This window comes from Arthrobacter alpinus, assembly GCF_001294625.1.
GTDB lineage: Bacteria > Actinomycetota > Actinomycetes > Actinomycetales > Micrococcaceae > Specibacter > Specibacter alpinus_A.
In genome coordinates, this window is record NZ_CP012677.1 from 576716 (window position 1) to 692058 (window position 115343).

A 115343-nucleotide genomic window follows, 5' to 3' on the forward strand; every position below is an offset into this window, starting at 1 on the left:
CCGGACCAGATCAGCCACAACAGCAAGGTGGCGGTGGGAGGCGGCAGCATCAGTGCCGAAAGCGGCGTGTAGGAGCCGGCGATGACCAGCATGATGTTGCTGTGGTCCACGCGCTTGAGCAGCCGCTTGGTCCGAGGCTGCCAGTTCCCGAGGTGATATAGCGCGCTCGTACCAAATAAAAGTACGCCCGTCACGGTGTAAATAAAGGTCGTCACCTTGGCGGTGGTCCCCGGTGCCAGCAGCACCAGAAGCGCCCCGCCGATCAAGACCAAAGGTGCTGTGACTGCGTGCAACCACCCGCGCCAGCTGGGCTTGACGTCGGGGGTGAGGGGGCGTGTCATGGTCAAAATCATAGCGCCGAACCCACCATGTTACTGGACAGTAGTATTTGTTGTTTTAGTTCTTGGCGGAAATGCGCGGCACTGCCGGGTAATCTAGGTCTAGTACGTTTCCCCGGCTGGCAGGCCACAATTGGTAAAGGCATGGTGCACACTCGTGAGGTTGATGCCCGGCCCGCTGCAGATGCCCAAATTCCTGTACAACTACTATGAAAGAAGTCTCGGCAAATCCCTCGACGCCAGCAGCGTGCCCGGGCACATCGGCGTCATGGTGGACGGCAACCGCCGCTGGGCCAAGCAGTTCAACGCGCCCACCAGTCAGGGCCATCAGGCCGGTGCGGATAAGATCCTGGAATTTTTGGGATGGTGCCAGGACCTGGGCATCAAGGTGGTCACCTTGTACATGCTCTCCACCGACAACATGAGCCGCTCCCCGGAGGAGCTGGACGAGCTCATGGGGATCATCGCCAACACCCTTGACCTGCTCGACGCCGATGCCCACATCAGCGTCCACGCCATGGGCGCCCCCGAACTGCTCCCGGACTACCTGGCCGAGCGCCTCTCCACCCTGACCACCAGGGTCCCCGCCACCGAGCGTATCCATGTGAACATGGCCATCGGCTATGGTGGGCGCCGGGAAATCGTCGACGCCGTCCGTGAACTGTTGCGCGACGCGGACAGCGCCGGGCGCACCATGGAAGAAGTGGCCGACACCTTGAGCGTGGATGACATCTCCAAGTTCCTGTACACCCGCGGCCAGCCCGATCCCGACCTTGTCATCCGCACTTCCGGCGAACAGCGACTTTCGGGCTTTTTGATGTGGCAAAGCGCCTACAGCGAGTTTTACTTTTGTGAGGCGCTCTGGCCGGCGTTTAGAAAAATCGATTTCCTCCGGGCCCTGCGCGACTACGCCGGCCGCAGCCGCCGTTTCGGCAGCTAAGGCAGAGCCGGCCACCAGGTAACCAAATGTTCACCGGAAAGACACCCGACACGAGCCTGGGGTGCGAGCCGCAGCCGCCCTCTCCGGAGTAGTTTGGCAGTAGTGGCCACGGCATCCCCGCCCGCCACACCTATTGATCTTCGGGTCGAGCACTGGCCCGGAAGGCTGGAGTCGGCATGGTTGAGACAATGAAACTCGAACAGCATTCACAGCACACCCGCCTGGGGCAGGAACTGCGCAGCTACGTGATTGACACCTCCGTGCTCCTCTCGGATCCGCGGGCCATCCTGCGTTTCGCCGAACACGAGGTCATTGTCCCGATAGTTGTCATCTCCGAGCTGGAAGCCAAGCGGCACGACCCCGAACTGGGCTATTTTGCCCGCACCGCCTTGCGCCTGCTCGATGACCTCCGTGCACGGCACGGCGGCTTGAGCGTACCCATCCCCTTGGGCGACGACGGCGGATCCTTCCGTGTGGAGCTCAACCACGTCTCCTCGGAGGTGCTTCCCGCGGGGATCCGGGGAACGGACAACGACTCCCGCATCCTCGCCGTCGCCAAGAACCTGGCGAACGAGGGCCGCAACGTGGTGGTGGTCTCCAAGGACGTCCCCATGCGGGTGAAGGCCTCCGCCATGGGCCTGGCCGCCGACGAATACCGCAACGAGCTGGTCCACGACTCCGGCTGGACGGGTGTGGCGGAACTGGAGCTTGGTGAGGAGGACATGACCGCCCTGTACAATCACGAGCCCGTGCTGATCCCCGAAGCCGCCGCCCTGCCCACCAACACGGGACTGGTGCTGACAAGCAACCGCAGTTCGGCACTGGGCCGGGTGGGGGCCGACCAGCAGGTGCGGCTCGTCAAAGGGGACAGGGACGTGTTTGGGCTGCACGGGCGTTCGGCCGAACAGCGCCTGGCCCTGGACCTGCTCATGGACCCCGAGGTCGGCATCGTCTCCCTCGGCGGGCGCGCCGGCACGGGCAAGAGCGCCCTGGCCCTGTGCGCCGGGCTGGAAGCGGTACTCGAACGCAACGAACACCGCAAGGTGGTGGTGTTCCGGCCGCTATACGCGGTGGGAGGCCAGGAGCTGGGCTACCTGCCGGGCTCGGAGAGCGAGAAGATGAACCCGTGGGCGCAGGCGGTTTTCGACACGCTCGGCTCGGTGGTAACCGAGCGCGTCATGGCGGAGATCATGGAGCGCGGCCTGCTGGAGGTGCTGCCGCTGACCCACATCCGCGGCCGCTCCCTGCACGATTCCTTCGTGATCGTCGACGAGGCGCAGTCATTGGAAAAGAACGTGCTGCTGACGGTCATGAGCCGGATCGGGCAAAACTCCAAGATTGTGCTCACCCACGACATCGCACAGCGCGACAACCTCCGGGTGGGCCGCCATGACGGGATCGCCGCCGTCGTTGAAACCCTCAAGGGGCATCCGCTCTTTGGCCATGTCACTCTCACCCGCTCTGAGCGTTCGCCCATCGCGGCGCTAGTGACGGAGATGTTGGAACGGGCGGAAATCTAGCGCGCGGGCCATCCCGGCCAGGGCCCTTTGCGGCCCGGGTGCTTAGCGGTTATGCGCCCGGGCCAAGATCCCACGGGATATGGTTCCTGACGTCGGTCAGGCCCATGCTGACCTCCTCGAAAAGGTCATCGAGCATGTACTCGTCAATGCCCAGCAGGATCATCGAGTGCCCGGCACCGGCGGTGTCACCATCCAGGGACTGGCTGGCCACGCACACGGCCGTCTCCAGGTCGATCCGCACCACCGTCCGCCCGGGGTAAAGCAGGGGAGCGGCAGGGAAGAGCGGGGCGTAGCTGTTGTTGGCTGTCAACACGGCCTGGATGGCAGCTCGCCCGTGATGCTCCACGCGGGTGATGTTCTCAATCTCGGCGACATTGGCAAACGGCTTCTCCAGCGGGACGGGGCGCTCGCCTGCCAGTTCCACCGGGTCAAGGGCTGAGGCGAAACGCCCGGACCCATAGGCGGGCTCACCGTACAGGGCTTCGGGGCGGCGCACCACATACCCTTGGCTGTCCTTGACCGGGTTGGCCATGGAGGGCGGCAGCAGCCAAGGCTTGCGGTTACCGCTGATGAACAGGCTGTCCTTGGAGTCGTTGATCTTGGTGGTGGAAGCCAAAAGCCTGCGGTCCAGCGTCTCCACCCGCAGCGCCCCGGGCCGGCGCACCCAACATTTCATGGCCTTGAGTTCCATATCCGACGACGGGTCCCCCTCCCGGGCGCCAGCCTCCTGTGCCGCCGTGGCAACACCCATGTGCAGCTCAAAACGCAGGCTTTGCCAACGCCAAGGCGAAGACCGGCAGAGGTGGCGAAATGTGTCGTCAGTGAGCGCTTGGCCATTCATATCCACAGCTTACGCCGGAGCCGGAGAATAGCGTCCCGAAACGGTGCCCGGTGGCGTAGCATCACGCTATGGTGACACAATTGGCGGATTTGTGGGAACAGAGCCCCTTGGCATTCTTCTGTGCCTTGCTGGCCTGCCTGTACTTTCTGTATCTGGCGGTGATGCTGAGCCTGATCGACATTCGTACGCACACCCTGCCGAACCGCTATGTGTTGCCCGCCTACGGCTTTGCCGGGACCTTGTTGGTGGCCAGTGTCCTGCTGGCAGGGAATCCAGGGCACCTAGTGCCCGTGGTGGGCGGGGCGCTGGCGCTGGGCGCCCTGTACTGGGTCCTGTGGGCGGTGTATCCGGCAGGCATGGGTTTTGGAGACGTCAAACTGGCCGGTGTGCTGGGCCTTTACCTGGGGTTTCTGGGTTGGCAGCACGTGCTGATCGGAGCCGCTGCGGGTTTCGTGGCGGGAGGGCTGTGGGGCCTGACCCTCATTCTCAGCCGCCGCGGCACCGTCAAGTCACGCATCCCGTTTGGCCCGTCCATGATCGGAGGGGCCATGGCGACCATGGTGTTCTTCCCGGTGTAGGACGGTGCAGCGGCTACGCTGATGGTATGGGATCACCTGACTTCATTCTCAAGCTGCGAGAAAAAATTGGCCACGATCCGCTCTGGCTTCCGGGCGTGCGCGCGGTGGTGTTCGACGACGCCGGCCGGGTGCTGCTAGGTGAACGCTCCGACACCGGCGGCTGGGCCCTGATCACAGGCATCCTGGAGCCGGGGGAGGAGCCGGGCCCCGGCATGCTGCGGGAAATCTTCGAGGAAACGGCTGTGGAGGCACGGATCGAGCACCTGCTGGGGGTGGCCGCCGTCGGGCCGGTGACGTTCCCCAACGGGGACGTGTGCGACTTCTTGAACATCGAGTTCATCGCCCGCCACGAAAGCGGGACGGCGCGGGTGAACGACGATGAATCCGTAGCCGTGGGCTGGTTCGCCATCGACGAGCTGCCGCCGCTGCGCCCCGGCCACTTGTCCTGTATCCAGCGCGCCGTGGCGTTCGACGGGCAGCCGCACTTCGAGCGTTAGCGGCCCTCGGGAACCGTCGTGGCAACCGTCCCGCGGGTGACCCTTGGCCGTTGGAGGAACTGCCGCACCAGGTTCGCCCCGCAAAGGACCATCGATGTGAGCACGCCGGCAGCACCGCCGAGCATTGCGCCGCCGATGATGATCATGCCGCGCAGGTCCAGGCCGTTTCCGCCCGCGAAGTACTCATCGTAGGGAGGCCGAAACACCGCAAAGGCAAGCTGCCCGGCAAACCAGCCATAAGCCAGCGAGCCCAACAGCCCGACAAAGAAGAACCAGGCCATGCGCTTCTGCGGCTTCTTCAGGCACCATGTGCCGTAGAAAACCAGAGCAACAATCGGGATCAGCGCCAGCGCACCGCCCACCAGCAATTCAACGGTGTCGTAATCCATTCGCACTCCAATCCTGGCCAGTTGCCGAGTCTACGCCAACGCAAAAGGTGCGTGCCGTGCGTCGTACTTTCCCAAGCACGACGCACGGCACTCACCTTTTCAGCGCAACCTTAGGGTTTATCTGGGGTTTCCTTTGGCGCATCCTCGGTGAGCAGGAGCGTGTCCGTGCCCTCGGCCGCGGACTCCGCGGCGGGTGGCTCCGAAACTGCCATCTTGCCTGCGGCCCGCTCGGCCTCCAGACGCAGTGCCTCTTCCCCGCCGATGGCCTCGCCACGGGCCACCATGCCGGAGGTGCCAGAGAGCGGGATGACCTTCATGGTCAGGGCCAGGATCAGCGCGATCACCATGAACGGGATCAAGTACCAGAACACCGGCGCCAGTGAGTCGGCGTAGGCGTTGATGATGCCGTCCTGAACGGCCTGCGGCAGCTTGTGCAGCTCCTGTGGGTCCAGGGTGGACATGGCGCTGCCCGCCTGCTCGGCAGATGCGCCGTCGGCGGTGAACACAACCTTGAGGGACGTGGCTAGGCGAGTGGTGAACATGGCGCCAAAGACTGCCACACCCAGCGCCGAGCCTACTTCGCGGAAATAGTTGTTGGTGCTGGTCGCGGTGCCCAGCTGGGCGGCCGGGACCGAGTTCTGCACCACGATGACCACAATCTGCATGATCAGACCCAGGCCGGCGCCAAAGACAAACAGCTGGGCGCAGATGACCCAGATGGGGGTTTCGGCAGAGAGAGTGGTCATCCACAACATGGCGATGATAGTCAGGATGGAGCCGACGATCGGGAATGCCTTGTACTTGCCGGTCTTGGTCATGCGAAGACCGGACCAGATGGAGGTACCCATCAGGCCCACCATCATGGGCAGCATCAGCAGGCCGGACTCGGCTGCCGAGGTGCCCGAGGACATCTGCAAGAAGGTTGGCACGAAGGCCAAGGCGGCGAACATGCCCATGCCCAGCACAAAACCGATGGCTGTCGAGTTCAGGAAAATTCGGTTCTTGAAAAGCGACAGCGGGATGATCGGATCCTGCGCTCGGGCCTCGGTGAAGATGAACAGAGCCAGTGAGGCAATCAAACCGGCGCCCCACGTCCAGGTGGTCAGTGACGTCCAGCCGTCGCTCTTGCCGCCAAAGTCGGTGAAGAAGATCAGGCAGGTGGTGGCGATGGAGAGAAACGCCACCCCCATGAAGTCCATCTTCTTATCCGCCTTCTTCGAGGGCAGGGTCAGCGTGAAGAAGGCCACGATGAACGCGATGATACCGATCGGGATGTTAATGTAGAAGGCCCATTCCCAGGTCAGGTGGTCCACGAAGTAGCCACCGAGCAGGGGGCCGGCAACGGCGGAGAGGCCGAAGATGGCGCCCAGCGGGCCCATATACTTGCCTCGCTCGTTGGCCGGGACAATATCGGCGATGATGGCCTGCGAGAGGATCATCAGCCCGCCGCCGCCCAGGCCCTGGATGGCCCGGAAGATCACAAAGCCCCAGAAGTCCGTGGCCAAGGCGCAGCCCACAGAGGCGAGGGTGAAGATGGCAATGGCGGCCAGGAACAAGTTGCGCCGGCCCAGGATGTCACCGAACTTGCCGTAGATGGGCATCACGATGGTGGTGGCCAGCAAATAGGCGGTGGTGATCCAGGTCTGGTGTTCCACACCGCCCAGCTTGCCCACGATGGTGGGCATGGCGGTTGACACAATGGTCTGGTCGAGGCTGGAGAGCATCATGCCTGCGATGAGGGCGGAGAAAATGATCCAGATTCTTTTCTGGGTCAACAGGAGCGGTTCCCCTGCTTTTACTGCGGTACTCATGGGGTCCCTTCAAGGGGTAACAGGGAGGATTGGAAAATTTGTTGAGCCATGTGCAGGTTGTTGAGCAACAGTTCCGAGAAGGTCGTGGTGTTTTCCTCGGAGAAGACGGCATAGCTGGCCCGCTGCGAACAGGTGCCGAACACGGCCGCCGCCATAGCGACCATGGGGTCGTTGGCCGGGCGGGACTCCCGCTCGGCAATGAAAGCGGCAAAGTCCTGCTCCCGGCCTTGGGCACTGCCCATGACCTTCAGCATGAGGTGGGGCTCCTTCTTCATGACGCTGACCAGTTCCAGGACGTGGTCCCCGGTGAGGTTCATTTCCGTCGCCATGGCCGAGGTCAGAGTCAACAAGTCACGCAGCAGTGTTGTGGTCAGCCCCTGGGGTCCGCGTTCGGCCCCGGAATCCGGGCCTGCGGCCAGGAAGGCGGCCACGGCTTCTGCAGGGAAATCGTCCAACAGGTGGCCGATGATGGCGTCTTCCTTGGACGGGAAGTAGTTGAAAAATGTCCTTCGGGACACACCCACGTCCTCGCACAACTGCTCAATCGTGAAGCCGTTGAGCCCCTTTTGGGCGGTGGCCAGCCGGGCAGCCTTGGTGATGGCGGAACGGGTTGCCTCACGCTTGCGGGCACGCAGGCCGTGGCCCTGACAATTATTTGCACTCTCAGTCACAAAGTAAAATTTTGCACTATTAATACAAAGGTGCAAAATCGCGCGAATGTGGCGTTCGTCATATTCTCACTGCCGGGGCGAGGTGCTGTGAAAACGGAGTGTCCGGGCCCGGTTCCACCCACGCGTAATCCCAGTGTCATCCACGTTTCACCCAAACCGGGGGCAACCCGCGAAACAGGTGGGAAGATGCACCGTTCTCGCGGGTAGGCACCGTTCTCGCGGCGGCGGCAGGTGTAAGCGCGACGGGGCCATGGTGTGGCGGCGCTCATATACGACGGCGGGAGGCCACCTTGAAAAGGTGACCTCCCGCCGTCGTGCTTGAGAACAGCGCCGCCCCAGTGTTGCAATCACCCCAAGAATTCAAGATCCGATGCAACTACTGCGTCATGGTTGGGATGGTTGGGAGGGGGGCTACTTCGGGGCGACCGTCATGGCCAGGACGTCCAGACCCTTGTCCAGCTGCTCAAGGGTGATCTCGCCGCGGTCAACAAACCCCAGAGCCAGGACTGCTTCACGGATGGTCAGACCCTCTGCGATGGCGTGCTTGGCGATCTTGGAACCGTTCTCGTAGCCGATGTACTTGTTCAGCGGGGTCACGATGGACGGTGAAGCCTCGGCCAGGAAGCGGGCGCGCTCAACGTTGGCGGTGAGGCCGTCGATCATCTTGTCGGCCATGATCCGCGAGGTGTTGGTCAGCAGGCGGATGGACTGCAACAGGTTCGCGGCCATGACCGGGATGCCCACGTTCAGCTCAAACGCGCCGTTCGTGGAGGACAGTGCGATCGTGGTGTCATTGCCGATGACTTGGGCTGCGACCATGATGGCGGCCTCGGAGATGACCGGGTTGACCTTGCCGGGCATGATCGAGGAGCCGGGCTGCAGGTCGGGGATGTTGATTTCGCCCAGGCCCGTGTTGGGGCCGGAGCCCAGCCAGCGCAGGTCGTTGTTGATCTTCATGATCGAGTAGGCGATGGTGCGCAGCTGGCCGGAGGCTTCGATGAGGCCGTCGCGGTTCGCCTGGGCCTCGAAGTGGTTGCGGGCCTCGGTCAGCGGCAGGCCGGTGTCCTGCGCCAGCAAGGCGATCACGCGCTGGGGGAATCCGGCAGGGGTATTGATGCCGGTGCCCACGGCGGTACCGCCCAGGGGGACCTCGGCAACGCGGGGCAGTGCCGACTCGACGCGCTCGATGCCGTAGCGGATCTGCGCTGCGTAGCCGCCAAATTCCTGGCCGAGCGTGACGGGAGTGGCATCCATCAGGTGGGTTCGCCCGGACTTCACGACAGTGGCGAACTCGGCTTCCTTGCGCTCCAGCGACTCGGCCAGGTAGGCCAGAGCCGGGATCAGGTTGTTGATCAGCGCGGAGGTGGCGGCCACGTGGACGGAGGTCGGGAAGACGTCGTTGGAGGACTGCGAGGCGTTGACGTGGTCGTTGGGGTGGACCACCTTTTCGGAGCCGGCAGCCACGAGGGCGCGGTTGGCCAAGGACGCCAGGACCTCGTTCATGTTCATGTTCGAGGACGTCCCAGAGCCCGTCTGGAACACGTCGATGGGGAAGTCGCCGTCAAAGTTGCCAGCAGCCACCTGGTCGGCCGCGGCCTCAATGGCCCGGGCCAGCTCGGCATCCAGGACGCCGAGCTCGGCGTTGGTGGTGGCGGCGGCCTTCTTGATGCGGGCCAGGGCCGCAATGTGGGCCGGCTCCAGCGTCATGCCCGAGATTGGGAAGTTCTCCACCGCGCGCTGGGTCTGTGCGCTGTACAGGGCGTTGGCCGGAACCCGGACCTCGCCCATCGTGTCGTGTTCAATCCGGAATTCTTGTGCGTTAGCCGCGGCTGTATCAGTCATGCTTCCAACCATATCGCCGGTGTGGGCGCAGCCAAAAACTTTTGCCCTTTATCAGGGGATGGGCAACGCCGGAAGCTTTAGTTCCGCCGCCGCCCATCCCCGCGCGGGGAGTGCTTAGAAGCCGATCGAACCGTTGCTGTAGACGAGGTCGGCGCGGCCGTCGTTGAGTCGGTAGGTCAGGCCCACGACGGCGGCGCGCCCGCGGGTGACGGCGCCGGCGATGATGGGGGAGTTCTCCACCAGGCGGGCGGCCGTCTGCTTGACGTGTTCTTCCACCATGGCGTTGACGTCGCTGTCCTTGTCCTTGCGCAGGGAGGTCAGAACGGACGGTGTGATGCGTTCGACCAGGTCGCGGATGAAGCCGGCGGGCATCTTGCCGGTAGCGACGGCGTTCTTCGTGGCCGTCACGGCCCCGCAGCTGTCGTGGCCCAAGACCACAATGAGGGGCACATCCAGGTACTCCACGCCGTACTCGAGCGAGCCAAGGGCGGTGTTGTCAATGACGTGGCCGGCGGTACGGACCACGAAGGCGTCGCCCAACCCCAGGTCGAAAATGATCTCAGCGGCCAGGCGGGAGTCCGCGCAACCAAAGATCATCACGAAGGGGTGCTGGGTGGACATCAGGGAGGCGCGGCGTGCGGCGTCCTGGTTGGGGTGGTTGGAATTTCCCTCCACAAACCGGGCGTTGCCGGCCATCAGTGTTGACCAAGCCGCCGAGGGGGTGTGGGGGTGGGTTGCAATTGCGTTGATGTTGCCGTCTTCGCCGCCAGTCATTTTGCGTCCTTCGTTACGTGGTCAGAGGAGGTGGTTGGGGACTGCACAGTCTTGGTCGTGGCGGCCGCAAGAACATCAAATTCCTTGAAGTCAGCAGTTCCGGTCAAGACGGTGGTGACCCCGCCGCTTGTCAGCACCAGGCTGCGGTCCCCTTTAGGTTTATCACGCAGTTCCCACGTATGTCCGGCAATGTTGCGTGTCCCTGTCACAGGGGCGTTCTGCGCTTGCGTGGACGTCCAGGTGGGATTGGCCGAGGATGACTGCTTCAGGGCAATGAAAGTGTTGGCGCCCGTCACGAATCCCACGTCCCAGAATGCCACGCCGTCGGTGCCGGCCCCGTTCCACCGCGCATAGTTGGCGTACCAGCCCTCAGGTAGGACCGGGGCCGACGGCGTGAACCCGGCAGTGTCGGCTGCGTGGGCTGAAATGGCGGCCACATCAACGGTCTGCCGGTAGGTCTCGGCCTTTTGCTGCGGATTTAGCCACACTATGACCAGGACGATGGCCACTGTGGACAGCATGGCCAGCAACATGCCGATGATGGACGCATTGGCGCGTTTTGCCGCAGCAGCTGCGATCACGGGCTTGACGGGGATGTTTTGCGGGGATTCACTCACGGCTTCATTGTCCCAGAAATGTTGTCCCGCTGCGCCGTGTCACAGCTCACCATGTTTAAGTCAGCTTTAGGACGGTGCACGGAGGCGTTCCTCTATGATGAATGAAGTAGGTGACCATATGGGAGGGGCGTGCACCGTCGCACGCGATGACCCGATGCCTACTTTGAAAATGAGGTTTTCACGTGGTTGATAAAGCAACACAGGCAGACTATTCACAGTTGTCCCCCAACCTTGCCGTGGGTGACGACGAACCAGATCGCAACCTGGCCCTGGAACTGGTGCGTGTCACCGAGGCCGCGGCCATCGCCGGAGGCCACTGGGTTGGGTTCGGCGAAAAAAACTTGGCCGACGGCGCAGCAGTTGACGCCATGCGTTCATTGCTCTCAACAGTCCACTTCAACGGCGTGGTGGTCATTGGTGAGGGCGAAAAAGATGAAGCCCCCATGCTCTTCAACGGCGAAGTGGTTGGTGACGGCTCAGGACCGGAGTGCGACGTTGCGGTGGACCCGATCGACGGCACCCGCCTGACCGCCATGGGCATCAACAACGCCCTTGCCGTGCTGGCAGTGGCCGAACGCGGCACTATGTTTGACCCCTCAGCCGTGTTCTACATGGAGAAGCTCGTTACGGGCCCGGAAGCCGCCGACATGGTGGATCTGCGTCTGCCAGTCAAACAAAACCTGCACCTGATAGCCAAGGCTAAGGGTGTCAAAATCAACCAGCTCACCGTCATGGTCCTTGATCGCGACCGCCACCAGCCGCTGATCCAGGAGATCCGTGATGCTGGCGCCCGCACCAAGATCATCCTGGACGGCGACGTTGCCGGGGCCATTGCAGCAGCCCGCGAAGGTACCGGCGTTGACGCGCTCATGGGTATCGGCGGCACGCCCGAAGGCATTGTTGCAGCATGCGCCATCAAGACCTTGGGCGGAGTCATCCAGGGCCGCCTGTGGCCCACGAGCGATGAGGAAAAGCAGAAGGCAATCGACGCCGGACACGACCTGGACCGTGTGCTCTCCACCAACGACCTCGTCACCAGTGACAACTGCTACTTTGCCGCGACAGGCATCACCGACGGCGACCTCCTCAGGGGTGTGCGCTACGACAAGGGCCGCGTCCTGACCCAGTCAATCGTGATGCGCTCCAAGTCAGGGACCATCCGTTTCGTCGACGGCGAGCACCAGGGCGCCAAGTGGGAGACGTACGCCCGCCGATCCTAACCGGTGATCGATCCGGCCCGGTTTCGCCGAGGGCGGGGCCAACCCGCGTGGACGGTGTATCTTGTCGGTGCGTTCGCGGGTTGGCCCCGTTCTGGCGAAATGGCCGGAAAACGTCGGGCCGCCGCCGGAGGTGGGGCACACCGGGCCGGTGCCGGCAGCCGGTAGGGTTGAAGCATGACCTTGAACGTTGTGCCTTGCCATGTCCGCGAACAGTGGGATTCCGCCGTCAACACTCACCAGGGGCACCCCATGCAGCTTTGGGGTTGGGGCGAAACGAAGGCGGCACACAATTGGAGTGTCGACCGTGTTCTGGTCAACGACGACGCAGGGAAGCTGGTGGGGTCCGCCCAGATCCTGGTGCGTAAGCTGCCCTTCCCGTTCCGCTCGCTCGCGTACCTGGCGAGGGGACCACAGGCAGCGCCGGGCCAGGAGATTCAGGTGTTGACCGCCGTCGCACAGTATGTCCAGAACGTGCACAAGTCCGTTGCGTTGAGCATTGAACCGGACTGGGCCGAGGGTACGGTCGCCGTGGCGGCGCTTCCGGCCACCGGGTGGCAGCGCAGCCAGAGCACGATCTTGATTCCGCGCACACTGATTTTGGACCTGAACCGCAGCGAGGACGAGTTGCTGGGCGCCATGTCGAAGAAGACGCGCCAGTACATTCGCAAGTCGGGCCGGGAGGCACTGGACTACCGTGCCGTGAGCGCCGCGGAGCTCCCGCAGTGCCTGGCCGTGTACAAGGAAACCGCTGCACGTGCCGATTTTGGTATCCATGCCGACGACTACTACCTGGACATCTTCAACAACCTGGGCGCCGGGTCGCCCGTATATGCCGCCTTTGATGGCGAAACCGTGGTGGCGTTTCTGTGGCTGGCCGCCAGCGGGGCGACGGCGTTCGAGCTGTACGGCGGCATGAACGAGACCGGCGGCAACCTGAAAGCCAACTTCTCGCTCAAATGGCTGGCCATCCAGGAGATGAAGGCCCGCGGGGTTGCCCGCTACGACTTCAACGGGCTGCTCAATGACGGGGTGTCGAAGTTCAAGTTTGGCTTTGCCGACCATGAGGACCTGTTGGCGGGGACTTGGGATAAGGGGCTCTCACCGTGGTACCCGGTTTTCGCCAAGGCGTTGCCCACAGCCCGCAAGGCTATGCGAAAGGCTCGCGGCCTGATCAAGCGGTAGCTGCCGCGTCCACTTCGCAGCGCACGCCCCAAGAGACGCTATTGGGGCGTGTGCTGGCGCGTCTTGGCCGGTGGGAACGCGCTAGCCGGCAACGGTGACGGCGAAGACCACGGAAGTCTCCCCGGCGGCATTCGCGTGGGGGTGGACCATGACGGGGTTCTCCGCGGCCGGTACGAAAACGCTCCCGCCACGGGGCAGCACCATGTCGCCGCGCGGGGAGTCCAACAGAACCGAACCCGATATGGCTAGCACCAACAGCGGCCCGTTTTGTACCAGTGGGACAGGCTCGGAACCGGCAGAAATTTCCAGCCGCTGCAACGCAAACTCGGCGAAGGGCGGCTCCCACACGTGTTGACCCAAGGACGTGGTGCGGGTGGGGACAAACGGAACAGCCGTGGACGCGAATTCCACGGTCTCCAACAGTTCCGGCGTATCCACATGCTTGCCCGTCAGGCCACCGCGCAGCACGTTATCGGAGGAGGCCATGACCTCCAGGCCCAGCCCGGAGAGGTAAGCGTGGATGTTTCCGGCCGGCAGGAACACCGCCTGCCCGGGCGCCAGGGAGATGCGGTTCAACAGCAAGGAGATCAGCACACCGGGATCGCCGGGGTATTGGTTGGAAAGCTCGACGACGGTGCGCAGCGACGCGTCCAGCCCGCCTTCCGGGGCACGGGCCAGGGCTGCGGCTGCGACGGTCACGAGCTCGCTGGCGTGGGCACCACCGTCGATCAAGGCCTCAAAGGCGCGGCGGATCACCAGGGGCTCGGCAATGCGCGAGTTCAAGGTCATGGTCAGTTCCGACAGGAGCGCCGGCACTAGGACTCCTGCCGCGGTGATGGCGTCGGCCACCGAGCGGAAGAGGTCAGCGGACTCTGCGCAGGGCCGGAACCCGCACAAGGCCTCAAAGTTGCTCAGGGCAAAGAGCATTTCCGGTTTGTGGTTCTCGTCCTTGTAATTGCGGTGCTCGGCGTCCCTGGCCACGCCGGCGGACTCCTCATCCGCGAATCGTGTCCGGGCCCTCTCCAGCGTCGGGTGCACCTGCAACGACAGTGCCTTGTCTGCGGCAAGGAGCTTGGCCAGGAACGGCAGCCTGGCCCCAAAAGCTGCCAGGGCGTCCTCTCCCAGCATGCTGTGAGGGTGCGCGGAAATGAGCTCATCCAAGGCGACCGGGCCATCCGGTGTCAACGCGACGGATGGGGAATCCGGGTGCGCACCCATCCACAACTCGGCCTCGGGCCCACCGCTGGGGGTGGTGCCCAACAGTTCTGCGATCGCTGTGGCGGAACCCCAGGGGTAGTCACGCATGACATTGGTCAGTGCAAACATTTTCTCTCCTCGTGGTTGGAAGACCGAACCGCACACCTGCAGTTTTTGGTGCCTGAAAGCTGTTGAACCCGCCGGGGACTACCCCGCCGAGCAGGTGCCGTTGTTGTCCAGGAGTGCGCTCAACATGACGGCGTCGCCGTTGATGGCCAGCTGCTGAAGGTACTTCTCTGTGATGACAGGTGCGTCAGTGGTCGGGGCCGGTGCCTGCCCGGCCGGGGGCGCAGCGTCACCGGGTGTCCCGGCGTCGCCCGGCGCAGGTGCCGGCGCAGGTGCCGCGGGGTCCGGTGCCGCCGGAGTGGCAGCAACAGGGTTCAGCAGCCCCTTCACTCGCTGGTGAATGACATCAAAGTCTGGGTAGGTGGAAAACTCGATGGGGAAGTCCGGCGGGCCGATGGTCAGGCGGGCCAACGGGTGGCCCTTGGCTTTGAGCGCCAGGGAGACGAAGCTGCCCAGCTGCCCGGCGGGGATGTCGGATTCGATGACCTTGGAGCCGGCATCGGCAATGCTGTTGAACTTGGTTAGCACGGTGGCCGGATCCATCTGCTTGAGCATGGCGGCCTGGATGCATTGCTGGCGTTGGCTACGGGCGTACTCCAGCACCCACTCGCGCGAACGGGCATACCAGAGTGCGTGATATCCGTCGAGCTTTTGCACACCCGGGGCGATCCAGCCTGTGGGCGGCAGGTGGTTGCCGGTCCCGTTGGGGTCATCGCCGCTGATGGGAACCCAGCCGCCAGCATTGATGGTGACCCCGCCCAGGGCATCGATCAGCGAGGAAAACCCTGCCATGTCAACGAGCACATAGCCTTGGACGGTCAAGCCAAGAATGCCGCCGGCCGCATCCATCATGGCTGCGGCGCCCGGATCCGCGGCGTTGGGGTAAAGGTCCTTGTGGTTGTTGGTGACATCGGTGTACAGGAAGTTGATGATGCACTCGTCACCGCAGTTGTAACCGTCCGGGTACACGCCCCACAGCGGTGATTTGGGGGAGAACTGCGCATTTTGCAGGTTGCGCGGAATGCTGATGGTGGCGGACGTGCCGGTCTTGGCATCCACGCTGACCACCATGATGGAGTCGGGGCGCCGTCCGGAGCGGTCCGCGCCGGCGTCACCGCCCATCACCAGGAAGTTGTAGCGGCCATCCACCGGCGCCATGTCCGGGCCGCTGGCAAAGATGTCGGTGATCGCGTTGCGCCCCGAGTTGATCAGGAACGCCCCGTATCCCAGGGAACCGCTGGTGAGTACCATGAGCACCACCAGCGCCCCGCCCACCAGCCCGCGCATACCCGGGGCCAGCAACGCGGGCCGAATGATCTTGAGCGTGTTCAAGAACATGAACGCCCACCCCACTGCCACGGCGGCCAGCACCACGATGATCAGCAAGGAGGTGACGGGGTTGGTGAACAGGTTCAGCAGTGTTTCACGTTGCACCACGGCCAGCACGACGGCGGCGATCACCAAAGCCCACACGGTCAGTGTGCAGCGCAGGGCCAGGCGACCCAGACGCTTGTTACCGGCAACTATCTGGGCGGCACCGGGCAGCACCAGGGTCAGCAGCAGCAGCAAAAAGGCTCGTTTGGAACGCACGGGGGCGGGGGCTGACTCCGGGTAGCGGACAGGGTTCGTCAACACGGGCGGCCGGTTGGAGGCACGCGTTACCTTGGGGCTGCTGAAGCTCATATGGGTGCCCTACCGCGGCCCGGCCGGGACTGACAGCGGATAATTTACCGTGGCCTTCTCACGCAGGGCGGCGCCCTTGGCGCAGGCCTGGTCGTTGAGGCTTTGGGCGAAGTTCGCCAGTTTGCCGGCAAGGGTCGCCGCCAGCTCATCGGTGCCCGACGCGAGGATGCGCACGGCCAGTAGTCCGGCGTTGCGGGCACCGCCAATGGAGACGGTGGCCACGGGAACGCCGGCGGGCATCTGCACAATGGAGAGCAGTGAATCCATGCCGTCCAAGGTCTTCAACGGGACCGGGACCCCCACCACGGGCAGTGTGGTGACCGAGGCGAGCATGCCAGGCAGGTGTGCGGCGCCCCCGGCCCCGGCAATGATGACGCGGATGCCGCGGGCGGCGGAGTTGCTGCCGTACGCGATCATTTCGGTGGGCATGCGGTGCGCGGAGACCACGTCGGTCTCAAAGGGGATGCCGAATTCGGACAGGGCGGCGGCGGCGGCCTCCATCACCGGCCAGTCCGAATCTGAGCCCATCACAAGGCCAACCAGCGGTTTCTGGGGGGAGGAAATTTCGTTCATGGTGGTTCCTTTACTGGCCGTCAAGTTGGTGGCCGTCACGGATGATGTTTGCCACAGTGGTGGCACGGGCGCGGACCCGGGCGACGTCGTCGTTCTTGGAACCAATCACGTTGACATGGCCGATCTTTCGGCCCGGGCGCACCGATTTACCATAGTTGTGCACCTTGACCGTTGGCTCGGAGGCCAGAGCGGCGGTGTAGGCGCTAAACAAGTCCTGGTTGGCCCCGCCCAGGAAGTTTTTCATGACCACAATGGCGCCGAGGGCGTCGGTGGCGCCCAGGGGCAGGTCCAGGACGGCGCGCAAATGCTGCTCGAACTGGCTTGTTACGGCACCGTCCATGGTCCAGTGGCCGGTGTTGTGCGGGCGCATGGCCAGCTCGTTAATAAGGTAGCCGGGGGCACGTCCGGGGGTCTGGAACAACTCGGCAGCCATGACCCCGGTGACGCCGAGTTCGCTGGCGATCCTCAGCGCGGCAGCCTGGGCCTGTTCTGCCACCTCCGCAGGGATGCCGGGGGCCGGGGCAATGACCTCGTCACACACCCCGTCCACCTGGATGGACTCCGCCACCGGCCAGGCGCGTGCCTCACCGCCGGGTGTTCTGGCCACCAGCGCGGAGAGTTCACGCGAAAATGTCACCATCTCCTCCACCAGCAAGGGGCTCATGGCTTCAAACCAGTCGGCTGCCGCCACGGCGTCGGCCTCGGAGGCGAGGATCTTCACGCCCTTGCCGTCATAGCCTCCGCGCGGCATTTTCAGCACCACCGGCCAGCCGTGAACGTCACCAAAGGCGGTGATCTCCGCCACGCTGGCAACAGCCGCCCACGCAGGATTGGGCAGGCCCAGGCGCTCGATGGCGGCACGCATGACCAGCTTGTCCTGGGCGTTGATGAGTGCGGCGGGGCGCGGCTGGACGTTGACACCCTCGGCGATGAGTGTGAGCAAATGCTCATTGGGAACGTGCTCGTGGTCAAAGGTCAGCACGTCCACACCGCGGGCAAAGGCCCGCAAGGTGTCCAGATCGCGGTAGTCACCCACCGGGGCCTGGGCCACGGCAGCCACCGCCGACACGTCAGGGGCTTCCGCCAAAACACGCAGTTCAAAACCAAGGGCCACGGCTGCGGGGGCCATCATGCGGGCTAGCTGCCCACCACCTACTACGCCGATTACAGGAAAAGTCACAGTCCCCAGAGTACCGAAAGAGTATGCTGAAACCTGCTTTTAGGCATTCTTGGAGCAATAATCGACAATTGCCGTCAGGTGGACACGCCGTCACGGCCTAGAATTTAGCGTAGGACGAACTGCCGGAAGCTATTTTGGCGGTGATCGCTACACGGAGGAACATGTACCAGAAACTTACAGCGCGCTTCAGGGGCCTCGTTGGCCTTTTCTGGCGTGAAGTGGCCAAGTTCGGCGTTGTAGGCGGCATTGCCTTTGTCATCGACTCCGGCATTTACCTCTGGCTCCTCAATGGTTCCATGGGCGGTCACCCCACCAAGGCAAAGATCATCTCCGCCCTTGTGGCCACCGTGTTTTCCTGGCTGGCCAACAGGTACTGGACCTTCCGTCACCGCCGCCAAGCCAACATGGTCCGCGAAGTGACCATGTTCATCCTCATGAACGCCATCGGCATCGGCATCGCCAGTGCCTGTGTTTACATCTCGCACTGGGTGCTGGGCTTTGAGAGCACCCAGGCCGACTTTATTGCCGGATCCGTGGTGGGCCTGGTCCTGGGCACCATCTTCCGGTTCTTCGCCTACCGCTTCTGGGTGTTCACGGCAGAGTTGGATGAGGACCCGGCCTTCGCCGACGACCGTAAACTGATCGAGCCGGACCTCGCCCCCTGATTCCGCCCCTAACCAGCGCTCACCCTCTCCATGGAGCGCAGGTGGTCCGTGGCCTCCACCGACGCATCCAGCAACACCACTGATCCTCCTGCCGCCCACGTGGAAAGTGCCGCCGGTACGACGGCGTCCCAACCGTCACCTGCCTGGAGCAAGATCCGTTCTGGGGTGGCTGCGGGTGTGAGCAGTTCGGCGAAGGAAACGGTGGTGGACCCCGATTCCCAGGCGATGTCATCACCGGCGGGTGCGTCCCCGGCAAAGAAGACGTCGGAGTGGGCGCGGACACCACCGGAATAGTCCAGAGCGTCGCCCGGTAGCTCGCCCACCCAGCGCATCGCCAAGGCAGGCAGGGCCACTGCCACAATAAAGGGAAGCCTACCGCCGGCGTTGCTGGCGGCAAGTCCAGCCACAGGGTCGGTGGTGACCACCACGTCGGCTAGTCGTGTGTGATTCCCGGACTCAGCGCCCAGCGAATGACCGCGGGGGGACTGGGGGAGCGCCGTCGCACCCACCGCCCACGTTGCCAGCAGCCAAACCAGGGAGCGCCAGTGCACGGGCAGGTCCACGGCCACAACATTGCCAGGCTCGGCGTCCAGCTCGTCAACGAGGTAGTTGGCTGTCTTGGCCACCCAATTTTCCAGGACACGCCCGGAGAGTTCGACGCGCTCGGAATCCGGACCGTACCAAGTCAGCCGCGGTGAGGTGGCGTTGTGGGTGCGGAAGGCGAGCAGCAGGTCTTCTGGGGTGTGTGGGAGTTCAGCCATGGAACCGATCTTTGCATGTCGACGAACAAAAGTTTTTCTTTCGAATTTACAAATTGCAAACGCGTTCATGACGTGTGTCACATCAAAGTCATGTTCGAATCGCTAAAAGCGCGGAATCACGTGAATATTCTCAGGTAATCCACTGCTCGGAGGGTAGAATCGCCAATCCCCGCTGTGTAACGGTATGAAATTGCCGGGCGTGGCGTGCGGCTTTATTGGTCCTGAGCACGGATATGATCGCCTGCCCGCTTGACGAACATGACTTACACCGATGTAATTAGACCCACGACCCGCCGCAAAAGGCATAAGAACCGCAGATCGCGGCCAAAATTTGTTAGTGCAACAACATTCAGGAGGACGATCATGGGGCAAGCGCAGCTGAGCGTGAGGGACGATCATCCCGAGTCCGTCGAAAGTCAGGCCTCCGCCGCTCGTCGTGGGCGCGGCGTGCCGTCGGACTGGTTTGTCGATCCAGCAGATCCGTCGGCGGCACAATCGTATGAGGAGGCCAGCAAGGAGGCGCTGGGAGCCCGTTCCACGGCATTCCTCCAAGATCACCACGACGACGGCGAACTGCGCGTCTGCGACGGTGCACCCAAGGCGGAGCCGGCCGTTGCCACCCCTGTCTGGATTGGTTTCCGGCCCGGCCTTGACGACTTCAGTGACGAAGGTGAACTAGGCTGGCAGACGGACGCTTTGTGTGCCCAGACTGATCCGGAGGCTTTTTTTCCGGAAAAGGGCGGGTCCACCCGTGACGCCAAAAAGGTGTGCGGTGCCTGCAATGTCAAGGGGCAGTGTTTGGAATACGCTCTGGCAAATGATGAGCGGTTTGGAATCTGGGGCGGCCTGTCCGAGCGTGAACGCCGGCGGCTGCGGAAGCGAGCGGTCTAATTCTTGAAGCAGTAAAAGTCACCGCCGTTCTGGTCGCCCACAATGGCGGTGCCTACCTACCCACAGTCCTCACAGCCTTAGCGCATCAAACACGGGCCGCCGCGGTGGTCCTTGCAGCGGATGTCGATTCCTCCGACAACTCCGGGGAATTGTTGCGCAAGGAACTGGGCGAACGCAATGTCATTTCCTTCGACGGGCGCAAGGGCGGCTATGGTGCCGCCGTCAATGCCGTGCTGGAGCACCAATCACGCACCAAGACAGGCCAGCTGGTTGGCGCCCTGACCGGCAGTTCGGCCAGCAACGACGCCGGCCCCTCCGCCACACCCCCCTCCGCAACAGCCTCCTCCGCTACGGCGACGTCCGGGCCTGCGGTGTCCCCGGACTCGGCCGCCCAGGAATGGATCTGGCTGTTGCAGGACGACGCTGCCCCGGCCCCCGATGCCCTAGAAAAACTATTGGAGTCGGTGGAACGCTCCACCACCGCCACCGTGGTCGGTTGCAAGCAGCTCGCCTGGGATGCGCCCCGGCGGCTGGTGGATGTGGGCCTGAAGGCCAACAAGTGGTTTGACCGCTTCACCATGGTCAACCTTGACGAACTGGACCAAGGGCAGTACGACCACCGCTCAGATTTCTTTGCTGTGAATGCGGCCGGCATGCTGGTGCGGCGCGACGTCTGGGAGAAGCTGGGCGGCTTTGACCCGGCACTGCCTGGCCCCGGCGACGACATTGACTTTTGTGCCCGGGTCCGGCTGGCCGGGCACCGCGTCCTGGTGGTTCCCGGGGCACGGATGTTCCATGTTGTGAACCGTGCCAACGCCTTGGGTTCACCGTCGGCCGCCCGCAAGGCCGCCATTTTCATCCGGCTCAAGCACGCCCCGCTGTGGCAGGTGCCACTGCTGATCGTAGGCGCCGTGCTCTCGGCCGTCTACTGGCTGTTTGCCGGTTTCTTGCTGAAAGCTCCCGGCCATGCCGTTGCCATGTTTGCGGCAACCTTCGCCGGGGTGATGCGGCCCGTTGCGTTGGCGAACAGCCGCGCTTCCCTGGCGAAAACCAGGGTCCAGCCACGCTCAGCCCACAAGGGCCTGATGGCGGGCCGGGAGGAATCCCTGAACCAGCTCAAGTCACTGCGCGAGGCTGTGGGCCCGGACGATGACTCCGGTGATCTTGACGCGGCCATGCCGTCCATTCTGGAGCCCACAGGCGATGCTCACAATGAGGCAGTGACGCCCCTGGTCACGGGCAAGACGGCACCCATCGTCAGCGGGCTGGCATTGGCGCTGGTTTTGGCGCTCCTGGCCGTTGTGACGCTTTCACGCTTCCTCGGTGCCCCCGCACTAACGGGCGGGGCACTGCTGCCGCTGTCCGAACACATCGGCTCGCTCTGGCGGCACGCCACCGACTGGTGGATCTCCCTGGGATCCGGGCTGCCGGGGCGTGGCGAACCGTTCAACTATATCTTGTTCCTCCTTGCTGCCCTGGGGTTCGGCGACGGCTCCACCGCTGTCCTGTGGCTGGTGGTGCTGGCCGTGCCACTGTCCGGGCTGACCGCCTGGCTGGCTGCGGGGGCCTTTACGGCAAAGAGGTGGCCGAGAGTCATCGCCGGCCTGATCTGGGCCGGTGCGCCGGTGTTGCAAACTGCGCTGGGCCAGGGCCGTTTGGGTGCCTTGCTAGCTCATGTGCTGATTCCGCTGGTCATCTTGGGGCTTGTCCGCGCAGTTGGCGGGGCCGTCGGCGCTAAGGGCGGGGCAGCGCCCAAGAAGGGCCCGCAGGCATCCCCCACCGTCAAACTTGGCCGGCCGGGGGTTGACGGCAATCCGTCCTGGACGGCGGCTGCCGGTGCGGGACTGGCGCTGGCGGCCCTAACGGTTGCTGCACCAAGCTTGCTCCCCTTGGCCTTCATTGCCATCTTGGCGGCAACCGTGGCCCTGCGCCGCCGGGGCAAGACCCTGTGGTGGGCGCTGGTGCCGTCGGCCGCTTTGTACTTGCCGTTTGTTTACTCGGCCCTTTCGAACCCGCGGGCCCTGCTCGGGGATCCCGGCGTGCCCCTCGCCGGTGCCGCGGGCCCGCTGTGGCAGCAGCTTCTGGGCTTCCCTGAGCTGATTGCGCCTGCCAGCAACTTGCTTGGCACGTACGCCATTGCCACCGATCCGCTCTGGACCTGGGTGGCTGTCCTGGTCATCGGTGTCCCCGTGGTGCTGGTGGCGTTCCTGGCTTTACTGGCACCCCTGCGACGTGCCGGAACCGTGCGGACACTCTGGCTGGTGGCCGTCCTGGCCCTGGCGGTGGCCTACGGCAGCAAGCTGCTCGCCGTGGCCCTGCAGGGCGAGACCCTGGTCACCGCATTCAACGGACCCGCGGTTTCGGTTGCCTTGTTTGCTCTTCTGGGGGCAGCACTTTTGGGGTTCGACGCCGTTTATCGCACCGCGTACGACGCCCGCGACCTTCCGCGGACGGGATCGGGCAACAGCGAGGTGTCCGGTGTTTCCCGAGGTCATCGCGGCGCCCGGCTCTCCGCCGTCGTCCTGAGCGTGGTGTTGGTGGCGGGCCCGGTAGCCAGCCTGGGTTTGTGGAGCGCCAACAGCCTGTCCGGCAACAGTGCCGGGCTGACGGGATCCGTGCTGGTGAACCCGTTGACGGCCGGAAGCATACCGGCCACGGCCGCTGACAGGGGAACCGGTCCTGAGGCAAGCCGCACTATTGTGCTGCGCGTACTTCCCGACGCTGGTGTCCAGGCCACGTTGATGCAGGGTTCGGGTACGGTGCTGGACACCCTCTCCAGCCTTGCCTCGGCCGAGCGCATCACAGGCGCGCCGGGTGCACAAACCCTTAAGGACACTGACCCGGCCACCTCGATGCTGCGCGAGAGCGTGGCAGCGATGATGGCCAAAACGGGCATCGATCCGCGCCCGGAACTCACGCAACTCGGTGTGGGCTTTGTAGTGTTGGAAAACGGTGACACAGCAGCGGAACTGGTAGCTGGTGAGCTCGAAGCCGTGCCAGGACTGGACACTGTTGGCCCTACCAGCTCCGGCTGGTTGTGGCGGGTCAAACCGAGCTACCAAGACGCCGGAACCACTGATGTGGTGACCAGGGTCAGGGTGGTTGACGCCCAGGGTGCGCCGCTGCTGCCGCTTCCGTCCAACGGACAAGACGTCAACACCGTAGTGCCGGCGGGCCAACAGGGCCGCCGCGTGGTCTTAGCCGAGCGCTTTGATCCAGGCTGGAGTGCCTGGCTCAACGGCGAAGAGTTGCAGGGCAGCAAAGATGGTTGGGCGCAGTCCTTTGAGCTTCCGGCAACGGCTGGAACCCTCGACATTCGATATGTACAGCCCTGGAACACGGTGATGAGCCTGGTGCAGATGGTCCTGCTTGGACTGACGGTACTGCTGGCCATTCCGCTGCGGGCACGGCGTGGACGGACCGGCTCATACCGGGACGAGGCGTCATTGCAAAAGGTAGGTAGAGGTGTCTGAACACCAGGATTCCAAGGACCAGCGTCAACGCCCAGTGCCTTCCACGGCTGTGCCTGCCACGGCTGTGTCTGGAAAGGGCTTGACACGCAAGGACAGCAAGAAGGGCCGGAAGCGGTGGCCGCTGGTGCTGGCCGGATCCGCCACGGCCGTGCTCGCTGTTGCCGTGGTGGCCGCCGGTTCTATAGTGCCGGGCGCGGACGCGAGCGCCCGCATCACGGCCGACACTCAAGTGCTGCCGGTGGGAGTGTCTTTGGCAAACTGCTCCGGCCCCACCCAATTGCTAAGTGGGGCGGCCGCAGGTGCCGACCCGGAATTTTCGCCAAGTTCCTCCTCAACCAAGTCGTTGTTGAGCGCGGTGGCACTGAGTAATGCTGACGGGGTGCTCCCCGGTGCCGTTGTCAACCGCCTGGATGCGACGGCTGCGCCACTGTTCACCCTCTCCACAGCACCGCAGGAGTCCCCGGACGCGGGCGGCGACAGCACAGCCTCGGCGTCTGCCTCGGCGCCGGCCAGCCTAGCGCCGGTGACGGGCGTGGCGAAGGAGAAGGCCGCCGTCGTGGCCAACAAGGACGTCGACGGTGTGTCCGTGTTGCGTGCGCTGCCGTTGGGCGGGCTGAATTCCCGCAGCGCCGGGGCAGTGGTCGTGAGCTCCAGCGACGGTGATTTGCAGGGGATGGCCGCGAGTACCTGCCAACTCCCTGCCAACGATCTTTGGTTGAGCGGTGCCAGCACTACGGTGGGCCGCACAGCTGTGTTGACGCTGGCCAACTCCACGAGCAGCCCCGCCACGGTAAGCTTGGAGTTTTTTGGGGCCGGCGGTCCCCTCCAGGCGCCGGGCGGCAAGGGCCTGGTGGTGGCACCCGGGGCTTCACGGTCGGTGGTGCTTTCCGGATTGGTTCCGGACCAGGAACTCGTCAGCGTACACGTCAAAAGCACTGGGGGAGCAGTCTCCGCGGTGATTCAACAGTCGGTGTTGCGCGGACTAACCCCCGGCGGAGTGGACTTCCTGGCACCTGCGCAGTCACCAGCCACCTCGCAGACCATTCCCGGCGTGAGGGTTCAGGACCCCGCACTCGCGGCCAGCATTTCCGCCCAGAGCGGTTATGCCGACGCCACCACGGCGTTGCAGGTAACAGTCCCTGGTGCCACCGACGCTGTGGTGGAAGTGAAGGCGTACGGCCTGGCAGGGCAGGTGGCCTTGCCCAATGGTGGCGTGTTCACCGCCCGTGCCGGAAAGGTCAATGAACTCTCGCTGGCAGGACTGGCGCAAGGGAGCTACACCTTGAGCGTGCGAGCCGACTACGCCATGACGGCGACTGTTCGGTTGGTCAACGCCACCAAGGCCGGCGACGCCGTCGACCTGGCCTTCGCGCCATCCACCCGGCGCCTGGGCGACAACCACCTGCTGACGCTGCCTGCTTCGGCTGCCTCCAGCCTTGTCTTCACTGCACCTGCGGGATCCGCCACCGTGACACTGGTGCCGATCTCCGCAACCGGGGTGCTGGGTGCGGCCAAGACGGTGGAATTGAAGCCGGGCATCACCAACGTGGTTGATCCTGCGGCGCTTCTGGGGGCCGACGCCGCCGCCGTGTTGGTATCCGCCGCTGGTGACCCCGTGTTTGGTACGCAGTTGCTGGGAAACACGGACTCGGCAAACATTGCCGTGCTGCCCGTCGCCAGCCCGCCCACAGAATCACCGTCGCTGAAAATCGTCACCGGGTACTGACCGCCGCCGTCAGTGGCCGCGAAAGCGCCGAAAAAGCGGATCCACGGTGTCCGGGTCGATGTTTAGCAGGCCCGCGACTTGCTCGATGAGCACTTCATGGACAAGTTCGCGGGTTTGCCACGGGGCTTCACACAACGCCTCCACTGGATGGCGGTAGATGATGATGGCGCCAGGCTCGGCCTTCCTGCCCGGTGCGGGCGTCGACGCTGCCCGGTACTTGCCCAATGGTGTCTGGGACCGTGAGGCGATGAGCGCTTCGAGGTTATCCGGGACTTCCTCCACCAGGTATTCCACGTCCTCCAGAGGTGCGCCCCACAGCTCGCGCAGACGTTCGGCAGAGTCCACCACCAGGTCCTCAAACATTTCACTGCGGGTCCGTGAGGCGGGCAAGCCGGCGGGCAGGAGTGTTCCACGCAGGCCGCGACCGTGCCGGTTGCGGCGGCGTCGGGCAAAGGGCCGCGGCTTCCCCGGGGCCGTACCGCCGTCGTTCGCGGCAGTGTCCTTAAAAGCAGTGACGTTAAAGGTGACGCTAAACCCTGGTTCGTGCTGGTTGAACTGCATGATTTCACTCTAGTTCACCGGGCAACAGTGCGCCGTGGAAGGCAATTGCGCCAAACACGGGTAATCTTGGGGATCGTGGGAACTCTTCGTCAATGCACCCGGTCCGCCTGCCGCGAGTCGGCCGTGGCCACGCTGACGTATGTCTACGCGGACTCCACAGCGGTCCTTGGCCCCCTGGCATCCTTCGCCGAACCCCATTGTTACGACCTTTGTGCCAAGCACTCGGCCAGGTTGACTGTTCCGCGGGGGTGGGAAGTGATCCACCTGGCCCGTTCCAACACCCCTCCCGCCCCCGGGCCCGATGACCTTCTGGCCTTGGCTGACGCCGTCCGTGAGGCGGCGTACAAGGAGCCGGACGACGACGGCCCGCTGGCCCAGCGTGAACCCCGCGGTTCCCTGGAACGCCCCGTTGCGGCACCCCGCGGAGCATCTAACAGCCCCCAAGGCACTGGCCGCCGCGCCCATCTGCACATCCTGCGCGACTAGCGGCACCCGGTAGCATCAAGGCTAAGCACTGTGAAGAGAAGAGATTGTCATGGCAAAGATGAGTGAACAACTACTGTCGGTGTTGCGCTGCCCCGTAACGGGCTCCACCTTGGTGCAGGAGGGCGAGGAGCTGGTCAGCACCGCACCCGGCGCCGACGGGCAGCCTGTACGCTATTCGATCGACGAAGGCATCGCCTTGTTGTTGCGGCCCGAACAGCTGGCGGGGTAGGCAGTACACGGCGTCTCCATTGCACACCCGATCACCACAGGCAGGTTTTCCATGAGCAACTGGCAGCAGATTGGCGCCTATACCAGGTGCCTGAAGGCGGACAATCCCGGCCCCATGACACTTGACGGGACCAACTCCTATGTACTTGCGGGGGCGGATTCTTCCACCGTGGTGGTGGTTGATCCGGGCCCGCTCCTGGAGGAGCACTTGCAGGCGTTGGCCGCGTCGGGAAAAGTCGGGCTGATCCTGATCACCCACCACCATGGCGACCACACCGACGGCAGCGCCCGGCTGCACCAGCTCACCGGTGCCCCCGTCCGCGCAGCCCACCCCGACTTTTGCCACATGGGGGAGCCGCTGGATGACGGGGAAGTCATCCGCGCGGCAGGCCTTGAGATCACGGTGCTCGCCACGCCGGGGCACACCTTGGACTCGGTCTGTTTTGTGCTGGCGGACGACGGCGGGCACGGCTCGGTCTTGACCGGAGACACCGTTCTGGGCCAGGGCAGCACCGTCATTTGTTATCCGGACGGCCGGCTTAGCCACTACCTGGAATCCCTTCAGAAGTTGCGGCTCGCGGGACTGGCGCAAAAGGAAGTCAAAGCGCTGCCGGGGCATGGGCCCGTGCTTGCCAGCCTTGCCGCTGCCGCCGCTGGCTACCAGGACCACCGGCGGGAGCGGCTGGCACAGGTCAGTGCCGCCGTCGTACTTTTACAAGAACGCACAGGGACCGCTCCCGACGCTACTGCCGTGACCGCCGAAGTTTACGGTGACGTGCCTGCCAACCTGCAGGGGGCTGCGCGGCTGTCGGTGGAAGCCCAGCTGGACTACCTGCGCACGGTTTAGTTCAGCAGGCGGGCCGCCCTCCTGGAGTGTTCTTGCGTGTGGTCACCTGAGTAGTGTCCATGGCGTAAAATTAGCCGTGCTGGGTAGGTGCCCAAAATTGGCAACGCCGAATAAGCCCACCGAATGGGGAGATTGAATGTCTGAGCTGGACCAGACCAAGAAGCCTCGCAGAGGTTGGAAGATCGCCATGATCTCCGCGGTTGCTCTTGTCATCGTCGCAGGGGGTGTGGGAGCCGCAACAGCTCCCTCATGGCTGCCATCCGCCGATTCATCGAAGGGGTCGGCGAGTTCGGCACCCTCGGTGGCTCCCACCCCCACGCCTCCAGCAATTCCCGTGACGCTCGCCGTAACGCCCGAGGCCGGCACGGCGTCTGTCAACCCTGGGGCGCCCGTCGTGGCGCAAGCCCAAAATGGCACAGTTTTCAGTGCCGTGCTCAAAGAAACCGCCACCGGCGAAACAGTTGACGGTGAGCTGTTTGTCAGCGGCCAGAAGTGGATTTCCCAGGGGCCGCTGAAGTTCAACACCAGCTACAGCTTCGAGGTCACCACCGCCGACTCTGCCGGAACCAAGGCAACCCACGTCAGCACCTTCACCACCGTGCCCGCAGCACACGAGGCCAACCTGGTGATGTATCCCGCCGCGAATGCCACCGTTGGCGTGGCACAGCCGTTGGAGTTCAATTTCAGCGAACCGGTCATCAACAAGGAAGCCGTTGAGAGCGCCATTAAAATCACTTCGGCCACGGGTCAGGTGGGAGCCTTCCACTGGTACTCCGACACCCGGGTGCGTTACCGTGCCGCAGAGTTCTGGCCCGCGAACACCGCATTGACCGTTGAGATGAACCTTTTCGGTGTCGACTTTGGCAACGGGATGATCGGTAACTTCTCCAAAACCAGCAACGTCAACATTGGCAACAAGGTGGTGATGGAGGCCGACGCCGCCGCCAAGAGCGTAAGTATCTTCGTCAATGACCAACTGGCCAGGAGCTTCCCGGCAACCCTGGGCGATACTGCTTTTCCGTCGGCCTCAGGGTACATGGTGCTCACCAGCGACAAACAGCGGTACGCCACGTTCAAGGCTTCCTCCATCGGCCTGAAGCCGGGCGATCCAGGCGACTACGGCTCGGTGGATGTGGAGTTTGCCACCCGCCTGTCCAATAGCGGCATCTTCATCCACCAGGCCACGCCGTCTGCCATGCCGTATCTTGGCGTCGTGAACCTTTCCCACGGCTGCATCGGCCTCTCCGCTGAGGGGGCGGGTTGGGTGTTCGCCAACATGCACCCCGGCGACATTGTGCACACCGTAGGAACGCCGAACGCGACCATTGCTCCCACCGACGGCTTTGGCGATTGGAACATCCCCTTCGAGCAGTACGCCAGCCGCTAGCCAAAGGCGCGGCTCACTTCGCCCGGGCTGGTTCCCTCCCATGCTGTGCGCCGCGCAGCTGGCATGGAGGTGGTCCGCTTTGGACGCCAATTTCATGTCTTCCAAGTAGCCGTTGCCGGCTACCTAGTTCCCGCTCCGTGGCCGTTCAGCCGCGCCCGCAAATGTGCGGCCTCGCTGGCTGCGGCGGAAAGTCGCGTGAACTCCCGTTCCCGCCGTTCGGAGATCAGTGCTGCAAGGAAGATTTCCGGGGGAGTGCCGGGGGGTGGCTGCGGCGCCACATACCTGCTGGCTTCCCCGGCCAGTTCGTTCCCCAGGGAAATCCGTGAAGCGGGCGCCATGGCTCCGCCTTGGCGAAGGAAGATAGAAATCCGCCGGGCCAGGGTGTCGGGCAGGCGGCCGATGTCGGCCAGGGCAGCCCAGCCGGCCAAGGCCGGGACGGTGGACACCTGCAGCGGCTTGGGTTCCGGCGCCCGGTCCCGGATGGCGTAAGTGCCGGCCAGCATGTCGCCGAGCCGCTTGGACTTTGTGTTGAACAAGGAGGCCAAAAAGGCCACCGAACCCAGGGACACATAGATTTCAAAGAACCCAAGGAGGCCACGGACCAAGGCGTGCCGGAAGCGGATGGAGCCGCCGTCGTCGCGCACTATCCTCAGGCCCATGATCAGCTTGCCAAGTGACTTGCCGCGCGTGAGGGTCTCCACGGCGATGGGCACGATCACAAGCAGCGTCACCAGTGTCACCAGGATGACCACACGGGTGGCCGCGGGGTCAACGAGGAACGGGATGGCGCCTATGGTGAACAGGGCGGCGAATACCAACACGATGGTCGCCGCAACGTCAATGGCACAGCCCAAGGATCTGGCGGCAAAGGAGGATGGGCGCAACTCCAGGACGACGGCCTCGCCGGTGATGATCGTGGACATAAAATCAGTCTAGCCATACGGCCACCACGCAGCTGGCGCGGGTATGCCCCCGCCTGCCCTATAGGCTGGGTCGTGTGGATTTGGACGCGTTTACGGCAGTGCACCGCCCGCAGTGGGAGCGGTTGAAGGTTCTTGCGCGCCAACGCCGGCTCACCGGGGCGGAAGCGGACGAGTTGCTGGAGCTGTATCAAAGTGTCTCCGCCCAGCTCTCACTCATCCGTTCGGTGGCCGCCGAGAGCCCCCTGTCGGCGTCGCTGTCCGCGATCCTGGCCACCGCCAGGACCCGGTTCACCGGCGCCCGGTCCAATATTTTTGTGGACGTGGCCCGCTTCTTTGCCATCTCCTTGCCCGTGGCGTTTTACCGGCTGCGCTGGCTGACCCTAGCTGTGGGTGCGGTGTTTGTCCTGATCAGCGTCCTCTTCGGCGTCTGGACCAGCGGCAATCCGGCGGTCCTGGCGGCCATGGGCAGCGACGCGCAACTGCAGCAGCTGGTCAACCACGACTTTGTGAATTACTATTCCGAAAACCCTGCGGCGTCCTTTGCCGGTGCCGTATGGACCAACAACGCCTGGATCGCGGCCCAGTCCGTGGCGCTTGGCATCACCGGGGTCTTTGTGCCGTACTCCTTGTTCATGAACGCCCAAAACGTGGGCATGAGCGCCGGGGTCATGTTCGCCTTCGACCGCGGGGACGTGTTCTTCAGCTACATCCTGCCGCACGGGCTCATGGAGCTCAGCGCCATCTTCATTGCCCAGGCGGCGGGCCTGCGGATCTTCTGGGCCTGGGTCCGGCCGGGACCGCGCAGCCGCCTTGACTCGCTGGCACGGGAGGGTCGGGCGTTGATGACAACCGCCGTCGGGCTGGTCTTTGTGCTGTTCATCTCCGCCCTGGTGGAGGCGTATGTGACGCCCAGCCCGCTGCCGGTGTGGGCCAAGATCGGCATCGGCGCCCTGGTGCTTTGCGCGTATTGGGCCTATGCGCTGGTGCTGGGCCGGCGGGCGTGGCTGGCGGGGGAAGTCGGGGACCTTTCCGAGGACGACGCCGGCGCAGTGGTGCCCGCCAGCTGAGACTTGCGCTGTGCTTTGTGGTTGTTCGCCAAGCTGTGCCGTTGGTGTCAGTTTGGCAACGGCACGGGGTGGCACCGGGGATCAGGTGCCTGCTCCCGGTATTCTTCACGGTGTGAGCGAGAACAAAATCCCCGAAGAATCCGGCACCACGCCCCCTCCATCGCACGGGCCGGACACGGTGCGCCCGGCACCCAAAGCTGAGGCCCCCACCAAGATCAAAGTGGACATGCCCCTTGACGGCAGCGAGCCCGAGCCTATGCGCCCGGCTGCCCGCATGCCCAAGCTGCCCACACCGGCTGAGCTGGACGCTGCACCGGACCAAGAACCGGAGGTGTTTGTGGATTCCTCGCCCACCACCATGCTGCAGATCCGCCCACCCCAGGAAGAAGTGGAAAAGCGCCTGGCTGCCCGGGAGGCGGCTGCGAACACCAAACCTGTTCTGCCGCGCGTGTTCCAGGTCCTGTTGGCCGTGTTCTACCCGGTGGTGCTGCTGGTGCTGGCCATCCGCCTGATAACCACCTCCGTCTTCCTCTGGGTTGAATACCACCGCCCGGGGTTCCCCGCTGATTCCTTCGGCTTCACCACCGATGACAGGACCACTTACGGTTCCTACACCATTGACTACCTGCTGAACTTTGCCGGCCCCAGATACTTGGGGGACCTTGTCAACGACAAAAAGAACCCCTTGTTCCTTGCCCGCGAAGTGGCACACATGGCTGATGTGAAATCCGTGATCACCATGGCTTTCCTGCTGGGACTGGTTCTCGCCATCGCCATGACCGTCTTCATCGTCCACTTGTCCAAGCGCACCCCAGGTGGTGTCCGCCGGGGGCTCTTTGCCGGTTCCATCGCGACCTTGGTGCTCATCATTGCTTTGGGTGTGGTGGCCGTTCTGGGGTGGGAGGCGTTCTTCACCGAGTTCCACAGGATCTTCTTCGCCAACGGCACTTGGACGTTCTACACCGACGACACCTTGATCCGCTTGTTCCCTAGCCAATTCTGGATGGACTCGGGCATCTTCATCGGCGGGTTTGTGCTGGTGGTCTCCTCCCTGACACTGGCCTTCACCTGGCCCACCAGGGACCGCCGCCAGGCCGTGGCCAAGGCCAAGCGCCCGGGGCGCCGTTCAGCCACCGTGTAGCCGCCGTGTCGCCGAGACCCGCTGATTTCGGCAGGCTCAATCCCCGAGACGACTAGATCCAGCTCGGCATCCACATGTGCTGGCGCCAGTATTCAAAAGGGATTTGTTCGGCCGCCCAGATCGGGTAGAAGTAGGCGCTCAGGGCCACCGCTAGAACCACGAAAATTCCGGCGAAGAGGGCCCCTTGCTGCCTGCGCCACGGGGGGTCGCCCAGTTTTCCCATAACTATGCCCAGTACCAAGGTCAGCGCCAGGATCATGAAGGGCTCGTACGCGATGGCGTAGAAGAAGAAGATGGTACGTGAGGGGTAGAGCAGCCAGGGTACGTAGCCGGCGGCGAAGCCCACCAGGATGGCGCCGGCACGCCAGTCGCGCTTGGCAATCCACACCCCGATCAGGAACAGGATCGCCAGTGAACCTCCCCACCAGATCAGCGGGTTGCCCAGGCTGGTGATCATGGTCGCGCACTTGTCCGCAGTGCAGCCATCCTCACCCTTGACGGGGTATTGCGAGTAGAAAGAGGTAGGCCTGCCCATGACAAACCAAGACCACGCATTGGCCTTGTAAGGGTGGTCCGAGTCCAGCCCCGTATGGAAGTTGTACGCGGTTGAGTGGTAATGCCACAAGGACCGCAAGGCGTCAGGGATCCAGCCCCACGTCGTGCTCGGATTCGACGGCGCCCAGTTCCTGTCGTAAGCGTCCTTGGAGAGGAACCATCCGGTCCAGGTGGCCAGGTAGGTCACGGCCGCAACCGGGACAACGCTGACAAACGCGAAGATCCCGTCCTTGACGATGGCGCCGGCGACCCAGTACTTGATGCCCGCGATGCGGCGCGCGCTCATGTCCCACACCACAGTCATCAGCCCAAAGGCGGCCAGGAAGAACAAGCCCGACCACTTGGTGCCGATGCACAGGCCCAGGGACACCCCTGCCGCCAACCGCCACCAACGCACACCCAGCCACGGCCCATACAGCAGATTCTTCCCTGGAACCCCGCCATGGGCCTTGGCGAGGGTAGACAGGCGCGCGGCCAGCCGACGTCGTCCATCATCACGGTCCAGCAGGAGGGCGCCAAAGGCCAGCAACGCCCAAAACATGACGAAAATATCCAGCAGGGACGTCCTGGACTGCACAATGGCGTGGCCGTCCACGGCAAAGAGCAGGCCGGCCACGGCACCCAAAATGGTGGAGCGGAACATCTTTTGGGCGATCAAGGCCAGCACGAAGATCGAAAGTGTGCCCACCAACGCCGCAGAGAAACGCCACCCGAAGGTGCTGTCGGGGCCAAATAGCCACATGCCAAACGCGATCATCCACTTGCCCGCGGGCGGATGCACCACGTATTCGGGAGTGTTCTCCAGGGCCGTGAAGATGCCGCGGTTGAAGAGGTCGTTGGCCTTTTCGGCCCAATTGCGTTCGTAGCCGCTTTGCAGATAACTGTAGGCGTCCTTGATGTAATACGTCTCGTCAAAGACCAACGATTCCGGCTGCCCCAGGCGGACAAACCTCAGCAGCCCGCCGACGAACGCGGTGAGTGTCGGTGCCAGCCAGAACCAAAGGCGCAGGCTGGCCGGTGTGGTGGAGAAGGAGGCGCGGGCGCCGATCAGCCTGGTGAGCAGGGCGTTGCGGGTGAAGGCCCTGTGGGGATCGCGCAGCCACCGGGGCGCCATGGGCGCAGGCTTCCGGGACGGGCCCTGTCCACTGGGGTCTACTCCGCCGCCGGTGCCGTGGCTGGGGTCGCTGGTGGGTGAGGCGTCCGGGGAGGGGGCAGGGGTATCCCTGGTATTGGCTTGCACCTTGCCAATGGTACCGAAGTGCGCCGCCGATGCGCCGGACAACTAGGCTGGTGTTATGGAAGAAGATCTGGCAGTTCAGACTGAGTACGCGCAATCGCCCGAGGACGGGCAAGAAGAACAAGGATTTGTCTCCTTTGTGCCGGAGGAGGCGGGGAGCCAGCCCCTACGCGAACCCGGGCAGGGTTACATCATCTTGGCCGCAACCCCCATTGGAAACATGGGGGACGCCTCCGCGCGGTTGGTCTCCTGGCTCGGGACCGCCGACATCGTCGCAGCCGAGGACACCCGCCGGCTCCATCGTTTGGTCACGAGTCTGGGCGTGAAAGTGACGGGCAAGGTTGTCAGCTACCACGAGCATAACGAGGCGGCCAAGACCCCCGAACTTTTGACCCAGGTCCAAAGCGGCAAGGTGTTGCTGATGGTTACCGATGCCGGCATGCCGGCCGTCTCCGATCCGGGGTACCGACTGGTGGCGGCCGCTGTGGAGGCAGGCGTGCGGGTAACGGCGGCACCCGGGCCCTCCGCCGTGCTAACGGCCTTGGCACTGTCCGGGCTGCCCACCGATCGTTTTTGTTTTGAAGGGTTCTTGCCGCGCAAGTCCGGGGAGCGGGCCAGTCGTCTGCACGAGCTGTCGGTGGAGCCGCGCACCATGGTGTTCTTTGAGGCGCCCCACCGTTTAGAGGCCATGCTACGGGCGCTGCACACGGCGTTTGGGCCTGCCCGTCAGGGAGCAGTGTGCCGCGAACTGACAAAGACGTATGAGGAAGTGATCCGCAAACCACTCTCCGGGCTCCTGGAATGGGCCGAAACGGCGGAGATTCGCGGCGAGATCGCCATTGTGGTGGCCGGCGCCCCGGCCACTGACCCGGGCACGCCCGAGGACCACGTGGCGGCAGTCAACGCGCTCATGGAGCAGGGCATGCGCATGAAGGAGGCCGTCGCGGTCATCGCCCACGACGTCCATGTGAGCAAGCGCGAACTTTACAGTGCCGTGTTGGCGGCCCGCGGGTAGTCCTTCGTTGAGGGGGCAGATCACCACCCGTTTTTGGGGTGGTGATCCGCCCCCTCAACGTTGGGCGGGCCCCTTTATTTTTGTGAGCTCGGACTCCCTCTTCCACCCGGCCTCTGACACCTTGATCGATCTTGTGCCGAGGATCGAAGGCCTGGCGCAATTCTCCCTTGTCGGTTTCCGGTCAAGGGTCCTTGTGCGCCGGTGTTGAGCCATGCAGGGGACCGTCACCTGATGAGCGGGACCCACCTGTCAGTCCTGTTCATCGCAGACCGGGACGTCCGCCCGGTGTTGTTCAAGTGCACAGTGAGAGCTGTGTTCAGTAGTGCGCCCACGCGTAGACACTTTCGCCGCGTGGGAACTACCGTGAACGTAAATGCACCATCAGCTGCCCCATTGCCCGCGCACACCCCGCTGCAGTGAATACCGACAAAGGAGTCACCATGACCGTTGCCACCGAGTTGACCGAACGCGAGAATGTCCTGCTGGAAAGTGTTCCCACAGGGCTGCTGATCGGCGGTGTGTGGCGTGAAGCAGCATCGGGGGCGACCTTTGATGTAGAGGACCCCTCTACCGGCAAGGTTCTGCTGACCTTGGCCGACGCCGGTGCCGTGGATGGTGCGGCAGCCCTGGACGCCGCTGTGGCTGCCCAGGACGACTGGGCGGCCACAGCGCCTCGCGCCCGTGCCGAGATCCTGCGCCGCGCCTTTGACATGGTCACCGCCCGCGCCGACGACTTTGCCTTGTTGATGACCCTGGAAATGGGCAAGCCGCTGGCCGAAGCCCGTGGCGAGGTCACGTACGGTGCTGAATTCCTACGCTGGTTCTCCGAAGAAGCGGTGCGCACCAACGGGCGCTATGCTTCCAACCCCGAGGGCACCGCCCGCATCCTGGTGCAGAAGAAGCCTGTGGGTCCATGCCTGCTGATCACCCCGTGGAACTTCCCGCTCGCCATGGCCACCCGCAAGATCGCCCCGGCCATCGCGGCAGGCTGCACCATGGTGCTCAAGCCCGCCAATCTCACGCCCTTGACAAGCCAGCTCTTCGCACAGGTCCTGCTCGACGCCGGCCTGCCCGCCGGGGTTCTGAACGTCATCGCCACCAGCACGGCCGGCGCGGTGACTGGCCCGCTGATCCAGGACACCCGCCTGCGCAAGCTTTCCTTTACCGGATCCACGCCGGTGGGCCGTCGCTTGCTGGCCGACGCCTCACAAAACGTGCTGCGAACCTCCATGGAACTTGGTGGCAACGCCCCATTCCTGGTTTTTGAGGACGCAGACGTGGACGCCGCCGTCGACGGTGCCATGGCCGCGAAACTGCGCAACATGGGCGAGGCCTGCACGGCTGCCAACCGCTTCCTGGTGCACGAGTCCGTCGCCGAGGAGTTTGCCACCAAGTTCGCAGCCAAGATGGGGGCCATGTCCATCGGGCGCGGCACCGACCCGGCAACCACGGTGGGGCCGCTGATTGACGCTAAGAGCCGCGACAAGGTTCACTCCCTAGTCACTGACGCGCTCGCCGACGGCGCCCGCGTGGTGGTTGGTGGAGCGCCGGTCGACGGCCCGGGCTACTTCTACCAGCCCACGGTCCTGCAAGGCGTTGAGCCCGGTGCCCGCATCCTGGCCGAGGAGATCTTCGGCCCCGTGGCCCCCATCGTCACCTTCAAGAACGAGGACGAGGCCGTGGCTCTGGCCAACGACACCGAGTACGGCTTGGTGGCGTACGTCTTCACGAAGGACTACGCCCGCGGCCTGCGCATGGCGGACAGGATCGAAACCGGCATGATGGGCCTGAACGCAGGCGTGATCTCCAACGCCGCAGCACCCTTTGGCGGCGTCAAGCAGTCCGGTCTTGGCCGGGAAGGCAGCCTAGAGGGCATCGAGGAGTACCAGTACACGCAGTACATCGGCTTCCCGAACCCGCACAACGCCTAGTACCTCGTTGAGGGGGCACATCACCCATGGGGTGTTGTGTCCCCTCAACGGTCTGTGCGTGGGGTGTTGTGCCCCCTCAACGGTTTGTGCGTTCACCGGCGGTTAGAGAAGAGCGACGGCGGCAGAAGCGCCGCGCGGATGCGGGCCGGAGTTGTCGCCCGGCCGGTCAGCTGGGCGCCGATCCGCTCGAGTGCATCTGCGAGGTCGTCCCGGCCGGCCGGCGTGCCGCTCGCAGTGGGGCCGTACACCACCTGCTCGTAGGCGCTGCGCACCAGATCAACGTCCCGTGTACCTCCGTCACCCAGCAGCGCCGCCATACGCGCACCCTGCAGGGCCGGCGTCAACGACGAGTCAAAACGGTAGCCGTAATCGACGGCGCCCGCCAGCAATTCCCGCCACGCCAAGGACTCAGGTCCGTCGCGGGGGTCCGTGCGGTCACCACCAGTTCCCGCCCGCCGGGAAGCCGCCCGCCCGGAAGCCGCACCGCGCACCAGGGCCAGGCGCCGCCGTCGTACTAGAACGCGGGTGAAGGCAGGAGAAGCCAGCAGCACCAGCACCAGCGCCGCAGCCATGAAACCGGCGCCTATCCTGGCAGGTTCTGGGGTGGCCGGCACAGGAGTCGCCGCGGCGGAGGAGGTGGCGGCGGTGCTGGGAGTCCCGGGGGCAGAGGCTGAGGGTCTGGAGTTGGACCCGTTGAGGAGGTCGTTGTTGTTCGGCCGGGGGTTGCTGGCCGAGACCTCCTGGGCATAGGCGGGCACGTCGCCGCGGGAGGGGGTGGGCTCGAAGGGCACCCAGCCAAGCCCCTCAAAATACAGTTCGGGCCAGGCGTGGGCGTCGCGACCGGCCACTTCGTAGCCTCGCAGATCCAAACCATCCAACGTGTCGGTCGTCTGCGTTGCCTGGCCCGGCGCGTACCCCACCGCAATGCGGGAGGGGATGCCCAGTTCCCGTGCCATGACAGCCATGGCAGCGGAAAAGTGGACGCAATAGCCGCTCTTCACTTCAAGGAACGTCGCAAGGACGTTCATGCCAGCCCCGTCGTAGCCCTCCTGCACCGGGGTTTTCACGCTATAGGTGAAGGTGCCCGAGCGCAGGTAGTCCTGGATGGCCAGGGCACGCCCATACGTGCTGCTTTGGCCCTCCGTGACCTTCTCGGCCGTGGTCTTGATGATGGCGGGAACATTGTTGGGCAGCTTGGCGAACACCGGGTCCAGCCGGCTGTCGGGTTTTTGGTTTGCGGCGCTGAGCAGTTCGGGGGTCAGGTCCGGCATTCTGCTGGTGACTGTGTAGGACTGCTCGGCCGTGGTGGCGTTGCCGGTGATGGTCTGCGTTGACGGGTCCCACTTCCATTGCCCGCGCAGCGAATCAACGTTCTCCACCGACAAGGGTGCCGGGAGCCAGGTACTGGAGAGATCAAGCACCGAAACCAGCGTGGTGGTGAGAGTCTGCGGCACCGCCGGGTTGGGGCCAAGCGCAGGTTGCAGGCCAGAAAGGGTGCCGCTAAGACCGGCCGGGACCGGGGACGGTTTCCAGGTTTTACCGGAAAAGTCCTCCAGAGTGCTCATGCGCAGGTACAACGGTCCCGGCGCACTGGTCAGGTACGTCATGTTGATGGCTGTCGACTGCGAGCGCAGGTCGTTGCCCAGCGAAATCATCGGATCCAGTCCCGACACGTTCCCCGGTGAGCCCAGCCGTGATCCTTGGGGGAAGCTGCCCGCTGAGAATCCTGGGACAAGCGCGGAGGCCAGCATCATGACCAGTACGACGGCGGCCCCCAGCCCGGCTGCCCGGGTGAGGGTTCCGCTCGCGGCCCGGTTTGCGGCGGCCCGCAGCTGCCCCTCTGGCGCGTACCAGCGGCAGCAACCCAGAATGAGCAGGTATCCGGTGGCGGCCCCCACCAATCCCGCTGCTCCAATGCCGTCCTGGGTGGTCAGCGCAGCGGGGAGCAGGATCAGCACCAGCCCAATGGCGCTGGCCGCGGGCAGCGCCACCGTGATGGCCAGGGTGTCGATCAGCAGCGCAGCGAAGCCCAGACCGGCACAGATGACAAAGGCGATCCCGTCATCGGTCGGTACGGGTGTGTTGCTGACAAGGATTCGTGTGGCGGCCTCGGTGGTAAGTTCCACCGCCGCATCCACTGTCTGCGGGGACGGGATGACGCCCAGGTAGGCGGTGCCGGGAAAGAAGGCCAGCGTCAACCCCATAAACCAGCCCAGCAACGCTGCGATGGGGGCGACAGAGTTCAGGCGTGGATAGCGGCGTGTCAGTGCCGGCAGCAGTAGCGTCATCGCTGTCACCAAGAAGGCTTGGGGGAGCCAGCTGTTGCCGAGCAAAACGCTGCCCAGGCCCAGGGAGGTTCCCATGACGGCGCCAAAGACCGCCAGTGCGAGCACCCAACGTGCAGGCCCCGTGGCTGGTGCGCCCAGAAAGTTGCGCACGCCCCCTGGCCGGCGGGAGGACCCCGTGTTGCCGCCAGACTCTGCCGGGGATCCCTGTGGCCGGTGGTGCTGTGGGGGGCGGGCACCGGTGGACGTCCCGGTCATGGCAGCGGCCTTGTGGTTGCAATGTGAGGGCCGGTGGCGCCCCCGGGACCTGCGCCCCCGGCTCCGGGCTGGTGACGGGGCCCGCTTCCCGGAGGCGGTGGCGGCACCAACACGGGGGCGTCCATCTGGTCCCAGGCGTGAAGTAAAGAGGTCCCCGGCGTCAGGGCAACGGCCTGCCAGCCGGCCCGGCGCAGAATCTTCAACGGGCCGGCCATCGCGGCAGGGTCCGAGCACACCAGCAGGGCGAAGGTGCCCTCGGCGGCTTCCGCGGTGGCCGCTAACGTCATGGCGTCGGCGCCGGTGAGTTCCCCGGTAATGGCGATGAGCGGTCCGCGGCGCCGGGTTTGGAGCAACTTATCGGCTAACACGTCGGCCAACGGTGCCTGTGTCTGGCCGGCGTCGATGGGGGAGTCAGCCAGTTCGAGCGCGGCCAGGGACTGTGCCACCGCCAACGCCCCCGACGCGCCGGAAAAGTCCTCCCGGTCCGGTTCCTGGGCTGAGCGAGAGGAGGCAAAACCAGGCCGTCCACGGTGGTCAAGGACGCGCAGGCTGTAGTTGCGCTCCAACACGTGCGAGGCGACGGAATTCGCGGCCACCACCGCCCACTCGAACGCCGGTGAGGTGCTCAGGGCATCTGCCGTTCGGGACAGCTTGGCATGCCCCCCGTACGACCACAGGCGCTGGTCCAGGATCAACGCCGCCTCCGGGGTTGTCACCGACTCCTCTGCCCGCACCATGAGCTTGCCCTGCCGGGCGGTGGCAGGCCAGTGGATGCGGCGCAGGGGGTCGCCGTGGCGGTACTCGCGGTTCATGACGTCGTCGTCGCTGGGGTTGGCCTGCTGGCGGGTCATCCGTGACCCATCCTGGCCGCGTCCGCTGGTCAACGAAATTTCCGGGAGCACGACGGCGGTCGGGGCCACTGTGAGCGTGTCACCGGCGTCGAGCTTGCGCTCTAGAAGCGCCACGTCGAAGGGGTCCCCGAACTTGGCGGTCAGCGGGCCAATGGTGAACACTCCGCGACGGGTGGGGTGGAACGTGTAGCTATACCGGCTGACAAGACTGCGCGGGGCCACCGGTTGCGGGTAGTCAAAGCGGGGGACGTCAATGAGGTAGGGCGGCAAGGTTTCCACGATCCTGGCCCGCCCGCCCCCCGGTGTGCTCCCGCGCACCTCCAGGGTGACGGTTGCCGTGGTGCCGGTTTCCACAAACGCTGGCGCAAAGTGGCGTTTGACGCTGAACCCCGGGGTTAAAAGGCGTAAGCCGACACTCGCCAAGGGTGGCAGCATCAGCAAAAACACGGCCACCACCATCAAGTCCCGACGGCCAAGCACCTGCGCCAACAACAAGGCCAGCACGCCGGCAGCCATGAGCAGCCACCCGCGTGGACGGAAAATGTACTCAGGAATCCAGCTCATCAACTACCCCGCCCGGGCAGCCCGCCGTGCCGCGGAGCCCGGCACGCCAGTTCCTTGGCCGCTGGCGGAGCCGCCAGGCTGGGACGGGACAGGGATCCGGGCAAGGGCGTCGGCAATGACATCAGCGGCTGTGATGCCCATGCTGGCGGCCTTCCGCTCAACCAACAGGCGGTGGGCCAACACCGGCTCCGCCAAATCACGGATGTCATCAGGGAGGACAAACCCACGGCCGGCCAGGGACGCGGCGGCCTTGGCGGCTCTGAGCAACTGCAGAAGCGCTCGCGGACTGGCACCAAGACGCAATTGCTCGCTGGCGCGCGTTGCCGCGCCCAAGGCAACGGTGTATTCCTTCACGGCACTTGAGACGTGAGTGGCGGCAACCACCTCAAGCATGGCGGCCACATCGGCGGAGGTCGCCACGGCGCGGACTGCGTCCAGCGGGTTGACCGACTGGTGGGTTTCCAGCATGGCAAGCTCGGCCGCGGTATCCGGATAGCCCATGGAGATTCGGGCCATGAAACGGTCCCGTTGCGCTTCCGGCAGCGGATAGGTGCCTTCCATCTCAATCGGGTTTTGTGTCGCGATGACCATGAACGGTTCACTGAGCGGGTATGAGGTGCCATCAACGGTGACTTGGTGTTCCTCCATGGATTCCAGGAGCGCGGACTGGGTTTTGGCTGACGCCCTGTTGATCTCATCGCCGATGACCAGGTTGGCAAAAATGGCGCCCGGGCGGAAGTCAAAGGACTGTTCTTGTTGGTTGTAGATGGACACGCCGGTGATGTCGCTCGGAAGTAGATCCGGGGTGAACTGGATGCGGCTGACCGAACAGTCAATGGTGCGCGCCAGCGTCTTGGCCAACAACGTCTTGCCGACTCCGGGCACATCCTCCAACAGCAGGTGGCCCCGGGCCAGCAACACCGTCAACGCCAGCGCCACAGCCTCCTGCTTACCGTCGATCACCGTATTCATGGCGGCCATGATCTCGCGGCTGAGCTGTGCAAAACTCTGCGCACCCATCAGAGGGTCGGCCGCAGCGGCGGTAACGTCCAAGGTGGCCGGATTCTCGGTGGTGAGTGCTTGCGTCAGCGTCTCGTGCGGCTGCATGCCCAACCTTTCACGTCAGTGTGTTCTTCATCTCATCTAATTCTCTCCCACGCTACTATTATGCGTTGCGGAAGGCAGAACATGAGCGCCGCGGCTGGGTAAAGTTGACAGCATGTGCACGCAGGAAGTTCCCCGCCCCTACCGCCGCGACGTCCATGAGTCCCTGCAGCCGCGAAAGCAGCCGCCAGAGCAGCCAGCCGGTGGCAAGCCTCGTCCCGGCTTTGCCCCGGCGCCGCTGCGCCTGCCCGTCCCCGTCTATGACAACCACACACACTTTGACTTTGGTGACTCCTCACTAGGGCGCCGGGTGGGGCTGAAGGACGCACTGGATGCCGCCGAGGCCGTGGGTGTCGCCGGGGCCGTGCAGGTGGGCTGTGATTTGGCATCCTCGCGCTACACGGTGGAGGCGGTGGAGGCTGACCCGCGGGTGCTCGGCGCCGTGGCCATCCACCCCAACGACGCCCCGGAACTGGCGGGTGCCACAACGGCTGACGGTGTTTCTTTGCTCGATGTTGCCTTGGCCGAGATCGACGCCCTGGCCGCGCACCCTAGAATCCGGGCGATTGGCGAGACCGGCCTTGACTATTTCCGTACCGGACAGGAGGGTGTGGCGGGGCAAAAGTATTCGTTCCGGCGGCACATTGAGATCGCCAAGAAACGGTCCCTGGCGTTGCAGATTCATGACCGTGACGCGCACGACGACGTGGTGAGCGTGCTGCGGGAGGAGGGACCGCCGTCGTGCGTAGTGTTTCACTGCTTCTCCGGTGACGGCGACCTGGCCCGGATCTGCAACGAGAACGGCTGGTACATGTCCTTTTCCGGGACCTTGACGTTTAAAAATGCAAATAATTTGCGGGAGGCACTGGCCGTGGCAGATCCGGCCCTGCTGCTGGTGGAAACCGACGCCCCATTTTTGACCCCGCACCCGCACCGCGGGCGCCCCAATGCCAGCTACATGCTGCCGTACACGGTGCAATCCATGGGTCAATTGCTGGGGCGCGACCTTGCCGATATGGGGCAGTTGCTGCGCTCCAACACCGAGGCTGTTTACGGCTCCTGGGCGGGCTAAAACGAAGTGGTGGTCGTTACCATCCCTTGTCTAATTGGTAACGAACAGGTTACGCTCGATAACTATTAGCCGTGGTCGGGGAAGACCAACGGAAATGTTGCACCGTGATCCACCGTTCACTTTGGAGAGCTGTGCTGCCGTTCGTGACGAACAATCGTGCGCCTTTTGCCGAGGCGAAAGCTGGGCTAAAAGGCGCACGATCGTCCGCCATTCCCCGTGCCCGGGCGCTCTAGTAGTTATGGGAAAAAGTGAGTTTTTTCTACTCCGCCGATGGCAAACTGAATGTTCTAAAGATTGCCGGGCAGGCCGCGGTCCTGATCGCCCTCGTGGCAGGACTGGTGATGTTCGCCGGCACCAACAAGTCCGTCTCGGTCATGGTTGACGGCCAAGCAAGTTCAGTCCAGACCTTTGGTGGCTCGGTGGCGCAGGTCCTTGACCGGGCACAGGTGCAAGTTGGTGCCAGCGATCAGGTCACTCCCGACCTGAATACGCAGGTGAGCGATGGGACCGCCATCACCGTCAACACGGCCAAGAAGATCACCGTGAACCTTGACGGAGCCGAACACAACGTCACCACCACCTCCGCCAAGATTGGCGGTTTGATCAGCCAGCTCGGCGTCGCCGCCAACGCCCGGGTGTCGGTTCCCGCAGACGCCATCTTGGCCAACGCCAGCGACATCAGCATCATCACCCCCAAAGTTGTCACGGTGATCGCGGACGGCAAAAAGAACGTCACCACCACCACAGCCGAGACCGTCGCCGAGGTCCTTGCCTCCTCCGGGGTCACCGTTGCCCCTGCCGATCTGGTTTCCGTCCCGGGCGTGGCCAAGGTGGTGGAAAACATGGTGGTCAAGGTTTCCCGCGTCAACACTGACGGTGCCGCCTCCGAGACCTCGGCCGTTCCCTTTGATACTGAACATGTGGTTGACCCGGCCCTGTTCAAGGACCAGAAGACCACCACCCGTGCCGGTGTGGCCGGCACGCTGGAAAAGACGTTCCGCACGGTCACCGTGGATGGCAACGTTGTCAGCAAGGCCGAGACCGGTACCAAGACGCTGACCGCTGCCGTGGCAGAACAGGTCACCGTGGGCGGCAAGGACCGCCCGGCCAAGGAAACCGGTGCCAACACCGGCGCGGAGGCGCCGGCTATGTCCAATGAGGCCATGTGGGATGCCATCGCCCAGTGTGAGTCCACCGGGAACTGGTCCATCAACTCCGGAAACGGTTACTACGGCGGACTGCAGTTCGACATTTCCTCCTGGCTGGCCAATGGCGGCGGTGCGTACGCCCCCAATGCCAGCCTGGCCACCAAGGCCCAGCAGATTGCTGTCGCCAACACCTACTACGCCAAAGCTGGCCTGCGCCCGTGGGGTTGTGCCCACGTGGTGCGCTAACCCAGGCGTGAGGACCAAGCACATCCACGCCCCCCGCGCGGCCTCAGGGCCGCACGGGGAGCGTGCCTTTTTAATAGCGGATACGATTGTCCAGTGACCAAGCCCGAGCCCAGCCCCGCACCCCAGCCTCTTTTGGGTGCCACAGAGATCCGCCGCCTTGCGGAGGAAATCGGTGTGCGCCCCACCAAGACGTTGGGCCAGAATTTTGTTATTGACGGCAACACCATCCGCCGGATCGTGGCAGCGGCCAAAATTGACCCCACCGAGACGGTGTTGGAGGTGGGCCCCGGACTGGGCTCGCTGACACTGGGCCTGCTCGACGCCGCCGCCAAGGTGGTGGCTGTGGAGATCGATCCCGTGCTGGCGGCAAAACTGCCCTCCACCGTGGCCGCGTTCCGCCCCGCACTGGCGGGCAACCTCGACGTCGTCCTCTCCGATGCCATGCGCATCACCGAACTTCCCGCCGAACCCACGGCCCTGGTGGCCAACCTGCCCTACAACGTGGCCGTCCCGGTGGTGCTGCACCTGTTGGAGCACTTCCCGTCCCTGCAACATGGCCTGGTCATGGTCCAGGACGAGGTGGCTGACAGGATGGTGGCCGGGCCCGGCTCCAAAACCTATGGTGTGCCGTCGGTCAAGGGTGCCTGGTATTCGCAGATGCGCAAGGCCGGGGTGATCGGCATGAACGTGTTTTGGCCGGCCCCGAAGATCTCCTCCGGCCTGGTCGAGTTCACCCGGCGCGAACCCCCTGTGACCCATGCCAGCCGCGAGCAAGTGTTTGCCGTGATCGATGCCGCGTTTGCCCAGCGGCGCAAGACCCTGCGGGCCGCACTGGCCGGATGGGCAGGGGGAGCCGTGGAAGCGGAGAGGTTCCTGCGCATGGCCGGTGTCGATCCCAGCGCCCGCGGCGAAGTGATCGACGTGAACGCGTTTGCCCGCATCGCCGAAGCCAAGAACCCGTTGCTGGTTTGAGTCCGGGGGTGAGAGAGAGCATGCGCGCCGGTGATCCCGGAGAACTGTCCGGCGACTACGACTGGGCGGGCCGGCCCCGGCACATCCGGGTCAAGGCCCCCGGCAAGATCAACGCCTCCTTCAAGGTGGGCCCGTTGCGTGCCGACGGCTACCACTCGGTGGCCAGCACCTACCTGGCCGTCTCCCTCTACGAAGAAGTCACTGCCACTGCTAAGCCCGGCACGCCCGCCAGCGAGGTCACCGTCAGCATCAGCAAGGACAGTTCGCTGGCCCCGCACCTTTTGGCCGGCATTCCCCTGGACGGGAGCAACCTGGCCGTGCGCGCTGCCAGGCTCGTGGCCGATATCAGCGAGCACGCCTGCGGTGTGCACCTGGAGATCAGCAAGCACGTCCCCATTGCCGGGGGCATGGGTGGGGGCTCGGCCGACGCAGCCGCCGCGCTGGTGGCTTGTGACGCGCTCTGGCATGCGGGCCTCTCCCGCGAGGAGCTCGCACTCCTCGGTGCCGAGCTCGGCGCAGACGTGCCGTTCGCGCTTCTCGGGGGGGCCGCCGTCGGGCTGGGTGTGGGGGACAAACTCACCGCAGCCCTGGCGCCCGAGCCGTTGCACTGGGTCTTGGTATTCTCGGACGACGGGCTGTCCACCCCTGTTGTTTACGGCACCCTGGACGGTTTGCGGGCCGGCGTTGACGTGGCAGAACCCGCCGGGGTCGATCCGCTGATCCTGGCGGCCCTGCGTGCCGGGGACGCTGCCTTGCTGGCGCCGTGCCTGGGCAATGACTTGCAGGCGGCGGCGCTCTCGCTGGCCCCAGGGCTGGCAACTGTTTTGCAGGCCGGGATCGCCGCGGGCGCGCTGACGGCGATGGTGTCAGGCTCCGGCCCCACCGTCGCCATGCTGGCTGCGCACGGGCGGCACGCCAGCGATGTTGTGGCGGAGTTGACGGCGGCCGGGTATGACGCCTTGGCCGTGGAAGGCCCCGTCCATGGGGCACACAGAGTTTTTGACGCATGATTTCCTCAATGAAAGTGGTTTGACGTGGCACATCTCCTTGGAGGAGAAAATCTCAGCATCGCCTTCGCTACCCGCGCTGTCTTGGACGGCGTGACGGTGGGGCTTGAAGAGGGAGATCGGATCGGAATTGTCGGGCGCAACGGTGATGGCAAGTCCACACTGATGCGCCTGCTCTCCGGACGGCAAACCGCCGATTCCGGCCGGGTCACGGTCCGTGGCGGTGTGCATGTGGGGTACCTGGACCAGTCCGACGTGCTCGACGGCGAAAGCACGGTGGGCTTTGCGATCGTGGGTGAGTCCGCCGATCACGTGTGGGCTTCCAACCCGAAGATTCGCGAGATCATGGGCGCCCTGGTCGGTGAGGTGGACTGGGATGCGAACATCCACTCACTCTCCGGCGGGCAGAAGCGCCGCGTGGCACTGGCCAAGCTGCTCATCGGCGACGACGACGTGATCATGCTCGATGAGCCCACCAACCATCTGGATGTGGAGGGTGTGGCGTGGCTGGCTAAACACCTGAAGGCACGTTGGCGCGCCAACGAGGGAGCCTTCCTGGTCGTCACCCACGATCGTTGGTTCCTGGATGAAGTCTGCAACCGCACTTGGGAAGTTCACGACGGCATCATTGACCCGTTCGACGGCGGCTATGCCGCGTACGTGCTGGCCCGGGCCGAGCGGGACCGGATGAACTCCGTGATTGAAACCAAGCGTGTGCAGCTGGTGAAGAAGGAACTTGCCTGGTTGCGCCGCGGTGCACCGGCCAGGACGGCCAAGCCGAAGTTCCGCATCGAGGCCGCCAATGAGCTCATCGCCGACGTCCCCGAGCCCCGCGACACAGTTGCCCTGTCCAAGATGGCCACCGCCCGCCAGGGCAAGGACGTACTGGACCTGGAAAACGTATCCCTGTCCTACGGGGACAAGGAGCTCTTCGATAACATCACCTTGCGCCTTGCCCCGGGTGAGCGCCTGGGTATCGTCGGCGTCAACGGTGCCGGCAAGACCACCTTGCTGCGGCTTCTCAACGGCGAAATCGAGCCGACCGCAGGAAAGCTCAAGCGTGGCAAGACGGTGCAGACCGCCGTGCTGACCCAGGAGGTGCGCGAACTCGATGACGTGATGAACATGCGCGTCATTGAAGTCATTGAGCGGGAGAAACGCTCCTTCGACGTTGGCGGCAAGGACATGAGCGCCGGGCAACTGGTGGAACAGCTCGGCTTCACCAAGGACAAGCAGTGGACGCCGGTGAAGGACCTCTCCGGTGGTGAGCGCCGTCGCCTGCAGTTGCTGCGCCTGCTGGTGGGCGAGCCTAACGTGCTGATGCTCGATGAGCCCACCAACGATCTTGACACGGACACCCTGGCTGCCGTAGAGGACGTCCTTGACGGCTGGCCCGGCACCCTGGTGGTGGTTTCGCACGACAGGTACTTGTTGGAGCGTGTCACCGACCACCAGATGGCGTTGCTCGGTGACGGCCAGCTGCGCGGGCTCCCCGGGGGAGTGGACCAGTACCTGGAACTGCGTGAAGCGGCACTGTCAGGCAAATCCAGCTCCGCGGCGTCCCAGGGGCCCGCAGCGCCATCGGGGCCCTCCGAGTCCCAAAAGCGAGACGCCCGCAAGGTCCTGAACCGGCTGGAACGACAGCTGGCAAAGAATTCCGCTGCGGACGCCAAGGTGCATGCACAAATGGCCACCAGCGTGGGCGACTATGACGCCCTGGCCGAGCTCAACGCCAAACTGGCCAAGCTTGCCGCCGAGCGGGCCGGTCTGGAACTGGAATGGCTTGAGGCCTCAGAGGTCCTCGAGTAGGGCTTTAGTTCTACGCACCGTTCTGGCCAAATGGTGCGCCGCTGTGAAAGTGGCGCACCATTTATGCGGAACCGTACGCAGGCCCAAAGCGGGTCCTCCCTCCACAGCCCGCTCTGCCCAGGAGCTTGTCCACACCGTCGATGCAGGGGCCCCCGAACCCAGCTTTTTTGGGCCAAGCTGGTGCCATGAAGCGAACGGCAGACAGTCGCAGGACATCGGTTGAAGCCGTTATCGAACGGTGAGGGACTGCTGCCAGGCGTAAGGATTTGATACATAGCGGGCTGACTGACTGGGACCTCGTCCAAGCCGTGTCATCCGGCCGCTTTCTCAAGGTGGAACGGGCCGTGTTCGCGCTGCCAAATGCCAGTGAGCGGGACCTGCACCTGGCCGCTCACCAGGCGTATCTGGATTGTTTCAGCCGTGCCGAACAAATGGGCCTCTGGGTGCTGGAAACCCCAGAGGCCACCCACGTGGCAACCGCGCATGGGAGGCCCGTTCCCGGGTGCTTCGTGCATAGGGTTCGCGGCCGGTTGACGCTCTGGGATGTCCTCAGACATTGCGTGCAGTGCGGTACCGACGTCGAGGCGCTCTGCGTCCTGGAATCCGCCGTGGTGCTCAAGAAATGCACCCTGGAGCAACTTCACCACAATTTTCAAAAGCGCAAGGATGCCCGTGCCCGCCGCATCATTGCCATGATCGATCCGCAATCGCACTCCATTGCCGAAACTTCCAGGCGCTATCACCTCCGGAAGGCCGGCTACAAGGTGCAAGGACAGGCCGCCATTCGAGGTATGGGCCATCTGGACCTGCTGGTTGAGGGTGTCCTGGGAATTGAGACCGCGGCGAGAAATTTCACAACACAGCCCAAGCTTGGGCCGAAGATTTACGCCGCTCCAACGTCCTTGCCATCCGTGGTGTGCCAACTTTGCACATCCGGGCCAGTGATGCGTTGTATCACCCCCAAACCATGATCGACTTGGTGCGAATGGCGCTTCGGGGGATTAACTCTGCGCGTGGTTGACCGCGAACCGCGCGCAGCTGTGAAAGTGGCGCACGGTTCACCCGAAATGGTGCGCAGGACTCGAGTCGACTGTGAAATTTGACACGTTCAAGGAGGGAATTTCGCCCCTCCATGGCTCTCAACTCGCGAAAGGGCGCCCTGCCGTGGCACACTATATTCTCGTGAGCTACGCGTTATGGCACTAGATCACATTCCGCCCTGGTGTAATGGCAGCACCCCAGCCTTTGGAGCTGTGGAGTATAGGTTCGAATCCTATGGGCGGAACTCTGGTGAAATCCGGCAGAGGTCGTGAACGGGTAATATGGACTTGTTTCCCATTGCGTACGTTTGAACACGGACTGTGGTCCGGGTAGGAGCGCCACTTAGTGAGCCCCCAAGACACCAAATCATTCAACCCTTCCGCCGTGATTGTGCTGGCGGCCGGTGCTGGCACCCGGATGAAGTCTCGGACACCCAAAATCCTGCATCCCATCGGTGGCATTTCCATGGTGGGCCATGCCTTGGCCGCGGCGCAGGGGCTTCACCCCGACCGTTTGGCCGTCGTGGTCAGGTTTGAACGCGACGCGGTGGCGGCACACATCCAGGCACTGGACGCCCACGCGCTCATCGTTGACCAGGACGATATTCCCGGCACGGGACGCGCTGTGCAGGCCGCACTGGAAGCCCTCGACGCGCAGCACGAGGTCCACGGCACCGTGGTTGTCACCTACGGCGATGTCCCGCTGCTGACCACCGCACTGCTGCGAGAACTTGTGCAAACCCACGCTACGGACGGCAATGCTGTCACCGTCCTTACGGCAGTTCTGGAGGATGCCGCCGGCTACGGCCGCATTCTGCGACACAACAGCGACGGCACGGTCCTGGGCATCCGTGAGCACAAGGACGCCACGGCTGCTGAACGAGCAATCCGTGAGATCAACTCCGGGATCTACGCCTTCGACGCCAAGGTGCTCCGTGCTGCCCTGAAGAAGGTCACCACTGACAACAACCAGGGCGAGATGTACCTCACCGATGTTTTGGGCCTGGCCAGGAACGACGGCGGCCGTGTCGCCGCCGTGGTCACCGCCGATCGCTGGCAGGTGGAAGGCGCCAATGACCGTGTGCAGTTGGCCGCCCTGGGCACCGAACACAACCGCCGCATCGTTGAAGGCTGGATGCGTGCCGGTGTGAGCGTCATCGACCCCGCCACCACATGGATCGACTCCACCGTAGAGCTGGAGGAAGACGTCACCATCTTGCCCGGCACCCAACTCCACGGCAAAACCACTGTGGCGCGTGACGCCGTCGTCGGCCCCGATTCAACACTGACCGACGTGCAGATCGGCGAAAAAGCTGAAGTGACGCGCACCCATGGCACCGGCGCCATCATCGGCGAAGGGGCCCACGTTGGCCCGTTCACCTTCCTGCGCCCCGGCACGGTCCTGGGAGCCGACGGTAAAATTGGCGCGTTTTACGAGACGAAGAACGTCACGATCGGCCGCGGCTCCAAGCTTTCCCACCTGGGCTATGCAGGGGATGCGGAGATCGGCGAAGACACCAATATTGGCTGTGGCAACATCACAGCTAACTTTGATGGCGTGAACAAACACCGCACCGTCATCGGCTCCGGCGTACGTACCGGTTCCAACACCGTGTTCGTGGCTCCCGTAACCGTGGGGGACGGGGCGTTCACCGGTGCCGGCGCCATTGTGCGTAAGGACGTCCCCGCCGGGGCCTTGAGCTTGACGGTGGCACCGCAGCGCAACGCCCAGGGCTGGACGGCGGCTAACCGCCCCGGCAGCATCCCTGCGCTGGCCGCGCAAAAGGCTGCCGACAATGCCAGCAACTAAGACTTCTCACCTACCCCACCCCTGCGAGAAAGCGATCCCATGAGCGAACTTAGCCACAATGTCGACAAGAAACTGGTGCTGGCAACCGGCCGCGCGCACCCCGAGCTAGCCGAAGAAGTGGCGCAATGTTTGGGTACTGAGCTGCTGCCAATGTCGGCTTATGACTTCGCCAACGGGGAAATCTACGTTCGTTCCGGGGAGAGTGTACGTGGCAAGGAAGTGTTCATCATCCAGGCCCACCCGGCACCGTTGAACAACTGGCTCATGGAACAGCTGATCATGGTGGATTCCATGAAGCGCGCCTCCGCCAGCGTCATCACCGTGGTGGCCCCGTTCTACCCTTACTCACGCCAGGACAAGAAAGGCCGCGGCCGCGAGCCGATCTCCGCCCGCCTGGTTGCGGACCTGTACAAGACGGCCGGCGCAGACCGGATCATGAGCGTTGACCTGCACACCGCCCAGATTCAGGGCTTCTTCGACGGCCCCGTGGACCACCTTTTTGCCATCCCGTTGCTGGCCGACCACATTCGCAAGATTGTGGGGGACGACGACGTCACTGTCGTCTCGCCCGACACCGGACGTGTGCGCGTGGCTGAGCAGTGGGCGGAGCGCCTGGGTGGGGCCCCGCTGGCGTTCGTGCACAAATCGCGTGACCTGACGGTGCCGAACCAGGCCGTGTCCAAGACCGTGGTGGGTCAGGTTGCCGGACGCACCTGTGTGCTCATCGATGACATGATCGACACCGGCGGAACCATTGCCGGGGCGGTCCGGGTACTCAAGGACGCCGGCGCCAAGGATGTCATCATCGCCGCCACGCACGCTATCTTCTCCGACCCGGCCGCGGAACGTCTGGCCAACTGTGGCGCCCGCGAAGTGGTTGTCACCAACACGCTGCCCATCCCCGAATCCAAGCGTTTCCCCACCCTGACGGTGCTCTCCATTGCGCCGTTGCTGGCGCGCGCCATCAAGGAAGTCTTCGAGGACGGCTCGGTCACGAGCCTGTTCGACGGCAACGCCTAAGCAGAGCTGCGCGCAACCCTTGTGCGCCGGGCTGGAGCTGGGTTGTGCGCATGTTGTCCGCTGGCGCCAGACCCGTCACGGGTCCGGCGCATAGGGGAACTGTGCGGATGGTATGCGTGGAATCCGGGCGCTGGTTTTGCGCATTAAATAAGTCATTGGCTCCTCCACAGCCTCAGCCCGGGCCCCGCTCGTCCACAATCACGACGGCGCGGCTACCGCGGCCGCCGCTTCGTGGACACACTGGGTGGCATGGTGAGTTCAAAGGAAGTAAAAACCCGCTCAGTGGAGGATCAAGTCGCCTGGTACGGCAAGGTTGCCCGGCGCAAAGACCTGCTTGCCAAGGGTTGCACGGCCTGGAGCCTGAAGATGGCCGAGGAGGCAGGGCTCATCCGGCGCATTGCCCGCGGCTACTATGCGTTGCCGGATGCCGATCCCTTGGATGTGAGGCTTGCCCTGCATCAGGCCCGTCGGACGTGTTTCACCAAGGCCGAACAACTGGGCCTTTGGGTCATCAAGCGCCCGCCTTTACTGCATGTTGCCGCGGCTCATGGCCCTCCGATTCCCGGGTGCGTGGTTCATAAAGTCAGCGGGGAGCAGACGTTGTTGAACATTTTGCGCCAATGCGTCAAATGCGGTTCCGAGGTGGAGGGCTTGGCTGCCTTGGAATCAGCAGTGGTGCTCAAGAAGTGCAGTATTGCCGAGCTCCGTGCTGAATTCGCCGGGCGAGAGGACACTCGGGGACGGGCCATCATTGACATGATCGACCCCCAGGCCATGTCCATTGCCGAAACCGTGGCTAGATACTACTTGCGCAAGTCCGGGCTAAACGTGCAGGGCCAGTTCTATGTGAAGGGTGTGGGCCACATCGACCTGCTGGTTGAAGGCGTTTTAGGTGTGGAAACGGACGGGGAAACGTACCACAATACGGAGCAGGGGTGGGCGGAAGACCTGCGGCGGGAGAACCTGCTGGTCATCAAGGGGGTATGGTGCCTTCGCATTCCCGCAAAGTTGGTACTGGGGCGCCCGGACATCATGCTGAGCTGGGTACGTCAGGCGCTTGCCGTGATCAATTCCGCGCCGCAGTGAGGTGCCGCCACGTGGCCTATGCGCCGGACCAGAGGTGGATATGGCGCATGTTGTCCACCGGCGCCAAACCCGGCATGGGTCTGGCGCACAAGAAAAAATGAGCGCCGCTATGCGTGAAATTGCCTTGGGAGTCCGGCGCATAGCGGCCCGGTGGGTGTCGCAAGCGGGCCACCGTCGTTCTGATAAACTTATTCAGTAAACCTTGGCGAGGGACGCTCCGCAACGAGTGTCCGTGATCGACTGGGTCTCACAGCTCCACTACTTTCGGGTGATGGAATGTGTGTAGACCTTATTTGTCCACGCATTGCCACCTGAATATTGAAGGAGCTATTTTTATGTCTGAAATCAAATTGAATGCCGAATTGCGCAACGAGTTCGGCAAGGGTGCAGCACGCCGCATCCGCCGTGCAGACCAGATCCCCGCGGTCATCTACGGTCACGGTGAAGCACCCCTGCACATTGTGCTGCCCATCTTGCAGACCCTCCGCGCGGTACGTGGCGCCAATGCGCTGCTGACCGTCGATGTTGCCGGAACCGAGCACCTCGCCTTGGTCAAGGACATCCAGCGCGACCCCGTATTGCAGATCATTGAGCACATCGACCTGTTGACGGTGAAGAAGGGCGAGAAGGTCATTGTAGACATCCCCGTCGTTGTTATTGGCGAGCCGGCCCCGTCAGTCGTGGCCAACCAGGAAGAAATGACCATCAGCCTCTCCGCTGATGCAACTCTCCTGCCCAAGCACGTAGAGGTTGACCTGACCGGGCGCATCGCCGGCCAGCACATCTACGCCAGCGACCTGGTCCTGCCGGCCAACGTTGAGCTGCTTGCCGATCCCACCCTGTTGATCGTTCACCTCCAGGAGCCAAACGCTGCTGCTGACGTTGAAGAAGAAGCAGCAGAGTAAATAACACTAGATGAGTGATACTTGGCTTGTAGTCGGGCTCGGGAATCCCGGGCCCGGCTACAGCCGTAACCGGCACAATATTGGTTTCATGGTGGCTGAGGAACTCGCCTCTCGCATGAACGCCACTTTTAAGACCCACAAGGCTCGCGCGCTCATCGCCTCGGGCCGGATGGGCGTGGGCGGGCCAAAAATTATTGTAGCCAAGCCTACACTTTTCATGAACCTCAGTGGAGGCCCGACGGCGTCACTTGCGAAGTTCTATAACCTTGCGCCCGATCATGTGGTTGCCATCCATGACGAAATTGATATTCCCTTTGACACGGTGAAGCTGAAGGTCGGCGGCGGCGAAGGCGGGCATAACGGATTACGCGATATTTCCCGTGCGCTGGGAACCAAGGACTACTACCGGGTGCGTGCTGGAGTGGGCCGCCCGCCCGGGCGAGCTGATGCTGCCAGTCACGTGCTGCGGGACTTTTCCTCCACGGAGGCCAAAACACTACCGTTCCTGATCGATGCTGCCGCCGATGCCACCGAGGTGCTCATTGTTGAGGGCCTGCTGTCCGCCCAGGAGAAGTTTCACCAGGCATAGCGCCGCTAAAATGACTGTTTGGTTTGACGCTTGAGGCTGTTATGATCTGAGCTAATCACGACCAGAAGCTTTAAGCCGAAAAGCCATGGACGTCATCGTGTAGTTGAGGTCTCGAACTATGACGGGCGAAGGGGTTGCCACTCCGCAGCGTGCTGCGGTTGGTGACCAGTTAGCAAGAAGGCTTGCCATGGGAGCCGAGGACAGGCGACGGTGGTCCTCGTTCGTGCGTCAAAACGACATCGCGGAGATAGCTGCGGCCCTTCAAGACCGGCGTTACTTCGGCATCACGCTCATCGGTGCACGGGGTGTTGGAAAGTCCACCTTGGCCCGGGGCGTTGACACCGCACTAGCAGGCGAGACCCACATAATACGGCTGTTTGGGAGTTCTTCCGAGACGGTGGTGCCCTATGGGATATTGGAAATGCTGATGGCGCGCCTGCCTATCGGCGCATCGGAGTCTGCTACAACCATCATTCACGGAGTTTCCCAGCTCATCAGGCAAGATGCTCGCGGCCGTAATGTCGTGCTGATTCTCGATGATTTACCCGGCGTTGACAGCCTGAGCTTGAGCGTGCTGATGCACTTGCTACTCAGCGGCACCGCTCGGATACTTGTCCTCGCCCGCCACATCAATGACCTTCCAGACGACTTCTTGTGGCTTCTCAAAGATGGAAGGTTGGCAGAACGTAGGGTGGAGAACTTATCTCGTGCGGAGGTACGGGAACTCCTCCGAAGGGGGTTGGGTGGGCCAGTCTCTGGCGCCGCAGTTTCCGCATTGTTCGCCGCCAGCACCGGGAATCCATTGGTGCTTCATGCACTGGTGAGCGAGCAAGTGGGAAACGGCACTCTCAACCAACACAACGGGACCTGGGTCATCGAGAGCGGCTCCACCTCGAATGCCCCAAGCCCGTTGGGAGAGTTGGTGAAATCCAGGCTAGCCCGCGAAAGCGAAAATGTGCGTTTTGGGGTCACTAAAATGGCGATGATTCAAACGGCGCCCTTGTCAGTGGTCATCGCCGTCCTGGGAGCGGAAGTGGTCGCCGAGATGGAAGAGCGTGGATACCTCGGGGTGAGCCACAACGGCCGGATGCAGGCCTATCTGATGGAGCCATATATTGGCGAAACCGTCCGCCAGGGGCTGAGTATGGAGGAGAAGGTCGTCCTTTTTCAGGAGTTTTCATCCACTATTTCCCCGGACCCCGCGGCCCTAGGTAACCAAGACTTGTTGCGCTTTGCAGAGTGGGCCCATGACTCGAACGTGGCTTTGGCGCCGGAATTGGCTTTGGCGGCGACTGCTACAGCGATCCGTTTGCATTTCCCCGTCCTTGCCCTGAAGCTATCTGAGCACGTTCCTGCCGGAGACCCGTCGTGGGTCAAAGCCGCTATATATCGCAGTGGCGCCTATATCGTTCTTGCCGAATATGGGAAAGCTGCACGGGAGCTGGAAGGGATCCCCGAGGACATCGTGGCTGGACTCGACCCGGAATCATACGCGGAGTGGGCGGCTGCTTTCATGAGTGCGCTACTGTGGGTTCCTGAGGGGTGCGCTCGGATCCCCGAACTTCTCCGTCTGGCGCGATCACGACTTCAAGATGGAGTGGAGCAATCCGGAGGGCCGATGAACGCAACGGAGCGTCTTGACGTGGCTTGGTTCCAGTTCAAGGTCCACAACGGTGACTTTTCCGACGTCGCAGCGGACCTCGAGGCGGCTCTCCAATCAAGCGACGATGAGTACAGGCTCAATTGCGCCAGTACTCTCGTTTTGGTGTGGACAGTCACTGGTCGCGAAATGGAAGCCGTGCGGTTGGCACGTTCGGTTGCCGCTGAAGTCCAGCAACGTGACATCGCGTTGGTCAGGCCCGATCTGCATCATATTGGCATAATTTTGGCCCTCTTGTGGACCGGCCAGTGGCGTGAATGCGTGAGTGTTCTGGATGATTTGCTGGCTGATGGGACCCACTCGGCCCAGTTTGGAGGCGGGGCACTTGAACTTGCACTCGGCCTGGCATACACCTACGCGGGCCGGGGACGCGAGGCCGCCGAAGTTCTCATGGCTGCAGCCGCGCAGTTGGAAGTTAGGGAATCCTACAATGCCTTGAATCTGGCGTACTCCGCTCTCGCCTTCGCTCACGCGCAAGTGGGGGATGTGGCCGGTGTCGAAAAGTACATTGCGTTGACCAACCAGACACCGGCACTGACGGCTTGGGTATTTCGTTCTATTGCCGAGTTCTTCCGGTTCATGGCCTTACGTTGGATCGATGACCCAACGGCTGTGGACCGACTTATGGCCTCAGCGAAAGCCGACATTGTGAAGGGCAGGTTCACAACCGCATCCGTCAGCCTCTTTGGTGCCACGGTGAATGGCACCGAACATGACTTCGCAATGCTCGAGGAAACGTCGCTGCGGAGGCAAGGTCCCATGGCGAAGCTGAACTCCGTCTTCGCCCGGGCCTCTCGGACCAAGAGCGCAGCTATGGCACTGGAGGCAGCGACCATCGCCAATGAGCTGGACCTCATCGCGGTGGAATCCAGGTGTATGGTTTTAGCGCTCGAATTTGCTCGCGATGCCGGAGATAAGCACTTGGTGTACGAATCAAAGTTGAGGTTGGACCGCCTCGCCCTCAGCATACCCATCCTGCCCAGGGCCCCTCGGAGCGCGGGCGTGAGATTGACCCAAAGGGAGCTCCAAATTGCCAAGTTGGCTGTGCGCGGCCTGGGTAATCGTGCCATAGCGGACAGGGTCGGGATATCGGTGCGCACAGTGGAAGGCCATCTTTACCAGGTATTTGCTAAGTTTGGAATCATGTCAAGGGCCGAATTAGATCAGGTCGAAGGCTTGTAGGAAATGAAGAGATTCATGAAACGCTCAGATTCCGACGACTTGGCACTGCGTTCGCCTTTCTGCCGGCAAGCCGAGCTCGGTGATGTCCTGAGAGCGTTTCAAGGTGATGAGTGCCGGGCAGTATTTGTCACTTCTGACACTGGTATGGGCGCCTCGACCATGCTCAGGGCCGTGGCAGGTGAGGTACAGAACCGCATTCCAGTCCTATCCATCCATGGCACTCCGGCCTTGTCGACAATTCCATACGGAGTCCTGGCCCCATTTCTGACCATGCTGTCGGTGGACGACGTCGGGGTTCGAGTCAATGTGCTTCGTGTCATCCTGCAAACACTGGAGGCCAGGCGGGAACGCCTGTCCTCCGAACAAGCAACTCAGTCGCCGGGTGCGGCACTCATAATAATTGACGATGCGAATGCGGTGGATTCGGCGACTGCCGAGCTGGTGGTGAGTCTGGTTCTCGCGGGCACCGTGACCCTTGTCGCCTCCTACCGGCATAGTGAGTCGTTGCCAGAACCAATGCGGAAGCTGTGGGCCAAAGGAATGGCCGAGGGTATCGAGTTGCTTCCCTTGACGCAGGAACAAGCTCATGACTTTTGTGTGGAGATGCTGGGCGGACCAGTGCTGGGCAGCACTAGCTGGCTATTTTGGCACTCGGCCGGAGGTAACCCTCTGTTAATGAGTTTGGTAATTCAAGACGCAGCAAACAGCGGCCAGCTAAATCTCAGGCAGGGGGTTTGGGTCGCCGAACAGCATGCCCAAACACGCAGTCAGGACCTAAAGGACCTGGTGCGCCAGCAAATTCGGGGCTTGACACGACAGGCGAGGGAAGCCCTAAATCTTGTGGCATTATCTGAACCAGTCGACATCATAACAGTCAGTGGACTGGTTGGAGCTAGCGCCGTCGATGAGTTGTTGGCCAGACAGTTGGTACGGGAACCACAAGAAGAATCGGGGCAATTGCGCCTTATCAACCCCATCTACGGTGAAGTAATTCGCGAACTAGTTCCAACCACGCAAAGCAGGCTACTGCACCAACGGTTGATGAGCCGGTTCGATCCGCAGATATCGACGCCAGAAGTGCACCTTCGCCGGGTGAGCTGGGCGCTGGAGAGCGGCATGGACGTTGCCGATGAGCAACTTCTCCGGGCCGCAATTTATGCGTGCAAACTTTATCAGACACCAATGGCGCTGCGCCTGGTCGATGCAGTCGATACCCCGGAATTCGCCCTTCGTGCCCGCGCGGTGAAAGCACGCGCAAGATTCAACCTCGGCGACTACGAAGCCGCTGCGGAGCTCCTGGACGGTTCTGCCGGTGAGGCAAGGACTTTGAAGGAACTCTTATTCGGATCACTCCTGATGGCGGCCACGCATACTGCACTGGGGCACCCCGCGAGAAATATTTCAACGGACGCAGCGGCTCTGCGGGCCGCGGGCGAGCGGCTCGCCGCTGTACTACCTGAAGCCTCCGGGGCTATCTTGACGGAAACCCAGGAACGGGCGAACGTCCTGGAACTCATCGTTCTCTCGCGGCAGGGCGACTACGCTGCCATGCCGCCACTGATTGACTCCGTTTGCGCGCTGGGAAAGCACCCACCCAGCGAGGAACAACTACTCAATCGCTCCGTGGCGCTTGCCCTGGATGCCGAGCGGCTTACTGTCCAGGGCTTCCCTGTGCAGGCACAAGCGCGCGCCGAGGAAGCCTTCAATATTGTTCATGCTGAAGACCACCACGTATTCTTTTTGCCGGAAATGATCATCATCCGCCAACTTTGCGCTGTCCTGTGCGCCGGCGACTGGGATAAGGCGAGCAAAATTCTGGAACAGTTCACCGCTGATGCCGGCCCCGTCATTTGGTCGTTTGGTGGAGGCTTCAATGTTGTCCGGGGAATGGTTCTCATCCGCCAAGGCAAGTTGGCTGACGCACTGCAGGCGCTTCTTCCGGGAATGGATGCGCTGACGCTGAGTGATCCCCAGCAACTACTTGGATTTTGCACGTCGATGGCGCTTTATGCCGCCGCCAAATTGGGTATCTGGGAGTTGGCCCAAGGACTGTCCGATGGGTATTCCGAAAAAACCGGAATGTTCCTTGTCGCAGCTCATGAACGGGCGTTCATGGCCGCTGGGTTGGAGTACCTCCTGCGCGACGGCGCCGGATTGACGGCACTGCGGCATCAAGCAGACGACGCGCACCTTGCAGGATTTGAACTCCTGGAGCTGAACTCCCTATATCTTGCCCTTGAATTGGGGGAAATTACTGCCCTCAAAAGATTTATCCATTTGGCCTCACGGGTTGAAGGGGACTGGGCTGGCGCACTGAAAAGGGTTGGTCTTGCCATCGACACTGAAGACGTTTACGAGTTACTTCGGACGGGTGAACTGCTGCTGCGTGAGGGCTGGATTGTCCTTGCACACGTAATCTTTGTGAATGCAGCATCAGTTCAGGACGGGGCAAGGTCAAACAGAAACTCAACGTACACACGAAAGATGATTGCCACCTCGCGTGGTGCAATGGGTACGCAAATTGATAGTAAGCCATCCGTCCCTACTCAGTCAGGTGTGGGTATTGGCAGGCTGACCAAGCGTGAGAATGAAGTTATCGGGCTGGCTGCTGCGGGGCAGGCAGATCGTGAGATTGCAGCGACCCTCCACGTGTCTATTCGTACAGTGGAAGGGCACCTTTACCGCGCTTACGCGAAGCTAGGCATCACCGGCAGGAGCGACTTCTCCGATATTATGCCAAACGAGTAGTCCGCCCTGATTTGTTGATTTGTCCGGCTAGTTCTTAAGCCTTGCGCGTGTTATTTGCCCGGAACAAGCTCCTTAATACTGGCTTCGACTACTTGATGCAAGTACACGTGCTTGGAGGTGAGTGTCTAAGTACGTGGTTAACGAGTACTCAGCACTGGTGCTGAAAATGAGACATCTTCATAGAGTTGATCACGTAGCGATCAAAACTTCATCGAAGGTCTCAATCATGAAAATCTCAACTTCGTCATTCAATGTAGAAAACCCTGCACGGGTCATGGATTCTCACGATTCCAGTGAGCGAGGTGAAGCCCGCCGTTCCGGCCGCCGTCCCGTCGTGGACTTAGTATGCAGAGCCCTTGACAATGGCGATGGGCGAGGCGTCATTCTGGCCGGGGAGTACGGTGTTGGTAAGACCTTCGTGGCACGGCAAGTCATTGAAAAGCTCGCCCTGGAGAACTTGGTTGTTTCACTTCGATGCAGTTCAAGTACGGAAGCCATAGAGTACGGTGCAATCAGCCCGCTGATGAGCCATCTTGAACAGGAAGCCTTAGGCAGCCCGCTGGCCGTCCTTCAGGGCATCACAAGGAACCTCAATGAACGTGCTGCGGGGCGAGGCGTCCTGATTTTCGTCGACAATATCCAATACCTCGATAAAAGTTCGGCACTGATTCTCACGCAACTGGCGGTCAACGGTGTTGTTCGTCTATTGGCTGCCTGCAATTCGCTGACCGAGGTGCCCCGTGAGATCGTGGGACTTTGGCGGGATGGGATCATCCGACGAATCGATGTGTTGCCATTTTCTCTCCCCGAGGCCCGGCAATGGTTTGAATTAATTCTTGGCGCACGGGTATCCGAAGCCGCCGCGCGCGCGCTCTGGTCTGCAGGTGGCGGAATTCCGCGGTTTCTTGATGTCATTGTTCACGAACAAATTGAGGCCGGAACATTGGTGAAAACCGACAACGTGTGGGTGGTTACCGGGTCGGCTTTCGTTTGCGGCGGCAATGGCGTTGATACCGTGATGACAGCGCTTGGCACCGTTTCAGAGTCGGAGCGGTTAATTGCGGAAATCCTTGCCCTGTCAGGTGGAATGCCCCTGAATCAAATCATGAGTGCTGTTGACGTTGCAGCCCTGGATTCTTTGCAGCAACGAGGCTACTTGGATATTTCTCAAGGAGAATTTGCCAATGTCCGGCTCTCCAATTGGCTGATGGCCAAGGTGCTCAGGAAGCAAGTCCCTGCTGGCAGAAGCCGTGAACTACGACGGCGGGTACTTGAAGCAGTTGATGCAAGTGACCGTTCAGTCCACTTGAGTTTTTCCGAAGCGATCTGGTCCCTTGACTGTGGTGTGCCCCTCGACTTGGATCAGACTTTGCTCGCAGCGCGGGACGCTACTCAATCCGGCCATCCCCGTGATGCACTTCGACTTCTGGAGGCGCTGCCTGGGCACCGATCACTTCCAAGGATTTTGCCGGAGTTGGTTAGCGCGCGGATTGCCTTGGGTGAATTCGGGGCCGCGAGGAATCTTATTTTGAACCCGGACCTGCAAATAGACCAACTGCCGGATCGTCATTGGGTTGACGTTATGCTTTTGCGGGCAGCATTGGCTCGTTTGCAGGATCAGAGTCAGGAGATAGCAGGCGAAATTCTGGAGCGTATTAACACCCGGCTGAACTGCAGGGACGGTGACAGCGCATCTCAGCAGGCCAATTCAGCGGACTCCGAGTTACTTGATATGCGTGAGGACTTGACGCTTGGAGTTATTGAGCAGGCCATCCATGATGGGCGGTACCGTGCCGTTGTAAGGGAACTGCGCGAGCTTCATCAGTCCGGACGCTCAAGTGAGACTAGGCTGTTGGCAGGGAGCTGGCTGACGCAGGCATTGACCCTCACAGGAAGCGCCGTCGATGCGGCGAGGGTTTCGAGGGAAATCGACCTAGAAAATCTGGGCGGGAACATTAACTTTCCATCGTCAGAAAAGACCGGCTCTGCGCTTGTGGCGGCCGTTATTGCATCCTTGTCGGCCGAGAGAATTGGGCGGCATAATTTGTGGGTGCCGGCAGGCATGTTCATGGGCACGCGTATTGCCTGCTTCGCGGAATTGTCTGAAGGGTTGGTTGCGGTATATAGCGGGCGAGCTGACAACGCTCTGGAGTATTTGGTGCCTGCAGCCAGCCAGTTGAAGGAGCTGGGGCAGAGGGGCACATGGTCGTTGGCCATCGCAGCAATTGCTTATGCTTGCGCCCTCAAGGGTGACAATGACATGGCGTTGGAGTATTTGAATCAAGGCAAGGAAGGCGCTGGCCATTGTGCCCGGCTGGTCTCCACCGCTTGTAGCTATTTTCAAGTACTGACGTCGGCAGAGCTCGCGTCCAAGGAAAAGGCGATAGTTCGATTGTTTGCGCTGGCCGATGAGGAACGTCAGTTTCGCACGACTGCTGTGGAAATGGTCTTCGTCCATGCGGCAGTTCGCCTGGGGAGTGTGACTGGCGCTCAGAGACTACTGACGCTGGCGTCCGGGCTTCAAGGACCACTGGCGAGTCTGTGTGAAAGCTTTGGACGGGGCATTGTGAGTCGGGATGTCAACCTTCTGGTAGTGGTTGCTGAGGTCGCGGCCGCGCAAGGAGACGCCCTGTTCTCGCGCGACATTGCCAGATCTGCTTTGAAAATTGCGGGTGAAAATGTTGACAGGGTTGGTATGCGGCTCGCACAGCAGCTCATCCGGGGGGGCGTGCTCAAGCTGGGCCAGGTCAAAGTTTCCGACGAAGACGGGCAGCGATTGACGGGCCGTGAGCAAGAAGTTGCCGTGCACGCGGCCTCGGGTGCCAGCAACAAGGATATCGCAGCAAAAATGCATATTTCTGTAAGAACTGTTGAAGGCCACCTGTATCAGATATATTCGAAGCTGCAAGTTGCTTCAAGGGCCGAATTAAGGGAAACGTTGGTCTAAGTTTTGGAGAATTCCCCCATAGCGCCTTTGGAATGTCTGGCGACTGCGAGGATAATCGACTCAACAGCTTCGGAAGTGCTGAGAACGCTGGTGTCAATCTGAAGGTCGGCGTCAGCTGGAATTTCATAGGCTGAATCTATACCTGTGAAGTCCTTCAACTCGCCCGTCCTTGCACGGGCATACAGGCCTTTCCTGTCCCGCGATTCGCACACGGACAGCGGAGTGGAAACGTGGACAAGCAGGAACACGCCCACGGCTTCGGCCATCTCCCGGACTTCTTGTCTGGTCTTGTCAAAGGGAGCGATGGGTGCGCATATCACCATTCCGCCAGCACCGGCAATCAGCGAGGCAACCCACCCGAGCCGGCGTACGTTGGTTTCCCGTTCCTCCCGCGTAAACCCTAGGTCTGGGGACAGTGTCCGTCGCACGTCGTCGCCGTCAAGCAATGTCACCGGCCGTAACTCATCCAGCACAAGGCGTTCAGACAATGCCCTTGCCACAGTGGACTTGCCCGAGCCGGAAAGTCCGGTCAGGAAGACCACCACGCCTTTTTGCGCGGCACCGTCCCTGAGGGCTGGCCGGGATGGCAAGGACGCACTAGGCGTCCAAGTGTTCACGGTTGCTGAAACAGTGGAGAAATCCAGTACCCGATCTGCGGATAGTGTTTGTAGAAGATGGTCATGAAGAATCTTCCCACGGTGCGGATCGGTCCTGTTTGAGGGCAAGACAATCATTCCCAGCCGGGCGCCGTCGACGTTGTCAACAATCTGGGACAGTTCATCCAATAAGGCTTGGACCGTGTAGCGTCCGTGCGGTTGCGGCCCGCATTCAGCCACGATCCAAAGGACCGCATTCTCCTGATGTGCCGATTCTATGGCCAAAGCGACCTGTGAGTTTCGAGGGGTTTCGGAGAACACTGCGAGTACTGTTTGCTTGCCGTCGGAAGCTTGTGCCAGTGGCTCCGTTAGCCGGATGCTGCGTGCCGGAGGATGCTCCGCCCAGCGGAGAACGGATAGGGAGCCCGCCAAATATCTTGTGTCTGTTGTTGGGGTCAGGGCAAGGGGAGAGGTCCCTGTGACATCCAACCGTGCCAAGGGCGTTCCATCCGGATCGGTCAGCAATATTGCCCGATTCTTCAGTGCTTCTTGGGCAACACCGGATGGGACACGAAGGAGAAATGGGGCTGGCCAGCCCTCGGGCACTTGGTGAGGAAGGCAGTAGCCATTTGCAGGGGCAAATAAGCCGCCTGCAAGGAGCTCCAACTCATCCAGATCGGTTCCGGACATGGCATGTTGCGGTAGATTGGCGGCAAAATCATTCTCACTTTTCATGGGCTTCAACATTCTCTCCGGTGGCAAGTTCTTGGCTGCCAAGCTGGTTGCGCCGTTGCATTCGTTCCCTGGTGGCGAGTGCAGGAAGGCCGAAGTGAAGCCTGATGGCCATCCATGCAAGTGGAGTCACGAGCAAGAAAGCCACAAGGGTTAGTGCCGTTAGGTGGTTTTCCAGTCCGAGCATCTTCAGCCCTGATGCCAGAAGGACGAATGCTAACGCGCGGCGGATAAACCCGCCGGACAGCCGGCTGGAAAGTTGGGCGCCAATGAAGACGCCCGGAATGCTGCCGATAATCAAGGGAATCGTCAGGCCGAGGTCCAGATCACCAAAGAGGGTGTGCCCAAACGCGGCCGCCGCAACCAGTGGGACGGCCTGCAGCAGGTCTGTTCCCACCAGCTGGTTGGTCTTGAGTGCGGGGTAGATCATCATCAATCCGATGATGATGATGGACCCCGATCCGACGGACGTCATCCCAACGATGACCCCGCCAACAATTCCCAGGAGGACAGTCGGAAGGGGGCGGGCGCGAAGGGGGCCGTTTTGTAGCGACGTGGGGGCGTCTTGACCGTGACGCTGTGCCTTGGTGCGCTCGACGATTTTTAGATACGCCCGCACTGCAAGCAATAGTGCGGAAACAAGGAGTGCGACGCCGAGCGCAATACGTACGCCGTTTTGCACAGCTTCGGCCGGTCCCATCCACTTAAGGATCAAGACTCCGCAAAATGCTGACGGAACTGAGCCGATAACCAGCCATTTGACCAGTTCCAGATTGACGGTTTTCTGGCGAAGGTGAACCCACGAGCCCACGGGTTTCATGACGGCACTGGCAACCAGATCACTGGAGACGGCAGCCAAGGGCGGAACACCAAATATTAGGACCAAGGCAGGCGTCATGAGTGCCCCGCCTCCCATCCCGGTCAGGCCAACAACTATTCCTACGCCAAACGCTGCCAAAACGACCCATGAGTCCATAGCAAACAATAGTGTCACCGGAGCGGCCGGCAGCCCACGCGTAATTTTGGCTGCCGTCGAGTGCCCATCTAGGTAAAACACAGTAGTCCGATAGGTAAAACGAGTATTAGATTCTCTACCGAAGCACTTTCAACACCTGTGACCTAGCTGGATAGTGTGTTATTGGCAGGGTTAATTACCTTAAGGATGTCGGCATGAACCATTCTCGAGCCAAAGCTCACTTGCTGGTGGGGGGGGGTGGCAGTCATCGCCGCCCTCAGCGCATTTACTCCCGCCGGTTCAGGTAGCTCGCTGAGCGAGGGCATGGGCGGCGGCAGTGCTAAGTCAGTGCGGATTGGATATTTTCCAACCTGACACATGCCCCGGCAATCGTCAGGGCGGAAAGGGTTGCTTGCCACTCGGCTGAAGGAGACCACTCTCGAGCCGGTCATCTTCAGTGCCGGGCCGTCGGCCATTGAGGACCTGTTCCCGGGGGCCGTTGACATGGTCTTTGCCGGGCCAAATCCCACGGTCAACGGCTACAGCAAGAGAAACGGAGAAGCCTCGCGGGTGGTGGCGGGTGCCGCGTCGGTTGGGGCCGGACTTGTGGTGCGGTCCGGGATCGACACTCATTCTCAGTTGCGGGGGGGGGGGGGGGGGGGGGCAAAACTGGCCACCACGCAATTGGGAAATACTCAGGATGTTGCTTTGAGTCACGAGCTAAAGGGGCAGAGCCTGAGCACTTACACTGAAGGCGGCGGTGACGTGCGCATTCTGCCTCAAGACAACGCCACCGCACTGCAATCGTTCTTGCGCCAAGTCATCGACGGTGCATGGCTCCCGGAACCCTGGCTTTCCCAATTGCTGCTGACAGGTGAGGGACTCATTTTAGTCAATGAAAGCAGCCTGTGGCCGTACAGCTCATTTGTAGTGACAAATGTGGTGCCAAGAAGGATTTTCTTGATAAATACCCAAAGACAGTTGCCGCCGTGGTGGAGGAAGAGCTCGACTCGATTGAATTCATCAATGACCATCCCGACCAGGCCAAGGCCGTCGTCAACGCCGGAATTCACACGATTACCGGCAAATCGATTGATGCCGCAGTACTTGATCGGAACTGGAACAACGTGAAATTTGGCGACGATCCACTGGCACAAAGGTTGTTGGCCGGTGCTGCAAATGCGGAGTCCGTCGGGTTGCAGGGGAAAGTTGACCTGTCCGGACTTTCTGATGTACGAATACTCAATTCCATCCTTGTTGCCAGAGGACTGAGCACGGTGAAGGCACCATGACTGCCGTGTGGCCGCTGGACCGCCACGGCAGCAGCCTTTTGGATTCGGAAGTCAGTATCTCGGTAAAATCGGTGGGCAAGACATATCGCGGGAATGGGATGTTGACAGCGGTGCTGGTTGACATCGAATTGGATGTCCTGGACGGCGAGTTTGTGTGCCTATTGGGGCGGTCGGGGTGCGGCAAGTCCACACTTTTGAACCTGATTGCCGGACTGTACTCTCCTACCCGCGGCGTCATCGAAACTGGCCGGCGAAAAGTGGGGTGATGTTCCAGGACGACAATCTCTTTCCGTGGCTGACGGTCCGGGGGTACATCGAACTGGCGCTACGTCTATTCAGTGTGCCTCATGCAGAGTTCAAGGAACGGGCAGCCTCACTGCTGGAGTCAGTGAGGCTGCCCGGCATGGCCAAGCTCCGCCCCCATGAGCTCTCCGGTGGTATACGCCAACGGGCTGCGCTGGCCAAAACTTTGGCCCAGGACTGCCAGATACTGCTCATGGATGAACCATTCGGTGCCCTCGGCTCTTTTACCCGTGACGCCATGCATAATGAAACTAGAAGAATCCACGCCGAACGCGGACTTACGGTGGTCTTTGCGACGCATAATTCGCGGGAGGCCGTCCGGTTCGCTGACCGAATCGTCATCATGGCGCCGACGCCGGGCCGGGTAGAGGCACACATGGCAATCATGCCGCCCCACCCGCGCAACGCTGACAGTGTTGAGTTTTCCGCCGTGGCGGCCCAGCTCACTCACCACATAAGGACACAACAGCCGTGAGCCGGTCCGGGATGTTTCAAGGGACCTCGTCGGGTGGGCCGGCGTTGAAGGCGCGATCGGCGCCACATCGAACATTGCGCCGTCGCATGAGACAGCTCGTTTCGCCATTGATTGCCGCTGCTGTGGTGGTAGCTCTATGGGACGCGATCTACCTTTCAGGCTGGCGTCCCGGTTACGTTTTGCCGACGCCCTTTATGGTGGGGCAACGATTGGTGGGGATGGTCTCGGACGGGAAATTCTGGGTGGGGGTGTCCACGACTCTTCTTCGAGCCACCATCGGGTTTGGCTCCGCAGTTGTCGTCGGGACCTGCTTTGGCATGGCTGAAATTAGCCAAAGGGCCTTTCGGGCAACGGTGCGTTCGTTGATTACTGGCATGCAAACCGTGCCATCGATCGCATGGTTCTCTTTTGTCATCTTCTTGGTTGGTTTGTCCGAGCAAGCAATCCTCTTTGTTGTCCTGTTGGGAGCCGCACCGTCGGTGGCCAACGGACTGATTTCCGGAGTTGATGAGACACCGGTCGCCGTCATCCGAAACGCCCGTTCGATGGGGACAACAGGTGTCAGGCTCTACCCGTTCTTCGTCATTCCAGCGACTCTCCCTGCATACTGTTCAGGCCTCAAAGGGGGATAGGCATTTGCGTGGAGAAGCCTCATGGCCGGTGAACTCGTGGTCATCATTGCCTCCAAGCCGTCCTTGGGGGTCTCGTTGCAATATTTCCGAGTGTTTTCAGATACTTCGGGAGTGATGGCGGTCATCTTGATCATCGGGATGGGAGCTGACAGGGCTCTGCCCGCCATAATTGAGGGCCTCCAACGACGCCGTGGCCTAGGTGGTGGGATCATGGACCAAGCACGATAGTCTGCAGGGACGAAGATGGCCGGACGACTCAAAGCAGGAGGCTTCAATGCATGTGACGGCCAAGGCTGACTATGCACTTCGCGCGGTTGTGGAACTCGTCCTGCACGACGGCGAGATCGTCACCAGGGAACGGCTCGCCTCTGAACAGCAGATTCCAACAAAGTTTCTCGAATCTATACTGGCCCAACTCACCAGGGGCGGAATACTTGTCGCCAAGCGAGGCGTCAATGGGGGGTATCACCTTGGCCGACCGGCGGCAGATATTTCAGTAGCAGATGTGATCAGAGCTGTCGATGGTCCACTGGCAGGTGTGCGGGGCGAACGCCCCGAAGATGTTTTCTATCCTGACTCCAGTTCCCACCTGCGAGAAGTATGGGTTGCTGCGCGTGCCAGCCTGCGAGCAGTCTTGGAGATGACCTCAATGCAGGATGTTGCTCGCAAATCACTGCCGGAGGAAGTCGTGACACTTTTGGGCCAGCCAGGCGTTTGGGCCCGCCGCTAATTCACGAACAAGTGGGACGGGCCTAAAACAAGTAGCGCATTTGGGCGGGTGGGTAGCCGGTGCCAAAAGACGGGTGAGCTCTACTCATGTGCCAAGATCTGAATCCTAATACCGTGGAAGCATCATCAATTCTTGCATTCTGAACTGGTATTAGGCGGGTCTCAATATGCGTTCTCGTTGTCGATTTTCCTCCCACCAACATTTTGCGCCTACGGCGCAACCACACTCTCCTCACTATCACGAACGAGCCATAAGCCTTCAAGGAACCAAATCCTTGAACTGGCGGCTCCCACATTCGGGGCCGGCGGCGGTGAAGTCTTCTGAGACCAAGACTTTCCCCCAGCCGTCGTCGGTCCCCTCCACAGCCGAAATAGTCTCGAGGTGGCCCGCGTGAGCCAGCTCAACGAACGAGCACTGTTCGGCGCAAATGTGTCCTTTGACCGCGTTAGGAAACCGGGCAACGCCCGGACGGGGTCTCCGACAGAAACAGCCGCGGTCTCCGGGGTAGCGTGGGCTGTGAAGTATCACCGCACCCTATTAGTCTCGGACGCCCTAGTCCTGATCGTCGTCCTCCTACTTTCCACCTACCTGCGATTCGGAGCCGATGGCGGCGAAGCAGCAGTGGGCAGTGCCGAAATAGGCTATCTATTCGTGTCAGTAGCCGTTTTTGTGTGCTGGATGGCGGCTCTGGGCCTTTACCGGAGCCGAGATCCAAAAGTGGTGGGACTGGGCGCTGACGAATACAAGCGGGTGGTCTCAGCGACTATCGCCCTATTGGGACTACTGGCCATTGTGTCCCTTTTGTTTAAGATCGACGTTGCCAGGGGATATTTTGCGCTGGCCTTTTCATTGGGAGTAGTAGGACTACTAAGTTCCCGCTGGGCTTTGAGGAACTGGTTGACGGGGCAGCGAAATTACGGTCACTTCCTTTCCAGAGTAATTGTCCTTGGCAGCAGTAAGGACGTCGGTTATGTGATTGGTCAGATTCAGAAGAAATCCGGCGCAGCCTACCAAGTCATTGGTGCAGCACTGACCGGCGGCCACGACATGGGTTTTCTGATGGTGGGCAACAACAAGATACCCCTCGTATCCACGATCGATACAGTGGTAGACGCAGTGAAGCAGCTGCGCGCAGATGCCGTCATTGTTGCCGGCCCCGTCAAAGGTGGCAGCAAATTCGTACAGAGACTCGGCTGGGAACTGGAGGAATCAGCCACGGAATTGGTCTTGGCCACCGGGCTCACCAGTGTTGCCGGCCCTCGAATCCACTCCAGACCAGTGGAGGGTTTGCCCTTGATGCACGTGGAACTTCCCCAATATTCCGGAGCCAAACATGTTCTGAAAAGGTTACTGGACGTGGCTTTGTCGGCCATGGCCTTAGTGGTCCTGACGCCGCTTCTGGCTGTTCTGGCGGTGATCGTTCGTCGTGACAGCCCGGGACCGGCAATCTTCCGTCAGGAGCGCATAGGAAGGTCGGGAGAACCGTTCATGATGTACAAATTCCGTTCCATGGTTCAAACGGCAGAGGATGACCTGGCTTCTTTGTTGGAAATGAACGAGGGAGCCGGTCCACTGTTCAAAATCCACGACGACCCCCGGGTAACACGTTCTGGACGTTGGATGCGCAAGTACTCCCTAGATGAGCTCCCGCAGTTCTGGAATGTCCTACGAGGAGACATGAGCCTTGTGGGGCCGCGTCCGCCACTACGTTGCGAAGTGGACGCCTACAAATCCCGAGTGCAACGCCGCCTCTATATCAAGCCCGGCCTGACGGGAATGTGGCAGATCAACGGGCGGTCGGAACTCAACTGGAAAGACAGTGTCAGATTAGACCTCTACTACGTTGAAAACTGGTCCCTGACCGGTGACGTCATCATTTTGTGGCGGACCGCCAAAATGCTCTTCAAATCTCAAGGGGCATACTAGTGATCTGGGGGACTATGTTCATGGATATTCAAACTTCGATCTGTGAAACAGCTGACCTGGACATCGACCACGCCACAGACCAGGTCCTAGCCGAGTCTGTGGCGTGGCACGCGGGCGAGTCTCTGAGACGGCTCCAGTCATGGGCCATTCACCATGGGGTTGGCAGCGGAAAACTTAAGGACGACGGCGACAGGACCTCCCAAGAATTTATCGCAGCCGTTCTGGGCCGACTCCGTCCCGGCGACGACATTCTCTCGGAGGAAGGCTTGGACAGCCGGGATAGGTTGTCCGCCCGACGCGTGTGGATCATTGACCCCCTTGACGGAACGCGGGAGTTTTCCGAAGGCAGACCCGATTGGGCGGTTCATGTTGCCTTGTGGGAAGACGGGGCTTTGGCGGCCGGCGCTGTGGCGCTGCCATCTGCAGGTCGCGTAATCGGCGCGTGCATCAAGCAGGTTGATTTCGCGCCTCCGGAAAACCAGAAACTACGCATCGCAGTCTCCCGTAGCAGGGCGCCTGAGGTGGCTGAGCGAGTGGCGGGAGAGCTCAACGCCGAGCTGGTACCCATGGGCTCGGCCGGATTTAAGACTTGGGCCGTTGTTGATGGACAGGTGGACGCCTACCTCCACGCTGGCGGGCAATACGAGTGGGACTCGGCGGCCCCCGTCTTTGCTGCGCAAAGTGCCGGACTTCATGCCAGCAGAATCGACGGCTCAGCCCTGACCTACAACGAGCCGGTGCCGTACCTTCCTGACTTGCTCATCTGCCGTGTTGCGGACAGTCCACTCCTCTTGGGGGCAATCAAGAACGCAACGGTTAATTGCACGGAATCAACGAAGACATCAGCCGAAAGGACTCTCCCATGATGAACGTGCGTGGTGCGCGGGTAAAACGGAACCTGACCCAGCTTCAGACTCTGGAATCCGAGGCAATCTACATCATCCGTGAAATTGTCGCCGAAGTTGAGTATCCGGCCATGCTATTCTCAGGCGGCAAGGATTCAATCGTCATGCTCCATCTGGCGGCAAAGGCATTTGCGCCGGCAGCCATACCTTTTCCGCTCCTGCACATCGATACCGGGCATAACTTTCCTGAAGTCCTGGCATTTCGGGACCGATGCGTGGAAAAGTATCGGGTCAGCCTGATAGTTGGCTCCGTCCAGGACGCCATTGACCGGGGCGTCGCTTTTGAGGAAGCAAATGGGTCCAGGAACCGGAGTCAGACCCCGGTTCTGTTGGAAACGGCAGCGAAACACGGCTTCAATGCGCTCATGGGTGGTGCCCGTAGGGACGAGGAAAAAGCTCGTGCCAAAGAACGCATATTTTCTTTCCGTGACGAATTCGGCCAGTGGGATCCCAAGAACCAGCGCCCCGAATTGTGGGATATCTTCAATGCCCAGGTTCACCCGGGGGAGAGCATCAGGGTATTTCCTCTCTCCAATTGGACTGAGCTGGACGTTTGGGACTACATCGCACAGGAACGGATAGGGGTTCCTGCGATCTACTACGCGCATGAGCGTACGGTGTTCGAACGCAACGGCATGTGGTTCGCGGCCAACGAGTTTTGCCGGCCCAAAGAGACCGAGCCCACCTCGAGGCAAACAGTGCGGTACAGGACCGTTGGTGATGCAACTTTGACTGCGGCGGTGCTTTCAGATGCAGACACGGTTGAAAAGATTGTCGAAGAGATTTGCGTGACTCGAATCACCGAGCGCGGGGCAACCAGAGGCGACGACAAAGTAAGTGAAGCCGCCATGGAGGATCGAAAAAAAGAGGGGTACTTCTGATGGATCTACTCAGGTTCGCAACAGCAGGATCAGTTGACGATGGCAAAAGTACGCTCATTGGACGGCTGCTTTACGATTCCAAGTCAATCTTCACGGATCAGCTTGAGGCAATTGAGCGTACCAGCGTGAACATGGGCGCGGAATATACCGAACTTGCCTTGCTCACTGATGGATTGCGTGCCGAGCGTGAACAGGGAATCACCATCGACGTGGCTTATCGCTACTTTGCAACCCCAGCGCGCAAGTTCATCATTGCCGATACTCCAGGGCATATCCAGTACACACGCAACATGGTGACCGGGGCGTCAACGGCTGACCTGGCAATTGTGCTAGTTGACGCCCGCAAAGGACTTCTGGAACAAAGCCGGCGGCATTCGTTCCTGGTTTCCCTTCTTCGTGTCCCGCACTTGGTGCTGGCCATCAATAAGATGGACCTTGTGGGCTGGTCTCAGGACGTGTTCGAAGAGATCCGCCAGGACTTCATGGAATTTGCGGCGAAACTGGAAATCTCGGATCTGACGGTCATCCCCGTTTCAGCGCTCGAGGGTGACAACGTGGTCAACCGCTCGGAGAACATGCCCTGGTATCACGGTACGTCGCTGCTCCATCACCTGGAAAACGTCTATGTTGGCAGTGACCGGAACTTGGTTGACGGCCGGTTTCCGGTTCAGTACGTCATTCGCCCGCATTCAAACGACTTCCATGACTACCGGGGCTATGCGGGCAAGATTGCTGGGGGCGTAATGAAAGTCGGCGATGACGTTGTGGTCCTGCCGAGTGGGTTGCCGTCAAAAATTTCTGCCATTGAGTATGGCGGCAAGGAAATTACCGAGGCTTTCGCGCCCATGTCCGTGACGGTCCGTCTGGAAGACGATATTGACATTTCCCGCGGCGACATGATTTGCCGGCCAAACAATCAGCCCCAAGTCACCCAGGACATCGATGCCATGGTGGCTTGGATGAGTGAGGAGCCACTACGGCCCGGTCAAAAATTGGTCATCAAGCACACCACACGCCGGACCCGGACCCTCGTCAAAGAGTTGCACTACGAACTAAACGTGAACACGCTACACCGTGACGAGGAAGCGACGGAGCTAAAACTCAACAGAATTGGGAGGATTAAGTTACGGACGACGACGCCGCTGCTCGCCGATACCTACGGCCGAAACCGCGAGACTGGCGGCTTTGTCCTCATAGACGAACGTACGTACCGAACCGTGGGAGCGGGCATGATTATCTAGTCCAAGCACCGCAAATGCGGCACGAAAGTTTCCTTTCGTTACCAAAATGTTGTAAACTCTTTTCCTGTAAGTACGGGCCCTTTGAGGTCCGATAAAAATTCCTGATCGCAGCCGGTCTCACTGTGCATCGTGATTTATGGCCTGCGGGCCCAGGAGTAGCCAATTGAGTTTATTGAATACTAGTAGTTTGCCACGGGTGAAAGCCCCGTTCTTCAACCGAAAAAAGACGAAGAGTGTGCTTGCCGCTGGCGGTGTAGCACTGACTGTTGCTCTCGGTGCCACTACCCTCGCCACGTTGCCCGCCCAAGCCGATTCGGTTGAGCTGGTGGCCAACGGTGGAATGGAAAATGGTGTGTCAGGGTGGAAAACCAATGACGCCTCCAACCAAAAACTGAGCACTGTGCCGGGCGGACACTCGGGCAAATCGGCAATGGAACTGTCCACCATCGCGCCACAGACGGCAGTCTTAAACGACGCCGTCAATACAGTCAAATCCACCACAGCCGGTGATGATTACACTGTCAGCGCCTGGGTGCGGACAGACACCCCAAACATCTCCGGGCAGGTGCGGGTCATGCAGAGCAAAGGCTCCGCGCCGCTGACGGCCAAGTCTTTTTACTTGACCACCAACCAATGGACCAAGGTCGAATTCACCGTGTCCAGCCCGGTTGACGGCGCCGTCATGGACTTGAATGTTTTGACGTGGGGTATGAAACCTGAACAGAAACTTCTCATTGATGACGTCTCCATGCAATTAGCCACTGGCACAGAGGCGAAGCCGACACTGCCGCCTGCACCTGCGCCTGAGCCGACACTGCCGCCTGCACCTGCGCCTGAGCCGACACTGCCGCCTGCACCTGCGCCTGAGCCGACACTGCCGCCTGCACCTGCGCCTGAGCCGACACTGCCGCCTGCACCTGCGCCTGAGCCGACACTGTCCTCCAAGACCGTGTTTGGTTCAAGCTTGGGTATATCAAGTTCCGGTGGAAATCTGGTCACGGCACTAGCCCGTGAAGAGGACCGGTTTGGCAAACTTGGCGTAGTACGGACGTTCGATAATGTCCTGCCGTCCAGCTGGAAAAACCTGGGCCCACTGCAGGGCAAAGCGGTAGTAATCTCATTCCGGCCTCTGCCTGCCGATGTCTTGGCAGGGACTTACGATGCCCAGTTACTTGACTGGTTCAAAAATGCCCCCACGACGTCCGAGACCTACTGGTCTTACGTGCATGAACCGGAAGCAGAAATTTCTGCGGGTAAGTTCACAGCGGCCGAATACCGGGCTGCCTGGAAGCGGATCGCCGGCCTTGCGAAGCAGGCCAACAACGTTCACCTGCATTCCACTTTGATTCTCATGGGGTGGACTGTCAATCCGTCCTCGAAGCTGAACTGGAGAGACTATTACCCCGGTGATGAATTTATCGATGTGATGGGGTGGGATCCATACAACGATGCTGGCAGTGTTGCCGGACCGCAGAGCTACCCGGATCCGGCAAAGATTTACGACGGTGTCGTAGCCGTTAGCAAATCCGTGAACAAGCCATTTGCCATTGCTGAAACGGGTAGTCGCCTCATACCCTCTGACCCGACAGGAGCAGGCCGCGCGGCTTGGCTGACGAAAGTAGGGCAGTACCTGAAGGAAAACAATGCCGTATTCGTTGCGTACTGGGATTCGGCGGTTTCGATTGGGGATTACCGCTTGACTGATGCACCTTCTGCGAATGCATGGAAGGCTCTGGTGACGGGTTAGGGGAGGCTAGATTCCTCTCCCCCGGCTGTGTAGGGTCCGCATTACCCGTTCAGGGGAAACCAGACCCCACGCCACGGCAATGGCAAGGGGAGCGCGAGGCTCAAAGGGATTGCGTTGGGCGGCTGATGTCGCCCAACGCAATGCCTTTTTTCTTTGGCCCAAGGCGGCGTGGGCAAACGCGACTTGTCCTCGAATGCGCGCTGAACCAGCTGGCACCGTCTCGAATTCAGGATATTTGGCCAGTATCCAGGACAGTCCCTCCAACATGGTTTGCCACCGTTGGAAGAAAAATGATTGGCCTCCCCAGCGGACCACCGTCATCGTCTGGGCCACGTGAACAATGGGGTGTCTGCGTGAAACCCGCAGAAGAAAGTCGTAGTCCTCACCAAAGCCACCAGGGACGTCCTCGCCAACCAAACCGAACCCCTGAACGACGGCGTCGCGACGCATGAGAAACGTGGACGGGTGCAGTTCAGTATGCCGATCGCGAAGCAGATCCTGAAAGGTGATCACGGATTTTCCTAGCTGCCGGTCATGGAACTCGCCGCTGTAGTTGACGCTGATGTCGCAGGTGGAAAACTCGGCTGCAGGGTTTCTTGTCAACAGCTCGACCTGGGCAGCGATTTTTCCCGACTTCCAATAGTCGTCATCATCGCAGAATGCGATGAATTCACCGGAGGCAGCTTCGATCCCAGTATTCCGGGCGCCAGCTAATCCCGGTGCCCGGGCATTGGAAAGGACTCTAACGATTCGCCTAGGATTAGCGGACTGCAGCGTCATATCTGGTTCGCACTGGTCAAAAATAACAAGTACTTCAATAGCTCCTGTGTAGGACTGTCCCACCACGCTGGCTATTGCCTCACGCAACATCTCTGGACGGTTTCTAGTTGCAATAATGGTGGTGACTGGCCGCATCAGCGCATCCGCACCGCCGCTCATGCCATCATCCGATGGTGCGCGGGGACCGGAAAATCGGGTCCAGTGTTGGTGATCTCGGTTGGTGAAATACCCAACTGCCCCCAGATCAGGTCCCACCGCTTGGAACCCATGCCGGGAGCTGGTGACAGCAGGGTGGCCGAAGGGACTCCCCTCCTGCCAAGCCGTCGCTGGACGGCAGGTCCGGAGAAAAGGTTCGGAAAATATGGTTTCTTTGCGTTGTGCGGATGAGCAGTTTGCAGGCTATCCGTTGCGTCAACGTACCTCAAATCAATCTCCCTGTTGTGGCTTAGCGCCATGGCTAAAACCGAATCAGTGTCCGTGTGCACCAAGACATCAGAACCTGTAACGTCACGTGCCGCTGAATAAATTGACTGAAGGATGCTTGAGTAGCTGGAGAGTATGCCGCGCAGTCGGGAGGTCTCGAATCTTGAGGTGCTTTTGATCCTGACTGCACGTCTTTCAACTGCTTTTCGCAAACCTAGGACCGATTCAACGTTGATCTTGTCCCAGCCGCCGAAGGCCATCTTTCCTGTCTCCTGCCAGAAATCACATGCGTTGAATGGCAAGCCACAGCTACAATCTTCATTCGCCAGGACCCCGCCCTCCCAGATTCTCTGGGTGTCGCCCAGGACCGTCACCTGTACCTGCCGGGAGATGTCTTGGCAGAGACTTTCCAACACCTCTTCAGACCGGGTTACAGTGTAAAGAAGCACCGGTGCCCCATCGGAGGATCGGTTTGCCTGGTGTCGTCTGCGGTCCAAGAGTCGAGCGAGCTGGAATGCAGTTCCTTCCGTTCCAGGAAAAATCACATCGGACAAAACATGGCTGCCTTCTTCTGTGGCGGCAAGGATCTCAATTCGGGCACTGAGATGCTCTAAGGATTCGACGCATGTGACAAGACCCCTGGCGTCGGACCAACGGGAAAATCGTTGCTGGTGGTCGTCCACATGTTCACCCTCGTGCGGATCGCGCGGAAAAACTATTGGCAAGTGTCCGGCCGCGCGGGCACCTGAAATGGTGGCCGGGCCACCATGAACCACAACGATGTCGCTGACTTCGATGAGGTTCGTCAAATCCGATGGCGGCAGGAAGGCGTCGCCGCGGGCAATTTGCGGCGCAGGGCTGTGTCCGTATTGCACCACCACGTCGTCGTCCGGGTGGGCAGCAGCCCACGTGTCGGCCCACGAGATCAGGCGGGTAAATGGATGATGGTCAGTACCCACAAGGACGGCGATGGTTCGGGCTCCTCGGGTGCTCATAGGAGCCTGCCTACTAGTTGAGCGTCGCGGTAGAGGCCTAACTGGTCTCGCCACTGGACCAGCATGAGATCCGAGAATGGCCGGCACAATCGTCCGGTAAGGGTTGGGCTTTCAACCCTGTCATAAACTTCAATGTAGATGGTGGAGATACCGAGCACTTTCCCGAACACGAAGAATGGCAGGGCACTTCCTGCTCCCGTGGAAACTATGACCGTCGGGTTGAAGCGGCGGATGACCGAGAACGCGAGTCGGGTGTTTCGGAGCAAATTCGGAAGGTTCCTCGTGGTGGGGGAGTGGGCCCAGTTTACATCGGCCTCCTTGCCCAATGCAGACGTGGCGTCGGGCGTGGGAAAAGTCACCCAGCAGCGGTCATTACCCTGCCACCAGGACTTGAGCGAGAGCAGCTGGGCCAAATGGCCGCCACTGGAACCTACGAGCAGGATCCGTTCATGGTTCGGGAGGGCGTTAAGCCTCTTGGCGTGTAGCGGTTTTGCTGCGCGCATGTGAATCTCCTCTTCCTGTGTGGACTGCCTCTAGGGGCGAACGCTGGCAGTGGCGTTCAGGTCGAAACTGATGTCCGGTGTGGCCCGGTAATTAAGGTGGGTTTCAGCTGCAATCGTGTTGACGCCGTCGACCAGTAGTCCAACAGGAACGTCTATGATCAACGGCGCAGCGTTGGCCACGGCCGTCCTGCGCGCGCTGGTGGCATACGTGGTGTCCGTTATGGTCCCGGAAGGCATGTTGCTTCGGCCAACCTCGGTCCCATTGACGTAAACCACCACCCCGTCGTCACCGGCGGTGTTGATGGTCAGCTTGACGACTTTTGCTGCTGACGGGACGGTGACCGTCTTGATGAAATAGGCTGTGACGGGTCGGCTCGTGGTGGGCCCTGAGATATCAATGTTGGTTCCAAGACCCGTTGTCCCGAAGCCCATCACACCGTTGCCTGAAGCCCACGGTGAGGTGTCGAAACCAGGGGCCTTCCAGCCTGTGGGCGGAGCAGGAGCTGCGAAGCGCCAACTCCACGCCGACTTTGCTGCCACAACCACCACGTCCACGGGTGCCGGTGGGGCAGTCACCGTGATCGGGGCTGTTGCCGAAGAAGTGGCGCCCTGGTCATCGGTAACGGTCAACGTCACCGTGTAGTTTCCAGCTGTCGCGTAGTCATGTGCGGTGGTCTTGTCGGTTGCGACGGCGCCGTCGCCGAAAGCCCAAGCGTAGGACACCACCTGTCCATCAGGGTCGCTTGAGTTGGACGCGTCAGCGGCAAGGTGCAGGTCGCTGACAGTGGTTGCAATGACGGCAACCGGAGGAACGTTGGCCGGAGGCGGTGTCCCCGAACCGATCTGAAAGTGCTGTGCAACGGTGCTCGCGGACAATGCCGTTGAATAGACGGCTGCCTCATCCAGCTCCCCTTTGAAATAGTTGCTTGACGCTCCGCCCCAAGTCGTGTCCCCGCCGATTCGCCAGTATCCGGCGTAGTTCTGTGCCCCGCTTTGTGGATTCGTGCCGACACTGCTGCCGTCCACGTACAGGACCATTCCAGCTGAGGACTGCGTGGCCACCATGTGATGCCAGGTGTTGTCGTTGTAGGCGGAGGAAGAGGTAATGATGTTCTCCTGGCCTGTGTAGGTGCCAAAGACCAGCGTGCCGTCATTTTTCATGTAAATGTGTCTGTCGTAGTTGCTGGAAAGTCCCGTTGCCGAGTTGCCGAAGCCGATCAGCTTCCCGCCGGAGGTGGTGTCGGTTTTGAACCACGTCTCAAGCGTGTAGGTCGTTGGATTTGAAATGGGCGTCCGATTGGCAACTGTCCCGTTGATACCGTCAAATGTCGCCGACGTTCCGAACCCGGAGCCCAACGCTGATGGTGTACCCAAAGTGACACCGCCAGCGTAGTCGCCGGTGTTGAACGTGCCGCTAGAATCTGCGGCCACAGAGCCTGTTGCGTCATCCATGCGCATGAACAACTGGGGATGGTCGGCGAACACGTCAGCACCATAAGTGTCTGTGGGTGGCGTGAACACAACGGGAGTCTGGCCCGTGCCCAGGGCATAGTGCTGGTTGACGCTCGCCGCATTCAACGCGGTCGGGTATACGGCAACTTCGTCGATCTTTCCGGCAAAGTAGGCGCTGCTGGAACCCCACGTCTGGTCCCCGCCAACTCGCCAGTATCCGGTATACGGCTGGGCCTGGGTCTGCGGATTAGTTCCTACCAACTTCCCATCGACGTACATGCTCATGCCGTTGCTGGACTGCGTAGCAGTGACAGAGTGCCATTTGCCGTCGTTGTAGTTGGATGCGGATGTGATGGTGTTGGCCACCCCGGTCCAGGTGCCAAAAACGAGTTGCCCATTGTCCTGCATATAGATGTGCCGGTCGTAGCTGCTGGACAGTCCTGTCGGCTGGTCACCGAAACCGATGAGTTTTCCACCCTTTGTGGTGGTGGTGTTGAACCAAAGTTCCAGGGAATAGGTTGACGGGCTGGAGTAAGTTGTGTTGCTGGTGATAAGTCCCGTCGTACCATTGAGTCCGACGGCGGTGTCCGATGTGCCAGCGATGGCCCCGGGTACGCCGAGAGTGGTTGTTCCTGAATAGGTGCCAGGGGAGAGCGAAGCACTGGAATCTTGTGCAAGCGAGCCGCTTGATTCGTCCAGGCGCCAGTATAGGCTCGGTGCCGAGTTGTAGACAGCGGCTCCATAAGGATCTGCCGGGGCTGGCCGAACGGCCTTGACGGTCCTCTCCAAGCTGGCTTGTCCGCCCGTGTTGTCCTTGACGACCAAGCGGATGGTGTAGCTGCCTGGCTGGGCGTAGGTGTGTGTCATCACCGCAGCTGCACCCGTTGTGCCGTCACCAAAGTCCCAGGCATATCCAACAAACGTCCCGCTGGTGGTGGAGCCGGAGGCGTCAACGGAAACGTCCTGCCCGGCGACGGTGGAAGTGAATGCAGCAACTGGGGGAGAAACTCCGCCTGATGCCGTTACCACCGGTGAACTCGGGGACAGGTTGCCTGCGGCATCCACCGCACGAACGAAGAACCGATTTTCTCCGGCCTTGGGCACGGTTGCGGTGGTCGAGGACGTGGTGGCAACGACCCGGTTGTCACGGAGGATCTGGTAGGTGACGCTGCCGCTATTGTCTGTTGACGGGGACCAGCTCAGCTTGACGGTGGAAGTTCCGTCCGCTGAAGGTGTGACAGCGGCTGGTGTTGTTGGGGCGATTGCATCGGTTTGCGCAAATCTGGCGAATCCTCCGGCCCAGCGGCCCATGGATGATGCCGTCGCAGCGGAAGTAATATCGCCGCCAGCCCACAAAGTTCCCGTGCTATCCGTTGATAGTGCCCAGATACCCTCACCTTTGCGCATGCTCATGGTGGGGGTGAAACTGGGAACCACCTGACCCGTTGCCCCGTTGTAGGCGGCGACCCAGCCAAGGGAGTCGGCCTCGGTCCAGTTGGTTCCGACGTTTGGCCAAGTGTAGGCGTTGGAATAATTCCAGTCGTTGCAGTGGCAGCCGGCGTAAACGATCCCGCTGGTTCCAGATGTCATGGCTTGGTAGTCGCCGTGGTTCTTGCCAATGTTTCCGGACAACCGGTCAAACGTGGTGGTGTCGTAGGAGAAGAAGCTGTGTTCGGATCCACCGACCCATACCCGGTTCCCCACCTCGCCAATGGCTTGCTGGTAGCTGGCCGCGGCACTCCACACAGGGCTCCATACTTGCGCAGCAAGCGGTGCGTTGGTGGAAGTTTGAACCGCGGCAGCCTTGTTCGCGGCGGACGTCTGGGATGTGGTGAAGTAGCCGGCCGCGTACAGCCGGCCACCATCGGCGGAGGAACCGATTGACACAACCGAACCATTGAAATCCGGATTCCAGTCGGTGCTCGGTGCGCCGGTGGTGGCTGAGACACGTCCGGCACTCCGGGCGTAGACGGCTCCACCGGTAGGGCCGGTCAAGTGCGTGAATGCTCCACCGAGATAGAGCCAATTGTCTTTAACAGTCAGACTGCGAATATCCAGCACGCCTGAGGTGAGTCGGTTCTCAACTTTTAGATTGAAACCACTCGCAGTGGCTCCTGTGACCGGGTTGAGGGCAACGATCGCCGTTGTTGGCTGCCCGTTGGTAGAATTGAAGCGGCCGGCCGCCACAAGGTTTCCATTGGGAAGCACAGTCAAAGCCTCGACGGAGGCGTTCAGCTTGGGTGTGAAGGTTCTAATCAACTCTCCGTCGGCGACGTTGAACGCTGCAAGGAACGGTTGGTCCACTTTGTCCGTGCCGGTGGAGGTGGCACTTTTTTGAACGTAGCGGAAGTTTCCGCCAACGTACATAGTGTTCCCGATCTGGGCAAAGGCTTGGACTTCATTGTCGCCTTCCCGGGCCGAGGGATTTCCCAGACCGGAGACTCCCCAAGGGCTGTTCAATGCCAACGACTGTGCAACGGGAGTGTTTGTTGAGGCGCTGGTCCCGGCATCGACAATGCGTTGGAAGCCGGCATCTAGGGAGCGGAGCATGGGGCGCAGGTACATTTCGGTGTAGGGCCTGGCGCTGCCGACCCCCGTGGTGGCTGACCAAAGGTACGTGGTGGCACTATTGGTGCCCGTGACTTTGCTGCCGTACGCGAACCCAAGGGTGTAGCCCTGGTTTTGCGGACTCGACATGTCTACTCGGTTGTAGGTTGAATCTGTGCCAAAGCTGGAGGTCAATCCGCCTGAGCCCTTGGAGCCGTCGAACGAGAACGACGCCACCTGGTGTTCGGCACCGAATGTCCAAACCCAGCGGTCACCCTTGTTGGTGTTGAACCTGGCTTCCTGCCATGCAGCTCCCGCGGCGTCTTTTGCACGTTTGATCCTAATCCCGTCTGGGAGTGCATCGACATTGGTGTTGTTCAAGAGCCCGTTGATCGTTTGGGCCGAGTATTGGGTGGTGGCCGAGGACATCGGACTCAAACCCGCGGTACGTAGTGCCGAGGGCGAACCCTTGCCCTCGTTATGGTCTGTCCAGCCTTCACGGCCCTTGCCAATGAGGACCCAGCCACCGCCGTCGGTGGTCATGTCGCAGTAGAACTGAGCGGGTGCGCTCATTGCCGGGGTGAGCAACCAATATGTCCCGTCCGCCGCGTCGGGCTTGTCCTGCTTGATTTCCCAGCAGGATGCAGCTGCTGTGCTAGCTGCGGCACCGTCAAACACTGGCGGTGCCGCTGTCGCGGCATTCACCGAGAGTCCTGTGAGCAGGGCAGTAGCAACGGCTGTTGACGTTAAAAGCCCCAGAGCCTTGAGCGGCTTCGGCATTGGGTGCCTCCTAAGAACTTGAAATGGGTTGGGACTTTTATGGCTCCGAACCCAAGACCATCGCCCAAATAGGCCGGTCAAGTGAGGCAAGCATAGGACGGGGACTGCGCGGCGGATAAGCGAAATTTGCGTCATCTTGTACCCGATTTTTAGCGGAAGATACGTGCGGAATGAGGGCAACTACCTACTTTCATGACAGTCCTACTCGGGCAGGTGCCGGGCGCTTGACTCGGGGACGCGCGTGCGGAACATTCGAGCACAGGGGTCTCACACTGCCATTATCAAATTCGGCTCCCCAAACATAGAGGAGCATGCATGGGACTGAACTTGGATCGTGTCGTCACTGGTTCTGGCTCAACGCCGTTGGACCAGTTAGTCCAGCAGTTGTGGCAGGGTCAGGTGGACACTGGTGAGGTAAGAGTTGTCATTGATCCGGCGCCCAACCCTAACTGGCAGGAACAGGAATCGTATTGGGTATTGCCAGGGATTGCTCATGCCAGGATTCTGGTGCCGCGGGCTGACCGTCGTGTCACTGCGGGGAGCCTCTTGCAGTACAGTGCGCTGCGGCCTTGGAAGGCCAACGTGGTCCGCAACGGACTCGGGTACGTGGCGCATACCGGAGTCCGGCCCGGATTACACCGGCTCTCTGTGCAGGCACTGGTAGGACGCGAAGGGCCACCGGTCGCGTCTCGGCTGCCTATCGCCGAGGTGCAAGGACAGCTTCAGGCGCTGCAAAATTCTGTGGATCAACACGTGCAACTTCATGCATCCATAGGAATTCGAACGGGAGACAATCGTAAGCCAACCCTGCAATTGATCGACTCGTTGGGTCGCCCCGCGGGGTATGCAAAAGTGGCCTGGAATGAGAGCAGCAGGCAATTTATCACAACAGAAACTGCCGTATTGCAAGAAATTGGGAATAGCTCAGCGGCCATGCGCGCCCCGGGCTTGCTGTGCTCCGGTGAACTACACGGGTTCCCTTACCTCGTCACTGCCCCACTTCCTCCCGATGTGAGGGCGGTACGTCGTGGCGTCGAACCGCCCACCTCGAGGGAGTTCTATTCACTGTGTCCGGTGGTTCGTATGGATCACGTAGCCACCTCCATTCATTTCCAGCAGCTTTGCAAGCGACTGTCAGCGCCAGTTTCGGCAGGTGATCTCGAACTGCTGGGCGTGGCGAATCACTTAGCCGGTGTGCTGCGGGAGCGGAATCCTCGGATGCCAATAGCCGAACGGTGGCATGGCGATCTTGTGCCGTGGAACACCGCGCGGGACACCGCAGGAGTGTTGTGGTGTTGGGATTGGGAATCCTCGGAAAGGGACGCGGTAGCAGGGCTTGACGCCGTGCATTGGGCGTTTAGTGTGCGCCGGGAGAGTGGCATGGGCGCCAGCACCGAAAATTTGAGTGCTTCCATTCTCGAGGCGGGCCAGCATTTGCACGCGGCAGGACTCCGCACGGATTCTTGGGCCGATCTTGCGGCAATCTACGCACTGGTTATGACAGAACGGGCCTGGGCGCTCGCGAGAGAGAACGGTGGCTGGGTCAGATCGTGGATTTCGCCAAAGGAACTGATGGACTTGATGCACGCTGCTGAGGGGAAATTGACTGCTCCCTTGTTGGGATGATGGTGGCGGAGTCCGAAGCAGAAGCGCAGAGGCGCAACACTCATTTGCGCCAGAGTCGAGGCTTTTCCAGGTATGCAGAAAGTTGTTCATTGTGAGGTTCGAAAAAGGCCATCAAATCTTCCCGGGCTGCCGCGGGCATGGATGACCTTTGGCTGGCATTGAACGTTTTGGTGGTTGGCAGTGCAAAGCGCGGAATATCCAAGAAATCGCAGACAATGTCAAAGGTTCCCTGCACGTCGTCGTACATGTCCTCGCTGCGCAGCACCAGCAGTTGATTCGAGGGGAAAAAGGATTGCCAGTTCTGAATTTGTGGAAGGTATATTCCTCGTGACCTGTACGAGTAGAAGTCATGCGCCGAACTGTAATATCCGGGATCGGTAGCCATACGCTCAAGCTCACCTGAGAGCCTGTCGGGCTCGGCAGCCAATGCCGCCTCAAAGCTGAGGGGCTCAACGCCATTTTGGACGCGCTCCTGGTAGTGAGAGAAGGCCCGTTCCGCCGGATCTCGCAGCAAGGCAATGGCCTTGATGGCTGGTGATAGGTGGGCGGCCGCCTGGGCAATCCGGGGATCCCACATGTAGTACGGTGAAGCTTCGCCGCCTATGGGTCGGTAACCTAGTTGCCGGCGTTTGATGGCGCGGTAAGGTTCAGCATGAAAGTGGGAGCGGTACCAGTCAGAGTCCCGATGTTGTTCCTTGAAGAAGTAATCGGTACTTTTTTTACCCCTCATCTGGGGAAAAAGGCCCAGTACGCCAGGATGCATCAGCAGGTAGTTGAAGAGCGAGGTTGTCCCGCCCCTTTTGGACCCGACAATGAGAAAATCTGGTGCGGGACGGAACGACTGCGTTCCCACCGCATAGCTGCGGGTGATCCTATCCCCAACATCCTTCAGCCAACGGGGGGACTTGTCCTTGAGATTTTCAAGCGGTGCCATAGTTGATCCCAATCATCGGAATTAATCGAAAACGGGTGTGTTGTTCGAGGGTTTGTTCCCCTTGCGGGAGAATACCTTCAATTCACTGAGGCGCAGGCGCCGCCTATCCAGCCAGCACCAGATGCCAAGGATCACCATGGCGCCGACCCCCGCCACAAATACGCCAAGGGTCGACCGGCCGATGAAATGAATGACGGTAAGACTGATAGGTACGACACTGCAAACCGCGATGAAGAATGCATAAGCGGTGCGGCTAAAACCAAACTTGATACCCAGGAAAATTCGGGTCTCCACTGAAGCCAAAAAAGAATCCAGCAATAGACTAAATGCCCACGAAACTGCTGCTCCCATAATGCCCCATATGGGAACCAAAATCAGGTTTCCTGCAATATTAATTGCCAACACCACAGACTTATTGAAGGCCATCCAACCGCTTCGCCCGCTCATCATCAGCAACGCATCCACGTTTCCTGCTATGAGGAAGGCAATGGCCCCAAAGCACAAGACCACCAGTGACGGGGCGCCCGCTTCAAAGCCAGGGCCCAGCCAGCCCATCACGGTAGGCGAAAAGAACATAAAGATGCCATAAATTGGCACGCCAAGCATGACAATCCAAGTAACAGTAGTCGTATACAGTTCCTGAACGCGGGCAGTTTTTTCCTCACTGAGCAGTGCGCTGAACTGGGGCGAAACCACCATCCTCATGGCCGTGGAAATGATGAGCCCAGCACTGACGAATCTGCTGGCGGCACCGTATATGCCAGCCGCACTGGCGCCCGCTATTGCCCCGACCAAAACCACATCAAACCAAATGATCGATTGCTCAATGCCAGAGGAGTACCAGCGAGGTAAAGAGAATTTCCAGATTTTGGCGTGGGTGTCTTTATCCGGCCACCATCCTCCCGGAATGCCATGAACCCGTTCCTGAGCACGTATGCGCCTCCAAAGGACGAACAGGGCCACGATCATTGCCAACGCTGCAGGGGCTGCCCAAGCTACGGATGCTAGAACTGCAGTCCCGCCTATCGCGGCTACCCCAAGTACCAAAATTGGCCTGAGTGCCGGCAATCCAACGCTGCCAATGACGGTGTACGGGACAATGTTCCCCAAGCCCCTCGTCGCGGCTAGCGCCACCATGACCACTGCACCACACGGAAGAAACCAGCTGGTGGCTTGAATGGCCTGGACCAGTTGCTGGCCGTATCCGTCACTGGAGGTGTCCACCAACGGTGTTATGAAATAAAGCAGCAGCGCCAGCACCATGCCTACTATGACCGTTGGTACCAAAAGAGCAGTGGTTGCACCTCGAATCTTAGATCGGTCAGTCAATACCAGTCGCGGCAGAATCCACACGCCGGCAGTGTCCATGCCAGTTCGGGCAAGGCCCAAGGAAATGGTGAATACTGCAACCGTCTGCAGCACGACTCCGGATCCTGACTCCCCGAAGGACCTTGCGAGTACAAATGTTAAAGCGAAACCCATGACAGCGCTGATACCCGCGCCAACAATACTTACCAAACCGCCACGCGCAGCCTGTTTGAGCTCGGTGCCTTGTACCGCTGAGATAGCCCCTGACGATTTACTCAACGAAGCCCTTTCGAATGATCTTGCCGGCCCATTTTCCGGCCCATCGACATAACGTGTACAGTACTTCATCAACACCCGACGATCTAGAGACCCATCCCCGATCGCAGGTGGTAGCGGAGGAGATAGTCATGCCTGTGCCTCATCTGACTAGCAAACGCAGAGTATCCATCCTCGTAGCTGGCCTTGTCGTAATGGTAGTAATTGCTGGCGTTGTCATCGCATGGTTCCCGGGCAACACTGACGGAACAGCGGCACCGGCTGGAACCACCTCAACCTCTGCGGTTCAGGTGCCGCCTCCTCCCACTTCCACAACCACAGCGGCAGCAGCGGTACCGTCTCCCGTCGGGACACCTATTCCAACTGCGAATGCAGACCCGGCAAGCGCTGACGCTCAAAAGCAGGTTGCCGCCACGGGCGCAACCGGCTTTATAGACAAGTCTGCTGCCGTCTTGCTAACTAACAACGCGCCGAACACAGTTGATCTTGCCGCGGTGGCAACGGGGTCAGCCTATGACGGTATTTTGGCCAGCTTCGCTGAATTCGACAACAACGGTTGGCATCAGGTGGGACTGCCGGCTGTTGTCGACACCCGAGTGATTAGCTATGACGAGAAGGCTAGCCCAGAGACCATGACACTGGGCGTGTGCGTCGACTCCTCTCAGGTGAACGTGGTGACAGCGGAAGGGACAGTGATACGGGCGGGAACTAGCTCGGATCGGGCGCTTAACTTACTGACGATGACGCGCAATGACGCCGGAGCCTGGCTTGTCAGCAAGTTGTCTTTCCCCGACAACTCCGACTGCTAGCCGACACCCTGACAAACTTCGGGGCTTGGAGGTAACGGCCACCGTGGCACGGATCTCTTCTTCGCTGCGGCTAGGCCGGTGTGCTTGCGGCCTCCTGTTCCATGTGCTTGCTCTTGGTGGGTTTCCTTCTAACGGGAGGCTCTGAAACGGTACGTCCGGGAGGGACCAGGACAGTACCCACAAGCGATGCCTGAATGTCCTTCATCTCAGCGGCATTTTCAGCCAGCGCGTCAATTCTTGTCCGAAGGCACTCGCCCACGATCAGGACGGAGTCCGACAGACGCCCGGCCGCCAGTCGGCTGGCGTGGGGCGCATCAGGTGGCAGTGCAAGAACTATGAGGGTTCCCGTTTCTTGGGAGACGATTTCCCGGCGAACCACCTCCGTAACAAAGTCATCAGCTCCCGAACCGGCAATGGTTGGGGCTGTGCGCAGAACCGACCAAGAGCTGATGACTTCCGAGCGGAACACTACGGTGCCCTTCTGCGGGTCGTCGGTTACCAGTTGCATCCCATTGGAACCAGCTCGCATCTCTGAATCTGAAACGCCCATGAGAACTAGCCTGACTTTGGTACCCGACTGAGCGAGAACAATCGACAGGTTTGTCGCCACATCGGAGGGACTACCGATGGTTTCGTCGATGACGGTGAGCACCCTCAGGTGTTTGCCAACGTCGGCCAGTAATCGTTCGCGTATAACGCGAAAGCTATCCAGATCTTTGCCAACCGCAGGAACAGACGCCTTGGCCAGAGACAATTTGGCCAGCACAGGCCCGGCTCCGGCGCCACGCACGTCATACCAGTCCCGTACACGGCGGTCCAGAATATTCACTGCAAAGGCCGCGATGAGCCCCAAGACAAGACCACCGAGGAGTCCCGTTGCCAGCACCGTGCTCTTCTGGGGTGCATAGGTTACGGCATTCTGTGTGGCCGGATTCAAGACGCTGCCGCCACTTGTGTCTATCAAAGACAGCAGGTTCAGCTGTGACTGAACGCTACCGAGCTGTGCCTGGATGGACGGCGCATTTGTAAGATTCGCCGAAGCGAGGCGTGTATCCAAAGCGGTCAGCTGGTCAGAAAGCTGACTTTGGAGTTTTTCCTTCTTCGCCGTTGCTTGAGCTTGCCGATAAGCAATATAGGCATTAGCGATTGCATCAGCACCCGACTGTGCCAAGACATCTGATGTCGATGTGAATGAGATCTTCATGGTGGTGGCGTTGGCCGCAGTGGCAACAGCGACGCCAGCACGCAAGGCCTCGACGCTGTCACCGTTGTGCAGCGTTTCTGCCGCGGCTTTTGCCACTTCATAGGAGGTAGCCAACTGCGTCTCCGTGGTGGCATCGAGAAGGGCAGATCCAGCCTTTGCGGGGCTGAATGGATCCGAAACAATGACATTCAGATTCACTAGCGTTGATGCCGTCACGTTGACTGGCGTCAAAGAAATATATCCAACTGCAACTACGACTCCCAAAATAGTAAGCATCGTGATGGTTTTCCACTGTCGGCGCATCACAACGGCATAATGTCCGAGACCGACAGACGATTTGTCGTCCATTTGTTCCTCTATTCGCTTCCCCAGCTTGCAGCGTGGCGTCCAAACACACTCCATCGTGATGAATCGGGGAGGTGTCGGGACGCGACCATTGATCAGATCCTATAATTCGCGACCGGAAACGTATACAGGTAGTCCTTCGGATTGTAGGTAGTGCCAAAGACGCTGCCGGGTACTCTGGTTGAAACCGTTGCCACAATGGCATTCCGCTTGTAATACTGAGATTCACTACCGAAACGAGGATGGGCGGGGGCATGATCTCGGAACTGCAAGAGGAGTCTCGTAAGCTACCGTTTCGGAGAAATCGTAACGAAGACAAGGGGCTGTTGCCCAGAAATTTGAACGGGACTGCCCATCTTCCGGCGTGGCCGTTTGCCTTGGTCTTCGTGGGATATCCATTGTGGTGGCTCTTGGGTCTCAGCGATTTCATCTGGCTCGCCGCCGGCGGAATAATGTTTCTATACCTTATAAGGTTCCGTGCTGTGCAAGTGCCGCGCGGGTTCGGAATCTGGCTACTCTTCCTAATCTGGATGACATGTTCCGGAATTCAGATTGATAGCCCCGACCGGCTCTTTGGGTTCATATACAGATTTCTCATTTATGTATCTGTTACCACAATATTTCTATATGTTTACAACTCTGACGCATTAACAAGCCGTCGAGTCTTGGGTAATTTGGTAATCTTTTGGGTGTTTATAATTATTGGAGGCTATCTTGGTCTGATGTTTCCAACTGTTGTCATCAATACGCCCCTCAGTTATATACTCCCTAAATCACTTATGCAAAATGAGCTTTTGAATCAAATGGCTATCAGGCGACTGACGCAATACAATCCAGATGCTTGGTTTAAAATTGATCCTCGCCCCAGTGCTCCATTCCTCTATACGAACAATTGGGGCGCAGCGTTCTCCCTATTACTGCCATTGGTAGCGGCCTATCTCTGGAAAGTTAAGGGTGAAAAGAAGTTCTGGTTCATTCTCGTTGCCTTGCCGATTTCATTCGTGCCGGCTGTACTAACTCTGAATCGGGGCATGTTTCTTGGGCTTGGGGTTGCACTTCTTTACGCCGGGGCCAGGTTTGCGCTCGCCGGAAATAAGAAAGGGATCGGCGGAGTCCTGACGTTGGGCCTGGTGGCACTGGTTGCTTTGCAACTATTTCCGGTGACACGACTCGTCGAGGCGCGGCTGGAGTCAAGCACCAGCACTGAAGATCGGGGGAACCTCTATGTCGAGGCGTTCACTGAGACGTTGCAGTCGCCCATGTTTGGTTTTGGAGCTCCACGGCCATCCACGACAATTGGCGCTCCTTCAGTGGGGACCCAAGGGCAGTTCTGGATGGTTCTGTATTCCCATGGGTTCGTTGGTGTCGCATTCTTCACCTTGGCGTTCATTGTGTTGTTCTTTGCAACTATTCGGCACACTAATCCCGTGGTTTTGGCCGGCAACACGGTTCTGTTGGTTGCTTTGGTAGAAATCTTCTACTACGGCATGCTGACGACAGGTCTCGTGTTTATGTTCGTTGCTGCAGCAGTCGCTCTGAAGGAGCCAGTGAAAAATGAAAGCATCAAAGTACCAATAGCACAGGAGGAAAGCCATCAAACTTAGAGACGATATTCAAGCTGATATGCACGCCAACCGCAACCAGAAGAAGGGTCAGGTGGTGGCCATTGCCTACCGGATTGCGAATGCGGCCAGGAAGCCTTTGGGTAAGCGACCATCGTTGCCGGCCAAGTTCGTGGGCGTCCTATACCGGGTCTTCGTCGAGTGGGTACTCGGCATAGAAATTCCCTGGCGGACCCAGATCGGGGTGCCACTTCGCCTCTATCATGGCGTGGGCATCGTCATCAACGACCAGAGCATCATTGGCAACAACGTTGGTATTCGGCAAAACGTCACGATCGGCAACAAGGGTGTGGCGGGGCCATGCCCCGTGATCGAAGATGATGTTGAGATTGGTGCTGGCGCCATCATTCTTGGTGGCATCACGATTGGTGCAGGTGCCAAAATTGGAGCCGGCGCCGTGGTGACGAAGGACGTGCCGCCAGGGTTTACCGCCATGGGAAATCCTGCAACCATGCGTGCGCCAGAATGAAACTATTTCGCGTTGTAGACATCGACTCCGAATTTGTTTAGGTTCGGGACGCCAGCATAGCCAAGGTAGGGAAGGCTGAAAATGTTTTCAATGCTGCCAAGCAAACTGTAGTGATTGTAAACAGTTTCTGAGGTGGACCCCGGCTTGATGAACGGCGACAAGATTAGGGCACCGACTCTCCCTCCGCCGGGACCAAAAATTTCTTTCAGAGGAGCACCTGGACCTTGGTCGGTTTCCTTTGCTGCGGCCTCGCTAGAGGCGAGGCTTCCGGCTGCACCCTCTTCGTCGCCTTCATCAAAGGTGATCACCAACATCCCGTCTTGCTTGAAAGCAGGAGAGTTGGTAATTTTCGGCACCCATTCACGCAACCACGCATCGGAGGCAGGCAGCCCGCCCGGGGTTCCGTCCACACAGGGGTTGTCGTGCCCGTCGTGGCACAGGTTTGGTGTTATGTAGCTGAGGTTAGCCGTGGTGACCGTCGATTTCAGGGCATTTGTCAGTTCAGAAAGGTCCACAACATTGCTGGCGCAGTCGGTGGAGCCGGTAATGCTTGCAAAGTACATGAAGGGGTTGTGGCGGGTGGTGTATTGATCGCCAACTCGGGCCTTCTTGGTTTGATCTGCAGTATCGAGCACTGGGTGGCGGCACGGTGTTGACATGTCTTCCATATACGCCTTCCAGGAAAGGCCGTTGGCCGTCAGCTGCCCTGCAACGGTCTGCACGGATGCGGGGTAGAGGCACCCTTTTCCGGCTTGCTGGCCGTAGTCGGTAACGCCTGTTGACACAAACGAGTGATAGACGGCGCAGTCATTGATCGTATTGGTGTTGGGGCCCTGACCTGAGAGCTGACCGATGTAGTTAGGCAGTGAACTGTGATAGATCGCGTAATAGTTATCCAACAATAGACCGTCTGCGCGGAGGGTTTTTGAGAGGTAGGGCGCCTTCGAGGCGGGCCCCCACGCCCGGGCGTAGTCGGTGTTCTCTAGGTTGATGACAAAGACGTGTTGGGGATTTGGCTGGCTGGATGTTGAAGTTGCCCCCGACATCGGGCTGCTGGCAGTTGGAGTGGGTGTCATGTTCGCGGTCACAAAGACCAACGCCGTTACAATGGTCAGCCCGAGTATCGCAAGCCCGATTTTGACTCTGAGGAGGCGAGGTGCGCGGGGGAGATGGGAGGCGGTATGGATTCTTTTGGCCACGTGCGGTTCCATTCGTCTAATTGCGGCATCTCACCGATGAGTAATGTTCAATTAGTAGCATCTGAGGCAACCCCGGTCTACCCGTGCCGAGGCGCGGGTGGAAGTGGGAGAATGGATTATCAACGCTTAATTCACTTGGAGTAGGTACCGTGTCTGTCTCATCCCACCCCGATCGGTTGATCGCACCCATGCCCGCATTGACGGACACGGATGTGCTCCGCATTCGCAACGACTTCCCCATCCTGGCCCAGGACGTCAACGGGCAACCATTGGTGTACTTGGATTCCGGGGCCACCTCGCAAAAGCCCATCAGCGTGATGGAGGCCGAGCAGGAGTTCTATGAACAGCGCAACTCTGCCGTGCACCGCGGGGCGCACACCTTGGCGGTGGCAGCCACCGATGTTTTTGAGGATGCCCGTGCAACCGTTGCCGCGTTCATCGGCGCCCAAGAGAACGAGCTTATCTGGACGGCCAACGCCACGGCGGGGCTGAACCTGCTCGCGTACTCCTTCGGCAACGCCAGTATTGGCGAGGTCCCCCCGGAAGCCCGCCAGTTCGCCGTCGGGCCCGGGGATGAGGTGCTCGTGACTGAGATGGAACACCACGCCAACCTGGTCCCGTGGCAGGAACTTTGCCGTCGCACCGGGGCGGGGCTGAAATTCATCCCCGTCATGGACGACGGCACCTTGGACATGGAAGCCGCGTCCGCACTGTTCACCCAGCGCACCAAAGTCTTTTCCTTCACACACGTCTCCAACGTCACCGGCGTCATCAACCCCGTGGTGGAGCTCACACGCATGGCGCACGACGTCGGGGCCCTGGTGATCCTTGACGCGTGCCAGTCAGCGCCGCACCTGGCCCTGGACGTCAAGGCCCTGGACATCGACTTCGCCGTATTCTCCGGGCACAAGATGCTGGCCCCCACCGGCATCGGAGCGCTGTTTGGCCGAGCCGAGCTCCTCGACGCCATGCCGCCCTTCTTGACCGGGGGCTCCATGATCACCACCGTCACCATGGAAAAAGCCCGCTACCTGCCCGCGCCGCAACGCTTTGAGGCCGGCACCCAGGCCATCTCCCAGGCAGCCGCCCTGGCCGCCGCCGTCAACTACCTCACCGAGACGGGCATGGAACGGATCCACCAGTGGGAGTCCCTGCTGGGCCAGCGCATGGTGGCCGGGCTGGATGCGATCCCCGGCATCAGGGTGCTGGGACCTCCAGTGGGCATACCCCGGGCGGGGCTGGCCGCGTTTGAGGTGGACGGCGTGCACGCGCACGACGTCGGCCAGTACCTCGACTCCGCCGGCATCGCCGTCCGCGTGGGTCACCATTGCGCCCAGCCGCTGCACCGCCGTCTCGGGTTGAACGCCTCCACCCGGGCCAGCGCCTACCTTTACAACACCACAGCCGAGGTGGATGCATTCCTGGCCGCAGTGGCCCGGGTGCGCCCGTACTTCGGTGTGACAGGAGCATAAAAGCAATGAGCGCCTTGGATTCGCTGTACCAGCAGATCATTTTGGAACATGCCAAGACCCGCACGGGTGCGGATCTGCCCAACGACCAGTTGCAGGGACTGCATCTGCCCGCCGGTGTGGGGCAATGCCATCAGCTCAACCCCGTCTGTGGGGATGAGATCACGCTGCGCGTGGAAACCGTTGGCGGGGCCGTGTCGGGGATTCACTGGGCCGGGGACGGCTGCTCCATTTCCATGGCATCGGCGTCGATCCTGAGCGAGCTCATAGAGGGGCTCGGTGTTGACGAGGTGCACGGGCTGATTGCCAACTTTCGAGAAGTTATGCGCTCCCGCGGGAAGCTGGAGGCCGACGAGGACATCCTCGGGGACGCCGCAGCACTCTCCGGCGTTTCCAAGTTCCCTGCCAGGGTCAAGTGCGCCATGCTTGCCTGGGTGGCCGCCGAGGACGCGCTAAACCAGACCCGCTAAAGTCCGGCTCGTAGGGTACTGAGGTTTTTTACCCCAAGTTTGCGGGCTATTCCACAGTGGGGACACTGTTGTGAGCGGACTTTCGCCGGGCCCTCCGGAGAAGGCGGCTCCTAACGGCCAGGACGCACACGGCCCCCAGCAAGGCTCCGCTGGTGTTCGCAACCATGTCATGCCAATCGGCCACCCGTGAGGGAAGGACCGATGACTGGGTCAGCTCGATGGCGGTGGAGGTAGCGGCCGCCATCACTACTGCGAGCCACCAATACCGGAGGGCAAGCCGCAGCGCAAGGACCACCCCGAAGGGCACGAACAACAAGATGTTCGAGCCAAATTCGACCATTCGGTACAGGGGCAGCCGCCTAGGCACACCGTGCCTGTGAAGCCACTTGAAGAGGTCCACGAGCATGGCATCGATGGGCCTATCCACGGGGGAAGGCCAAAAGGCGATAGCGGCAAGGGCCGCAAAATATACGATTGCCAGAATCAATGCCGCGCGATGTCTGCTGGTGCTCACGCTGTTCAGTCTAGGACCGCACGAGGCAACGCGGCAGGATTCGCACCGGTTTCAGCGGGCTCAACCACCGGGCCGGTGGAACACATCCGGGATGCCGTCACCGTCGTCGTCGAGGGATTCCAGCTCCGCCAGCTTGCGATAGTGCCGGTTCCGGCTGCGCAGCACGACGGCGGCCAGCAGGGCTGCGACGAGCGAACCGGCCAGGATGGCCACCTTGGCGTGGCTGTAATGCGGGCTATCGTCACCGAAGCTGAGTTCGCTGATCAACAAGGACACGGTGAATCCGACCCCGGCCAGCAGCGCCAGTCCGACGACATCAATCCAGGCGAGCCCGTCGTCGAGCGTGGCCTTGGTGGTCTTGGTCACAAGCCAGGTGGCGCCAAAAACGCCAACGAACTTGCCCAGGACCAGGGCCGCGATGATGCCGATGGCCACGGAGTCGGTGAAGGCCGATTTGAGCCCGGACACCCCACCGAGGGCGACCCCGGCGGAGAAGAAGGCAAACAAGGGCACGGCGATTCCGGCGGAGACGGGACGGACGACGTGCTCAAAGTGCTCGGCGAGGCCGGGTCCGGCGTCGGGACCGCCGCGCTTGGCTGAACGAATGACGGGAACGGCGAAGCCCAGCAAGACACCGGCCACCGTGGCATGGACGCCAGAGGCGTGGACGAGCGTCCAGGTGGCGAAGGCCAGTGGGAGCAGCAGATACCAGGAACGGATACGCTTTTGCACCAGCCAGGTGAACGCCAGTAACGGCAAAGCGGCCAAGGCCAGGAAGCCGAAGTGCATCTCGCCGGGGTAGAAGACGGCGATGATGGCAATGGCGATCAGGTCATCCACCACGGCCAGGGTCAGCAGGAAAGTGCGCAGGGCACTGGGCAGGTGGGTGCTGATGACGGCAAGGACTGCCAGAGCGAAGGCGATGTCGGTGGCGGTGGGGATAGCCCAACCCTTGAGGACTTCAGGGCCGGCTGTGAGGTTGATGAGCACGAAGAAGAGGGCCGGGACAATGACTCCGCCCACGGCCGCGGTGATGGGGACGACGGCGCGGGCCGGGTTGCGCAGATCTCCCGCCACAAACTCCCGCTTGAGCTCAAGGCCGGCGACAAAGAAGAAGATGGCCAGCAACCCGTCCGAAGCCCAGCCGCCCAGGCTGAGGTTCAGATGCCAGGCTTCCGGACCGATCTTGAAGTCACGGAGGGCGAAGTAGCTTTCAGCAATGGGGGAGTTGGCCCAGACCAACGCTATGACCGTGGCGGCGAGCAGGAGTGCCCCACCAACGGTTTCGGAACGCAGAATTTCGCTGATGCGCACGGATTCGGAGTAACTTCCGCGGGCGAATACTCTTCGGGGTGAGGGGAGACTCATGGGCTTTAGCCTACTTAAGTGGAGCGAACGATCGTCGGAGATCAAACGGGGTTGACAATAATATTGCCGACCAGACTTCCCGGCGCACCTGAATCTATTCTACAACGCGCCAGTGCGGCTGCGGTGCAGCTACGCGGCGTTGACGTACGAGGTTTTCAAGTGGTAGGCGGTCTGGTTCCCGCACAACTGCAGTGCCGGCAGTGTCTTGGCGGCTGCACCAGGACACCCGCCTTCGAGCGATCGGATCAGGTCAGTGGCCAATTCTCCCAGCCTGGCGGCTCCGACCATCATGCTGGAACTTCGCAGGCTCAGGGCCGCATCCATCGCATCGTCTTTTTGACCGGTCGTGACAGCGTCACAAATTCTGTTGAAGCGCTGCGGCCACATGTCGACATAACGGCACACAAAACTCCGGCAGAGCGCTTGCTCGCCGTCGAGGGACTCTTCAAGAGAGTGAAGCGTGGCGGTGCACACGAGGGGCAACATGGTAACTGTCATGCTTTTCGCCTGCCTCCTGACCATCCATTGCCGTCGCATCGAACCTGCGCTGATTACCTACAATAACGTTTGAAAGCGTCCATTTGACTCTTTTTTGCTTTATTTTCAACAACCTGACGCAACCTTAAGCAAACGGGCGATTCTGGAGCTTTTGGTCCTAACCTTTTGACTAGATTCTGTAATATTTGGCCGGTGATCTTGAGCTTTTCTTGAGCGTTCGCTACGTCTTTCAAGTCGGCTCTAGGGTGCCTCGCTGGGCCGTGGGGCCCCGTGGAGGCTTGCCAAACATCCTGGCAGGATAAAACTGATAGTGGTCCCCACGCCGCGTTCGCTACTCAGGGTGATGGTCCCGCCATGGCTGGCCACAATGGTTTTAGAAATCATCAACCCCAAACCGATGCCCGGAATGGCCCGCTGCACGGCAGTCCTGGCGCGGAAGAACTTAGTGAAGGCCTCAGCCTGCTCCTGACTGCTCATCCCCATGCCGGTGTCACCAATCTCGCACCACAAATCTGTTCCATTGGCCCAGGCAGATACAGTGACAGTTCCGCCGTCGGGCGAGTACTTGACGGCGTTGGAGACGAGGTTGTCCAACACCTGCCCAACCCGCCTCGGGTCGACAAACGCCTGCAACGGCGCCCGCACGGAGGACCGCAGAGTTACCGCGTTTGCCTCTGCCGCTGGCGCCGCCGAACCCAAACTCTCAGAAATCAGCTGCGCAACATCGGTTCGGGAAACTTGCAGTGTAACCGAATCAGTTGTCAAAAGGTCCGTAACCAAAGACCTCAGGCGGTCCACGTTCCGGGCTGCAATCCCCAGGTACTTGTGTGTCTTAGCGGACAGTTCGTGGGGTTCCTCCAACACCATTTCCAAATACCCTTGGATCGATGTCAACGGGGTTCGAAACTCGTGGGACACGTTCGCGACAAAATCATTCTTCGCCTCAAGGGCGGCCATCATCTCGGTAACGTCGTGGAAGGCAATCACTGCCCCGTCAAAACCACCGTTGGCATCCAGCATGGGACGTGCCGCGGTAGACACGGCGCGGGCCGTATCCCCGGATCCAAACCAAATTTGGTAGTTGGTGAATTCTTCGCCCTTGATGGCGCGGCGCACAGGACGGTCCTCGGCGTCAAGCAGGGTGCTGGCATCCCCGGCGAACACCAGCAAATCCCTCTCCATCGGGTCTGTGAGGTGGTGGGGCAGTGCATGGGCGCGGAGTGCCTTCTGTGTTGCGTTCATGAGCATGTCATGGCCGGAAGAATCCACCACCACCAAGCCGACGGCGACAGTATCCAGCACGGTTTCCAGTAGACGCTCGCGTTGCTGGCTCGCGTTCAACGCCGCACGCAATTGAAGGTCCTTGGTCTCCAAGGCCTTCCTTTGCAGGTTGAACGTGTTGGTGACCGCGCTGACTGTGATGGCGAAAGCGAGCACAACCAAGGGGAAGAGCAAGGGCTTGGCCAATTGCTCGAGTGTGAACCCGTCGGAGGAGAAAAATACCGGCAGCCACACGATGAGCAAGGCGGCCGCCACGCTGACCACGATGGCTGTGCGTTTAGCTATCCCCGAGGAAGCAAGAGAGAAAACAGGGAAGAAGATTAGCAACCCCACGGCTGTAAGGAACTGCTGGTTGCCACCCCGAAACAACCCGATGGCCACGAAATTCAGGTAGGGGATGACCAGAAAGGCTCCCCTCGGAAGCCGGTCCCAAGGAACGGCAACCGCTGCGAAGAACAGAAGTGAATGCAGAACCAGGGATCCGATGAAAGCTGGTTGTTGAAATGACGTCGGATAGAAGACCACGGCTATGCCCACAGCAACCACCATGAGAAGCGTCAAGGGCAGTTGTGTGAGGAAGACCCTTTTCCGCAAACCGTGGAGCGGGAACATTTGGTGGCCGAGCCTTCCGGTGGTGCCCGTGCGACTCATGATCATGTCCATCTCTCAACGTTGCCACTTAGTATCTTCTTGCGCAGTTTCGCTACTGATAATGCCATACGGCGGAAAATTTGCTCGCTAGTGACTTAACGCTTGGCAAACCAGGGGCCTTGATTCCCGCCGAGCGGCCCTGTCTTGAGCTGTTCTTGAGCTTTTGTTCGGTCTTTGGGGTGCGAGGGTAAATCTTGCGTTTATCTTTTGAGAAACTTCCGGCTTTTCGGTGGTGTTTCTTGAGTTCGGGGCGGCATTGTTGTTCTCATCGGCAGGAACGCTTGCCGAGAAGAACACGAACAAGGGGTCTTTCATGAACAAGCTTGCCAAAGGCGCAATTGCAACCGGTGTTGGCGTTATCCTGCTGGTAGGCGGCGGCGGAACGCTCGCCACCTGGAACCAAGCGCAGAATGCGTCGATGGGCTCGGTCGTGGCCGGTGACTTGAACTTGACTGCCGGTACCGGCGCGTGGACCAACGCCGCTGGCACCACGATCGCGAAGATCGCCGATTACAAGGTGGTTCCGGGGGACACCCTGACGTACACGCAGCCGCTGACCGTCACACTGACCGGGAATTTGATGACCGCCAAGCTCGCCGTCACCGGCGCTTCAACTGCCAACGGTTTTGGTGACAGTGCTGTAGTTTCCCCTACCACCTTGACCAACAGCAAGAGCGGGAAAGTGCTCCCGGATACCGTACTGGTCCCAACCGACAGTGGTGTGGTCACCGCATCGACCACCTTCACTTTCAAGAAGTCGACGACGGGAACTGACGCGACGAAGGCCGCCGTCGACCTTAGCGGCATCGGCTACAAGCTCGAGCAGCAAGCCCCAGTCAGCAGCAACAACCAGTAGCCACTGGTTTGTAGACCCCGGTGGTGTGCCGGAACCGGTACACCACCACCCCTCCCAACGGAAGCAGCCATGAAGAGCACACGAGCACTGAAAGCAACCGGCCTTGTGCTGATTGCCGTGGTGCTGGGGTTGCTGACAGTTCAGGGGAGTTACGCGCTTTGGAACAAGTCCACTACGGCCAACGCCGGAACTGTCCAGGCCGCAGATTTTCGCATCAGCCTCACGGACGCGATCTCCGGCGAGGTCACCGAGAATATGACCAGGGACGACGGAACCCCCGTGCTACTGTCGCTGAAAACCATGGCCACGGGCGTGCTCATTCCCGGACAGAAGACTTATGCTGGCGTTCAGCTGGGCAATCGGACCAACGCCGGGGGAGACTTCACCGTCAGGGCCACCACAGCTACCCCAGTCATTGTCAGCCCAGGATCTGAGCTGGCGTCCCAGCTCAGCATCAAGGTTGTGAATGCCACTTCACTGTCGCAGTGCACCCAGCCGGCGATTTACACAGCGGCACCAGTCGCAGGAGCTGCGACCCAGGACATAGCCAAGGCAGCCACCGGGGTGTTCTGCTTTGAGGTCTCGCTTGCCGCCACGATGCCTGCGAACCTTAGCGGAAAAACCGCAAAAGTCGATGTCCCGATCGTCGTCAACCAACTCTAAGAGGGAACACCGTGTCTGTCATCACCCAAGCCAAAACCCCTGTTGAGCCCAGCAACGAAGAAGTCGCTACGGCACATCGTCAGGGAGGTCACGTGCGCACCATTGGCCGCGGAATGGCCTATGTGCTGCTGCTGATCGCAGCCCTTGCAGCATTGGTGATGATAGTGGTTCCCATGGCCACCGGATCCCAGACGTATACCGTCTTGACTAATTCCATGGCCCCTAAGTACGCTCCAGGAACCTTCCTGGTGGTCAAGCCTGCCCCGTTCGCGGAACTCCAGGTGGGCGACATCATCACGTATCAGATCGAGTCCGGCAAACCGGGGGTTGTCTCCCACCGAATTACTGCCGTGACAACTGAACAAAGCGGGGCGCGGGTCCTGACCACCAAGGGCGACAACAATTCACTGGCGGACGCCGACCCCGTCCAAGAACCGCAGGTCAAGGGCAAGCTGCTCTATGCCGTGCCGTACGTGGGGTTTGCTGCCAATGCAGTGGGCCAGGGTAGGGCGATCATCTTGCCGACCATCGCCGTAGGCCTCATCGGATTTGGTGCCCTGAGCATGATCAGGGGGGCCGTTGAGAAGAAGCGCACCAAGCGCCCGGCCCGGCACGCCGCCCGGCACGGTCAGTGACCGCGAACATCACCGGCGCCACCCTTTCCCGTCACGCGCGGTTGGCTGTGGCCGTGGCTGCCGGCACCGTTGCGATGGGAATGATCTTGGCAGCGCCCGCCGCAGCCGACGACGACAGCGGCACCCTCCTGGAGCTGAGCCGCGACGGCATCCACTTCACCGCTGGCACCGTCCCTGACATTTTCAACAACACCAGCGGGTATGTTCCAGGTGAATCCCGGGTAGGCACCGTCTGGGTGCGCAATGCCAGCCGCGACGACGGGCATTTTTCTCTCGGGGTGAAAAACACCAGTGTTGTTGGCAGCTCGACCCTTCCGGCGTACCTGCACATGCAGGCCGCGACCCTCAATCACCGTGGAGCAACGGGTGTGCTACCCGATTCTGGAAGTTGCAAACCGGTTGTTGACGGCTGGACGCTTACCGGAGGAGAAACCATTCGTTTGGATCTGGGACTCAGCCTAGACTGGGAAGCGCCCAATTCCACCAGGAACCAGGTGTCGGACTTCGAGCTGATCTTCGTTCTGCAAGGCCTTGACGGCGGACGGCTCGTGACTCCTTGCAGCGGCGCACTCGAGGTATCCCCAGCCGCCGTATCGGTTGGCACCGTCGCCATCACTGGCGGTACAGCCGGTGGTTCACAATTCACTGGAGCGCAGGCAGCGACCGCCGCAGATGCGGGCGAGGCCGATATTTCCGCTGGCCGTGATGCTGAACAACTGCCACTAGGGCAGCCGGATGCTAAATTGCCGCTGGATGCACTACTACAAAGTAATGTTGCAGCTAATGTGCGCAGCGCATGGCCATGGCTGGTCTTGATCAGCGCAGGCGCGTACATGGTGATCTCACTCAGGAGACGGAGAAGGACTCGATGAACCCCCAAGAGCCGCAGGAAAGCGGCCCGTCAACGAAGGATCCTGCAACGCGAACCCGTCGAAGCCTTCGTGACATTCCGGGTTTCACTTTTGCGGCGGTTGCGTTTGTCCTTGTAGTGGTCCTTGGTGTTGGCGGCACGGCAATTGCCAACTGGAACCAAAGCACCACCGCCACCATTGCCATCACCGCAGGAGCGGCACCCACCCCGACGCCCAAGCCAACAGTGCCGCCGACCACGCCGCCGACCACGCCGCCAACAGCACCGCCGACGCCGCCGGCCGGCCCTAGCAACGTCGTCGCTAGTCCTGTGTTCGCCACACGGCCAACCGCTATCCAGTTCCCGTACTGGGGCCTGTGCACGCCGGATGACTCCGACCAGCAAAATGCTCGCTTCACTTTCACATGGACTGGTGGCAAACCAAACACCACCGGCTATGTGGTGACCTTGATGAGTGTTTCAGGGACCAGCTACAACCAAACCCAGATCGTCGATGTCAGTCAGGCCACTTTTTCCATGAAACGAGGTTTCGCAGGAACTGGCAACTTCATCCTTCGAGTCCAACCTATGAATGGCGGTACTGCTGGTGATCCGAGCTACAAAACCGTTACCTTGAATTACTTCTACTCAAGTACCACTTGCTGGGTTACTTATGACCAGGAACCTCTTCCGGCCACTTTGACAGTCAGCACAGTACCCCCGGCTCCGCGCCCCACTGACAACGCTATTAATCTGAGCTGGACCGCACCAGCTGGTGGGGCTACCAGCTATGTGGTGAGCATTAAGTCAGATAACTCGACCTATGGTACGGAGTTCCCATCAGCAACCCTGGGCACCACGCTCACGTTTCCGCCCCGGGTGCTGAACGCAAACGGGAAACCCGCAGCCTATGCGGCGTTCTACGGAAACTACACGCTGCGCATCCAGCCGATGAATGGAACAACGCCCGGAGACCCCGTGTACAAGGACATTCAGTACATGGCCAATAAACTCGTCATGCTTGACTAGTTCAGGTCCGTGTCAGGGCTGAGCACGCAGGCGGGAATCACAAAGCTCATGGTGGTTCCCGCACCCGGCTCGCTGTCCATGGTCAGTGTGCCGCCGTGGGTGTCGATGATGGTTTTGGAAATCATCAGTCCCAGGCCAATGCCGGGGATGCCGCGTTCCAGGGCCGATCCCGCCCGGAAGAACTTCGTGAACACCCCGGCCCGCTCGGTAGTATTCATGCCCAGCCCGGTGTCCTTGACCTGACAATGAAGATCCGTTCCGTCGGCCCACGCCCTTACGGTGAGGGTCCCGCCGTCGGGAGAGTACTTCACGGCGTTCGAGACCAAGTTATCCAACACCTGACTGATTCGGACGCCGTCGACCATGGCCAGAAGCGGCTCCTGGCAGTGCGATTCCACCGTAACCGCGTTGGCGGCAGCTGCCGGGGCCGCCGAGCTCAGTGAGTCAGCAAGCAGCCGGGCCACATCGTTGGGGGCGCGCTCCACAGTGAGGGAAGCGGTGGTCAGCAGATCGGACACCAGCCCGGCCAGGCGCTGGGCATTCCTCTCGGCAATTTCCAGATACTGTTCGACTTCCTGGGGGCGAAGGCCCGGCGTCTCCAGGGCCAGGGCTAGATATGACTGGATGGCTGTCAGGGGAGTGCGGAACTCATGGGAGACATTAGCGACAAAGTCATCCTTGGCGGCCAGGGCGTTGACCATGTCAGTGACGTCATGGAAGGCGATCACGGCCCCATCAGTGGTGTTGTCATCGTAGTGAATGGTCCGGGCCGTGGTGGATAGCGCCCGGGCCTGCTCCCCAGCCCCAATCCAAATTTGATAATTGGTAAACGATTCTCCCAAGATGGCCCGGCGCACCGGGCGCGCGTCCTCGGACAGCGGAGCCCAATCGGGAGCAAAGAGCAACAATTCCTTCTCCCGAGGGTCCGCGATGTCATGTGGGCGGCCCAAGGCGTGAATGGCCGCCTGTGTGGCGTTCATCAGGAGATCGTTGCCCTGAGCGTCTACCGCCACCACTCCAACACCAACAGTGTCCACAATGGTCTCGAGAAGCCGTTCACGCTTCTGGCTTTCCGTCAAGGCTGCGTGCAGCAGCCGGTCCTTGGCCTCCAATGTGGCGCGCTGTCCATTCATGCTGCTGGTCAGTAACACCACAGCAATGGCGAAACCAAGCATCATGAACGGGAAAAGTAGCGGCCTGATCAAAGCTTCCGGGGTTGGCTGGCCGGACTGGAAGATCGGGTTCCAGACGATGAGCAGACTAGCTACAGTACTGGAAATCACCGCTGTCTTGGGGGCAAAGCCTGAGGCACAAATCCAAAATATTGGAAACAGCACCAATACGCCCGCGGAGGACAGCAACGCTTGGATGCCCTCACGGAAGAATGCGACAGCCACAAAATCCAGGTAGGGGATCACAAGGAAGGAAGCACGGGGAAGCTTGTCCCATGGAACCAAGATGCTGGCGCCAAGCAGGAAGCCATTCAGCCAGAGGCTGATGACCAGCTGGGGATTGTTCAGAAGCGACGGATACAAAAAGGCAATCATCACCACAGCCAATGCCACCGTCAAACTGAAGGGAAGCTGGGCTAGGATCACCCGAGTCCGCAGGGGTTGCTGATAGAAGAACCGGCCGATGAACTGGTTTGCAGGGGTGTCAGTCAAGATTACTTCCGTTGTATGGGGCTTCTTCAAAGTTTGGTGCGCGGCTCAGCACCGCCAAGTGACGGCAGAGAACTTGAGATTAAGCGGTGCTGTGCTAAGAACCACAGCACCGATGCTTACGATGATGCCATACTTGGGGTACGTAGGCACTGGCTGGCGCGACGTCGTGTCGACCAGCAAGCGATTAAATTGGTCTTAGCGAATTTGGTGAGGGAAAAAATGGACAATCCTCGTGTGGCGGTCATTATTGAAGATGATGAGGATATCCGCGAACTTATCAGCGTGATCTTGAACCAGTCAGGGTTTGACGTTCACACCGCCAAGAATGGTGCTCAGGGGGTGGAGGCTGTGCGGGCCACCAAGCCGGCTATCGTGACCCTCGATTTGGGCCTGCCGGATATTGATGGCTTCGAAGTGGCCCGGCGGATTCGGCTTTTCAGCGACGCCTACATCATCATGCTGACAGGGCGTGCTGATGAGATGGACACGCTGCTGGGCCTTGAAACCGGTGCAGATGACTACCTGACCAAGCCCTTCCGCCCGCGTGAACTCCGCGCCAGAATAAGTGCCATGATGCGTCGGCCCAGGATTGCTGCCGACGCGTCCCCCGTGCCGCTCATGGAGAGCGCCGAGGTGGTGGCGTTGCCCGTGCCGGCCAGCGGGCCCCTGGTCGACTCAGCAGACCGTGACGTGGTATCCGGCCCGCATTCCCACAACGGCCTGGTCTTTGACAGCGCGGACCGTACCGCCATGGTGGACGGCAACGAGCTGGAATTGACCCGCAGCGAGTTTGACCTACTCCACGCACTCGTAGATAGCGGCAAGCAGGTGCGCACCAAATCGGATTTGGTGCGCCGACTCCGTGGCGAGGAATACGACGTCGGCTCCTTTATCAGCGACAGCGATGAACGGACCATCGAAGTGCACATGGCCAATCTGCGTCGCAAAATGGGGGACAACCCGCGGGACCCGCGCTGGATCAAGACCGTCCGGGGCGTGGGCTACCGCCTGGTCCACTAACGCGGCCCGCCGGCGAAGGACTTGGATTCAAGTCCTTCGCCACTTCTTGAAGTTCAGGCGTGCGCAGTCTTAGGCCCGGACTGTTCAGCTGGCGGGTTGGACGTAGCGCGCCATCAATTCGGCTACGGTTTCATTCCCGCAGCTTTCCACCTCTTCCAAGGCATCCTGCGCTTGTTCCTGCCGGCCCTGCTTGAGGAGTTCCACCAGGTCCCCGCTCATCTGGCCCAGCCTGTCCGCGCCCACCATGGCGCTGGAAGAAAAGAGGCTCAGTGCTGAATCAGTGGCCTCCTCCCATTGCCCTGCGGAGAAGGCAATACTCAGACGCAAATAGCGTGAGGGCCACATCTCAACATACCGGCCGACGAAACCGCGTGTGAGCGCGGTTTGTCCTTCGAGGGAGTCCTCGAGCGCAATCAATGATTCCATGCACACTAAGGGTACGGAAGAATAGTTCATGATCCGAAGTCCCTCCCCGGCCGTCTGGAACCGATGTGATCTGGAATTGCCGCTCCCGGCTGGTTGCGGGCGCTGAAGCAGTGATAACCATAATACGCTGTGCATTGGTGCCATGAAGGCATTTATGGGTGCAGGGAGCCTAGCTCCTGGGGGGCGTGATCCTGCCCCGCTCGCCACGGACTGCCCCGGAAGCCTTGCAGCCAAGCGGCATTGATTCCCGTTGCCGGGACGGGCCGGCCTAAGTAGTAGCCCTGGCCGGTATCGCAGCCCAACTCATCCAGCATAGCCGCCTGTTCCCGGGTTTCCACGCCTTCGAAGGTGGTGGCTAAGTTGCAGGACTTGACCAGTTGCAGGATGGCCGCGATGAAGGGGCGTTGGCTGGCAGAATCGGAGGGGTCCCCGATCAGCGACTTGTCCAGCTTCACTCCATCCACCGGGAGGGTACGCAAGTAGCTGATGGAAGAGTATCCGGTGCCGAAGTCGTCAATGGACAGCCCCACCCCCAAGTTTCGCAGACCCCGAAACGAATAAAGGTCCCACTCATTGCCGGTGACCATGGAATACTCGGTCAGTTCCAACACCAGGGCCGCCGGGTCGATCTTCTCCGCCATCAGGAGGCGCTTGACGTCATCAAGCAATTCCGGGCGCTGGAGCTGCGTGGCTGAAATATTCACCCGCATGGTGAAGCGTGGATCTAGCTCCAAGGTGTTCTGCCACTGCCGCAACTGTGCCAAGGCTGTTTGGAGCACCCAGGCCGACAACCCCGCCATGGCTCCGATCTCGTCGGCAAGGCCTATGAATTCACCGGGCATGACCAGTCCGCGGCGGGGGTGTTGCCATCGGATGAGAGCCTCCACACCAACCAGCGTGCCCGTGGCCAGCTCCACAATTGGTTGGTAGTGCAACACCATTTCATTGTTATCAATGGCATTCTGGAGCTCGGCCGCCATGGCACTGTATGTTTGCCGGGCGATGAGCAGTCTGGGGCTGAACACGACAACTTTGGCGTTGGCTTTGTTCTTGGCTGCGTACATGGCGGTGTCGGCATAAAGGATCAAATCCGTTGCGGAGTCATCCGGCTTGGAAACGGCGATTCCCACGCTGGCCTCAATGGACAGCTCCGTGTCTTCGGCGGTCACCGGCTGAGCCAAGGCAACAACGATCCGCGTGGCCACCTGCCGGGCGCGTTCAGTTGGGGTGTTCTGAAGGACGATGGCGAACTCGTCCCCGCCCAGTCGTGCCACCGTGTCCTCCTTGCGCACCGAGGCCTTCAGGCGTTCCGCCACCACTTTCAGGACCGTGTCACCGGCGGAATGCCCCAACGTGTCGTTGATGCTCTTGAAGGAATTCAGGTCAAGCAGCAGCAGTGCCGGCGCCCCGTTGCTAGCGGACTCGGCTAGGCTGGATTCCAGGACAGTTTCCAGTGCAGCCCGGTTGCGCAGCTGGGTGAGCGGATCGGTTAGGGCCATCAGCTCCATTTTGCGAAAGGCGTCCATCAACATGGCTGTCCTGGTCTTTACCCGGGCCTCAAGCTGTGCCTGGGAGGTCATGAGCTCCTCAGCCATCTGGTTAAAGCCGGCAATGACGGTGTCTAGCTGGTCCTGGGCACAAGAAACCGGGATGCGGGTGGTCAGCTGCCCGCTGGCGATCTTTTCAATGCCGTCCACGAGTTCGGCCAGGCGCGTGTCTGTGGTTTCAACTGTCAATGGAATACGGTCCACAGGTGGTGGCATCTCCAACGGGCCCGCTCATCGTTGAGACACCCGGCGCCGCCGGTCAGAGCCGCCGCGAAGATCTCGGTTCAGTCTCCTGTCGCCGTGGTACAGCAGAGCCTGCCAGTCGACTTCCTCAGCCGTCTTGGGCACCACGACCGGTGCAGCAGTCTGGGGCACCTTCGGCTTGATATACAGCCAGTTCAGCGTGCCCAAGCCGAAATCCACCACGGAATTCCGCACCCCGATGTAGGCGCGGATGGCGAACGCGGCCAGAATGGCGTTCAGCGCGGCAAAGGCAACGTTGCCCCAGTTGCCGACCATGCCATCACGCCACAACGTGAACACCGAGAAGAGGACGATTAGATATGGGACCAGCACGTACAGCCCGGGCGCTGCTGTCCGATTCTTCACCTTGGGCGTGCGCACGAACGGAATCTTGTCCCCGGTAAACGCCTGTTGGAGGGACTTGAGCACGCCAGCAAGGTTGACCGGCAAGAGGACAAGGTTGAAGCCATAGATGCGGAAAATGTCGCTGAAACGATGGCCGCAATCACGCAGATCGCTGCCCATAGCCAAGAAATACGGCAGGGCCGCCACCAGCACAAGAGGGCTAAGAAGCCGGCTGTCATAAGGGTAGGCAAGCAAGAACAGCAGCCCAAAACTGGCCCAGGCAATGGAGGACATGTAGTTGACCCGCAACAGAATTTCACGGAAGAGTATGGGCTCGCGGCGCTGGCGGCGCCGGCGCACTTGATTCCACAGCTTGGGCAGGATCAAGAGCCCACCGTTTGCCCACCGTCGCCGCTGGACCACCAAGGAGCCAAAATCCGGGGGAGTGGCACTGTAGCTGAGCCGCTCGGGATAATTTGACAAGGTCCATCCGTGCGTGCCCAGGTCCACACTGGATTCCGTGTCCTCAATCACGGTCCGGTCCTGGATATAGGTGCGGATCTCGAACCCGCCCACTGTCTCAATTTCCACAATGTCTTCCAGGGAAACCTTGCGGATCACCGCGTTGGCACCCACCCAGAAAGTTGCCCCATAGTAGGTCATGCCTTGATGCAGAATGTGCTGGATGTCCGTGCTGGCCCCGGCGATCCGTTCGATGCGGGTGGGCGCGCCCCGGAAGGAGGAATACGGTGTCTGAGCCACCGCCACGCGCTCATTGCCAGCTGATTCCAGAAAGTACACCAAGCGCAGGCAGTAGTCGCGCAGAAGAAGAGAATCGGCGTCGAGGGTCAACAGATAAGTGGTGTCCGGGACCACCAGATCCTCCGCCTCGCCGGCGTCGTCCACGTCCCGGCGGCGCAGCACCACGCTGCCGTCGGTGACCTCATGTTGCCAGCGCCCGCCCATCAAGGAAATGTAGGCATTGAGGTTCATGGCCTTGTTGGCCTCATGGGAGAGGCTGGCGTAGGCCTTGCGTTCAAAATATTCGGTCTTGACGTTGAAGATCCAGGTCAGACGCAGATATAACTGCTCAACCCGGACCGAGTCCGGCCCGGTGGACTGCGCCCGGGCCGCCCCCAAGGCCAGAAGGACCAAGCGCAGCTCCCGTGCCAGCCCCATCAGTACCAGGTCAACGAAAAATTCGTCCACATGGTCGGCCACCACTTCCGCTTCGGCCATCTCTTCCAGCCAGGCGGCGGCAAATTCGTATTCGGCGATAACCGCTTCGAGTTCCGCTGCCGGCACCGGTCCTGTACTGGCGGCCCGGCCGCGGAAGGTTGCCAGCGCGGCGTTCACCCGTGCGGCCGGGGCGGACAGTGCCTGGGAGATTTCCTCCGCCAGGGCCCGGGTCGCGTCCAGCTTCGCCGCAGTGGCGGGGTCCGTGGGGGCGGGTGGGTCATCGAGCAGGAGAACCACCTTCAGATCGGGGAACTCCTGGAGGGCGGCAGACCACAAAGTGCCGCGCACCACCTGCACTTCCTCAGCGTAGGAGGGGACCAGTACTGTGATGCCGTCGTGGTAGTTGGCAAAGTGGCGGTCCAATTCGCCGCGCGGCACGCGCTTGTGGTCGCGGAAGCGGTACAGGGCGCCCTGCCGGGCCATGAGGTACATCAGCGCCGAGAAAGTCAGGAACGTTACCACCAGCACATAGGAGACGGTTTCGACCTGGAACCGGAACCCGGCATTGGGGTTGTCCGCAAGCTGTCTGACCACGGTGGTGAACAGGTACAGCAGCCAGGCGAGAATGGTGACAACTATGGCCAGTCGACCCAAGGTGATCTTGCGGCCCGAGGGCTTCGGGTGCACGATCGAGAGCGGTTCCGAACGTTTCTCGGATCCCCACTGACGGCGTGGGCCCACCTTTGCCGTGGGCTCATTATCCGCACCCACGTCAGACGCCTCGGTTGTCTCCGCCTCATTTTCGCCAGCTCTAACAAGCACCTCAGACATCAATCCCCCATACAACGTTGGTGTGCGCACAACATCGCACAGAGAAATAGGCGGCCGGGAAAAAGTGAGACCAGTCACCGGACGTTGGTTATTACACTTATGATAATGCAAGCGGGCCGTTGCCCCAGCAGGTCTCTCTTGCAAGAACGTAATGATTGGGGTTCCCTTGTCTCAGCGCTTTCCAGGGCGGAAACTTTCCGTATTCCGCCTGACTGTTGTGGTTGTCGTTGCGGCCCTCCTCGCCGGAGGTGCCTACATCGGCTGGGGCCGGTACAACGATGCGCGCGCCGCCTCAGCGAAGCCGGCCATTTTTGCCGGCTACGTGGACGTTACCGCCACTCCTAGCTACACCTTTGAGGAGCCCGTCAACGATGCTGCCAAATCCGTGGTTCTGTCCTTCATTGTGGCCGGCAAGGACAAACCGTGCGAACCGAGCTGGGGCAACTTCTACTCCCTGGACCAGGCCGGGCAGGACCTGGACGTGGACAGGCGGATTGCCCGGCTCACCCAACTGGGCGGGTCGGTTTCCGTGTCCTTTGGCGGCCAGGCCAATGCTGAACTCGCCACTACCTGCACGGACGCCCATCAGTTGAAGGACGCATACGCCTCCGTAGTGGAACGCTACAACCTTTCCACGATCGATTTGGACTTGGAGGGTGCAGGCTTGAGCGACACGGCAGCGCTGGCACGCCGGGCCCAAGCCGTAGCAGCCCTGCAAGCCGATCGCCTCGCAGCGAACAAGCCGCTGTCAGTGTGGCTGACGCTCCCGGTGGCTCCCACCGGGCTGACCGCTGAAGGAACGGCCGCAGTCACTGCCATGCTCGATGCCAAGGTGGACCTTGCCGGCGTCAATGTCATGACCATGGACTTTGGTGGCAGCAAGCCCGCCGGGACCACGATGCTGGCGGCTTCCACGGCTGCGGCCGAGGCAACGCACGGGCAGCTGGCAACCATTTACAAGGCCGACGGGCAGGATCTTGGCTCCGACTCCCTTTGGCGGAAGATCGGCCTGACTCCAATGATTGGCCAAAATGACATTGTCGGTGAGATTTTCACGCTGCAGGATGCCGATGGACTGCGTGACTTCGCCGTGGCCAAGGGTGTTGGCAGGGTTTCGATGTGGTCCCTGAACCGTGATGCAACATGCGGGCCAAACTATCCGGACCTGACCCGGGTCTCGGACAGCTGCAGCGGTGTGGAGCAAAAAGACCGGCTGTTCTCAGCAACGCTGGGCGAGGGGCTAAAGTCACCACTGGCTGAGACAACAGCCAGCGCCAGCGCGCAGGCCGCCATCAAGGAGACACTGCCTGCGGACGACCCGGCCACCAGCCCATATCCGATCTGGAGCAGCCTTGCCGTTTATGTGGAAGGGGACAGGGTGGTCTGGCACGGGAACGTGTACGCCGGAAAATGGTGGACCCAGGACGAGGTGCCCGACAATCCGGTGGCGAAGGACGGCCTGACGGCGTGGAAACTGATCGGTCCCGTGCTGCCCGGAGACAAACCCGCACCTGTGGTGACGGTGCCCGATGGAACATATCCGTCGTGGACGGGGACAACGACCTACCTGCAAGGGGACCGGGTGATGTTCGACGGGCGCATCCTTGAAGCCAAGTGGTGGACACGCGACGAGAGTCCGTTGGCCGCATTGCAGGGCGCCCCGTCGTCACCGTGGAAGCTGTTCACCAACGCCCAGGTCCAGGAATTGCTGGCTCCCAAAGACAAGAACTAGGGCAGAAAAACAGGGGCGGTTCGCACTCGGCGGGACGCCCCTGTCGGCTTAAGCGGAGTGGCTGTCCAGCCATTTTTGTGCCAGGGTTGCCTGCAGGTTCAGCGCCTTGCCTATGACAGGCTCGGCGGCGCTGGCGATCTTCGCACCCAGAAACGGGATGGAGGACTTCACCTCGCCTTCCAGCTCCACGAGTGTGCCATCGGGTGAAACGCTCAGTTTCTGGGTGGCGGCAACATCCAACGGGGCACCAGCAACCGTGAGCTTGATGGTGTTGGACCGTGAGCCGTCGGCGGCAGGGGCGCTCCACTGCTCCAGCTGGGTGACCGTCAACGTGGCACCAACAACCTTCCTTGCAATCTCCGGCATCCGTGTGGTGGGCAGGGTCCGCACGGTCTTGGTGGTGAACGCGCCAGTGGTGGGGCCGCTGATCTCAAAGGACTTCAGTTCGCCGCCAACAGTGGTGCTGACGTGCTTGATGAATTCTTCGTCGGCGAAGACGTCAGTGACTCGCTGTGCGGTGGCGGACAAGGTGGTACAGGCGGTGAGTGCCATGGTTCCTTACAAAGATTGGGGCGGAAGGGCAAGTCCTAGGATAGCAAGGCCCATTCGTGCCGGAGTAAACTGAAAGCTGGCCCCGGCATTCACTTTACGAATTCCGGGCCTTCGTGTTGTTTTTTAGCACGCCACCAATGTTCCAAAGCAAGGTCGCCTTGAGGCGCCGAGGAGAGAAACACCCATGAGTCTTGCAGGATTGCGCAGCGCACTGACAGAGGATCCCATCTTTGCCAGGGTGCGTGGCTACGCCGCTGCCGATGTTGACTCTCGCAGCAGCGACCTGCAGTTCAGCGCCCCCGCGGGCATGCGTGCGGTGTTGCTGGCAGAGGTGGCCGACGGACTCGCCGACGCTGGCGGCGGCCCCGGGCACACCGGCGTCGTGCTGGCAGTCACGGCTACCGGGCGCGAGGCAGAGGACACCGTGGCCGCTCTGCGTTCCTACCTCCCGGCGGATGCGGTGGCCGAGTTCCCCAGCTGGGAGACGTTGCCGCACGAGCGCCTGTCGCCCCGTTCGGACACCGTGGGACGTCGGCTCGCCGTGCTGCGCCGTCTTGCTCATCCCGAGTACGACGCCGGGAACCACCTTCGCGTCGTCGTGGCACCCATCAGGGCGGTCGTGCAGCCCATAGTGGCGGGCTTGGGCGAGCTGGTGCCGGTGCGCGTCAGAGTCGGCGAGGAGGTTGGCTTTAGCGACCTTGTCAAACGCCTGGCGGACGCCGCTTACGCCCGGGTGGATATGGTGACACACCGCGGAGAATTTGCTGTGCGCGGCGGCATCCTGGACGTGTTCCCGCCCACCGAGGACCACCCTGTACGCATCGAGTTTTTCGGTGACGAGGTGGAGGCAATGCGCTGGTTCTCCATTGCCGACCAGCGTTCGCTTTCAACCGCGATCTCAACTGGCTCGAGCTCCGCGAAGTATGCCCATCCCACCGAGCTGTATGCGCCCCCGTGCCGGGAAATTCTGATCACCCCCACCGTCATGGGCCGGGCCGCGAAGCTGAAAAACTCCATGCCCTCTGCCGCGGCCATGCTGGAAAAGATCGCTGGCGGCATTGCCGTGGAAGGCATGGAATCTCTGGCCCCCGCACTGGTTGACGGCATGGTTGCGTTGACCTCGCTGTTCCCGGCCGGGTCCCTGGCCGTGGTGCTGGAACCGGAGAAGGTCCGTGCCCGCGCCCACGACCTGGAATCCACCAATGAGGAGTTCTTGGAGGCCGCCTGGTCCACCGCCTCCGACGGCGGCACCGCACCCCTGGACCTGGCGTCCCATGATCTGGCGGCCCACGGCGTGGATCTGGCCGCCGGCGGCTTCAAATCGCTGGCGCAAACCCGCGACGGCGCCCTGTCCCACGGGGTCGGCTGGTGGTCTATCAACTCCCTGGCCCAGGATGAGGAACTGCTCCCGGAACTGGACGTGGTGAACCTGCACGCCCGTGAACCCCGAGGCTACCGGGGCGATGTGGCAGAGATGATGGAGTTCATCGGCTCCCGCGTGAAAAACCAATGGCGGGTGGTGGTGGCCACCGACGGCCCCGGGCCGGCTCAACGCTTGGCCGAGCTGTTCCACGAAGCCAACATTCCGGCGTCGCGCGTGGAATCCCTGGATGCCCAGCCGCAGCCGGGGATCATCGAGGTGACAACAGCGGATGTGGGCCGTGGTTTTGTGCTGGACTCGCTGAAACTGGGCCTGTTGACCGAGGCCGATCTTTTGGGCAGGGCCTCTGCCGTCTCCACGAAGGACATGCGCAAGCTCCCCTCCAAGCGCCGCAATGTTGTGGACCCGCTTCAGCTGCGCGCCGGTGACTATGTGGTCCACGAACAGCACGGCGTGGGTAAGTTCGTTGAGCTGATCCAGCGCAAGGTTGCCGGGACCTCGGCAAGCTCGACCACCGGACGGGCAGGCTCGACCAGCGCAGGCGTGGGGCTGCGCGAATACCTGGTGCTCGAGTACGCGCCGTCCAAGCGTGGTGCGCCCGGGGACAAATTGTTTGTGCCCACCGATCAGCTCGACCAAGTTACGGCCTATGTGGGTGGCGACGCCCCGGCGCTGTCAAAGATGGGCGGTTCGGATTGGGCCGCCACCAAGTCAAAGGCTCGCAAGGCTGTCAAGGAGATTGCCGGTGAGCTGATCCGGCTCTATTCCGCGCGCATGGCCTCCAAGGGGCACGCCTTTGGGCCCGACACCCCGTGGCAGGCGGAGCTGGAGGAGGCGTTCCCCTATGTGGAGACGCCGGACCAGCTGGTGGCCATCAACGAGGTCAAGGCGGACATGGAGAAAGAAGTCCCCATGGATCGGCTCATCTCCGGCGACGTCGGCTACGGCAAGACGGAGATCTCGGTCCGTGCCGCGTTCAAGGCTGTCCAGGACGGCAAACAGGTGGCTGTCCTGGTGCCCACCACGCTCCTGGCCCAGCAGCACTTCGAGACTTTCAACGAACGTTTCTCCGGCTTCCCCGTCCGGGTAGCGGCACTGTCGCGCTTCCAAACGGCCAAGGAATCCAAGGAGATCATGGAAGGCGTACGGACAGGGTCCGTGGACGTGGTCATTGGTACGCACCGGCTGCTCTCGAAGGACTTTGCCTTCAAGGACCTGGGCCTGGTGATCGTCGACGAGGAGCAGCGCTTCGGTGTGGAGCACAAGGAAGCGCTGA

General features: G+C 61.1%; 93 protein-coding genes, 1 tRNA gene and 2 pseudogenes (2 of these 96 running past the window's edge). 58 read left to right on the plus strand and 38 right to left on the minus strand.

From position 1 onward, the window contains the following. Window positions 1-341 carry the 5' portion of a PAQR family membrane homeostasis protein TrhA gene (gene trhA, locus AOC05_RS02525; RefSeq protein WP_062009238.1) on the minus strand. The gene continues 307 nt to the left of window position 1, outside the view, so the window shows 341 of its 648 coding nt (coding positions 1-341); the start codon lies at window positions 339-341; the stop codon falls past the left edge of the window. A gap of 163 nt (window positions 342-504) precedes the next feature. On the opposite strand from trhA, the gene AOC05_RS02530 reads away from it, so the two are divergent. Both AOC05_RS02530 and AOC05_RS02535 read left to right on the plus strand, forming a co-directional pair. Then, window positions 505-1278 carry an isoprenyl transferase gene (locus AOC05_RS02530; protein ID WP_222440005.1) on the plus strand — a complete coding sequence of 258 codons (774 nt, stop codon included), beginning with the start codon at window positions 505-507 and terminating at the stop codon, window positions 1276-1278. Between the two features lie 188 nt (window positions 1279-1466). Continuing rightward, window positions 1467-2798, plus strand: coding sequence for a PhoH family protein (locus AOC05_RS02535; RefSeq protein ID WP_420480388.1), 1332 nt, complete (start codon window positions 1467-1469; stop codon window positions 2796-2798). A gap of 49 nt (window positions 2799-2847) precedes the next feature. Here the strand turns inward: AOC05_RS02535 and AOC05_RS02540 are convergent, their stop codons facing one another. After that, window positions 2848-3549 (minus strand): hypothetical protein, encoded by a 702-nt coding sequence (locus AOC05_RS02540; protein ID WP_230085526.1) that lies wholly within the window; start codon window positions 3547-3549, stop codon window positions 2848-2850. Between the two features lie 158 nt (window positions 3550-3707). On the opposite strand from AOC05_RS02540, the gene AOC05_RS02545 reads away from it, so the two are divergent. Beyond that, complete coding sequence (locus AOC05_RS02545; RefSeq protein WP_062005417.1) at window positions 3708-4217, plus strand: prepilin peptidase; 510 nt, start codon at window positions 3708-3710, stop codon at window positions 4215-4217. 26 nt (window positions 4218-4243) lie between these two features. Next, a complete protein-coding gene (locus tag AOC05_RS02550; protein WP_062005419.1) occupies window positions 4244-4714 on the plus strand; it encodes an NUDIX hydrolase in 471 nt (156 codons plus the stop codon). Here the strand turns inward: AOC05_RS02550 and AOC05_RS02555 are convergent. The 6 genes from AOC05_RS02555 to AOC05_RS02580 all read right to left on the minus strand — a co-directional run bounded on the left by AOC05_RS02555 (window position 4711) and on the right by AOC05_RS02580 (window position 10818). Then, window positions 4711-5103 carry a hypothetical protein gene (locus AOC05_RS02555; protein WP_062005422.1) on the minus strand — a complete coding sequence of 131 codons (393 nt, stop codon included), beginning with the start codon at window positions 5101-5103 and terminating at the stop codon, window positions 4711-4713. The genes AOC05_RS02550 and AOC05_RS02555 overlap by 4 nt on opposite strands. A gap of 110 nt (window positions 5104-5213) precedes the next feature. Next, a complete protein-coding gene (locus AOC05_RS02560; RefSeq protein ID WP_062005424.1) occupies window positions 5214-6914 on the minus strand; it encodes an MDR family MFS transporter in 1701 nt (566 codons plus the stop codon). Beyond that, a complete protein-coding gene (locus AOC05_RS02565) occupies window positions 6911-7585 on the minus strand; it encodes a TetR/AcrR family transcriptional regulator (protein ID WP_062005426.1) in 675 nt (224 codons plus the stop codon). Before AOC05_RS02565 ends, AOC05_RS02560 begins: the two co-directional genes overlap by 4 nt. Window positions 7586-7996: 411 nt before the next feature. Continuing rightward, window positions 7997-9427, minus strand: a complete 1431-nt coding sequence (locus AOC05_RS02570) for a class II fumarate hydratase (protein WP_082357697.1) — start codon at window positions 9425-9427, stop codon at window positions 7997-7999. Between the two features lie 114 nt (window positions 9428-9541). After that, window positions 9542-10201: a carbonic anhydrase gene (locus tag AOC05_RS02575; protein WP_186759042.1), complete on the minus strand. Its 660-nt coding sequence runs from the start codon at window positions 10199-10201 to the stop codon at window positions 9542-9544. After that, entirely contained in the window at window positions 10198-10818 is a 621-nt protein-coding gene (locus AOC05_RS02580) for a DUF4245 domain-containing protein (protein WP_062005428.1), read from the minus strand. The genes AOC05_RS02575 and AOC05_RS02580 overlap by 4 nt, the downstream gene beginning before the upstream one ends. Window positions 10819-11000: 182 nt before the next feature. Between AOC05_RS02580 and glpX the strand changes: the two genes are divergently transcribed. Together glpX and AOC05_RS02590 are read left to right on the plus strand one after the other, a co-directional pair. After that, on the plus strand, window positions 11001-12038 hold the full coding sequence (gene glpX, locus AOC05_RS02585) for a class II fructose-bisphosphatase (protein ID WP_062005430.1): 1038 nt from the start codon (window positions 11001-11003) through the stop codon (window positions 12036-12038). Window positions 12039-12212: 174 nt separating this feature from the next. Then, complete coding sequence (locus AOC05_RS02590) at window positions 12213-13220, plus strand: lipid II:glycine glycyltransferase FemX (RefSeq protein ID WP_062005432.1); 1008 nt, start codon at window positions 12213-12215, stop codon at window positions 13218-13220. Window positions 13221-13301: 81 nt separating this feature from the next. Here AOC05_RS02590 and manA read toward each other — a convergent pair whose 3' ends face one another. From manA to AOC05_RS02610, 4 genes are all read right to left on the minus strand, one after another. Next, window positions 13302-14546 carry a mannose-6-phosphate isomerase, class I gene (manA, locus tag AOC05_RS02595; RefSeq protein ID WP_062005434.1) on the minus strand — a complete coding sequence of 415 codons (1245 nt, stop codon included), beginning with the start codon at window positions 14544-14546 and terminating at the stop codon, window positions 13302-13304. 78 nt (window positions 14547-14624) lie between these two features. Next, window positions 14625-16226 carry an LCP family protein gene (locus AOC05_RS02600; RefSeq protein ID WP_062005436.1) on the minus strand — a complete coding sequence of 534 codons (1602 nt, stop codon included), beginning with the start codon at window positions 16224-16226 and terminating at the stop codon, window positions 14625-14627. 9 nt (window positions 16227-16235) lie between these two features. Continuing rightward, window positions 16236-16799 (minus strand): 5-(carboxyamino)imidazole ribonucleotide mutase, encoded by a 564-nt coding sequence (purE, locus tag AOC05_RS02605; protein ID WP_062005438.1) that lies wholly within the window; start codon window positions 16797-16799, stop codon window positions 16236-16238. Between the two features lie 10 nt (window positions 16800-16809). Next, window positions 16810-17979: a 5-(carboxyamino)imidazole ribonucleotide synthase gene (locus AOC05_RS02610; RefSeq protein WP_082357698.1), complete on the minus strand. Its 1170-nt coding sequence runs from the start codon at window positions 17977-17979 to the stop codon at window positions 16810-16812. 161 nt (window positions 17980-18140) lie between these two features. Here AOC05_RS02610 and AOC05_RS02615 point away from each other — a divergent pair, with 161 nt between their 5' ends. Beyond that, on the plus strand, window positions 18141-18644 hold the full coding sequence (locus AOC05_RS02615) for a GtrA family protein (RefSeq protein WP_154605107.1): 504 nt from the start codon (window positions 18141-18143) through the stop codon (window positions 18642-18644). Window positions 18645-18652: 8 nt separating this feature from the next. On the opposite strand, the gene AOC05_RS02620 is transcribed toward AOC05_RS02615, so the two are convergent. Beyond that, the gene (locus AOC05_RS02620) at window positions 18653-19405 is read right to left on the minus strand and encodes a TIGR03089 family protein (protein WP_062005442.1); all 753 of its coding nucleotides are present in this window, start codon (window positions 19403-19405) and stop codon (window positions 18653-18655) included. A 363-nt stretch (window positions 19406-19768) separates the two neighbouring features. On the opposite strand from AOC05_RS02620, the gene AOC05_RS18690 reads away from it, so the two are divergent. The 3 genes from AOC05_RS18690 to AOC05_RS02635 all read left to right on the plus strand — a co-directional run bounded on the left by AOC05_RS18690 (window position 19769) and on the right by AOC05_RS02635 (window position 25495). Beyond that, window positions 19769-20296, plus strand: coding sequence for a WhiB family transcriptional regulator (locus AOC05_RS18690; protein WP_082357699.1), 528 nt, complete (start codon window positions 19769-19771; stop codon window positions 20294-20296). 104 nt (window positions 20297-20400) lie between these two features. Continuing rightward, the gene (locus AOC05_RS02630; RefSeq protein ID WP_062005444.1) at window positions 20401-23769 is read left to right on the plus strand and encodes a glycosyltransferase family 2 protein; all 3369 of its coding nucleotides are present in this window, start codon (window positions 20401-20403) and stop codon (window positions 23767-23769) included. Next, window positions 23762-25495: a DUF5719 family protein gene (locus AOC05_RS02635; protein ID WP_062005446.1), complete on the plus strand. Its 1734-nt coding sequence runs from the start codon at window positions 23762-23764 to the stop codon at window positions 25493-25495. The genes AOC05_RS02630 and AOC05_RS02635 overlap by 8 nt, the downstream gene beginning before the upstream one ends. Before the next feature lie 9 nt (window positions 25496-25504). On the opposite strand, the gene AOC05_RS02640 is transcribed toward AOC05_RS02635, so the two are convergent. Continuing rightward, the gene (locus AOC05_RS02640; protein ID WP_062005448.1) at window positions 25505-26056 is read right to left on the minus strand and encodes a metallopeptidase family protein; all 552 of its coding nucleotides are present in this window, start codon (window positions 26054-26056) and stop codon (window positions 25505-25507) included. 75 nt (window positions 26057-26131) lie between these two features. Between AOC05_RS02640 and AOC05_RS02645 the strand changes: the two genes are divergently transcribed. The 4 genes from AOC05_RS02645 to AOC05_RS02660 all read left to right on the plus strand — a co-directional run bounded on the left by AOC05_RS02645 (window position 26132) and on the right by AOC05_RS02660 (window position 29004). Then, window positions 26132-26542 carry a DUF3499 domain-containing protein gene (locus tag AOC05_RS02645; RefSeq protein ID WP_062009248.1) on the plus strand — a complete coding sequence of 137 codons (411 nt, stop codon included), beginning with the start codon at window positions 26132-26134 and terminating at the stop codon, window positions 26540-26542. A gap of 49 nt (window positions 26543-26591) precedes the next feature. Beyond that, window positions 26592-26771, plus strand: coding sequence for a hypothetical protein (locus AOC05_RS02650; RefSeq protein ID WP_062005450.1), 180 nt, complete (start codon window positions 26592-26594; stop codon window positions 26769-26771). Window positions 26772-26822: 51 nt separating this feature from the next. Beyond that, complete coding sequence (locus AOC05_RS02655; RefSeq protein ID WP_062005452.1) at window positions 26823-27617, plus strand: MBL fold metallo-hydrolase; 795 nt, start codon at window positions 26823-26825, stop codon at window positions 27615-27617. A gap of 136 nt (window positions 27618-27753) precedes the next feature. Continuing rightward, window positions 27754-29004, plus strand: a complete 1251-nt coding sequence (locus tag AOC05_RS02660; RefSeq protein WP_062005454.1) for a L,D-transpeptidase — start codon at window positions 27754-27756, stop codon at window positions 29002-29004. Between the two features lie 119 nt (window positions 29005-29123). Here the strand turns inward: AOC05_RS02660 and AOC05_RS02665 are convergent, their stop codons facing one another. Next, window positions 29124-29927: an RDD family protein gene (locus AOC05_RS02665; RefSeq protein WP_062005456.1), complete on the minus strand. Its 804-nt coding sequence runs from the start codon at window positions 29925-29927 to the stop codon at window positions 29124-29126. 74 nt (window positions 29928-30001) lie between these two features. On the opposite strand from AOC05_RS02665, the gene AOC05_RS02670 reads away from it, so the two are divergent. Then, entirely contained in the window at window positions 30002-30994 is a 993-nt protein-coding gene (locus tag AOC05_RS02670; protein WP_195849401.1) for a stage II sporulation protein M, read from the plus strand. Between the two features lie 112 nt (window positions 30995-31106). Next, on the plus strand, window positions 31107-32135 hold the full coding sequence (locus tag AOC05_RS02675) for a TIGR01906 family membrane protein (protein WP_062005458.1): 1029 nt from the start codon (window positions 31107-31109) through the stop codon (window positions 32133-32135). 52 nt (window positions 32136-32187) lie between these two features. Here the strand turns inward: AOC05_RS02675 and AOC05_RS02680 are convergent, their stop codons facing one another. Further along, on the minus strand, window positions 32188-33939 hold the full coding sequence (locus AOC05_RS02680; RefSeq protein WP_062009252.1) for a dolichyl-phosphate-mannose--protein mannosyltransferase: 1752 nt from the start codon (window positions 33937-33939) through the stop codon (window positions 32188-32190). 208 nt (window positions 33940-34147) lie between these two features. Between AOC05_RS02680 and rsmI the strand changes: the two genes are divergently transcribed. Further along, window positions 34148-34942, plus strand: coding sequence for a 16S rRNA (cytidine(1402)-2'-O)-methyltransferase (rsmI, locus tag AOC05_RS02685; protein ID WP_230085639.1), 795 nt, complete (start codon window positions 34148-34150; stop codon window positions 34940-34942). Window positions 34943-35382: 440 nt separating this feature from the next. Further along, window positions 35383-36873 carry an NAD-dependent succinate-semialdehyde dehydrogenase gene (locus tag AOC05_RS02690; protein WP_062005460.1) on the plus strand — a complete coding sequence of 497 codons (1491 nt, stop codon included), beginning with the start codon at window positions 35383-35385 and terminating at the stop codon, window positions 36871-36873. A 92-nt stretch (window positions 36874-36965) separates the two neighbouring features. Here AOC05_RS02690 and AOC05_RS02695 read toward each other — a convergent pair whose 3' ends face one another. Genes AOC05_RS02695 through AOC05_RS02705 form a run of 3 tightly spaced genes read right to left on the minus strand, consistent with a single transcriptional unit; the run spans window position 36966 to window position 41938 of the window. Continuing rightward, a complete protein-coding gene (locus AOC05_RS02695; RefSeq protein ID WP_062005462.1) occupies window positions 36966-39416 on the minus strand; it encodes a DUF3488 and transglutaminase-like domain-containing protein in 2451 nt (816 codons plus the stop codon). After that, window positions 39413-40831 carry a DUF58 domain-containing protein gene (locus AOC05_RS02700; protein WP_062005464.1) on the minus strand — a complete coding sequence of 473 codons (1419 nt, stop codon included), beginning with the start codon at window positions 40829-40831 and terminating at the stop codon, window positions 39413-39415. Before AOC05_RS02700 ends, AOC05_RS02695 begins: the two co-directional genes overlap by 4 nt. Before the next feature lie 3 nt (window positions 40832-40834). Next, window positions 40835-41938 carry an AAA family ATPase gene (locus AOC05_RS02705; RefSeq protein ID WP_062005466.1) on the minus strand — a complete coding sequence of 368 codons (1104 nt, stop codon included), beginning with the start codon at window positions 41936-41938 and terminating at the stop codon, window positions 40835-40837. Window positions 41939-42050: 112 nt separating this feature from the next. Here AOC05_RS02705 and AOC05_RS02710 point away from each other — a divergent pair, with 112 nt between their 5' ends. The 15 genes from AOC05_RS02710 (at window position 42051) to AOC05_RS02780 (ending at window position 63176) form a co-directional block, all read left to right on the plus strand. Continuing rightward, window positions 42051-43007: a TatD family hydrolase gene (locus tag AOC05_RS02710; RefSeq protein WP_082357702.1), complete on the plus strand. Its 957-nt coding sequence runs from the start codon at window positions 42051-42053 to the stop codon at window positions 43005-43007. A gap of 248 nt (window positions 43008-43255) precedes the next feature. Continuing rightward, entirely contained in the window at window positions 43256-44401 is a 1146-nt protein-coding gene (locus AOC05_RS02715; protein WP_062005468.1) for a resuscitation-promoting factor, read from the plus strand. Between the two features lie 93 nt (window positions 44402-44494). Beyond that, window positions 44495-45373: a 16S rRNA (adenine(1518)-N(6)/adenine(1519)-N(6))-dimethyltransferase RsmA gene (gene rsmA / locus AOC05_RS02720; protein ID WP_062005470.1), complete on the plus strand. Its 879-nt coding sequence runs from the start codon at window positions 44495-44497 to the stop codon at window positions 45371-45373. A gap of 20 nt (window positions 45374-45393) precedes the next feature. Continuing rightward, on the plus strand, window positions 45394-46383 hold the full coding sequence (locus AOC05_RS02725) for a 4-(cytidine 5'-diphospho)-2-C-methyl-D-erythritol kinase (RefSeq protein WP_062005472.1): 990 nt from the start codon (window positions 45394-45396) through the stop codon (window positions 46381-46383). A 24-nt stretch (window positions 46384-46407) separates the two neighbouring features. Beyond that, entirely contained in the window at window positions 46408-48189 is a 1782-nt protein-coding gene (locus AOC05_RS02730; RefSeq protein WP_062005474.1) for an ABC-F family ATP-binding cassette domain-containing protein, read from the plus strand. Between the two features lie 344 nt (window positions 48190-48533). Beyond that, a complete protein-coding gene (locus AOC05_RS02735) occupies window positions 48534-49160 on the plus strand; it encodes a hypothetical protein (protein WP_197277884.1) in 627 nt (208 codons plus the stop codon). 242 nt (window positions 49161-49402) lie between these two features. Beyond that, window positions 49403-49474, plus strand: a tRNA-Gln gene (locus AOC05_RS02740). A 173-nt stretch (window positions 49475-49647) separates the two neighbouring features. Further along, window positions 49648-51039 (plus strand): bifunctional UDP-N-acetylglucosamine diphosphorylase/glucosamine-1-phosphate N-acetyltransferase GlmU, encoded by a 1392-nt coding sequence (gene glmU / locus AOC05_RS02745; protein ID WP_420480389.1) that lies wholly within the window; start codon window positions 49648-49650, stop codon window positions 51037-51039. 39 nt (window positions 51040-51078) lie between these two features. Further along, entirely contained in the window at window positions 51079-52059 is a 981-nt protein-coding gene (locus AOC05_RS02750; protein WP_062005479.1) for a ribose-phosphate diphosphokinase, read from the plus strand. 282 nt (window positions 52060-52341) lie between these two features. Next, window positions 52342-53145 (plus strand): type IV toxin-antitoxin system AbiEi family antitoxin domain-containing protein, encoded by an 804-nt coding sequence (locus AOC05_RS02755; RefSeq protein ID WP_062005481.1) that lies wholly within the window; start codon window positions 52342-52344, stop codon window positions 53143-53145. A 335-nt stretch (window positions 53146-53480) separates the two neighbouring features. Then, entirely contained in the window at window positions 53481-54050 is a 570-nt protein-coding gene (locus AOC05_RS02760) for a 50S ribosomal protein L25/general stress protein Ctc (RefSeq protein ID WP_062005482.1), read from the plus strand. Window positions 54051-54060: 10 nt separating this feature from the next. Further along, window positions 54061-54639, plus strand: coding sequence for an aminoacyl-tRNA hydrolase (pth, locus tag AOC05_RS02765; RefSeq protein ID WP_062005484.1), 579 nt, complete (start codon window positions 54061-54063; stop codon window positions 54637-54639). A 187-nt stretch (window positions 54640-54826) separates the two neighbouring features. Continuing rightward, window positions 54827-57481, plus strand: coding sequence for a LuxR C-terminal-related transcriptional regulator (locus AOC05_RS02770; RefSeq protein WP_197277885.1), 2655 nt, complete (start codon window positions 54827-54829; stop codon window positions 57479-57481). A 15-nt stretch (window positions 57482-57496) separates the two neighbouring features. Beyond that, window positions 57497-60229: a helix-turn-helix transcriptional regulator gene (locus tag AOC05_RS02775; RefSeq protein WP_195849405.1), complete on the plus strand. Its 2733-nt coding sequence runs from the start codon at window positions 57497-57499 to the stop codon at window positions 60227-60229. 121 nt (window positions 60230-60350) lie between these two features. Beyond that, window positions 60351-63176, plus strand: a complete 2826-nt coding sequence (locus AOC05_RS02780) for a LuxR C-terminal-related transcriptional regulator (RefSeq protein ID WP_082357703.1) — start codon at window positions 60351-60353, stop codon at window positions 63174-63176. Here AOC05_RS02780 and cysC read toward each other — a convergent pair. Together cysC and AOC05_RS02790 are read right to left on the minus strand one after the other, a co-directional pair. Next, window positions 63173-64012 (minus strand): adenylyl-sulfate kinase, encoded by an 840-nt coding sequence (gene cysC / locus AOC05_RS19685; protein ID WP_195849406.1) that lies wholly within the window; start codon window positions 64010-64012, stop codon window positions 63173-63175. The two genes, AOC05_RS02780 and cysC, sit on opposite strands and share 4 nt — an antisense overlap. A 484-nt stretch (window positions 64013-64496) precedes the next feature. Next, on the minus strand, window positions 64497-65480 hold the full coding sequence (locus AOC05_RS02790) for a sulfite exporter TauE/SafE family protein (protein WP_062005496.1): 984 nt from the start codon (window positions 65478-65480) through the stop codon (window positions 64497-64499). Between the two features lie 357 nt (window positions 65481-65837). On the opposite strand from AOC05_RS02790, the pseudogene AOC05_RS20685 reads away from it, so the two are divergent. From AOC05_RS20685 to AOC05_RS02840, 11 genes and pseudogenes are all read left to right on the plus strand, one after another. Continuing rightward, window positions 65838-66338, plus strand: a pseudogene (locus tag AOC05_RS20685) (ABC transporter substrate-binding protein); the annotation flags it as partial. Between the two features lie 29 nt (window positions 66339-66367). Next, window positions 66368-66751, plus strand: a complete 384-nt coding sequence (locus tag AOC05_RS19990) for a hypothetical protein (protein ID WP_062005498.1) — start codon at window positions 66368-66370, stop codon at window positions 66749-66751. A 98-nt stretch (window positions 66752-66849) separates the two neighbouring features. Next, window positions 66850-67529 (plus strand): annotated as a pseudogene (locus tag AOC05_RS02800) (ABC transporter ATP-binding protein). An 86-nt stretch (window positions 67530-67615) separates the two neighbouring features. Beyond that, on the plus strand, window positions 67616-68161 hold the full coding sequence (locus AOC05_RS02805; protein WP_062005500.1) for an ABC transporter permease: 546 nt from the start codon (window positions 67616-67618) through the stop codon (window positions 68159-68161). Between the two features lie 21 nt (window positions 68162-68182). Then, window positions 68183-68389 carry a hypothetical protein gene (locus AOC05_RS02810; RefSeq protein ID WP_062005502.1) on the plus strand — a complete coding sequence of 69 codons (207 nt, stop codon included), beginning with the start codon at window positions 68183-68185 and terminating at the stop codon, window positions 68387-68389. A gap of 46 nt (window positions 68390-68435) precedes the next feature. Then, window positions 68436-68891, plus strand: coding sequence for an RrF2 family transcriptional regulator (locus tag AOC05_RS02815; RefSeq protein ID WP_062005504.1), 456 nt, complete (start codon window positions 68436-68438; stop codon window positions 68889-68891). A gap of 390 nt (window positions 68892-69281) precedes the next feature. Then, on the plus strand, window positions 69282-70817 hold the full coding sequence (locus AOC05_RS02820) for a sugar transferase (RefSeq protein WP_230085532.1): 1536 nt from the start codon (window positions 69282-69284) through the stop codon (window positions 70815-70817). Between the two features lie 20 nt (window positions 70818-70837). Beyond that, entirely contained in the window at window positions 70838-71683 is an 846-nt protein-coding gene (locus tag AOC05_RS02825; protein WP_082358114.1) for a 3'(2'),5'-bisphosphate nucleotidase CysQ, read from the plus strand. After that, window positions 71680-72603 (plus strand): sulfate adenylyltransferase subunit CysD, encoded by a 924-nt coding sequence (gene cysD, locus AOC05_RS02830; RefSeq protein WP_197277889.1) that lies wholly within the window; start codon window positions 71680-71682, stop codon window positions 72601-72603. The genes AOC05_RS02825 and cysD overlap by 4 nt, the downstream gene beginning before the upstream one ends. Continuing rightward, on the plus strand, window positions 72603-73844 hold the full coding sequence (locus AOC05_RS02835; protein ID WP_062005506.1) for a sulfate adenylyltransferase subunit 1: 1242 nt from the start codon (window positions 72603-72605) through the stop codon (window positions 73842-73844). The genes cysD and AOC05_RS02835 overlap by 1 nt, the downstream gene beginning before the upstream one ends. 295 nt (window positions 73845-74139) lie before the next feature. Next, on the plus strand, window positions 74140-75591 hold the full coding sequence (locus tag AOC05_RS02840) for a carbohydrate binding domain-containing protein (RefSeq protein WP_197277890.1): 1452 nt from the start codon (window positions 74140-74142) through the stop codon (window positions 75589-75591). A gap of 6 nt (window positions 75592-75597) precedes the next feature. Here AOC05_RS02840 and AOC05_RS02845 read toward each other — a convergent pair whose 3' ends face one another. The 4 genes from AOC05_RS02845 to AOC05_RS02860 are packed head-to-tail and all read right to left on the minus strand — an operon-like array spanning window position 75598 to window position 83071. Further along, a complete protein-coding gene (locus AOC05_RS02845; protein WP_062005511.1) occupies window positions 75598-76530 on the minus strand; it encodes a glycosyltransferase family 2 protein in 933 nt (310 codons plus the stop codon). After that, a complete protein-coding gene (locus tag AOC05_RS02850; protein ID WP_062005513.1) occupies window positions 76527-77789 on the minus strand; it encodes a glycosyltransferase in 1263 nt (420 codons plus the stop codon). The genes AOC05_RS02845 and AOC05_RS02850 overlap by 4 nt, the downstream gene beginning before the upstream one ends. Beyond that, on the minus strand, window positions 77786-78292 hold the full coding sequence (gene pssD / locus AOC05_RS02855) for a PssD/Cps14F family polysaccharide biosynthesis glycosyltransferase (protein WP_062005515.1): 507 nt from the start codon (window positions 78290-78292) through the stop codon (window positions 77786-77788). Before pssD ends, AOC05_RS02850 begins: the two co-directional genes overlap by 4 nt. Window positions 78293-78322: 30 nt before the next feature. Beyond that, complete coding sequence (locus tag AOC05_RS02860; RefSeq protein WP_062005517.1) at window positions 78323-83071, minus strand: LamG-like jellyroll fold domain-containing protein; 4749 nt, start codon at window positions 83069-83071, stop codon at window positions 78323-78325. A gap of 315 nt (window positions 83072-83386) precedes the next feature. On the opposite strand from AOC05_RS02860, the gene AOC05_RS02865 reads away from it, so the two are divergent. Then, window positions 83387-84697, plus strand: coding sequence for a hypothetical protein (locus AOC05_RS02865; protein ID WP_062005519.1), 1311 nt, complete (start codon window positions 83387-83389; stop codon window positions 84695-84697). A 40-nt stretch (window positions 84698-84737) separates the two neighbouring features. Here AOC05_RS02865 and AOC05_RS02870 read toward each other — a convergent pair whose 3' ends face one another. After that, window positions 84738-85631 carry a sulfotransferase domain-containing protein gene (locus tag AOC05_RS02870; protein WP_062005521.1) on the minus strand — a complete coding sequence of 298 codons (894 nt, stop codon included), beginning with the start codon at window positions 85629-85631 and terminating at the stop codon, window positions 84738-84740. A 21-nt stretch (window positions 85632-85652) separates the two neighbouring features. Further along, window positions 85653-87287: a polysaccharide biosynthesis C-terminal domain-containing protein gene (locus AOC05_RS02875; RefSeq protein ID WP_230085640.1), complete on the minus strand. Its 1635-nt coding sequence runs from the start codon at window positions 87285-87287 to the stop codon at window positions 85653-85655. A gap of 122 nt (window positions 87288-87409) precedes the next feature. On the opposite strand from AOC05_RS02875, the gene AOC05_RS19230 reads away from it, so the two are divergent. After that, window positions 87410-88024 (plus strand): hypothetical protein, encoded by a 615-nt coding sequence (locus AOC05_RS19230; protein ID WP_154605123.1) that lies wholly within the window; start codon window positions 87410-87412, stop codon window positions 88022-88024. A 70-nt stretch (window positions 88025-88094) separates the two neighbouring features. Here the strand turns inward: AOC05_RS19230 and AOC05_RS02885 are convergent, their stop codons facing one another. Further along, window positions 88095-89576 carry a hypothetical protein gene (locus tag AOC05_RS02885; RefSeq protein WP_062005527.1) on the minus strand — a complete coding sequence of 494 codons (1482 nt, stop codon included), beginning with the start codon at window positions 89574-89576 and terminating at the stop codon, window positions 88095-88097. A 662-nt stretch (window positions 89577-90238) separates the two neighbouring features. On the opposite strand from AOC05_RS02885, the gene AOC05_RS02890 reads away from it, so the two are divergent. Both AOC05_RS02890 and AOC05_RS20465 read left to right on the plus strand, forming a co-directional pair. Further along, on the plus strand, window positions 90239-91177 hold the full coding sequence (locus AOC05_RS02890; protein WP_197277891.1) for a hypothetical protein: 939 nt from the start codon (window positions 90239-90241) through the stop codon (window positions 91175-91177). Window positions 91178-91196: 19 nt separating this feature from the next. After that, on the plus strand, window positions 91197-91664 hold the full coding sequence (locus AOC05_RS20465; protein WP_062005530.1) for a DapH/DapD/GlmU-related protein: 468 nt from the start codon (window positions 91197-91199) through the stop codon (window positions 91662-91664). A 2-nt stretch (window positions 91665-91666) separates the two neighbouring features. Here the strand turns inward: AOC05_RS20465 and AOC05_RS02900 are convergent, their stop codons facing one another. Then, entirely contained in the window at window positions 91667-92863 is a 1197-nt protein-coding gene (locus tag AOC05_RS02900) for an alkaline phosphatase family protein (RefSeq protein ID WP_230085533.1), read from the minus strand. Between the two features lie 188 nt (window positions 92864-93051). On the opposite strand from AOC05_RS02900, the gene AOC05_RS02905 reads away from it, so the two are divergent. Both AOC05_RS02905 and sufU read left to right on the plus strand, forming a co-directional pair. After that, complete coding sequence (locus AOC05_RS02905; protein WP_154606449.1) at window positions 93052-94335, plus strand: aminotransferase class V-fold PLP-dependent enzyme; 1284 nt, start codon at window positions 93052-93054, stop codon at window positions 94333-94335. A gap of 5 nt (window positions 94336-94340) precedes the next feature. Further along, window positions 94341-94802: a Fe-S cluster assembly sulfur transfer protein SufU gene (sufU, locus tag AOC05_RS02910; protein ID WP_062005534.1), complete on the plus strand. Its 462-nt coding sequence runs from the start codon at window positions 94341-94343 to the stop codon at window positions 94800-94802. A 46-nt stretch (window positions 94803-94848) separates the two neighbouring features. On the opposite strand, the gene AOC05_RS02915 is transcribed toward sufU, so the two are convergent. The 4 genes from AOC05_RS02915 to AOC05_RS02930 all read right to left on the minus strand — a co-directional run bounded on the left by AOC05_RS02915 (window position 94849) and on the right by AOC05_RS02930 (window position 99114). Then, on the minus strand, window positions 94849-95316 hold the full coding sequence (locus tag AOC05_RS02915) for a VanZ family protein (protein WP_062005537.1): 468 nt from the start codon (window positions 95314-95316) through the stop codon (window positions 94849-94851). A 60-nt stretch (window positions 95317-95376) separates the two neighbouring features. Continuing rightward, on the minus strand, window positions 95377-96684 hold the full coding sequence (gene nhaA / locus AOC05_RS02920) for a Na+/H+ antiporter NhaA (RefSeq protein WP_062005539.1): 1308 nt from the start codon (window positions 96682-96684) through the stop codon (window positions 95377-95379). 129 nt (window positions 96685-96813) lie between these two features. After that, the gene (locus AOC05_RS02925) at window positions 96814-97182 is read right to left on the minus strand and encodes an Hpt domain-containing protein (RefSeq protein WP_062005541.1); all 369 of its coding nucleotides are present in this window, start codon (window positions 97180-97182) and stop codon (window positions 96814-96816) included. Between the two features lie 240 nt (window positions 97183-97422). Beyond that, window positions 97423-99114, minus strand: coding sequence for a sensor histidine kinase (locus tag AOC05_RS02930; RefSeq protein WP_197277892.1), 1692 nt, complete (start codon window positions 99112-99114; stop codon window positions 97423-97425). Between the two features lie 313 nt (window positions 99115-99427). Here AOC05_RS02930 and AOC05_RS02935 point away from each other — a divergent pair, with 313 nt between their 5' ends. From AOC05_RS02935 to AOC05_RS02955, 5 genes are all read left to right on the plus strand, one after another. Next, complete coding sequence (locus AOC05_RS02935; RefSeq protein ID WP_154605126.1) at window positions 99428-99970, plus strand: alternate-type signal peptide domain-containing protein; 543 nt, start codon at window positions 99428-99430, stop codon at window positions 99968-99970. A gap of 69 nt (window positions 99971-100039) precedes the next feature. After that, complete coding sequence (locus tag AOC05_RS02940; protein ID WP_062005547.1) at window positions 100040-100633, plus strand: hypothetical protein; 594 nt, start codon at window positions 100040-100042, stop codon at window positions 100631-100633. An 11-nt stretch (window positions 100634-100644) separates the two neighbouring features. Then, window positions 100645-101268 (plus strand): signal peptidase I, encoded by a 624-nt coding sequence (locus AOC05_RS02945; protein ID WP_230085537.1) that lies wholly within the window; start codon window positions 100645-100647, stop codon window positions 101266-101268. Then, window positions 101265-102140, plus strand: coding sequence for a hypothetical protein (locus AOC05_RS02950; RefSeq protein ID WP_062005549.1), 876 nt, complete (start codon window positions 101265-101267; stop codon window positions 102138-102140). The genes AOC05_RS02945 and AOC05_RS02950 overlap by 4 nt, the downstream gene beginning before the upstream one ends. Beyond that, complete coding sequence (locus tag AOC05_RS02955; RefSeq protein ID WP_062005551.1) at window positions 102137-103147, plus strand: hypothetical protein; 1011 nt, start codon at window positions 102137-102139, stop codon at window positions 103145-103147. The genes AOC05_RS02950 and AOC05_RS02955 overlap by 4 nt, the downstream gene beginning before the upstream one ends. Here AOC05_RS02955 and AOC05_RS02960 read toward each other — a convergent pair. Then, window positions 103144-104811 (minus strand): sensor histidine kinase, encoded by a 1668-nt coding sequence (locus AOC05_RS02960; RefSeq protein WP_230085539.1) that lies wholly within the window; start codon window positions 104809-104811, stop codon window positions 103144-103146. The two genes, AOC05_RS02955 and AOC05_RS02960, sit on opposite strands and share 4 nt — an antisense overlap. Before the next feature lie 219 nt (window positions 104812-105030). Here AOC05_RS02960 and AOC05_RS02965 point away from each other — a divergent pair, with 219 nt between their 5' ends. Continuing rightward, window positions 105031-105831, plus strand: a complete 801-nt coding sequence (locus AOC05_RS02965; RefSeq protein ID WP_082357710.1) for a response regulator transcription factor — start codon at window positions 105031-105033, stop codon at window positions 105829-105831. A gap of 84 nt (window positions 105832-105915) precedes the next feature. On the opposite strand, the gene AOC05_RS02970 is transcribed toward AOC05_RS02965, so the two are convergent. The 3 genes from AOC05_RS02970 to AOC05_RS02980 all read right to left on the minus strand — a co-directional run bounded on the left by AOC05_RS02970 (window position 105916) and on the right by AOC05_RS02980 (window position 110402). Next, window positions 105916-106257, minus strand: a complete 342-nt coding sequence (locus tag AOC05_RS02970) for an Hpt domain-containing protein (protein ID WP_062005554.1) — start codon at window positions 106255-106257, stop codon at window positions 105916-105918. A gap of 152 nt (window positions 106258-106409) precedes the next feature. Continuing rightward, window positions 106410-108008 (minus strand): GGDEF domain-containing protein, encoded by a 1599-nt coding sequence (locus AOC05_RS02975; protein ID WP_231687166.1) that lies wholly within the window; start codon window positions 108006-108008, stop codon window positions 106410-106412. A 27-nt stretch (window positions 108009-108035) separates the two neighbouring features. Then, a complete protein-coding gene (locus tag AOC05_RS02980; protein WP_082357712.1) occupies window positions 108036-110402 on the minus strand; it encodes a glycosyltransferase family 2 protein in 2367 nt (788 codons plus the stop codon). 166 nt (window positions 110403-110568) lie between these two features. Between AOC05_RS02980 and AOC05_RS02985 the strand changes: the two genes are divergently transcribed. Further along, a complete protein-coding gene (locus AOC05_RS02985; RefSeq protein ID WP_082358117.1) occupies window positions 110569-112134 on the plus strand; it encodes a chitinase in 1566 nt (521 codons plus the stop codon). Between the two features lie 48 nt (window positions 112135-112182). Here AOC05_RS02985 and AOC05_RS02990 read toward each other — a convergent pair whose 3' ends face one another. Next, complete coding sequence (locus AOC05_RS02990; protein WP_062005558.1) at window positions 112183-112686, minus strand: DUF2505 domain-containing protein; 504 nt, start codon at window positions 112684-112686, stop codon at window positions 112183-112185. A 184-nt stretch (window positions 112687-112870) separates the two neighbouring features. Between AOC05_RS02990 and mfd the strand changes: the two genes are divergently transcribed. Next, a protein-coding gene (gene mfd, locus AOC05_RS02995) for a transcription-repair coupling factor (RefSeq protein ID WP_062005560.1) crosses the window boundary here: on the plus strand, window positions 112871-115343 show its 5' portion. Its footprint extends 1229 nt past the window's final position; only the first 2473 of its 3702 coding nucleotides appear in the window; the start codon lies at window positions 112871-112873; its stop codon lies beyond the right edge, outside the window.

Bases quoted from the DNA above. Each gene is read 5' to 3' on its own strand.
- AOC05_RS02970 (WP_062005554.1), bottom strand. From the start codon at position 106,257: ATGGAATCATTGATTGCGCTCGAGGACTCCCTCGAAGGACAAACCGCG.
- AOC05_RS02850 (WP_062005513.1), bottom strand. From the start codon at position 77,789: ATGAGCACCCGAGGAGCCCGAACCATCGCCGTCCTTGTGGGTACTGAC.
- AOC05_RS02930 (WP_197277892.1), bottom strand. From the start codon at position 99,114: ATGAGTCGCACGGGCACCACCGGAAGGCTCGGCCACCAAATGTTCCCG.
- AOC05_RS02885 (WP_062005527.1), bottom strand. From the start codon at position 89,576: ATGGACGACAAATCGTCTGTCGGTCTCGGACATTATGCCGTTGTGATG.
- AOC05_RS19230 (WP_154605123.1), top strand. From the start codon at position 87,410: ATGGTAGTAATTGCTGGCGTTGTCATCGCATGGTTCCCGGGCAACACT.
- AOC05_RS02540 (WP_230085526.1), bottom strand. From the start codon at position 3,549: ATGGGTGTTGCCACGGCGGCACAGGAGGCTGGCGCCCGGGAGGGGGAC.
- AOC05_RS02750 (WP_062005479.1), top strand. From the start codon at position 51,079: ATGAGCGAACTTAGCCACAATGTCGACAAGAAACTGGTGCTGGCAACC.
- AOC05_RS02530 (WP_222440005.1), top strand. From the start codon at position 505: ATGCCCGGCCCGCTGCAGATGCCCAAATTCCTGTACAACTACTATGAA.
- AOC05_RS02815 (WP_062005504.1), top strand. From the start codon at position 68,436: ATGCATGTGACGGCCAAGGCTGACTATGCACTTCGCGCGGTTGTGGAA.
- AOC05_RS02940 (WP_062005547.1), top strand. From the start codon at position 100,040: ATGAAGAGCACACGAGCACTGAAAGCAACCGGCCTTGTGCTGATTGCC.
- AOC05_RS02620 (WP_062005442.1), bottom strand. From the start codon at position 19,405: ATGGCTGAACTCCCACACACCCCAGAAGACCTGCTGCTCGCCTTCCGC.
- AOC05_RS02615 (WP_154605107.1), top strand. From the start codon at position 18,141: ATGTACCAGAAACTTACAGCGCGCTTCAGGGGCCTCGTTGGCCTTTTC.
- AOC05_RS02955 (WP_062005551.1), top strand. From the start codon at position 102,137: ATGAACCCCCAAGAGCCGCAGGAAAGCGGCCCGTCAACGAAGGATCCT.
- AOC05_RS18690 (WP_082357699.1), top strand. From the start codon at position 19,769: ATGGGGCAAGCGCAGCTGAGCGTGAGGGACGATCATCCCGAGTCCGTC.
- AOC05_RS02570 (WP_082357697.1), bottom strand. From the start codon at position 9,427: ATGACTGATACAGCCGCGGCTAACGCACAAGAATTCCGGATTGAACAC.
- AOC05_RS02555 (WP_062005422.1), bottom strand. From the start codon at position 5,103: ATGGATTACGACACCGTTGAATTGCTGGTGGGCGGTGCGCTGGCGCTG.
- AOC05_RS02990 (WP_062005558.1), bottom strand. From the start codon at position 112,686: ATGGCACTCACCGCCTGTACCACCTTGTCCGCCACCGCACAGCGAGTC.
- AOC05_RS02695 (WP_062005462.1), bottom strand. From the start codon at position 39,416: ATGACCGGGACGTCCACCGGTGCCCGCCCCCCACAGCACCACCGGCCA.
- AOC05_RS02560 (WP_062005424.1), bottom strand. From the start codon at position 6,914: ATGAGTACCGCAGTAAAAGCAGGGGAACCGCTCCTGTTGACCCAGAAA.
- rsmI (WP_230085639.1), top strand. From the start codon at position 34,148: ATGGGGGACGCCTCCGCGCGGTTGGTCTCCTGGCTCGGGACCGCCGAC.
- AOC05_RS02710 (WP_082357702.1), top strand. From the start codon at position 42,051: ATGTGCACGCAGGAAGTTCCCCGCCCCTACCGCCGCGACGTCCATGAG.
- AOC05_RS02690 (WP_062005460.1), top strand. From the start codon at position 35,383: ATGACCGTTGCCACCGAGTTGACCGAACGCGAGAATGTCCTGCTGGAA.
- AOC05_RS02575 (WP_186759042.1), bottom strand. From the start codon at position 10,201: ATGACTGGCGGCGAAGACGGCAACATCAACGCAATTGCAACCCACCCC.
- AOC05_RS02545 (WP_062005417.1), top strand. From the start codon at position 3,708: ATGGTGACACAATTGGCGGATTTGTGGGAACAGAGCCCCTTGGCATTC.
- pssD (WP_062005515.1), bottom strand. From the start codon at position 78,292: ATGCGCGCAGCAAAACCGCTACACGCCAAGAGGCTTAACGCCCTCCCG.
- AOC05_RS02875 (WP_230085640.1), bottom strand. From the start codon at position 87,287: ATGAAGTACTGTACACGTTATGTCGATGGGCCGGAAAATGGGCCGGCA.
- AOC05_RS02725 (WP_062005472.1), top strand. From the start codon at position 45,394: ATGCGCGCCGGTGATCCCGGAGAACTGTCCGGCGACTACGACTGGGCG.
- AOC05_RS02980 (WP_082357712.1), bottom strand. From the start codon at position 110,402: ATGTCTGAGGTGCTTGTTAGAGCTGGCGAAAATGAGGCGGAGACAACC.
- AOC05_RS02600 (WP_062005436.1), bottom strand. From the start codon at position 16,226: ATGAGCTTCAGCAGCCCCAAGGTAACGCGTGCCTCCAACCGGCCGCCC.
- AOC05_RS02660 (WP_062005454.1), top strand. From the start codon at position 27,754: ATGTCTGAGCTGGACCAGACCAAGAAGCCTCGCAGAGGTTGGAAGATC.
- AOC05_RS20465 (WP_062005530.1), top strand. From the start codon at position 91,197: ATGCACGCCAACCGCAACCAGAAGAAGGGTCAGGTGGTGGCCATTGCC.
- cysD (WP_197277889.1), top strand. From the start codon at position 71,680: ATGATGAACGTGCGTGGTGCGCGGGTAAAACGGAACCTGACCCAGCTT.
- AOC05_RS02825 (WP_082358114.1), top strand. From the start codon at position 70,838: ATGGATATTCAAACTTCGATCTGTGAAACAGCTGACCTGGACATCGAC.
- purE (WP_062005438.1), bottom strand. From the start codon at position 16,799: ATGAACGAAATTTCCTCCCCCCAGAAACCGCTGGTTGGCCTTGTGATG.
- AOC05_RS02770 (WP_197277885.1), top strand. From the start codon at position 54,827: ATGGGAGCCGAGGACAGGCGACGGTGGTCCTCGTTCGTGCGTCAAAAC.
- AOC05_RS02860 (WP_062005517.1), bottom strand. From the start codon at position 83,071: ATGCCGAAGCCGCTCAAGGCTCTGGGGCTTTTAACGTCAACAGCCGTT.
- AOC05_RS02665 (WP_062005456.1), bottom strand. From the start codon at position 29,927: ATGTCCACGATCATCACCGGCGAGGCCGTCGTCCTGGAGTTGCGCCCA.
- AOC05_RS02965 (WP_082357710.1), top strand. From the start codon at position 105,031: ATGGACAATCCTCGTGTGGCGGTCATTATTGAAGATGATGAGGATATC.
- AOC05_RS02805 (WP_062005500.1), top strand. From the start codon at position 67,616: ATGAGACAGCTCGTTTCGCCATTGATTGCCGCTGCTGTGGTGGTAGCT.
- AOC05_RS02835 (WP_062005506.1), top strand. From the start codon at position 72,603: ATGGATCTACTCAGGTTCGCAACAGCAGGATCAGTTGACGATGGCAAA.
- AOC05_RS02775 (WP_195849405.1), top strand. From the start codon at position 57,497: ATGAAACGCTCAGATTCCGACGACTTGGCACTGCGTTCGCCTTTCTGC.
- AOC05_RS02705 (WP_062005466.1), bottom strand. From the start codon at position 41,938: ATGCAGCCGCACGAGACGCTGACGCAAGCACTCACCACCGAGAATCCG.
- AOC05_RS02865 (WP_062005519.1), top strand. From the start codon at position 83,387: ATGGGACTGAACTTGGATCGTGTCGTCACTGGTTCTGGCTCAACGCCG.
- AOC05_RS02790 (WP_062005496.1), bottom strand. From the start codon at position 65,480: ATGGACTCATGGGTCGTTTTGGCAGCGTTTGGCGTAGGAATAGTTGTT.
- AOC05_RS02925 (WP_062005541.1), bottom strand. From the start codon at position 97,182: ATGACAGTTACCATGTTGCCCCTCGTGTGCACCGCCACGCTTCACTCT.
- AOC05_RS02905 (WP_154606449.1), top strand. From the start codon at position 93,052: ATGCCCGCATTGACGGACACGGATGTGCTCCGCATTCGCAACGACTTC.
- AOC05_RS02650 (WP_062005450.1), top strand. From the start codon at position 26,592: ATGGCAAAGATGAGTGAACAACTACTGTCGGTGTTGCGCTGCCCCGTA.
- AOC05_RS02810 (WP_062005502.1), top strand. From the start codon at position 68,183: ATGGCCGGTGAACTCGTGGTCATCATTGCCTCCAAGCCGTCCTTGGGG.
- pth (WP_062005484.1), top strand. From the start codon at position 54,061: ATGAGTGATACTTGGCTTGTAGTCGGGCTCGGGAATCCCGGGCCCGGC.
- AOC05_RS02655 (WP_062005452.1), top strand. From the start codon at position 26,823: ATGAGCAACTGGCAGCAGATTGGCGCCTATACCAGGTGCCTGAAGGCG.
- AOC05_RS02760 (WP_062005482.1), top strand. From the start codon at position 53,481: ATGTCTGAAATCAAATTGAATGCCGAATTGCGCAACGAGTTCGGCAAG.
- AOC05_RS02535 (WP_420480388.1), top strand. From the start codon at position 1,467: ATGAAACTCGAACAGCATTCACAGCACACCCGCCTGGGGCAGGAACTG.
- AOC05_RS02935 (WP_154605126.1), top strand. From the start codon at position 99,428: ATGAACAAGCTTGCCAAAGGCGCAATTGCAACCGGTGTTGGCGTTATC.
- glmU (WP_420480389.1), top strand. From the start codon at position 49,648: ATGAAGTCTCGGACACCCAAAATCCTGCATCCCATCGGTGGCATTTCC.
- sufU (WP_062005534.1), top strand. From the start codon at position 94,341: ATGAGCGCCTTGGATTCGCTGTACCAGCAGATCATTTTGGAACATGCC.
- nhaA (WP_062005539.1), bottom strand. From the start codon at position 96,684: ATGAGTCTCCCCTCACCCCGAAGAGTATTCGCCCGCGGAAGTTACTCC.
- AOC05_RS02870 (WP_062005521.1), bottom strand. From the start codon at position 85,631: ATGGCACCGCTTGAAAATCTCAAGGACAAGTCCCCCCGTTGGCTGAAG.
- AOC05_RS02550 (WP_062005419.1), top strand. From the start codon at position 4,244: ATGGGATCACCTGACTTCATTCTCAAGCTGCGAGAAAAAATTGGCCAC.
- AOC05_RS02590 (WP_062005432.1), top strand. From the start codon at position 12,213: ATGACCTTGAACGTTGTGCCTTGCCATGTCCGCGAACAGTGGGATTCC.
- AOC05_RS02700 (WP_062005464.1), bottom strand. From the start codon at position 40,831: ATGAGCTGGATTCCTGAGTACATTTTCCGTCCACGCGGGTGGCTGCTC.
- AOC05_RS02845 (WP_062005511.1), bottom strand. From the start codon at position 76,530: ATGAGCGGCGGTGCGGATGCGCTGATGCGGCCAGTCACCACCATTATT.
- AOC05_RS02640 (WP_062005448.1), bottom strand. From the start codon at position 26,056: ATGCAGTTCAACCAGCACGAACCAGGGTTTAGCGTCACCTTTAACGTC.
- manA (WP_062005434.1), bottom strand. From the start codon at position 14,546: ATGTTTGCACTGACCAATGTCATGCGTGACTACCCCTGGGGTTCCGCC.